Origin of the sequence: Frigoribacterium sp. R86507 (assembly GCF_044597695.1) — a bacterium.
In the GTDB taxonomy this organism is placed as follows: domain Bacteria; phylum Actinomycetota; class Actinomycetes; order Actinomycetales; family Microbacteriaceae; genus Frigoribacterium.
Window position 1 is genome coordinate 2,618,599 of the sequence record NZ_CP139002.1, and the last position, 115,343, is coordinate 2,733,941.

97 protein-coding genes, 2 tRNA genes, 1 other RNA gene and 1 pseudogene (2 of these 101 only partly in view) are annotated in these 115,343 nt (G+C 71.4%); 40 read left to right on the plus strand and 61 right to left on the minus strand.

Annotation, left to right across the window (positions count from 1 at the left end):
* The 3 genes in view from SJY14_RS12310 to SJY14_RS12320 are tightly spaced (at most 16 nt apart) and all read left to right on the plus strand, a layout consistent with a single transcriptional unit that may run on beyond the window.
* Positions 1 to 225 carry the 3' portion of a glycosyltransferase gene (locus tag SJY14_RS12310; RefSeq protein ID WP_255364136.1) on the plus strand. The gene continues 819 nt to the left of window position 1, outside the view, so only the last 225 of its 1,044 coding nucleotides appear in the window; its start codon lies off the left edge, out of view; its stop codon occupies positions 223 to 225.
* Between the two features lie 16 nt (positions 226 to 241).
* A complete protein-coding gene (locus tag SJY14_RS12315; RefSeq protein ID WP_071254355.1) occupies positions 242 to 1,219 on the plus strand; it encodes an NAD-dependent epimerase/dehydratase family protein in 978 nt (325 codons plus the stop codon).
* Complete coding sequence (locus SJY14_RS12320) at positions 1,216 to 2,376, plus strand: glycosyltransferase family 2 protein (protein ID WP_071254357.1); 1,161 nt, start codon at positions 1,216 to 1,218, stop codon at positions 2,374 to 2,376. Before SJY14_RS12315 ends, SJY14_RS12320 begins: the two co-directional genes overlap by 4 nt.
* On the opposite strand, the gene SJY14_RS12325 is transcribed toward SJY14_RS12320, so the two are convergent.
* Genes SJY14_RS12325 through SJY14_RS12335 form a run of 3 tightly spaced genes read right to left on the minus strand, consistent with a single transcriptional unit; the run spans position 2,373 to position 5,619 of the window.
* Positions 2,373 to 3,848 carry a glycosyltransferase family 1 protein gene (locus SJY14_RS12325; protein ID WP_071254359.1) on the minus strand — a complete coding sequence of 492 codons (1,476 nt, stop codon included), beginning with the start codon at positions 3,846 to 3,848 and terminating at the stop codon, positions 2,373 to 2,375. The two genes, SJY14_RS12320 and SJY14_RS12325, sit on opposite strands and share 4 nt — an antisense overlap.
* Entirely contained in the window at positions 3,845 to 5,374 is a 1,530-nt protein-coding gene (locus SJY14_RS12330) for a glycosyltransferase (RefSeq protein WP_071254361.1), read from the minus strand. The genes SJY14_RS12325 and SJY14_RS12330 overlap by 4 nt, the downstream gene beginning before the upstream one ends.
* Complete coding sequence (locus tag SJY14_RS12335; protein WP_071254363.1) at positions 5,371 to 5,619, minus strand: hypothetical protein; 249 nt, start codon at positions 5,617 to 5,619, stop codon at positions 5,371 to 5,373. The genes SJY14_RS12330 and SJY14_RS12335 overlap by 4 nt, the downstream gene beginning before the upstream one ends.
* A 179-nt stretch (positions 5,620 to 5,798) precedes the next feature.
* Between SJY14_RS12335 and SJY14_RS12340 the strand changes: the two genes are divergently transcribed.
* From SJY14_RS12340 to SJY14_RS12365, 6 genes are all read left to right on the plus strand, one after another.
* Positions 5,799 to 6,374 (plus strand): hypothetical protein, encoded by a 576-nt coding sequence (locus SJY14_RS12340; protein WP_071254364.1) that lies wholly within the window; start codon positions 5,799 to 5,801, stop codon positions 6,372 to 6,374.
* On the plus strand, positions 6,371 to 8,506 hold the full coding sequence (locus SJY14_RS12345; protein WP_071254365.1) for a hypothetical protein: 2,136 nt from the start codon (positions 6,371 to 6,373) through the stop codon (positions 8,504 to 8,506). The genes SJY14_RS12340 and SJY14_RS12345 overlap by 4 nt, the downstream gene beginning before the upstream one ends.
* 70 nt (positions 8,507 to 8,576) lie before the next feature.
* Positions 8,577 to 9,566, plus strand: coding sequence for a GDP-mannose 4,6-dehydratase (locus tag SJY14_RS12350; protein ID WP_218141816.1), 990 nt, complete (start codon positions 8,577 to 8,579; stop codon positions 9,564 to 9,566).
* A 3-nt stretch (positions 9,567 to 9,569) separates the two neighbouring features.
* On the plus strand, positions 9,570 to 10,517 hold the full coding sequence (locus SJY14_RS12355; RefSeq protein WP_071254367.1) for a GDP-mannose 4,6-dehydratase: 948 nt from the start codon (positions 9,570 to 9,572) through the stop codon (positions 10,515 to 10,517).
* A 55-nt stretch (positions 10,518 to 10,572) separates the two neighbouring features.
* On the plus strand, positions 10,573 to 11,709 hold the full coding sequence (locus SJY14_RS12360) for a glycosyltransferase family 1 protein (RefSeq protein ID WP_071254368.1): 1,137 nt from the start codon (positions 10,573 to 10,575) through the stop codon (positions 11,707 to 11,709).
* Positions 11,709 to 12,572, plus strand: coding sequence for a glycosyltransferase family 2 protein (locus tag SJY14_RS12365; protein WP_071254369.1), 864 nt, complete (start codon positions 11,709 to 11,711; stop codon positions 12,570 to 12,572). Before SJY14_RS12360 ends, SJY14_RS12365 begins: the two co-directional genes overlap by 1 nt.
* Positions 12,573 to 12,600: 28 nt before the next feature.
* On the opposite strand, the gene SJY14_RS12370 is transcribed toward SJY14_RS12365, so the two are convergent.
* From SJY14_RS12370 to SJY14_RS12385, 4 genes are all read right to left on the minus strand, one after another.
* Positions 12,601 to 12,831, minus strand: coding sequence for a hypothetical protein (locus SJY14_RS12370; protein ID WP_071254371.1), 231 nt, complete (start codon positions 12,829 to 12,831; stop codon positions 12,601 to 12,603).
* A 41-nt stretch (positions 12,832 to 12,872) separates the two neighbouring features.
* Positions 12,873 to 13,706: a D-alanyl-D-alanine carboxypeptidase family protein gene (locus SJY14_RS12375; protein WP_071254373.1), complete on the minus strand. Its 834-nt coding sequence runs from the start codon at positions 13,704 to 13,706 to the stop codon at positions 12,873 to 12,875.
* A gap of 132 nt (positions 13,707 to 13,838) precedes the next feature.
* Positions 13,839 to 14,699 (minus strand): glucose-1-phosphate thymidylyltransferase RfbA, encoded by an 861-nt coding sequence (gene rfbA / locus SJY14_RS12380; protein WP_071254375.1) that lies wholly within the window; start codon positions 14,697 to 14,699, stop codon positions 13,839 to 13,841.
* A 6-nt stretch (positions 14,700 to 14,705) separates the two neighbouring features.
* Positions 14,706 to 15,314 carry a dTDP-4-dehydrorhamnose 3,5-epimerase family protein gene (locus SJY14_RS12385; RefSeq protein WP_071254377.1) on the minus strand — a complete coding sequence of 203 codons (609 nt, stop codon included), beginning with the start codon at positions 15,312 to 15,314 and terminating at the stop codon, positions 14,706 to 14,708.
* A 165-nt stretch (positions 15,315 to 15,479) separates the two neighbouring features.
* Between SJY14_RS12385 and rfbB the strand changes: the two genes are divergently transcribed.
* The 3 genes from rfbB to SJY14_RS12400 are packed head-to-tail and all read left to right on the plus strand — an operon-like array spanning position 15,480 to position 18,467.
* Complete coding sequence (gene rfbB / locus SJY14_RS12390) at positions 15,480 to 16,463, plus strand: dTDP-glucose 4,6-dehydratase (protein WP_071254379.1); 984 nt, start codon at positions 15,480 to 15,482, stop codon at positions 16,461 to 16,463.
* Positions 16,463 to 17,353 carry a dTDP-4-dehydrorhamnose reductase gene (rfbD, locus tag SJY14_RS12395; protein WP_071254381.1) on the plus strand — a complete coding sequence of 297 codons (891 nt, stop codon included), beginning with the start codon at positions 16,463 to 16,465 and terminating at the stop codon, positions 17,351 to 17,353. The genes rfbB and rfbD overlap by 1 nt, the downstream gene beginning before the upstream one ends.
* Positions 17,328 to 18,467, plus strand: a complete 1,140-nt coding sequence (locus tag SJY14_RS12400) for a glycosyltransferase family 1 protein (RefSeq protein WP_071254383.1) — start codon at positions 17,328 to 17,330, stop codon at positions 18,465 to 18,467. Before rfbD ends, SJY14_RS12400 begins: the two co-directional genes overlap by 26 nt.
* A gap of 116 nt (positions 18,468 to 18,583) precedes the next feature.
* Here SJY14_RS12400 and SJY14_RS12405 read toward each other — a convergent pair whose 3' ends face one another.
* The 3 genes from SJY14_RS12405 to SJY14_RS12415 form a co-directional block, all read right to left on the minus strand.
* Positions 18,584 to 19,876, minus strand: coding sequence for an LCP family protein (locus SJY14_RS12405; protein ID WP_255364137.1), 1,293 nt, complete (start codon positions 19,874 to 19,876; stop codon positions 18,584 to 18,586).
* A 47-nt stretch (positions 19,877 to 19,923) separates the two neighbouring features.
* Complete coding sequence (gene purE / locus SJY14_RS12410; RefSeq protein ID WP_071254804.1) at positions 19,924 to 20,391, minus strand: 5-(carboxyamino)imidazole ribonucleotide mutase; 468 nt, start codon at positions 20,389 to 20,391, stop codon at positions 19,924 to 19,926.
* A gap of 86 nt (positions 20,392 to 20,477) precedes the next feature.
* Positions 20,478 to 21,614 (minus strand): 5-(carboxyamino)imidazole ribonucleotide synthase, encoded by a 1,137-nt coding sequence (locus tag SJY14_RS12415; RefSeq protein WP_071254386.1) that lies wholly within the window; start codon positions 21,612 to 21,614, stop codon positions 20,478 to 20,480.
* Between the two features lie 123 nt (positions 21,615 to 21,737).
* On the opposite strand from SJY14_RS12415, the gene SJY14_RS12420 reads away from it, so the two are divergent.
* Positions 21,738 to 22,229, plus strand: coding sequence for a GtrA family protein (locus SJY14_RS12420; protein WP_071254388.1), 492 nt, complete (start codon positions 21,738 to 21,740; stop codon positions 22,227 to 22,229).
* On the opposite strand, the gene SJY14_RS12425 is transcribed toward SJY14_RS12420, so the two are convergent.
* From SJY14_RS12425 to SJY14_RS12435, 3 genes are read right to left on the minus strand one after another with little or no spacing between them, the layout of a single operon-like run.
* Positions 22,226 to 23,530: a UDP-glucose/GDP-mannose dehydrogenase family protein gene (locus SJY14_RS12425; protein WP_071254390.1), complete on the minus strand. Its 1,305-nt coding sequence runs from the start codon at positions 23,528 to 23,530 to the stop codon at positions 22,226 to 22,228. The genes SJY14_RS12420 and SJY14_RS12425 overlap by 4 nt on opposite strands.
* A gap of 29 nt (positions 23,531 to 23,559) precedes the next feature.
* Positions 23,560 to 24,108 carry a PH domain-containing protein gene (locus SJY14_RS12430; protein ID WP_235451060.1) on the minus strand — a complete coding sequence of 183 codons (549 nt, stop codon included), beginning with the start codon at positions 24,106 to 24,108 and terminating at the stop codon, positions 23,560 to 23,562.
* Between the two features lie 4 nt (positions 24,109 to 24,112).
* A complete protein-coding gene (locus SJY14_RS12435) occupies positions 24,113 to 24,892 on the minus strand; it encodes a biotin--[acetyl-CoA-carboxylase] ligase (protein ID WP_071254392.1) in 780 nt (259 codons plus the stop codon).
* Between the two features lie 107 nt (positions 24,893 to 24,999).
* Between SJY14_RS12435 and SJY14_RS12440 the strand changes: the two genes are divergently transcribed.
* Positions 25,000 to 26,613: an acyl-CoA carboxylase subunit beta gene (locus SJY14_RS12440; RefSeq protein ID WP_071254394.1), complete on the plus strand. Its 1,614-nt coding sequence runs from the start codon at positions 25,000 to 25,002 to the stop codon at positions 26,611 to 26,613.
* Entirely contained in the window at positions 26,610 to 26,891 is a 282-nt protein-coding gene (locus tag SJY14_RS12445; RefSeq protein ID WP_177174757.1) for an acyl-CoA carboxylase epsilon subunit, read from the plus strand. Before SJY14_RS12440 ends, SJY14_RS12445 begins: the two co-directional genes overlap by 4 nt.
* A 277-nt stretch (positions 26,892 to 27,168) precedes the next feature.
* Here the strand turns inward: SJY14_RS12445 and SJY14_RS12450 are convergent, their stop codons facing one another.
* The 4 genes from SJY14_RS12450 to SJY14_RS12465 all read right to left on the minus strand — a co-directional run bounded on the left by SJY14_RS12450 (position 27,169) and on the right by SJY14_RS12465 (position 31,532).
* Positions 27,169 to 28,215, minus strand: coding sequence for a hypothetical protein (locus SJY14_RS12450; RefSeq protein WP_071254396.1), 1,047 nt, complete (start codon positions 28,213 to 28,215; stop codon positions 27,169 to 27,171).
* A complete protein-coding gene (locus tag SJY14_RS12455; RefSeq protein WP_071254398.1) occupies positions 28,212 to 29,519 on the minus strand; it encodes a sensor histidine kinase in 1,308 nt (435 codons plus the stop codon). The genes SJY14_RS12450 and SJY14_RS12455 overlap by 4 nt, the downstream gene beginning before the upstream one ends.
* Positions 29,509 to 30,219, minus strand: coding sequence for a response regulator (locus SJY14_RS12460; RefSeq protein WP_369825282.1), 711 nt, complete (start codon positions 30,217 to 30,219; stop codon positions 29,509 to 29,511). The genes SJY14_RS12455 and SJY14_RS12460 overlap by 11 nt, the downstream gene beginning before the upstream one ends.
* 71 nt (positions 30,220 to 30,290) lie before the next feature.
* Complete coding sequence (locus SJY14_RS12465; protein ID WP_071254402.1) at positions 30,291 to 31,532, minus strand: class I SAM-dependent RNA methyltransferase; 1,242 nt, start codon at positions 31,530 to 31,532, stop codon at positions 30,291 to 30,293.
* A gap of 26 nt (positions 31,533 to 31,558) precedes the next feature.
* On the opposite strand from SJY14_RS12465, the gene SJY14_RS12470 reads away from it, so the two are divergent.
* The 4 genes from SJY14_RS12470 to SJY14_RS12485 all read left to right on the plus strand — a co-directional run bounded on the left by SJY14_RS12470 (position 31,559) and on the right by SJY14_RS12485 (position 36,691).
* A complete protein-coding gene (locus SJY14_RS12470; RefSeq protein WP_071254404.1) occupies positions 31,559 to 32,248 on the plus strand; it encodes a nucleoside triphosphate pyrophosphatase in 690 nt (229 codons plus the stop codon).
* Between the two features lie 79 nt (positions 32,249 to 32,327).
* Positions 32,328 to 34,085 carry an acetyl/propionyl/methylcrotonyl-CoA carboxylase subunit alpha gene (locus SJY14_RS12475; RefSeq protein ID WP_396599043.1) on the plus strand — a complete coding sequence of 586 codons (1,758 nt, stop codon included), beginning with the start codon at positions 32,328 to 32,330 and terminating at the stop codon, positions 34,083 to 34,085.
* A gap of 60 nt (positions 34,086 to 34,145) precedes the next feature.
* Positions 34,146 to 34,979, plus strand: coding sequence for a purine-nucleoside phosphorylase (locus tag SJY14_RS12480; protein WP_071254407.1), 834 nt, complete (start codon positions 34,146 to 34,148; stop codon positions 34,977 to 34,979).
* Positions 34,976 to 36,691 carry a phospho-sugar mutase gene (locus tag SJY14_RS12485; RefSeq protein ID WP_369825276.1) on the plus strand — a complete coding sequence of 572 codons (1,716 nt, stop codon included), beginning with the start codon at positions 34,976 to 34,978 and terminating at the stop codon, positions 36,689 to 36,691. Before SJY14_RS12480 ends, SJY14_RS12485 begins: the two co-directional genes overlap by 4 nt.
* Before the next feature lie 114 nt (positions 36,692 to 36,805).
* On the opposite strand, the gene SJY14_RS12490 is transcribed toward SJY14_RS12485, so the two are convergent.
* The 10 genes from SJY14_RS12490 to SJY14_RS12535 form a co-directional block, all read right to left on the minus strand.
* Positions 36,806 to 37,078: a PTS sugar transporter subunit IIB gene (locus SJY14_RS12490; protein WP_043594402.1), complete on the minus strand. Its 273-nt coding sequence runs from the start codon at positions 37,076 to 37,078 to the stop codon at positions 36,806 to 36,808.
* Between the two features lie 29 nt (positions 37,079 to 37,107).
* Positions 37,108 to 37,554 (minus strand): PTS sugar transporter subunit IIA, encoded by a 447-nt coding sequence (locus tag SJY14_RS12495; protein WP_071254408.1) that lies wholly within the window; start codon positions 37,552 to 37,554, stop codon positions 37,108 to 37,110.
* 2 nt (positions 37,555 to 37,556) lie between these two features.
* Positions 37,557 to 38,678, minus strand: a complete 1,122-nt coding sequence (locus SJY14_RS12500; RefSeq protein WP_071254409.1) for an adenosine deaminase — start codon at positions 38,676 to 38,678, stop codon at positions 37,557 to 37,559.
* A gap of 136 nt (positions 38,679 to 38,814) precedes the next feature.
* Positions 38,815 to 40,110 carry a thymidine phosphorylase gene (locus tag SJY14_RS12505; RefSeq protein ID WP_071254410.1) on the minus strand — a complete coding sequence of 432 codons (1,296 nt, stop codon included), beginning with the start codon at positions 40,108 to 40,110 and terminating at the stop codon, positions 38,815 to 38,817.
* An 87-nt stretch (positions 40,111 to 40,197) separates the two neighbouring features.
* Positions 40,198 to 40,635 carry a cytidine deaminase gene (locus SJY14_RS12510; protein ID WP_071254412.1) on the minus strand — a complete coding sequence of 146 codons (438 nt, stop codon included), beginning with the start codon at positions 40,633 to 40,635 and terminating at the stop codon, positions 40,198 to 40,200.
* Positions 40,632 to 41,921, minus strand: a complete 1,290-nt coding sequence (locus SJY14_RS12515; protein WP_071254414.1) for an ABC transporter permease — start codon at positions 41,919 to 41,921, stop codon at positions 40,632 to 40,634. The genes SJY14_RS12510 and SJY14_RS12515 overlap by 4 nt, the downstream gene beginning before the upstream one ends.
* On the minus strand, positions 41,918 to 43,192 hold the full coding sequence (locus tag SJY14_RS12520; RefSeq protein WP_071254416.1) for an ABC transporter permease: 1,275 nt from the start codon (positions 43,190 to 43,192) through the stop codon (positions 41,918 to 41,920). Before SJY14_RS12520 ends, SJY14_RS12515 begins: the two co-directional genes overlap by 4 nt.
* Positions 43,189 to 44,709 (minus strand): ABC transporter ATP-binding protein, encoded by a 1,521-nt coding sequence (locus SJY14_RS12525; protein ID WP_071254418.1) that lies wholly within the window; start codon positions 44,707 to 44,709, stop codon positions 43,189 to 43,191. The genes SJY14_RS12520 and SJY14_RS12525 overlap by 4 nt, the downstream gene beginning before the upstream one ends.
* Positions 44,710 to 44,866: 157 nt before the next feature.
* Complete coding sequence (locus tag SJY14_RS12530; RefSeq protein WP_071254420.1) at positions 44,867 to 45,952, minus strand: BMP family protein; 1,086 nt, start codon at positions 45,950 to 45,952, stop codon at positions 44,867 to 44,869.
* Between the two features lie 167 nt (positions 45,953 to 46,119).
* Positions 46,120 to 47,238 carry a mannose-1-phosphate guanylyltransferase gene (locus tag SJY14_RS12535; protein ID WP_396599044.1) on the minus strand — a complete coding sequence of 373 codons (1,119 nt, stop codon included), beginning with the start codon at positions 47,236 to 47,238 and terminating at the stop codon, positions 46,120 to 46,122.
* A gap of 96 nt (positions 47,239 to 47,334) precedes the next feature.
* Here SJY14_RS12535 and SJY14_RS12540 point away from each other — a divergent pair, with 96 nt between their 5' ends.
* The 5 genes from SJY14_RS12540 (at position 47,335) to SJY14_RS12560 (ending at position 52,193) form a co-directional block, all read left to right on the plus strand.
* Positions 47,335 to 48,477 (plus strand): glycosyltransferase family 4 protein, encoded by a 1,143-nt coding sequence (locus SJY14_RS12540; RefSeq protein ID WP_396599045.1) that lies wholly within the window; start codon positions 47,335 to 47,337, stop codon positions 48,475 to 48,477.
* A 185-nt stretch (positions 48,478 to 48,662) separates the two neighbouring features.
* Entirely contained in the window at positions 48,663 to 49,115 is a 453-nt protein-coding gene (sdhC, locus tag SJY14_RS12545; RefSeq protein WP_082059901.1) for a succinate dehydrogenase, cytochrome b556 subunit, read from the plus strand.
* Positions 49,116 to 49,119: 4 nt separating this feature from the next.
* Positions 49,120 to 49,569: a succinate dehydrogenase, hydrophobic membrane anchor protein gene (gene sdhD, locus SJY14_RS12550; RefSeq protein WP_071254426.1), complete on the plus strand. Its 450-nt coding sequence runs from the start codon at positions 49,120 to 49,122 to the stop codon at positions 49,567 to 49,569.
* A 58-nt stretch (positions 49,570 to 49,627) separates the two neighbouring features.
* A complete protein-coding gene (gene sdhA, locus SJY14_RS12555; RefSeq protein WP_054146650.1) occupies positions 49,628 to 51,436 on the plus strand; it encodes a succinate dehydrogenase flavoprotein subunit in 1,809 nt (602 codons plus the stop codon).
* A 1-nt stretch (position 51,437) separates the two neighbouring features.
* On the plus strand, positions 51,438 to 52,193 hold the full coding sequence (locus SJY14_RS12560; protein ID WP_043594421.1) for a succinate dehydrogenase iron-sulfur subunit: 756 nt from the start codon (positions 51,438 to 51,440) through the stop codon (positions 52,191 to 52,193).
* Between the two features lie 102 nt (positions 52,194 to 52,295).
* Here SJY14_RS12560 and SJY14_RS12565 read toward each other — a convergent pair whose 3' ends face one another.
* The gene (locus tag SJY14_RS12565) at positions 52,296 to 52,643 is read right to left on the minus strand and encodes a hypothetical protein (protein ID WP_396599046.1); all 348 of its coding nucleotides are present in this window, start codon (positions 52,641 to 52,643) and stop codon (positions 52,296 to 52,298) included.
* Complete coding sequence (locus SJY14_RS12570; RefSeq protein ID WP_396599047.1) at positions 52,643 to 53,764, minus strand: DUF6177 family protein; 1,122 nt, start codon at positions 53,762 to 53,764, stop codon at positions 52,643 to 52,645. The genes SJY14_RS12565 and SJY14_RS12570 overlap by 1 nt, the downstream gene beginning before the upstream one ends.
* A 188-nt stretch (positions 53,765 to 53,952) precedes the next feature.
* Here SJY14_RS12570 and SJY14_RS12575 point away from each other — a divergent pair, with 188 nt between their 5' ends.
* A complete protein-coding gene (locus SJY14_RS12575; RefSeq protein ID WP_071254432.1) occupies positions 53,953 to 54,696 on the plus strand; it encodes a hypothetical protein in 744 nt (247 codons plus the stop codon).
* Positions 54,697 to 54,750: 54 nt separating this feature from the next.
* Here SJY14_RS12575 and ptsP read toward each other — a convergent pair whose 3' ends face one another.
* Positions 54,751 to 56,400, minus strand: a complete 1,650-nt coding sequence (gene ptsP / locus SJY14_RS12580) for a phosphoenolpyruvate--protein phosphotransferase (RefSeq protein WP_083396121.1) — start codon at positions 56,398 to 56,400, stop codon at positions 54,751 to 54,753.
* A 166-nt stretch (positions 56,401 to 56,566) separates the two neighbouring features.
* On the opposite strand from ptsP, the gene SJY14_RS12585 reads away from it, so the two are divergent.
* The 9 genes and pseudogenes from SJY14_RS12585 (at position 56,567) to SJY14_RS12625 (ending at position 66,819) form a co-directional block, all read left to right on the plus strand.
* A complete protein-coding gene (locus SJY14_RS12585; protein ID WP_396599048.1) occupies positions 56,567 to 57,742 on the plus strand; it encodes a YihY/virulence factor BrkB family protein in 1,176 nt (391 codons plus the stop codon).
* A 10-nt stretch (positions 57,743 to 57,752) separates the two neighbouring features.
* Positions 57,753 to 58,598, plus strand: coding sequence for an exodeoxyribonuclease III (locus tag SJY14_RS12590; protein WP_396599049.1), 846 nt, complete (start codon positions 57,753 to 57,755; stop codon positions 58,596 to 58,598).
* A gap of 49 nt (positions 58,599 to 58,647) precedes the next feature.
* A complete protein-coding gene (gene trpS, locus SJY14_RS12595; RefSeq protein ID WP_083396122.1) occupies positions 58,648 to 59,652 on the plus strand; it encodes a tryptophan--tRNA ligase in 1,005 nt (334 codons plus the stop codon).
* 2 nt (positions 59,653 to 59,654) lie between these two features.
* A complete protein-coding gene (locus tag SJY14_RS12600) occupies positions 59,655 to 60,359 on the plus strand; it encodes a GNAT family N-acetyltransferase (RefSeq protein ID WP_396599050.1) in 705 nt (234 codons plus the stop codon).
* A 38-nt stretch (positions 60,360 to 60,397) separates the two neighbouring features.
* Positions 60,398 to 61,399: a bifunctional diaminohydroxyphosphoribosylaminopyrimidine deaminase/5-amino-6-(5-phosphoribosylamino)uracil reductase RibD gene (ribD, locus tag SJY14_RS12605; RefSeq protein WP_396600278.1), complete on the plus strand. Its 1,002-nt coding sequence runs from the start codon at positions 60,398 to 60,400 to the stop codon at positions 61,397 to 61,399.
* 17 nt (positions 61,400 to 61,416) lie between these two features.
* Positions 61,417 to 62,037: pseudogene (ribA, locus tag SJY14_RS12610) on the plus strand (GTP cyclohydrolase II); the annotation flags it as partial.
* 218 nt (positions 62,038 to 62,255) lie between these two features.
* The gene (locus SJY14_RS12615; protein WP_071254441.1) at positions 62,256 to 63,602 is read left to right on the plus strand and encodes an MFS transporter; all 1,347 of its coding nucleotides are present in this window, start codon (positions 62,256 to 62,258) and stop codon (positions 63,600 to 63,602) included.
* A gap of 174 nt (positions 63,603 to 63,776) precedes the next feature.
* Positions 63,777 to 65,723 (plus strand): ABC transporter ATP-binding protein, encoded by a 1,947-nt coding sequence (locus SJY14_RS12620; RefSeq protein WP_071254443.1) that lies wholly within the window; start codon positions 63,777 to 63,779, stop codon positions 65,721 to 65,723.
* Between the two features lie 61 nt (positions 65,724 to 65,784).
* Entirely contained in the window at positions 65,785 to 66,819 is a 1,035-nt protein-coding gene (locus tag SJY14_RS12625) for an enoyl-CoA hydratase/isomerase family protein (RefSeq protein ID WP_071254445.1), read from the plus strand.
* A gap of 54 nt (positions 66,820 to 66,873) precedes the next feature.
* Here the strand turns inward: SJY14_RS12625 and SJY14_RS12630 are convergent, their stop codons facing one another.
* The 15 genes from SJY14_RS12630 to SJY14_RS12700 form a co-directional block, all read right to left on the minus strand.
* Positions 66,874 to 67,926, minus strand: a complete 1,053-nt coding sequence (locus tag SJY14_RS12630) for a Gfo/Idh/MocA family oxidoreductase (RefSeq protein ID WP_071254448.1) — start codon at positions 67,924 to 67,926, stop codon at positions 66,874 to 66,876.
* Positions 67,923 to 69,416, minus strand: a complete 1,494-nt coding sequence (locus SJY14_RS12635; RefSeq protein ID WP_369825278.1) for an NAD-dependent succinate-semialdehyde dehydrogenase — start codon at positions 69,414 to 69,416, stop codon at positions 67,923 to 67,925. The genes SJY14_RS12630 and SJY14_RS12635 overlap by 4 nt, the downstream gene beginning before the upstream one ends.
* On the minus strand, positions 69,413 to 70,018 hold the full coding sequence (locus SJY14_RS12640) for an isochorismatase family protein (RefSeq protein WP_071254450.1): 606 nt from the start codon (positions 70,016 to 70,018) through the stop codon (positions 69,413 to 69,415). Before SJY14_RS12640 ends, SJY14_RS12635 begins: the two co-directional genes overlap by 4 nt.
* 38 nt (positions 70,019 to 70,056) lie before the next feature.
* Entirely contained in the window at positions 70,057 to 71,592 is a 1,536-nt protein-coding gene (gene dacB / locus SJY14_RS12645; protein ID WP_255364141.1) for a D-alanyl-D-alanine carboxypeptidase/D-alanyl-D-alanine-endopeptidase, read from the minus strand.
* A gap of 31 nt (positions 71,593 to 71,623) precedes the next feature.
* Positions 71,624 to 72,607 (minus strand): Gfo/Idh/MocA family protein, encoded by a 984-nt coding sequence (locus SJY14_RS12650; RefSeq protein WP_071254452.1) that lies wholly within the window; start codon positions 72,605 to 72,607, stop codon positions 71,624 to 71,626.
* A 68-nt stretch (positions 72,608 to 72,675) separates the two neighbouring features.
* On the minus strand, positions 72,676 to 73,419 hold the full coding sequence (locus tag SJY14_RS12655; RefSeq protein WP_143048541.1) for a hypothetical protein: 744 nt from the start codon (positions 73,417 to 73,419) through the stop codon (positions 72,676 to 72,678).
* Positions 73,420 to 73,628: 209 nt separating this feature from the next.
* A tRNA-Thr gene (locus tag SJY14_RS12660) sits at positions 73,629 to 73,704 on the minus strand.
* A gap of 57 nt (positions 73,705 to 73,761) precedes the next feature.
* Entirely contained in the window at positions 73,762 to 74,424 is a 663-nt protein-coding gene (locus tag SJY14_RS12665) for a TetR/AcrR family transcriptional regulator (protein ID WP_143048542.1), read from the minus strand.
* Between the two features lie 86 nt (positions 74,425 to 74,510).
* Positions 74,511 to 75,659: a DNA polymerase III subunit delta' gene (locus SJY14_RS12670; RefSeq protein ID WP_396599051.1), complete on the minus strand. Its 1,149-nt coding sequence runs from the start codon at positions 75,657 to 75,659 to the stop codon at positions 74,511 to 74,513.
* Between the two features lie 40 nt (positions 75,660 to 75,699).
* Positions 75,700 to 78,651, minus strand: coding sequence for a type I DNA topoisomerase (topA, locus tag SJY14_RS12675; protein ID WP_396599052.1), 2,952 nt, complete (start codon positions 78,649 to 78,651; stop codon positions 75,700 to 75,702).
* Positions 78,652 to 78,810: 159 nt separating this feature from the next.
* Positions 78,811 to 79,191, minus strand: a complete 381-nt coding sequence (locus SJY14_RS12680; RefSeq protein WP_071254462.1) for an Rv3654c family TadE-like protein — start codon at positions 79,189 to 79,191, stop codon at positions 78,811 to 78,813.
* Positions 79,188 to 79,562 (minus strand): TadE family protein, encoded by a 375-nt coding sequence (locus tag SJY14_RS12685; protein WP_083396123.1) that lies wholly within the window; start codon positions 79,560 to 79,562, stop codon positions 79,188 to 79,190. Before SJY14_RS12685 ends, SJY14_RS12680 begins: the two co-directional genes overlap by 4 nt.
* Before the next feature lie 5 nt (positions 79,563 to 79,567).
* Positions 79,568 to 79,828: a DUF4244 domain-containing protein gene (locus SJY14_RS12690; RefSeq protein WP_083396124.1), complete on the minus strand. Its 261-nt coding sequence runs from the start codon at positions 79,826 to 79,828 to the stop codon at positions 79,568 to 79,570.
* A 102-nt stretch (positions 79,829 to 79,930) separates the two neighbouring features.
* Positions 79,931 to 80,992 carry a type II secretion system F family protein gene (locus SJY14_RS12695; protein ID WP_177174758.1) on the minus strand — a complete coding sequence of 354 codons (1,062 nt, stop codon included), beginning with the start codon at positions 80,990 to 80,992 and terminating at the stop codon, positions 79,931 to 79,933.
* Positions 80,989 to 82,071 (minus strand): TadA family conjugal transfer-associated ATPase, encoded by a 1,083-nt coding sequence (locus tag SJY14_RS12700; RefSeq protein ID WP_083396126.1) that lies wholly within the window; start codon positions 82,069 to 82,071, stop codon positions 80,989 to 80,991. Before SJY14_RS12700 ends, SJY14_RS12695 begins: the two co-directional genes overlap by 4 nt.
* Positions 82,072 to 82,440: 369 nt before the next feature.
* Between SJY14_RS12700 and acs the strand changes: the two genes are divergently transcribed.
* On the plus strand, positions 82,441 to 84,393 hold the full coding sequence (acs, locus tag SJY14_RS12705) for an acetate--CoA ligase (protein WP_396599053.1): 1,953 nt from the start codon (positions 82,441 to 82,443) through the stop codon (positions 84,391 to 84,393).
* Positions 84,394 to 84,462: 69 nt separating this feature from the next.
* Here acs and SJY14_RS12710 read toward each other — a convergent pair whose 3' ends face one another.
* Both SJY14_RS12710 and SJY14_RS12715 read right to left on the minus strand, forming a co-directional pair.
* On the minus strand, positions 84,463 to 84,933 hold the full coding sequence (locus tag SJY14_RS12710; protein WP_071254466.1) for a RidA family protein: 471 nt from the start codon (positions 84,931 to 84,933) through the stop codon (positions 84,463 to 84,465).
* Positions 84,933 to 85,091: a hypothetical protein gene (locus SJY14_RS12715; protein ID WP_167599048.1), complete on the minus strand. Its 159-nt coding sequence runs from the start codon at positions 85,089 to 85,091 to the stop codon at positions 84,933 to 84,935. The genes SJY14_RS12710 and SJY14_RS12715 overlap by 1 nt, the downstream gene beginning before the upstream one ends.
* A 50-nt stretch (positions 85,092 to 85,141) precedes the next feature.
* Here SJY14_RS12715 and SJY14_RS12720 point away from each other — a divergent pair, with 50 nt between their 5' ends.
* The 3 genes from SJY14_RS12720 (at position 85,142) to SJY14_RS12730 (ending at position 88,820) form a co-directional block, all read left to right on the plus strand.
* The gene (locus SJY14_RS12720; protein ID WP_071254468.1) at positions 85,142 to 87,700 is read left to right on the plus strand and encodes a transglycosylase domain-containing protein; all 2,559 of its coding nucleotides are present in this window, start codon (positions 85,142 to 85,144) and stop codon (positions 87,698 to 87,700) included.
* A complete protein-coding gene (locus SJY14_RS12725; RefSeq protein WP_071254470.1) occupies positions 87,697 to 88,665 on the plus strand; it encodes a metallophosphoesterase in 969 nt (322 codons plus the stop codon). The genes SJY14_RS12720 and SJY14_RS12725 overlap by 4 nt, the downstream gene beginning before the upstream one ends.
* Before the next feature lie 78 nt (positions 88,666 to 88,743).
* A tRNA-Pro gene (locus tag SJY14_RS12730) sits at positions 88,744 to 88,820 on the plus strand.
* 141 nt (positions 88,821 to 88,961) lie between these two features.
* Here SJY14_RS12730 and SJY14_RS12735 read toward each other — a convergent pair.
* From SJY14_RS12735 to SJY14_RS12770, 8 genes are all read right to left on the minus strand, one after another.
* Entirely contained in the window at positions 88,962 to 89,567 is a 606-nt protein-coding gene (locus SJY14_RS12735) for a thymidine kinase (RefSeq protein WP_071254472.1), read from the minus strand.
* Positions 89,567 to 90,316: a response regulator gene (locus tag SJY14_RS12740; protein ID WP_082454248.1), complete on the minus strand. Its 750-nt coding sequence runs from the start codon at positions 90,314 to 90,316 to the stop codon at positions 89,567 to 89,569. Before SJY14_RS12740 ends, SJY14_RS12735 begins: the two co-directional genes overlap by 1 nt.
* Positions 90,303 to 91,475 carry a hypothetical protein gene (locus SJY14_RS12745; protein WP_071254473.1) on the minus strand — a complete coding sequence of 391 codons (1,173 nt, stop codon included), beginning with the start codon at positions 91,473 to 91,475 and terminating at the stop codon, positions 90,303 to 90,305. The genes SJY14_RS12740 and SJY14_RS12745 overlap by 14 nt, the downstream gene beginning before the upstream one ends.
* Complete coding sequence (locus tag SJY14_RS12750) at positions 91,472 to 92,704, minus strand: sensor histidine kinase (RefSeq protein WP_071254475.1); 1,233 nt, start codon at positions 92,702 to 92,704, stop codon at positions 91,472 to 91,474. Before SJY14_RS12750 ends, SJY14_RS12745 begins: the two co-directional genes overlap by 4 nt.
* A gap of 194 nt (positions 92,705 to 92,898) precedes the next feature.
* Positions 92,899 to 94,083, minus strand: a complete 1,185-nt coding sequence (locus SJY14_RS12755; protein WP_083396127.1) for an Rv2578c family radical SAM protein — start codon at positions 94,081 to 94,083, stop codon at positions 92,899 to 92,901.
* 78 nt (positions 94,084 to 94,161) lie between these two features.
* Positions 94,162 to 95,643, minus strand: a complete 1,482-nt coding sequence (locus tag SJY14_RS12760; protein WP_083396128.1) for a malate:quinone oxidoreductase — start codon at positions 95,641 to 95,643, stop codon at positions 94,162 to 94,164.
* Positions 95,644 to 95,772: 129 nt separating this feature from the next.
* Positions 95,773 to 96,825, minus strand: coding sequence for an aspartate-semialdehyde dehydrogenase (locus SJY14_RS12765; RefSeq protein ID WP_043594784.1), 1,053 nt, complete (start codon positions 96,823 to 96,825; stop codon positions 95,773 to 95,775).
* 152 nt (positions 96,826 to 96,977) lie between these two features.
* Positions 96,978 to 98,243: an aspartate kinase gene (locus SJY14_RS12770; protein WP_055971466.1), complete on the minus strand. Its 1,266-nt coding sequence runs from the start codon at positions 98,241 to 98,243 to the stop codon at positions 96,978 to 96,980.
* Positions 98,244 to 98,421: 178 nt separating this feature from the next.
* On the opposite strand from SJY14_RS12770, the gene SJY14_RS12775 reads away from it, so the two are divergent.
* The gene (locus SJY14_RS12775) at positions 98,422 to 99,231 is read left to right on the plus strand and encodes a DUF1206 domain-containing protein (protein WP_071254477.1); all 810 of its coding nucleotides are present in this window, start codon (positions 98,422 to 98,424) and stop codon (positions 99,229 to 99,231) included.
* 41 nt (positions 99,232 to 99,272) lie between these two features.
* Here SJY14_RS12775 and recR read toward each other — a convergent pair whose 3' ends face one another.
* The 4 genes from recR to ffs all read right to left on the minus strand — a co-directional run bounded on the left by recR (position 99,273) and on the right by ffs (position 112,124).
* The gene (gene recR, locus SJY14_RS12780; protein ID WP_043595550.1) at positions 99,273 to 99,872 is read right to left on the minus strand and encodes a recombination mediator RecR; all 600 of its coding nucleotides are present in this window, start codon (positions 99,870 to 99,872) and stop codon (positions 99,273 to 99,275) included.
* Between the two features lie 3 nt (positions 99,873 to 99,875).
* Complete coding sequence (locus SJY14_RS12785; protein WP_071254480.1) at positions 99,876 to 102,389, minus strand: DNA polymerase III subunit gamma and tau; 2,514 nt, start codon at positions 102,387 to 102,389, stop codon at positions 99,876 to 99,878.
* Between the two features lie 137 nt (positions 102,390 to 102,526).
* The gene (locus SJY14_RS12790; RefSeq protein WP_396599054.1) at positions 102,527 to 111,532 is read right to left on the minus strand and encodes a hypothetical protein; all 9,006 of its coding nucleotides are present in this window, start codon (positions 111,530 to 111,532) and stop codon (positions 102,527 to 102,529) included.
* 495 nt (positions 111,533 to 112,027) lie between these two features.
* Positions 112,028 to 112,124: signal recognition particle sRNA small type (gene ffs, locus SJY14_RS12795), an RNA gene on the minus strand.
* A gap of 54 nt (positions 112,125 to 112,178) precedes the next feature.
* Here ffs and SJY14_RS12800 point away from each other — a divergent pair.
* Entirely contained in the window at positions 112,179 to 112,859 is a 681-nt protein-coding gene (locus tag SJY14_RS12800; protein WP_396599055.1) for an SDR family oxidoreductase, read from the plus strand.
* 133 nt (positions 112,860 to 112,992) lie between these two features.
* On the opposite strand, the gene SJY14_RS12805 is transcribed toward SJY14_RS12800, so the two are convergent.
* Both SJY14_RS12805 and pta read right to left on the minus strand, forming a co-directional pair.
* On the minus strand, positions 112,993 to 114,186 hold the full coding sequence (locus tag SJY14_RS12805) for an acetate/propionate family kinase (RefSeq protein ID WP_071254485.1): 1,194 nt from the start codon (positions 114,184 to 114,186) through the stop codon (positions 112,993 to 112,995).
* Positions 114,183 to 115,343 carry the 3' portion of a phosphate acetyltransferase gene (gene pta / locus SJY14_RS12810; protein ID WP_396599056.1) on the minus strand. The gene runs 1,011 nt beyond the window's last position, so only the last 1,161 of its 2,172 coding nucleotides appear in the window; its start codon lies beyond the right edge, outside the window; the stop codon is at positions 114,183 to 114,185. Before pta ends, SJY14_RS12805 begins: the two co-directional genes overlap by 4 nt.

Below are 115,343 nucleotides of genomic sequence, written 5' to 3' on the forward strand. Positions count from 1 at the left end.
CGACAGCTCGAGGCCGGCTGGTCGTCCACCATCGTGGTCGTGCTGCTGTCGTCGGGGGCCATCCTCTTCTCGCTCGGCATCGTCGCCGAGTACATCGGTGTCGCGGTCAACATGGCCATGGGCCGCCCCTCTTACCTGATCGTGAGCGATCCCGGTCGGGGGCCGCTGGCACGACGCGCCGTGGCAGGGCGACGAGACGTCCCCCGCAGCAGTCAGCCGAGATGATGGTCGGGACCGCACCGTGAGCGTCGACTCGGTCCGCGCCTCCCGGCGGTACTTCGTCGTCGGCGCCGGTGGCCTGCTCGGAGGTGCGGTCGCCGCCCAACTCGACCGTCGAGCCGACGCGGTGGTCACCCGGGCGTCGGTGCCGTGGCAGGACGAGGCCGCGTCGGTCGCCGCCCTGTCCGAGCAGTTCGCCGAGATCGTCGCGACCGGATCACCGTGGTCGCTCGTCTGGTGCGCGGGCGCCGGCGTGGTCGCCAGCAGCCCGGACGCCCTCGACCGCGAGCGTCGCGTCGTCGAAGCGTCGCTCGCTGCCTTCGGCCGCCTGCTCGCCACGACGGACGCGACCACGGACGGAGGCGCCGCCCACGGCAGCACGTTCGTCGCGTCGTCCGCCGGCGGCGTGTACGCAGGGTCGTCGGGCTCGCCCTTCGACGAGTACACCGAGCCCAGCCCCCTCGCTCCCTACGGTTGGAACAAGCTCGGCGTCGAAGAGCTCTTCACCCGCTGGGCTGCCGACTCGGGCGTGCCGGTCGTCGTCGGGCGGTTCGCCAACCTCTACGGCCCGGGTCAGGACCTCACCAAGGCCCAGGGGCTCGTCTCGCAGCTCTGTCTGGCTCACCTCCAAGGACGGCCGTCGTCGATCTACGTGCCGATGGACACGATCCGCGACTACGTGTTCATCGACGACGCGGCCGCGATGACGGTCGACGCGCTCGAGCGCGCCTCCCGGCTCGACTCGGGAACGGTCGTCACCAAGATCATCGCGTCGGGTCTGGGCGTGACCATCGGTGCCTTGATCAACGAGCTGCAGAACGTCGTGAAGCGGCGTCCCCGCATCGTGTGGGGTAGTCACGCCTCGGCGTCCCGACAGGCCCTCGACCTGCGGTTCCGGTCGCTTGTGTGGCCGGAGCTCGACCGGCGGTCGCTCACACCGATCGCCGCGGGCATCCACCGCACCCTGATGTCACTCAACGAAGGAGGCGTCCGACGATGACGTCGACCGACACGTACCCGGCCCGACGGGTCACCGTTCCGTCTCACCCGTCCCCCGAGGTCTCGATGGTCGTGCTCGCCTGGCGCCTCGGCGACGAACTGCTCGACTGCCTGGACGCCCTGGCCGCCCAGCGCGGAGCCCCGCCCTTCGAGGTGGTCGTGGTGGCCAACGGCGTCGTCCCGGCGGCTGACGAGGCCCTCAGCCGGGTCGACGGTGTGGTGCTGGTCGAGCTCGACGAGAACGCCGGCTTCGGCGGCGGCTGCGCCGCAGGAGCCGCGGCAGCTCGGGGCTCCGCACTCGTCTTCGTGAACGACGATGCCGCCGCCGAACCGGACTGGCTCGCACGACTGGCCGCAAGGGCCTCGGCAAACGACCGCCCTGCAGCCGTCGGCAGTCTGCTGCTCGACGTGGACGGGACCGTCCAAGAGGCCGGCAGTCGCGTGCTCTCCACTGCCGGAACCGTGCAGTTCGGGCGCGGCCTGACCGTCGACGACGCCCGGGCGGCCGGCCTGCTGGTTTCACGCGAGGTGGACTACTGCTCGGCTGCTGCCCTCTGGGTCGACCGAGCCGCTTTCGACATGGTGGGAGGGTTCGACGAGCGGTTCGCACCCGCCTACTTCGAAGACGTCGACCTGCAGTTTCGGCTCCGGGCCGCCGGGCGGCCCGTGGTCATCGCACCGGACGCCGTGGTCCGACACTCGTCGGGTGCCTCAACCGACGCCATGCCTTTCTACCGGGAGTTTCTGGGGCTGCGAAACGGAGCAGCGTTCCGGGCGAAGTGGGCCGACACCCTGGCCTCGGCACCCGAGGCCGACGCTCCGCTCGACGATCTCTGCGAGGTCACGTCGCCGAGCGAACAGGTGGGGGCGAGCGGGGACACCCCGTCGGCGTCGACACCGGGCATCCCGCACGACGCCGTGGCCGCTCCGTACCTTCGCTGGCTGACCGAGCAGCTCGCGCAGGCCCGCGAAATGGCCGCGGTCGTCGAGGCGCAACGCATCGAGGCGGCCGACCTGAACGAACGGTTCGCCGAGTTGCAGGCACGACACCACGAGTTGACGCAGAGCAACCACGCACTGTTCCTCCACGTGCAGCACCTCGAGGCCATGACGACCCTCGATCGGGTCAGGGCCCGGCTGCCACACCGTCGGGACTAGACCGTCGAGCCCTCGACCAGCGTCCACATCTCGGCCGCGTAGTCGTCCCACGTCGGCCGGGGCAGCGTGGTGGACGCCTCCACCAGTTCGGCACGGAGGCCGTCGTCGGTCAGCAGTCGCTCCATGGCCGCAGCCATGTCGAGCGGCGAGTGCGGGTCGACGACGACGGCCCCGTGGCCCTCGCCGAGCTCTCGCATGCTGCCGAAGTCGCTCGTGATGACCGGAACCCCGCTGACCAACGACTCGACGACCGGCAGGCCGAAGCCCTCGTTGACGCTGCAGAAGACGCTGAACAGGGCCATGCGGTAGAGACTCCAGACGACGCTGTCGTCGACGCCGGACAGCATCTGGACCGACCGACCCTTGCGACGCAGACGACGGACCAACGCCTGGAACTCACCGTCCCCCCACGCGTTGCCGCCCACGAGCACGAGGGTGAACTCGTGCCCGCGTCGCCAGTTCAGCTCAGCCGCGGTCAAAAGCGCCAGGTGGTTCTTGCGGGGTTCGTGGCTGCCGACCGAGAGGACGATCGTGCTGTCAGCCAGGCCGAGCTCACGCCGCACGCTCTCGACGGTGTCGTCGTCGACGCTGCCGACCTGCGCCGGCAGCGCAACGGTCGTGATGGCGGGAGGCGTCAGCCCGGCACCGGGCAGCATCGAAGCCCAGCCGGAGTACTCGGTCCGGGCCGCGCTGGAGATCGGGGCGATCGCGTCGAACGTCGACAGGGTCGCCAAGTATTCGGAGAACGCGCCGGGCATCCCCGGGCCGCTCGTCTCGGCCGTCGTGACGGGGATGCAGTCGTAGCCGATGGCGACCGACCGGGCCGCGCCGAATGCGACGACCGACCTCAGGCTCGCGGTGCGGTCGGCGTTGACCGTGATCTCCGGGAGCACGAAGGTCGCGTCGAACGGGATGACCACCGAGCCGGCGGGAACCGCCGTGACGGCGCCGGCGCCGGCGAGCAGCACGCGTCCGGTCTCTTCGGACGTGAGTCCGGCCATGTGCCGCCCCGTGACGTCCCACGCCGCCAGGACTACGCGGTGCTCGCGCGTCCAGCGGGTGACCGTCTCGCGGGCGACCCGCTGGATGCCGGTAGTGAAGGTGCTGCGGCTCGTGTCGGTGACGTCCATGACGACGCCGTCGACTATGACGAACGGGGTCGGCCGGCGGGGCGGGCGCAGACGACGGTACTCGACGGTCAACGGCTCGGACAGACCCTCGACACGCCAGCGTCGGGTGAACTCCACGACGCGGGCGCTCGACGGGATGCGACGTTCGAGCAAGGCCAGCAGCAGATACGAGAGCCGGTCGCTGGCCTCGCCGAGGTCGCGCGAGAGCGCGTCGACGAGTTCGCCACCTGAGAGGCGGTCCCAGTCGACGGGAGCCGAGGAGGCGCGACGTCCGGCCGCGCGGAGGGCAAGATCGTGACCCGGTCGTGCACGCATCTTGGGTGCGAGTGATGCGAGGTTCATGCGGTGACCGCCGTCCAGATCTCGTCGGCGTAGCTGCGCCAGGTCTTCGGTCGTTGCTCGGCGATCTCGGCCAGGAGCCTCTCATGCTCGGCGTCGTCGGTCAGCAGGGTGCGCATGGCGTCGACGACGGCCGTGTCGTCACGGGGATCGACCTGCAGGCAGCCGCCGACCCGGGCGATCTCGTCGAGACTGCCGAAGTCGCTCGTCACCACCGGAACGCCGAGGGCCAACGACTCGGCCACCGGCAGGCCGAATCCCTCGTGGAGCGAGACGAAGACGGTGAAGCGTGCGACGCCGTAGAGGCCCCACAACTCAGCGTCGCCGAGTCGTCTGTGTGACTCGACCTTCATCCCGGAGGCGGACAGCTGGGCGACGCGCTTGTCGAAGTGCATGGTCGCCAGACGACTGCCCCCACCGACGAACACGATTCGGAACCGATGCCCCTCACGGTGCAGCAACTCGGCCGCGAAGAGCGTGGCGTCCTGGTTCTTGCGAGGCTCGTGACTGCCGACGCAGAGCACGACCGGCTCGGCCGACGGGTCCACGGTCGCCCTTGACGCGGCGGCCCGTGCAACGGGCGAGACCTCGGTGGCCAGGGTGACGTCGACGACCTCGGGGCCCGAGAGGCCCTGACTGGGGAGCGTCGCCACGAACCCGCGGAACTCGTCCGCTGCCGAGACGCTGATGCCGTACACGCGGCGAGCGTGCTTGACGATCGTGAGGTAGTGCGCGAAGCGTTCTGACTCGGCGTTCGGCACGGAATCGGCGCTGACGAGGGGGATGGCGTCGTAGCCGATCAGGTCGACGGCCGTCCCCGACCAGCGGGCGATGGAGGTCAGCGAGTCGCACACGTGGAACGCCGGCACCTCGGCGATGAGCAGGGTCGCTCGCCAAGGCACGAGGACGTGCTCGCGACGGAGGTCGGCGTCGGTGAGTACGGGGTCGTCCTTCTTCGACAGCCGTCGGTCGTTCCAGTGGAGCACGCGGTCGGCCTGCTGAGGCGTCAGCTCACGGTAGCCGGTGCTGTCCTGGTTCCAGGCGACCAGGCGGTGACGACCGTCGCGGTCGTCGCTCCATTCGGGCAGCATGTGCCGGACGACGCGCTGGATGCCCGTGTTGTGCTCGTACTTGGCGCAGAAGTCGACGTCGACCACCACGGTGTCGGAGACCAGCTCGATCGTTCGCAGGCCGGAGTGGGTGCGGGACTGGACGTCCATCGTGCGTTCGAGGACCGCCAGCATCGCCGTGGCGGACGTGGCGAGCAACAGTGCCCGCCGGAGGGCCGCCAGGTCTGCGGTCGACGGGAACGTGGCCGTGACACCGACGAAGAGCAACCACGCCGACGCGGGGTCGGCGCTCGCGTGCACCGACCGGGCCAGGCGGTCCAGCTGCTCGGCCGGGGTGAGACCCGAGACGTCGACGCCGAGGGCGGGAGCGACCACCTCGAGGCGGGCGCCCAGCGCAGCACGCAGTGCTCCGATCTCGTCCGAGACGTTCTCGGCCGTGACCGGCGCGACGCGCGTCACCGGCGCCCCAGGCGTCGAGCGACCTCGACGGCGGCGAGTCGACCGGCGGGGACGACACCCACCTCTTCGGCCTTGCGGGAGAAGGTCTTGGCGGCGCGCAATGGCCGGGTGACGCGCCATGACACCGTCTGTTGGATGTCACGCAGGGCGTCCGTCACGTTCGACGTGACCATCAGCCAGTCGTCCAGCACGGCCTCGCGCAGCTCTTCGAGGTCTCTCGCGGCGCTCGTCTGGTCTTCGTTCATCGCTCGTTCTCCGTCTCGGGCGCTCCGCCAGGTCTGCCGGAACCCACGAGAGCGCGGGCTGGACCCCCGAACAGGAGCATCGACGACAGGCCGACCGACCCGATCGGCGGGAGCGCCCGGTTAGCATATCGTCTAACCCACCAGGGTCGGAGCAGGGTCCGGTCCGAAGAGAGCGAGCCATGAACAAAGCCACCGTCGTCACGCTGAGCATGGTCGCAGGCGTCGTCGTGGTCGCCGGTGTCGTCACGGCGGTCGTCATCTCGAACGGGGCACCGGGTCCCGAGGACGCGCAGACGGCGTCCTCCTCGTCGACGAGACCCTCGGCCTCGCCCACCCCCTCGGCCCCGGTGACGCCCAGCCCCTCGGTGACCTCCGGTTCGACCCCCCGGCCGACCGCGACTCCCGTCGGGCCAGGGCAGACGACGACGAAGGTACCGGAACCGATCCCCGACGCCGCGACCGTCACGCCACTGGTGACCTTCGACCAGTGGTCGGCCGACACCCGCACCCTGACGATCGGGGCCACGGTACCCGGCACGCTCGAGGACGACGGCACCTGCACGGTCACCGCCACGAACGGTGGCCTCGCGGTCGCGGGGACGTTCACCGCCCAAGCCACGGCCTCCAGCACCGACTGCGGGTCCATGCCCCTGCAGAGCGACACCTTCACGACCGGCACCTGGTCGGTGAGCGTCGCGTACGCCTCGTCGACCTCGGTCGGCTCCGTCACCGATTACGAGGTCACCATCCCATGAGACGCCCCTCACGCCTGATCGCGCTCGTCGCGTCGGTCGCCGTCGCGGCAGGCCTGATGACCGCCGCGGCAGTCACCGGCCCCGCCGCCCCCGCCTCGGCGGCCGCCGACGCACGGCAGTTCGACGCCGGCAACATCATCTCGAACGACACCTTCTACAACTCTGCCGCGATGACGCCCGAGAGCATCCAATCGTTCTTGAACTCGAAGGTCGTGACCTGCAGGGCGGCCGCGGGCCAGTCGTGCCTCAAGGACTACACGCAGACGACCTCGGGTCGGGCCGCCACCCCGTACTGCTCGGCGATCGACGGTCGCAACAACGAGAGCGCGGCGTCGATCATCTACCGGGTCGGCCAGGTCTGCGGCATCAACCCACAGGTGCTGCTCGTGATGCTGCAGAAAGAGCAGGGCCTGGTCCAGTCGGTGAGCCCGACGGCCACCGCCTACAAGATCGCTATGGGCTACGGCTGCCCCGACACCGCCCCCTGCGATACCGCGTACTACGGCTTCTTCAACCAGGTCTACAACGCGGCCAGCCAGTTCCAGCGCTACACGAAGACCAGTTCGTCGTGGAGCTACCAGCCAGGTCGCAACAACAACGTCTATTACCACCCCAACGCCGGATGCGGGACGAAGACGGTCTACATCGTCAACCAGGCGACGGCCAACCTGTACCTCTACACCCCCTACACGCCTAACCAGGCCGCCCTCAACGCCGGCTACGGCACGGGCGATTCGTGCAGCGCCTACGGCAACCGCAACTTCTACCTCTACTTCACCGACTGGTTCGGCAATCCGTCCAACTGGCTGCAGTCGGCGTCGTTCGAGGGCGGGTCCGTGTCGGGCTGGGGCTGGAGCAACGGCGCGATCAACCGGGCGGCCGTCAATTCGCCGGCGCTCAGCCAGAACGGCGACTACTTCCTCGCCATGAACACGTCCGTCGTCGGCCGGGCCATCACGCAGGACGTCACCCGCACGACCAACGTTGGCGAACAGGCGACTGCTACGGCGTGGGTCCGGTCAGGCTCCGCCGCGTCTTACTCGGGCGAGATGGTGCTCTGGGGCCTGGGCGGCAGTCAAGAGGTCGCGATCTCGAAGTTCACCGTCGGCACCTCGTGGACGAAGATCCAGGTCAAGCTGCCGGTCCGCGCGTCGGCGCACTCGACCATCCGTCTCGACGTCTACATGGGTTCGAACACGGGCGACCTGTGGCTCGACAACACCGAGCTGACCTTCGGTGCCGCTCCGAAACCGCAGAACGAGCTCAGCAACGCCTCGTTCGAGGGGTCATTCGCCCAGTGGATCCCCGGCAACGGCTTCGTCAACCAGCAGATCTACCGCGATGAGAACGAGGCCGTCGACGGGTCGTGGTTCGCAGCGTCGAACACCCCCGCCCGGGGGCGCAGCTTCGCACAGACGGTCCCCGTATCGACCACCTCGACGAACCAGCGGTACACGTTCTCGATCTGGCTGCGATCGGACAGCGCCACAACTCCCTTCAAAGGAACGCTCGCCCTCTGGGGCCTCGGCGGCTCGGCGAACGTGGTCGAACAGACTCCGTTCACCGTGGATTCGACCTGGCAGAAGATCACCGTTTCGACCGACATGAACTCGACGGCGTCGAAACAGCTCAAGGCCGAGGTGTACATGGAGACCACGAACGCCACCCTGTGGCTCGACGGCGGTGGCCTGAGCGACAACCTGCTCTCGTCGGGATCGTTCGAGGGCGCCTCGTCGACCGGGTGGGTGCGGGGCGACTCCCGCATGAACCTCGCCGTCTATTCGAAGGCCCAGCTGCCTCCGAAGGACGGCACCTACCTCGCGGCCACGAACACGCCGGTGGCCTCGTCGCTCTACCAAACGGTGAGCGCCCGGCCCCTGGCCGGCGAGACGTACACCGCCGAGCTATGGGTAAGGTCCGGCGGCCCGACGCCTTTCAAGGGCCGGCTCGCCCTGTGGGCTTTGGGTGGCGCGACCGAGGCGGGCAGCTCCTCCTTCACGACCACCGACGCGTGGACGAAGGTCACCTTCGAGGTGCCGATCACCCACGACGACCACACGCAGTTCAAATTCGAGATCTACCAGGACTCGACCGACTCCACCCTGCTCATCGACTCGGCCCAGGTCTACTGATCGCGTCGAGCCGAGCGAACGGCCCGGCTATGATGTCGTGTCGGCCTGAAACCAACGTAAGGAATCTGAATTGACCAAGCGCGCCCTCATCACCGGTATCACGGGCCAGGATGGCATGTACCTGAGCCGCCTGCTCCTCTCGAAGGGGTACGAGGTCTACGGCCTCGTCCGCGGCCAGAACAACCCGAAGATCCCCGTGATCAACGAGTGGGCCCCCGAGGTCAAGATCCTGACGGGTGACCTCCTCGACCAGTCGAGCCTGCTGCGGGCGTTGAACAGCGCGCGTCCCGACGAGGTCTACAACCTCGGTGCGATCTCGTTCGTCGCCTACTCATGGGAGAACGCCCAGCTCACCAGCCAGGTCACCGGCCTGGGTGTGCTGAACATCCTCGAGGCCATCCGCCTGTACGCCGGCGACGACATCGGCAAGGTCCGCTTCTACCAGGCCTCGTCTTCCGAGATGTTCGGCCGCGTCCAAGAGGTCCCCCAGCGCGAGACCACCCTGCTGTGGCCGCGCTCGCCCTACGGCGTCGCCAAGGTCTTCGGGCACTACATGACCATCAACTACCGCGAGTCGTACGGCATGCACGCCTCGTCGGGCGTGCTCTTCAACCACGAGTCACCTCTGCGCGGGCCCGAGTTCGTCACCCGCAAGATCAGCATGGCAGTCGCGCGCATCTCGCTCGGCCTGCAGGACCAGCTCAGCCTCGGCAACCTCGACGCCAAGCGCGACTGGGGCTTCGCGGGTGACTACGTCGAGGCCATGTGGCGCATGCTCCAGCAGGACGAGGCCGACGACTACGTCATCTCGACCGGCGAGACCTACTCGGTGCGTCAGTTCCTCGACATCGCCTTCAACCACGTGGGCATCGCCGACTGGGAGAAGCACGTGTTCCAGGACCCCCAGTTCTTCCGTCCCGCCGAGGTCGACCTGCTCATCGGCGACTCGGCCAAGGCTCGTGAGACGCTCGGCTGGACGCCCGCCACGAAGTTCGAGGACCTCGTGACGATGATGGTCGACGCCGACCTCGAACGCGAGAAGGCGACGCAGGGCAAGTAAGGCATGTTGCGCGCCCTCGTCACCGGAGTCGCCGGTCAGACCGGCAGTTACCTCGCCGAGAACCTCGTGGCCCGCGGCCTCGAGGTCCACGGCGTCGTCCGGGACGGGGGCGACGACGGGCCGCCGGCCGACCTGCCCCCTGAGGTCATCCTGCACCGGGGTGACTTGACCGACCTGCCGGGCATGCGGTCGACCGTGCTCGACGTCCGACCCGACGTCGTGGTCAACCTGGCCGCGCTCAGCAGCGTCGCGGCGTCCTGGCGACTACCCGTCGACACCGCGGTGCTGAACGGAGCGGCCGTGGCGGGACTGCTCGCCGCGGTCGCCGAATTGCGAGACGGCGGTCACGACGCGGCGTTCGTCCAGGCATCGAGCGCCGAGATCTTCGGGCAGGCCGCCGTCTCGCCGCAGAACGAAACGACCCCGGTCGCCCCGGTCAACCCCTACGGCGCGTCGAAGGCCTATGCGCACCTGCTGGTGGGCGCCTACCGCGCGGCCGGAATGCGTGCCTCGAGCGTCGTGCTCTACAATCACGAGTCGCCCCGGCGGCCCGAGCAGTTCGTGACCCGCAAGATCACCGCCGCGGCGGCGCGCATCGCCCGCGGCGAGCAGAGCGAACTGGTCCTCGGCGACCTCACCGTCCGTCGGGACTGGGGGTGGGCACCCGACTACGCCGAGGCACTCGCGCTCGTGGCTACCTCCGATACGGCGGAAGACTATGTGGTCGCCACCGGCGAGTCGCACAGCATCCAGGACTTCGTCGACGCAGCGTTCGCCCGTGTCGGCATCACCCACACGACCGGTCTGGTCCGCAGCGACGCCGAGTTCGTCCGGCCGACCGACGCCGCCGAACTCCGCGGCGACTCGACGAAGATCCGCGCGGCCCTCGGCTGGTCACCGACCCGCTCGTTCACCGACGTGGTCGACGCGATGGTCGACGCCGACCTCTGACGCGGACCCGCCACCGTCCGCGCACCACCACACCGACCGACCGAGGAGTACCGCCGTGAGCGTCACCGTCCTCCTCGACGCCACGTCGATACCCGCCGACTCGGGCGGCGTGGGTCGCTATCTACGAGAACTCGTGCCGGCCCTGGCGCGTCGTGACGACGTCGTCCTGCATGTCGCCTGCCAGGCGCGTGATCTCGATTGGTTGCGCGACGGCGCACCCGATGCCCTTCTGCACCAGGTGTCACCCCGCACCACGTCGGTCGGTGTGCGTCTTCTCTGGGAGCAGCTCGTCCTGCCCAGGCTCGCCCGGCGCCTGCGCGTCGACGTGATCCACTCGCCGCATTACACGATGCCGTTGCTCAGCCGTCGACGTCGGGTCGTCACGCTGCACGACGCGACGTTTTTCTCGCACCCCGACCTCCATGGCCGACTGAAGGGTCCCTTCTTCCGCACCTGGATTCGCCTCGCGGCCCGGCGGGCTGACAGGTGCATCACGCCGAGCCAGGCCACGGCCGACGAGGTCACTCGCTGGGTGCCGGGTCGGCTCCGGCCGATCGTCGTGTCGTTCCACGGGGTGGACACCGTGCGCTACTCCCCCGACAGTCGTAGCGACGAGGCGGCGATGCGCGAGCGCCTGGCGATCGGCGACGGCGGCTACTGCGCATTCGTGGGCACCATCGAGCCCCGCAAGAACGTCGGCCCGTTGCTCGACGCGATCGTTCGACTGGACGAGCGGCGCTCCGACCTGGCACCGCGCCTCCTCCTCGCAGGCGGCCGCGGCTGGGACGACGTCACGATCGCCCGTCTCGAGGCAGCGGGACCCACGTCCCCCTACCAGTGGCTCGGCTACGTCGACGAAGGCCTCCTGCCCGCGTTCGTGTCGTCGTCGACGCTCGTGGCATACCCGAGTGTCGGCGAGGGCTTCGGCCTGCCCATCCTCGAGGCCCTGGCCAGCGGCGTCCCGGTGGTCACGACCGACCGACTCGCGGCCCCCGAGGTCGGTGGCGACGTGGCCGTTTACTGCGAGCCCGACGCCGACTCGCTCGAGACGACGCTCGAGGCGCTGCTCGACGACGAGGGCCGCCGCGACGCCCTCGGCCGCCGCGGCCGCGAGCGGGCACTCGGTTTCACCTGGGATCGCACGGCCGCTGAACACGCGGTCGTGTACCGCCACGCGGCCGGAGGCGTCTGATGAGCGAAATCCTCTGCATCACCGTCACCTTCTCTCCCGGCGACACGCTCGCGACGTTCGTCGGCTCGCTCGCGCCGAACGGCTTTCCGCCCGGCCGAGTGCTGGTCGTCGACAACGGGTCGACCGACGGGGCCCCGGAGGCGGTGGCCGCGTCCCACGACGAGGTCACGCTGGTGAGGTCCCCCGGCAACGTCGGCTACGGTCGCGCCGCGAACCTCGGCGCCACGCTGGCCGAGGACGACGAGCAGTGGTACCTGATCTGCAACCCCGACGTGGTGGCCACGCCCGGCACGGTCGAGGCCCTGTTGTCCGCGGGCCGCGCTGACCCGCGCGCCGGCGCCCTGGGTCCCAGGGTGCTCGACCCCGACGGCACGGTCTACCCGTCAGCTCGGGCGCTGCCGTCCATCCGGACCGGGATCGGCCACGCCTTGCTCTCAGGGGCATGGCCGTCGAACCCGTGGACACGTCGCTACCAGCAGCGCGACGTGTCGAAGTCAGAGAGCACGTCCGCCGTGGGCTGGCTGTCGGGCGCGTTCCTGCTACTGCGCCGCGAGGCCTTCGACCAGGTCGGCGGCTTCGACCCCGACTTCTTCATGTACTTCGAAGACGTCGATCTGGGGCGCCGGCTCGCCGAGGCCGGTTGGTCGAACCTCTTCGTCCCCGGCGCCGAGGTCATGCACATCGGGGGCGAGAGCACCGCGAGGTCGGCCGACGTGATGATCACGGCACACCACAGGTCGGCGCACCGCTACATCGCCAAGACCCACCCGGGGCCGCTCTGGCGTCCCGTCGTCGCCGCCGTCGGCATCGGGCTGCGGCTGCGTGCGAGGGTCGCCATCGCGGCGGGTCGTCGCCCGGCCTGAGCGCGGCCGGGGTTGCGACACCGCAGCGTCAGCGACCGGACCAGTCAGCGCCCGTCTTGAGGGCACTCCGCGGGATCGACAGCGAGTCGAGGGCGGCGTAGAAGCCGGTGGCGTTCAGGTTCTTGTACTGCACGCCCACGGCCTGCATGGCGTAGACCATGTCCATGGTGGTCATGTGACGCAGGGAGCGGACGCCGACCATGCAGACGTAGCCGCTTCCGACCTCGGGCAGGTTGTCGGTGCAACGGATGATGAGCATGTCGGTGTCCTTCTGTCGTGGGGATCGGGTCCGGCGCGCGGTCAGCGTCGCCAGTAGTCCGCGTTCTGGGTCAATGCCGATCGCGCGATGCCCAGAGAATTGATGACGTCGTAGAACTGGGCTCGGTTCACCTCGTAGAACGGAGTGCCGGCAACGCGCATCGAGTTGATCATGTCGATGGTCGAGAGATGGCGGAGGCTTCGGACGCCCGCGAGGACGGTGTAGCCGAGCGCCTGTTCGGTGAGACTCTCATTGGCTCGGATGATGATGACCTCGGAGTCCCTGTCGACCTCGAGCGGGATGTCGCCGACGTACGCCGGGGTGTAGTCGAAGTGCCAGGGCTCAGGCCGGCTGAACGAGTTGCCCGTGGGCATCCAACCGTACGAGGGCGCGTTCGCGTCCATCCAGCGCTTGGCCGCCGAACCGGCCGTCGCGACCCCGGCACCGAAGTCGCAGGCGATGCCCCAGCCGTGATTCGAGGTCCCCGGGTAGGCCGCGAGGTTGCCGGTGCCGTTCTGGTAGGCGTTCCAGTAGTCGACCTGTCGCGAGTACGTGCGGTACCCCTCGGTGATGGCGAGGGGGTGGCCGACGGCGTTCGAGAAGGCGAGGCTGAGGGCGAGGTACTGGCGTGCCGCATCGGTCCGCAGATAGCCCGAGCCGGCGACGCTCGCCGAGACGGGTGTCAATGCACTGGCGGGGATGTTGCCGTTTGCGTAACCGCCCCAGGCGCTCAGCTCGGCGACGGCCAGGGCCTCGGCGATGCTGTCGGTCGCCGCCGAGGTTTCGCCCAGGCTGACGGCGGCGTGTGCGGCGGCGGGCCGCAACACGGCGGCCGCACCTGTGGCGACGACAGAGGCGGCGGCGAGCGAGAGCAAGTGGCGACGATGGATTCCGCGCGTGATCTTGTCCCCCGACTCTGCCTGATCAACAGAGGAGTGCATACTCCGAAGATTGCACGGATGTCACGATCAGGCCACCCCCCGAGCGGGAGTCGGCAGAAAGGGGGACTAGCCCAGCAGGCCCATCAGGTAGGCGCCGTAGCCGCTCTTGACGAGGGGCTTGGCCAGCCGGCGGAGTTGCTCATCATCGATCCAGCCACGCCGCCAGGCGAGTTCTTCGATGCAGCCGATCTTGTACCCCTGTCGGTGCTCGATGACGCGGACATACTCGGATGCCTGCATCATCGACTCATGGGTGCCGGTGTCGAGCCAGGCGGTGCCCCGGTCGAGAACCTGCACCTGCAGCTTGCCCGCCTCGAGGTAGCGCTCGTTGATGGTCGTGATCTCGAGTTCTCCCCTCGAGCTCGGCTCGATTCCCTTGGCGATCTCTACCACGGAGTTGTCGTAAAAGTAGAGGCCAGGGACGGCGTAATTGCTCTTGGGATTCTCGGGCTTCTCCTCGATGGAGCGGGCCGTGAAGGTCTCGTCGAAGTCGACGACACCGTAGGCCCGGGGGTTCGACACGTGGTAAGCGAAGATGACGCCGCCGTCGGGGTCGGTATTGGCGCGGAGGTTCGAGCCCAGCCCGACGCCGTGGAAGATGTTGTCGCCGAGGACGAGGGCCACCTTCTCGTCGCCGATGAACTCTTCGCCGATGATGAATGCCTGGGCCAGGCCGTCGGGTGAGGGTTGGATGGCATAGGTCAGTTCGATGCCGAGGTCGGACCCGTCGCCGAGGAGGCGCTGGAACTGGGGCGCGTCATCGGCGGTCGTGATGATCAGGATCTCGCGGATGCCAGCCGACAACAGCGTCGAAAGGGGGTAGTAGACCATGGGCTTGTCGTAGATCGGCATCAACTGCTTCGAGATGCCCTTGGTGATCGGGTAGAGACGTGTGCCGGACCCGCCGGCGAGGATGATTCCGCGCATGTCTGCCTAGTTCTCGGTTCGGTGCTGTTCGTAGAAGGCCTGGCACTCGTCCCAGGTCGGGAGGAGCCCGAGGCTTTCGGCCTCACTCAGGGTAGGGGCCGATGTGTCCTTCGGCGAGAGGAGGATGTCGCCTATGTCGTCGGGGAAGACGAGCCCGATGTCGGCGTCGAGGACACTGAGGCCCTTCTCGCGCTCGGGGTTGAAGGTCTCGGTGACGAGATAGTTCACGGTCGCGCCCTCGGTCAGGGCGACGATGGCGTGCCCCAGCCCCTCGGAGAGGTAGACCGCGCGACGGTCGACATCGTCGATGATGACGGAGTCCCACTGACCGAAGGTCGGCGAGCCGACCCGGATGTCGATGACGAAGTCGATGAAGGCCCCTCGGGGGGCCGAGACGTACTTGGCCTGGCTCGGCGGAACGAGCGCATAGTGAATGCCCCGTGCGACGCCGCGCGCGGACACCGACGTGTTGGTCTGTTTGAGGTCGAGGGGGTGGCCGACGACATCTTGCAACACGTCGTATCGGTACTGCTCGAAGAAGACGCCGCGGTCGTCCCCGTGTTGCTTCGGGGTGAACTCCCAGGCGCCAGGGATTGCCAGTTCTCTGGTCTGCACTCCGAGAGTCTAGCAACGGCCGTGTGGGGGCGGATCTCGGTCCCCCACCAGGCCGGACCCCGCGCTTCCGGCGAAGAAAACTGCGTACGCGCGCATGCGGCCGCGCAGAGCGCACCCGCTAGCATCGACTGATCCGTCCGAGAACGACCACCCCAAGGAACAAGCGTGAAAATCCTCGTCACCGGCGGAGCCGGCTTCATCGGCTCCAACTTCGTCCGCCGCACGCTCGAAGACGCCTACCCGGGCCTCGAAGGGGCCGAGGTCGTCGTCCTCGACGCGCTCACCTACTCGGGTAACGAGGCCAACCTGGTGAGCGTCGCCGACTCCCCCCGCTACACGTTCGTCAAGGGCGACATCCGTGACGGCGCCCTGCTCGACACGCTCTTCCCCGAGGTCGACGCCGTCGTCCACTTCGCCGCGGAGTCGCACGTCGACCGCTCGGTCCGCGACGCCTCGATCTTCGTCGAGACCAATGTGCTCGGCACCCAGCAGCTGCTCGACGCCGCCCTGCGCAACGACCTGAAGCGCTTCGTCCACGTGTCGACCGACGAGGTCTACGGCTCCATCGCCGAGGGCTCGTGGGCCGAGGACCGCCCGCTCGAGCCGAACTCGCCCTACTCCGCCTCGAAGGCCGGCAGCGACCTGCTCGCCCGCAGCTACCACCGCACGCACGGGCTGAACGTCTCGATCACGCGCTGCAGCAACAACTACGGCCCGTACCACTTCCCCGAGAAGGTCATCCCGCTCTTCGTCACGAACCTGATCGACGACGTGCACGTCCCGCTCTACGGCGAGGGCAACAACATCCGTGACTGGCTGCACGTCGACGACCACACCCGCGGCATCGCGATGGTGCTCGTCAGCGGCCGTGCGGGCGAGATCTACAACATCGGCGGCGGCACCGAGCTCACCAACAGAGAGCTCACCGGGATGCTGCTCGAGGCCACCGGCAAGGACTGGTCGTACGTCGACCGCGTCCAAGACCGTCTGGGCCACGACCTGCGGTACTCCGTCGACATCTCCAAGATCCGCGACGAGCTCGGCTACGAGCCCCAGGTCCCCTTCGAGAAGGGCCTCGCCGACGTCGTCCAGTGGTACCGGGACAACCGCGAGTGGTGGCAGCCGCTCAAAGAGCGCGCCGCCCTCTGATGGCCACCGCCCAGAACTCCAAGTACCTCGTCACCGGGGCCCGAGGCATGCTCGGCACCGATCTCCTCGAAGCGCTCTTCGGACGTGACGTCACGGTGCTCGGCCGTGCCGACCTCGACGTGACCGACCGGGACGCCGTCTTCGCTGCCGTCCAGGGGCACGACGTCGTCATCAACGCCGCTGCGTACACCGCCGTCGACGCGGCCGAGACCGACGAAGAGGCCGCGCTCGCCGTGAACGGCACCGCAGCCGGCCTCCTGGCCGAGGCCACCGCCTCCGTCGGGGCGAAGCTCGTCCAGGTCTCGACCGACTACGTCTTCGACGGCGACGCCACCGAGCCCTACGCCGAGGACGCCACCATCGCGCCGGTGAGTGCGTACGGCCGCACCAAAGCCGAGGGAGAAAAGCTCGCCCTCGCGGCCAACCCCGACGGCACCTACGTCGTGCGCACGGCGTGGTTGTACGGCGCCCACGGGGGCAACTTCGCGAAGACCATGGTCAAGCTGGCGGCGTCACACGACACGGTCTCGGTCGTGGACGACCAACTGGGGCAGCCGACCTGGACGGCCGACCTCGCGACGCAGATCGTCGCGTTGCTCGACTCCGACGCCCCTGCCGGCGTGTACCACGGCACCAACTCGGGCAGCGCGAGCTGGTTCGAGTTCGCCCAGGCGGTCTTCGACGAGGCCGGCCTCGATCCTGCCCGGGTGCTGCCGACGGACAGCTCGGCCTTCGTCCGACCCGCACCGCGACCGAGCTTCAGCGTCCTCGGCCACGATGCATGGACACGGGCCGGGCTGACGCCGATGCGTCCGTGGAGAGAAGCGCTGGCCGAGGCCGCGAACAGGGGAGTGTTGCAGACCGATGACCACGCTGCGAGTAGTCGTTGACCAGATCCTGGCTCCCATCCCCGGGGGCATCGGTCGGTACACCGAAGAGCTGACCCGGGCCCTCATCGAGACCGCTCCCCGCGGTTGCGAGGTCGCAGGCGTGGTGGCGGCCCATCCGCAGACCGACTACGACCGGTTGAGCGACCTGCTGCCCGGGCTGTCCCATGTCGCCAAGTCACCGCTCGGTCGCCGAGAATTGGCACTGGCGTGGCAGGGCGGCGTCGTCGGCCTCCCCGGGCGCGGCATGGTCCATGCGACCAGCCTGTTCGCCCCCCTCTACCGGCACGACCGTGCGCTCGACCCGGGAACACAGACGGTCGTCACCGTCCACGACACCGTCCCGTGGACTCACCCCGAGACCCTCACCCCACGCGGCGTCCGCTGGCACAAGGCCATGACCAAGCGCGCATTCAAGCACGCCGACGGCGTCGTCGTGCCGACCCACAGCGTGGCCCGCGAACTCGCCGAACTCTTCCCCTTCGGAGACCGCCTGCGTGTCATCGGTGGGGCGGTGAGCCCCAAGCTCGCCGTTCCTGCGGACGCCGACGAGGTCGCCGATTCTCTCGACCTGCCCGAGCGCTACGCACTGAGCGTCGGCACGCTCGAACCGCGCAAGGGCATCGAGCCGCTTATCCAGGCTCTTGCACACCCCGACGCGCCCGACCTGCCGTTGCTGATCGTCGGACCCGAGGGCTGGGGTGACGTCAAGGTGGCCGACCTGGTGGCCGCCGCCGGCCTGCCCGCCGACAAGGTCCGCACCATGGGCTTCGTGTCAGACGAACAGCTGGCCGTGCTGCTGCAGCGGGCCTCGGTCTTCGTGTTCCCCAGTCTCGCCGAGGGTTTCGGGCTGCCGGTCGTGGAGGCCTTCAGCCTGGGCACGCCCACCATCGTCTCGGACGCGCCCGCCCTGCTCGAGGTCGCGGCCGACGCAGCCGTCAGCGTGGCCCGTGAAGACGCTGCGGGTTACCCTGAGCGGCTCGCGCAGGCCATGTTCCAGGTCGTCTCCGACGTCGAACTGTCGACTCGTCTCGGCATCGCCGGGATCGACCGTGCACGAGCCTTCAGTTGGCGGGACTCGGCCGACAAGGTGTGGCAGCTCCACGCCGACCTCTGAACCACAGCGCGGCCCGAGGGGCGACGTGAGCGCCCTACGGTGCCGCGCCGCGCCTCCTCGTCCCGCCGGGTTGCGTCGTCAGACGGCAGCCCTCGAGGGACGCTCCAGGTCGGACGTCAGGGTGTGGGGGCCGAGGTCGTGGCCTGGGCCACCGCGGCCCGCATCGCGTCGTAGTCGGGGTAGACGTTGTCGTAGGTCGGCGGCACGAGCTCGAGGCTGGTGATCTGCTGCGACTTGGCCTTTACGGCCAGGTCGACGAAGGCGGCCAGGGCCCCTTGCGGGATGTCGGTGTCGACGGTCTGCACCCCTGCCGACGCGACGGCCTGGAACTTCGACAGCACCGTCGCCGGCTGGAACTGGGAGAGCAGAGCCTGCTGGACCTCTCGTTGACGAGCCATGCGGTCGTAGTCGCTGGTGCCGTGCCGGGCCCTCGCGTACCAGAGCGCGTGATAGCCGTCGAGCTTCTGGTCTCCGGGCTCGATCCAACCGTCGACGTTGATCGGCTGGCCGTTGCGATCGACACCCCCGTTGATCGGGATGCGCTGCTGCACGTCCACCTGGATGCCACCCAGGGCGTCGATGAGGTCGACGAAGCCCTGCATGTCGATCAGGGCGTAGTACTGCACGGTCAGGCCCGTGATGCCCTCGACCGCATCACGCATCGCCTCGACACCGGGGTTGCTGCCCTTCGACTCGGCGTCGGGGTAGAGGTCGGGGTGCTCCTCCCCGTAGGTGTAGAGGAAGCTCACGAGGCAGTCGTCGCCGCAGTCGTAGCCGTCGGGGTAGTCGCCGTACAGCGGCGACCCCGCGACGAAGGGTGCGTCGTACAGGTTGCGGGGAATGCCCACGATGGTGGTCGCGCCGGTCTCGGCGTCGATGCTGGCGACCGAGATGCTGTCGGGGCGCAGACCGGTGCGGTCGGCCCCGGCGTCGCCGCCGAGCAACATGATGTTGTAGCGCCCGTCGACGGGAGGCGCGGCGTCGGCCCTCGAGGTGAAGAGACTGTTGAGCAGACCGTGCTGCACCCCGGCGAGGTAGGCCCCGTAGGCGGCGGGTCCGACGGTCACCACCATCAACAGCACCATGGCTCCGGCGATGAGGCCGCGGGCCGAGGGGGCCGTCCGGACGATGCGGGCCAACCGGAGCGTGTCGACGGTCAGCACCACCCACAGCACCGCGTAGTACGCGAGGAAGACCTGGACGACGGTCAGGGCGACGACGTTGGTCGCGATCTCGATCAGGGGCGAGCGGAAGGCGAACGCCAGGACGACGACGACGACCGCGACCGCCCAGAAGACGAGGGTGGAGGCGAGCCCCCACCGGCCGAGGCGGCGACTACCCGCGAGCACCTGCGCCGACCCGGGCACGACCACGTTCAGCAGGACGAGCACCCACGCCCGCTTCGTCATGAACGGCTCGGAGGTGACGTCAGGATGACGGACGGGCAGAGAAGCGCTCACAGCGATCGACGCAGGTCGGCGTTCTTCTGCTCGACCAGCTCGGCGAGGGACTCGGCGTGGCGGGCCAGCCGCTCGGCGACCACCGGGTCGTGCGAGCCGATGATGCGGGCCGCGAGCAGACCGGCGTTCACCGCGCCGCCGATCGAGACCGTCGCCACGGGGATGCCGGCCGGCATCTGCACGATCGAGAGCAGCGAGTCCAGGCCGTCGAGCTTGGCCAGGGCCACGGGCACACCCACCACGGGAAGGGTCGTGACCGACGCGATCATGCCGGGCAGGTGCGCGGCTCCCCCGGCCCCGGCGATGATGACGGACAGTCCACGACCGGCGGCATCGCGACCGAAGGCGATCATCTTGTCGGGCGTGCGGTGGGCCGAGACGACGTCGACCTCGTGCGGGATGCCCAGCTCGGACAGGACGGTCGAGGCCCCCTGCATGGTGGGCCAGTCGCTGTCGGAGCCCATGACGATGGCGACCTTCGCGGGTACGGCGGGGTCGTTCGGGCGCACGTCGGTGCTCTTCGGGTCGGACACGGACTAGAGGATAGCCGTCAGTCGGTGAAGAACTCGACAGCGGCGCGCGCCCGGAAGACGGCCTCGTCGAGGTCGTCGCCGACCACGGTGACGTGCCCGACCTTGCGACCCGGCCGGGGATCTTTGCCGTAGTCGTGCACCTTGACCGCCGGCTGGTCGGCCATGAGGGCGGGCAGACGGTCGGCCATCGACCCGGTCGCGGGCCCGCCCAGCACGTTCAGCATGACGCTCCACGGCCGGTGGGGGGCCGTGTCGCCGAGGGGCAGGTCGAGCACGGCCCGGAGATGCTGTTCGAACTGGCTCGTGGTCGACCCGTCGATCGTCCAGTGCCCGGTGTTGTGCGGCCGCATGGCGAGCTCGTTGATCAACAGGCGGTCGTCGGTCGTCTCGAAGAGCTCGACGGCCAGGACCCCGGTGACGTCGAGCCGTTCGGCGACCGTCCGCGCGATCTCGTCCGCCACGTCGGCCAGGCGACCGGCGCTCGAGGGCGCCGGGGCGAAGACCTCGGAGCACACCCCGTCGCGTTGGATGGTCTCGACGAGGGGCCAGGGGACGATGTCGCCGCTCGGCCGTCGGGCCACGAGCTGCGACAGTTCGCGCCGGAACGAGACGAGCTCTTCGACCAGGAGCGCGCCTCCGTTGCCGTCCTCGGCCAATGCGCCGAACCAGTCGTCGGCGTCGTGGGCCGCCGAGACCACGCGAACGCCCTTGCCGTCGTAGCCACCCCGCGCGGTCTTGACGACCGCCCGGCCACCGTGGTCGGCGAGGAACGCCTCGAGCTCGGTGGCGTCTCGGACGGACGCCCAGTCGGGAACGGGCAGTCCGAGCTCGGAGAGCCGCTGACGCATCACGATCTTGTCCTGCGCGACGGCCAGCGCGGACGGCCCGGGGTGCACGCGCACGCCCGCGTCGACGAGAGCGGCGAGGACGTGCTGGGGAACGTGCTCGTGGTCGAAGGTGATCACGTCGACCGTGCGGGCGAAGTCGAGGACGACGTCGACGTCGTGGTAGTCGCCCACCCGGGTCGCGGCCAGCCGGGCCGAACTGCCCTCGGCCTCGGCGAGGACGCTGATCTCGATGCCGAGGTGGACGGAGGGCGGGATCATCATGCGGGCCAGCTGCCCTCCGCCGACGACTCCGACGCGGTAGGTCATTTCGACTCCTGACTGCGCGACCGCCCCACGGATGCGAGGATGGCGGGCACGCGAACGATCGCGGTCGACCCGAAACCGTCCGGCCGGGCCCGATCCATCTTGGCCGATCCCCGAAGGAGATGCATGCTGCGCCTCGCCAGACAGCTCGTTCGGTACGGGCTCATCGGTCTGTGCGGACTAGTCGTCGACCTCGGCGTCTTCAACGCCCTGCGCCTGACGGTCCTCGACCCTGAGGTAACGGCGGGCGGGCCCGTCCTCGCGAAGGTCGCGTCGAGCATCGTCTCAATCGTGGTCGTCTGGTTGGGCAATCGGTTCTGGACCTTCGGCGACACTCGCCGTGACGGTGCCGCGCGCGAGGCCGTCGAGTTCTTCGCGGTGGCGCTCGGCGGCATGGTGATCGGGCTGGCCTGCCTGTGGGTGTCTCACTACGTGCTCGGGCACCGCTCCGCCCTGGCCGACAACGTGGCGTCCAACGTCGTGGGGCTCGCCCTCGGCACGGTGTTCCGGTTCACTCTCTACCGGCTGTGGGTGTTCCACCCGTCTCGCACGCGGCCGACGCTGGAGGCTGACACCTCGCAGGGCCACGAGACGCGTCTCGAGACCGCGACCCGCTAGGGCCGGCCGAGCGCCCGGTACTCGAAGCCCGCGTCGCGCCATTCCGCGGGGTCGAAGACGTTGCGGGCGTCGACGATGCGACGACTCGAGACCAGCGCGGCGACCTCGGCCGGCCGGAGCGCCTTGAACTGCTTCCATTCGGTGAGGACCAACACGAGCTCGGCGCCGCGGAGCGCGCTCGGGACGTCGTCGACGTAGCCGAGGTCGGGGGCCAGCCGGGCGGCCGTCTCGTTGGCCTCGGGGTCGTGGACGACCACGTCGGCGCCCGCGGCGTGGAGTCGGCGGGCGACGTCGAGTGCCGGCGAGTCGCGGACGTCGTCGCTGTCGGGCTTGAACGCCACACCCAGCACGGCGATGCGCGCCCCCCGCACCTCGTCGAGCATCTCGCCCGCGAGGTCGACGACGCGGTCGCGGCGACGGAGGTTGACGGCGTCGACGTCGGCGAGGAAGTCGAGGGATTCGAGGCCCAGCTCGCGCGAACGGGCCCGGAAGGCCCGGATGTCCTTCGGCAGGCATCCGCCGCCGAAGCCCAGGCCTGCGTTGAGGAACCGCCGGCCGATGCGGGCGTCGTGCCCGATGGCGTCGGCGAGCTGCGTCACGTCGGCGCCGGTGGCCTCGGCGATCTCGGCCATCGCGTTGATGAACGAGATCTTGGTCGCGAGGAACGCGTTGGCCGAGACCTTCACGAGCTCGGCCGTCGCGTACCCGGTCACGAGGCGGGGCGTGCCTGTGGCGAGTGCCGTCGCGTAGACCTCGTCGAGCACGGCCGTCGCACGCTCACCGGCGTCGCCGGAGGGCACGCCGTAGACGAAGCGGTCGGGAGCGACGGTGTCGGCCACGGCGAAACCCTCGCGGAGGAACTCGGGGTTCCAGGCCAGATCGGCCCCCGAGGAGGCGCGGACCAGGTCGGCGAGGCGGCTCGCGGTGCCGACGGGAACGGTGGACTTGCCCACGACGAGGTCGCCGTCGGCGAGGTGGGGCAGCAGCCCCTGGACGGCGGCGTCGACGTACGTCAGGTCGGCCGCGTCGCTGCCCGCCGTCTGGGGGGTGCCGACGGCGACGAAGTGGACCTGCGAACCCGCGGCGTCGGCGGGGTCGGTCGAGAACCGCAGTCGACCCGAGTCGAGGGCGCGGCGGAGGGCCTCGGGCAGGCCGGGCTCGAAGAAGGGCGCGTGGCCCGACGAGAGCATGTCGATCTTGCGGGGGTCGACGTCGATGCCGACGACCTCGTGCCCGAGGTCGGCCATGCACGCGGCGTGCACGGCTCCGAGGTACCCACAACCGATGACGGAGATTCGCATGCACACACCCTATGGCGTGCCCGCGGCGGTCAGACGACCGGCCCGTGACCCCAGGCCGTCGTCTCGTCGTTCCCGACGGACTGCTCGTGCTGGCGACGCTGGGCGACGCTGTTGAGGTTCGACTCCATGAGGTCGTGCAGGGTCGACTGGACGAGATCAGCCGACGGGACGTCCCAGAGGACGAGCGGACGGTCGAGGCCCGTGTTGATCAGGACGTCTCCGCTGCGGAACGCGCTCTGCACCGAGTTCTTGCGCACCGTGAGGTCGTACCCGCGGCTGTGCAGCAGCTCTTGGCGAGTGCGCACGAAGAGCCCTTTGCGCACGACGAGGCGTCGCGAGGTGATGACGTAGCGCTTGCCGAGCCAGATCAGCACGGGGACCAGCCAGAGCAGCACGATCAGGGCGAGGGCCGCACCCAGCACGACGTAGTTCTGCCACTCGACGTCGAAGCGACCGCCGAAGTAGCCGGTCGCGGCGCAGATGCCGACGAGCGCGAGCGAGGGCCAGAACAGCACCCGGGCATGGGGACGCAGCCGCGCGACGACGTACTCGGTCGGCTGCGGTCCGTCGGTGCTCACAGGCTCATTCATACCGCAGATGCGTGACGTCACCCGAAGCGACGGCCGTCAGTTCGCCGGTCGAGGCGGAACGGACGACCAGCCGACCCGCCTCGTCGACGTCCACCGCCTCGCCGACCAGGGCCGCGCCGCCGGGTAGTTCGACGCGGACTCCGCGTCCCAGGGTCGCGCAGTCCTCGCGGACCAGCGCCAGGGCGCCACTCGCGATCGCGTCGCCGCGGGCTGCGGCGAGGTCGCCGACGAGCCGTGCCAGGCCCGAGACCCACGACGACGTCACGGCGTCCGCGAGCTCGAGGGCCGCGCCCCGCGCACCGTGCAGACCGAGCGACGTCGAGGTCGGGGTGGGCAGGTCGTCGGCGGGCACCGTGAGGTTGACCCCGGCACCCACGACCACGGCGCTCGCGTCGGGTCGCAGCTCGGCGAGCAGGCCGCAGACCTTGTCACCGTCGACCTGCACGTCGTTGGGCCACTTCAGCGTGACGTCGCCGCTCTCGACCACGCCCCGCACGGAGGCGCGCATCGCCACCCCGGCGAGGAGCGGCACCCAGCCGAGCGAGTCGACCGGCAGGTCGCCCCGGTGCAGCAGGACGCTCACCGCGAGGGAACGACCGGGCGTGGTGTGCCACCGTCGGTCGAGCCTGCCCCGCCCCGCGGACTGGTCGAGGGTCAGCCAGGTCGACAGGTGCGGCTCGTCGACGGCTGCCAGCAGGTCGGCGTTGGTCGACCCGGTGGACTCGAGGACCACGAGACGGGGACTGACTGACGCGCTGAGGGGGAAGGCCATCGTCCCAGCCTACGGAACCGCAGTTGACGACTCCTACGACGTCCGGGGGCGTCCACGCGTGGAAACCTCCAACGGATGGCCACGGGTCGGTCAGTAGAGTGAGGCGCGTGACTCCTGACTCCGCGCCCCACACCGACGCCGCGCCCGACCTGCACACCACCGCGGGCAAGCTCGCCGATCTCAAGGCCCGCTATCACGAGGCCGTGACGGCCAGCGGCGAGGCCGCGATCGCCAAGCAGCACGCCAAGGGCAAGAAGACGGCCCGAGAGCGGATCGACGAGCTGCTCGACCCGGGCTCGTTCGTCGAGCTCGACGAGTTCGTCCGGCACCGCACGCACGCCTTCGGCATGGAGGCCAAGCGACCCTACGGCGACGCGGTCGTCACGGGCACGGGCACGATCCACGGCCGCCAGGTCGCGGTCTACTCGCAGGACTTCACCATCTTCGGCGGCTCGCTCGGCGAGGTCGCGGGCGAGAAGATCATCAAGGTCATGCAGTTGGCCCTCAAGACCGGGGTGCCCATCATCGGCATCCTCGACTCGGGCGGGGCGCGAATCCAGGAAGGCGTCGTCGCCCTCGGCAAGTACGGCGAGATCTTTCGGCTGAACACGGCCGCCTCGGGCGTCATCCCCCAGATCTCGCTGATCATGGGCCCCGCGGCCGGAGGCGCGGTGTACTCCCCCGCGCTGACCGACTTCGTGATCATGGTCGACAAGACGAGCCACATGTTCGTCACCGGGCCGGACGTCATCAAGACCGTGACGGGCGAGGACGTCGGCTTCGAAGAACTCGGCGGCGCCCTGACCCACAACAAGGTCTCGGGCGTCTCGCACTACCTCGCGAGCGACGAGGACGACGCCCTCGACTACGCCCGGGCCCTGCTGTCGTACCTGCCCGACAACAACCTGGCCGACCCGCACGTCTTCGACGTGCCGGTCGAACTCGAGACCACCGACCACGACCGCCAGCTGAACACCCTGATCCCGGACAGCCCCAACCAGCCCTACGACGTGATGACGGTGATCGAGCACGTCGTCGACGACGGGGAGTTCCTCGAGGTCCAGCCGCTCTTCGCGCCCAACATCGTCGTCGGCTTCGGCCGGGTCGAGGGCCGCCCGGTGGGCGTCATCGCCAACCAGCCGTCCGCCATGGCCGGCACGCTCAACATCGAGGCCGGTGAGAAGGCCAGCCGCTTCGTGCGCTTCTGCGACGCCTTCAACATCCCGATCCTCACCCTCGTCGACGTACCCGGCTACCTGCCCGGCACCGACCAGGAGTGGACGGGTGTGATCCGCCGCGGCGCCAAGCTGCTCTACGCCTACGCCGAGGCCACGGTCCCGCTCGTGACGGTGATCACCCGCAAGGCCTACGGCGGCGCCTACATCGTCATGGGGTCGAAGCAGCTGGGCGCCGACATCAACCTCGCCTGGCCGACGGCCGAGATCGCCGTGATGGGCGGGCAGGGTGCCGTCAACATCCTCTACCGCAACGAGATCAAGGCGGCGGCCGAAGCCGGCGAGGACGTCGCAGCCGTGCGCACACGGCTCGCGAACGAGTACACCTACAACGTCGCGAGCCCCTTCCTCGCCGCCGAGCGGGGTGAACTCGACGGCGTCGTCGAACCGGCGGCGACCCGGGTCGCCGTGATCAAGGCGCTGCGAGCCCTCAAGACCAAACGGGCGACCCTGCCGCCGAAGAAGCACGGGAACATCCCCCTGTGAGCGGGCGCCACGCAGCCGATTCCCCCGACGCGACGGAACGCCCCACCGACGCGGACGAGCAGCCGTCGGCGCCCCTGCTCAGGGTCGTCGCCGGAGACCCGACGCCCGACGAACTGGCGGCGGTGACGGCGTTGCTAGCCGCCGTCGAGGCCGGCCGGGCCGAGGCGGCGGCGACGACGCCCTCCCGACCCACGACGTCGGCCTGGACGCGGTCGGCCCGGGCACCCCGTCCCGCCATCGCGGCCGGCGAGGGCCGTTGGCGAGGTTTCGCGGGCTGACTCCCCCGGGACGGCGGTGGACGCGGCCGTCCTCGCCCGCCTGTCCCCCTAAATGACGACTGCACAGGCGGCCTCGAGCGACCATGCTTGCACGTGCTGGGTGTCTCGTGGAGTCACACCACCGAACAGAGGCCGACCAGGGTGAACGGGTCGCTGCCGGGGGTAGTCAGGGCGGCATTCGGGTTGCCGCCCTGGCTCAGGTTCTCGGAAGGGCCGGACGATCGTCCGGCCCTTCCTCATGTCGTGGGTGCCCGTCGCGCCGGGGGCCGTCGGATGATCAGGGGGCCGAGCGAGGGATCTGCAACCAGAGCTGGACTTCGTCGCCGTCGTCGTCCTCGTCCGCGTCGGCCGAGACCCCCCGGCCGAGCGCGCTCGAGGACAGGTCTGCCGAGCCGAGCCCGACGACCGTGACCGCGTCGTCTCCCCCGCCCTGGACGGTCCGGACGATGATGCGATCGGCGAGCGAATCGCGCAGGGCCCCGGCGAGCACGGCATGGACCCGTCGCAGATCCGTCGGTCCGAGGTCGTCGATGCCTCCCTCGTCGAGGAGACTGACGACGGCCCCGCGACGGCGCGCCGCCATGACCTCGTGACGGACGTCGTCGTCGAGGAGGCGCCGCCCCCGGATCTCGTCCCGGATCGCTCCCTCGAGGTTGAGGCACTCCTGTCGCTCGGCCGCGGTGAGGTCGCCGTGTCGGCGGACGATGGTCTGGAGCATCGGCCGTGCCGTCCGACCCGTCTGCAGCAACCGGTACTGACGCTCGTTCACGTGGGCTTCCTGTGCGGCCTGCCAGTCCGCCGCTTCGTGCTCGGCGAGGATGAACTCGCGCGTTTCGCGCCCCGCGCGCGTGAGCGTGCTCGACATCGCATGGCTGAAGGCGACCCAGACCACGCTGCCGACGATGCCGAGGTCGGCGATCTGTTCGACGCCGGCCCACAGCACGCCGTGTACCGCCATGAAGCCGACCCCGAGCCAGGCGAAGCCCTGTCGACGCCTCGTGGACACGATCACCATGAGCGTGCCCACGGCGGCGACGTACCAGGTGGCGTAGCCGTTCTTCACCGAGCTGTCGAGCTCGGAGGTCACGACGAGCGGCAGGACGATGCTCACGGCCAGGCAGAACGAGGCCATCCACACGGGCATGATGACGTGCTTGCTGGGCCACAGCACGGCCACGGTGGCGGCGCCGTACAACGCCATGCACGCGACGACGGGCAGCGGATCGGTGAACCGGTCCAGCGACGCCACGGCCAGGACCAGGTGGTATGCCGAGAAGACCGCTGCCAGCGACACGATCAGCCACCGCGGCACGGAGACCCTCACGCGGCGCCCCCCGAGGTGCCCGTCTCGTCGGCGGGGTCGGGCGAAGGGTCGGGCGTCCGGCCTCCGTCGAGGAGCGCGTCGACCGGCCACCGCAGGCGAACGAGGGTTCCGCGCCCCGGTGCCGAGTCGATGGTCGCGAGCCCGCCGGCGTTGTTGAGTCTCTCGTGGATCGACACGCGGACCCCGAGACGCTCCGTCGGCACCGTCGTCGGTTCGAAGCCCTTGCCCGTGTCGCCGACCTCGACGGTCGTCAGGCCCGCCGGATCACGGGTGACGTGCACCCAGCGCTCCACGCCGGGCCCGTCGCCGGCGTGCTGCGAACTGTTGACGAGGGCCTGCACGGCGGCCGAGTAGAGCGCCTCGGCGGCGGTGGACGGGATGCCGTCGCCCTCGATCGGGCCCCGACGCAGCTCGACCGGGACCCCCAGGTCGGCCACGGCGGCCTCGATGCGGCCCACCATGCCGGCGATCGTGGTGTCGGACTCGTCGAACGGCGTGGTGCTCGCCGCGGCCGAGAGGTGGGACATGGCGTTCCGGGCCATGTTGGTCGACAGCTCGCGCTCGTCGGGCGACCACGCCCTGGCCGCCTGGATGAAGGTCGTCAGGACGCTGTCGTGGACGATGGCGTCGACCTGCACCCGCTCGAGCTCGGTGGCGTGCTCGCGGATCGCCTCGGAGTACCGCGCGACGGCGGTCGCCTGGGCCTGGTCGACGTTGGCCGCCGCCTGGCGCAGGATCACCACGAGGATCAGCACCGCGCCGCCGAGCAGGATGGCGTAGACGGAGTCGAGGGTCGCCCGCTGCGGGGAGACCGCCCCGCCCGACGGCGTCAGGCGGATGAAGCCGTAGACGGCCGGGGCGACGAAGAGGTAGCCGGTGGCGATCCAGGTCGAGAACGCCGAGGCGGCCGAGGCCGTCGCGACGGTGCACAGGTACCAGAGCCACGGCACGCTCGACTGGACCGCGCTGGGATCGTCGACGGCGAGGGGCCAGGTGACCAGGGCGATCAGGTAGGCGATGGCGACGAAGGCCTCGACCGTCGTGACGCCGCGCTGTACGAGGCTCGCCACGACCAACGCGAAGAACCCGCCGAACATCGCCAGGCCGATGACCCAGGCCCAGGCGAGTTGCATGCTGTCGACCTGACCGATCATGCCGGGCAGGGCTTGCAGGCCGAACACGAGTCCGGCCGCGGCGATGATCCGCCCCAGCACCTTGTCGAGCAGGGCGCGGCTGATCGGGTTGCGCGGGGGCCGGAGCGCTCCGAGCGGGATCGGGGCGCTCAGCCGACCCTCACCGGCCATCGCCGCCGTCTGCGTCGAGCCCCGGCAGGATGCCGTCCTCGACGGCGCGGCGGAGCAGGTCGACCTTGGTGGGTGCCGGTCGGCCGACCTCGACGTACTTGACGCGGATGCGGTCGAGGTACTCGCGGGCCGTCGAGTAGCCGATGCCGAGCTGCTGGGCGGCGAGCTTCAGCGGCAGGCCCGAGGCGTAGAGGTGCAGGATCTCGCGCTCGCGACGACCGAGCTGGGCCTTGGCGAAGTCGCGGTCGGCGTCGATCGCGCTCGCCCATTCGAGGTTGTTCAGCACGTCGCCCCGGGCGACCGTCGCGACGGCGGCCATGACGGTCTTCGTGGCGGAGGACTTCGGGATGACCCCGGCCGCCCCCGCGGCGAGCGCCTCGCGTACCGAGGCGACCCGGTCGGCGATGCTGTGCACGAGGACGGCGGACCCCGTGGCCTGAACGCGCTTGACGTTCTCGGTGACGGTCGAGCCGTCGCCGAGCGACAGGTCGAGGACGACGACGTCGACCTCGCGACCGGCGAGGTTCTCGACGAACTCCTGGACGCCGGCCGCGGTGAGGATCACCTCGAAGCCCTCGTTCTGGCAGGCGGCCTGGATGCCGAGCCGCACCGACTCGTGGTCGTCGACGACGGCGACCCGCACGGGTGCGGTCTCGCGGGTGGCGGTGGGGGTCTCGGTCGTGAGGTCTGACACGGTGATCCTTCTGTCGGCGTGTGCCCTGGTCCCTGAACCCCGGGCGTGCACGGGGTACATCGTAACGGGATCGCGGCTCAGGCAGGCAGCAGGCGCACCACCGTCTCGACGTGGTGCGTGTTCGGGAAGAGGTCGTAGGCCTGCAGGGCGTCGAGTGCGTAGCCGCGCTCGGCGAAGAGGGCGACGTCGCGGGCGAGGGCGACCGGGTCGCACGCGACGTAGACGACCTGGGCGGGGCGCAGGGCCGCGATCTCGGACACCACGTCGCGTCCCGCGCCCGAGCGGGGCGGGTCGAGCACGACCGTCGCGGCGGCGAGGCGCTGGCGCTCGGCGTCGCTCGCCTGTGACGCCGTCTGGCGCAACCAGCGCTCCACGCGTCCGGTCACGGCCGACGCGCCGATCCACTCGGCCAGGTTCTCGGAGGCGTGCTCGGTCGCCCGCTCGTCGCTCTCGACGCTCGTGATGCGCGTCCCCGCGCCGAACCGGTCGCCCACGGCGGCGGCGAGCAGTCCGACCCCGCCGTACAGGTCGAGGTTGGCGCCCTTCGGATCGAAGCGCTCGGGGTCGATCATGGTCTGCACCGCGGCGGTGAGCGTGGCGGCGGCCTCGCGGTGGACCTGCCAGAACCCGCCGTCGTCGAGGCGGAACTCGCGGTCACCGACGACCTCGGTGATGGTGGAGCGAGCCTGACGTCCGATGATCAGACGCGCGCCGCCCACGCTCGGGGCGACGACGTCGACGTGTTCCTCGCCGGGGAAGGCGTCGCCCAGCGGCGCCACCTCGGCGGCCTCCGGGGACGCGAGCGGCAGGTCGGGCACGTGCACGACCCGGTGCGAGCGCGCGGCGTACTGACCGGGACGCCCCTCGGCGTCGAGGTGGAGGCGGAGGCGCGTGCGCCACCCGGTGCCGTCACGCTCGTCGTCGCCCGGGAGGGCCTCGACCGTGACCCGGCCGTCGGCGTCGGCGACCCCGCCCATCCGGGTGAGCGCGTCGACCACCACGCGCCGCTTCAGCTCGCGCTGGTGGGCGAGCTGGATGTGCCCGAACTCGGCACCGCCGGCCCGGTCCGCCGGATCGACCTCGAGGGCCGCCGCGCCCCACACGTGTGGTCGGCGGTGTTCGCTCGCCTCGAGGACGCTCATCGTGTCGGCTCGCCAGAAGGCTTTCTTGCGGTCGTCGGCGATGCGCGCCACGACCTTCTCGCCGGGCAGGGTGTCGGTCACGAAGACCACCCGCCCGTCGAGTCGGGCCACCGAGATGCCCCCGTGTGCGATGCCCGTCACGTCCAGTTCGACCTCGCGGCCCAGCATGTCTCCCATGCGACGAGTCTGACAGGCTGGGCGGCATGACCGTCCCGCTCTACCTGGCCAGCACCTCCCCCGCCCGTCTCGCGCTGCTGCGCGCCGCCGGCATCGAGCCGGTGCTGATCAGCCCCGGCGTCGACGAGGAGGCCGCGGTCGCGATCGAGTCGGCACGCCTCGGCCGAGACCTCACGGCGGCCGAGACGGTGCAGCACCTCGCCCGGCTCAAGGCCGAGGCCGTTCTCCACACCGTGATCGACGGCCGCCCCCTCGACGGGCTGGTGCTCGGGGGCGACAGCGCCTTCGAGTTCGACGGCGAGGTGCACGGCAAACCGCACGAGCCCGCGCTGGCGCTCGACCGGTGGCGCCGGATGGCCGAGATCGGCCACGGCACCCTCTGGTCGGGCCACTGGCTGGTCGACCACCGCGGCGGCGCTCCGCGAGTCGGCGCCGACACCCCGTCAGGAGGCGCGGGCCGGGTCGCGAGCGCGTCCCTCACCTTCGCCGACGACCTCGACCCGCACGAGCTCTCGGCCTACGTCGAGACGGGCGAGCCGCTCGAGGTCGCGGGTGCCTTCACGATCGACGGTCGGGCGTCCGCGTTCATCACCCACATCGAGGGCACCCCGAGCGCCGTCGTGGGTCTCTCGGTGCCCGTGCTGCGGTCGCTCGTCCGGGGCTTCGGCGTGCCGTGGCACCAGCTGTGGACCTCGCCGACCGCCGGGTCCTTGTAGGTTCTGCCTCGCGCCTCCTGGTCCTTTTTGTGCACGTCAGCCAAAGGCAGGCGCGGACCGCGCAATAGGGTGGGGAACTATGCCGCGTATCAGCAAGGTCCTCATCGCCAACCGTGGAGAGATCGCCGTCCGCGTGATCCGGGCCGCGCGTGACGCCGGAATCGGCTCGGTGGCGGTCTACGCCGACCAGGACCGCGACGCCCAGCACGCCCGCCTCGCCGACGAGGCCTACGCCCTGGGCGGCACCACGAGCGCCGAGACCTACCTCGTCATCGACAAGATCCTCTCGGTCGCCCGCCGCTCGGGTGCCGACGCCGTGCACCCCGGCTACGGCTTCCTCGCCGAGAACGCCGACTTCGCCCGAGCCGTGCAGGCCGCGGGCCTGATCTGGATCGGCCCGTCGCCCGAGGCCATCGAGCAGCTCGGCGACAAGGTCTCGGCTCGGCACATCGCCGAGCGCGTCGGGGCGCCGCTCGCCCCCGGCACCCTGAACCCCGTCTCGGGTGCCGACGAGGTCCTCGAGTTCGTCGACCAGCACGGCCTGCCCGTCGCCATCAAGGCGGCCTTCGGTGGCGGTGGACGCGGCCTCAAGGTGGCCCGCACCCGCGACGAGGTCCCCGAGCTGTTCGACTCGGCCACCCGCGAGGCCGTCGCCGCCTTCGGCCGCGGCGAGTGCTTCGTCGAGAAGTACCTCGACCAGCCGCGCCACGTCGAGACCCAGTGCCTGTCCGACGCGCACGGCAACGTCGTCGTCGTGTCGACCCGCGACTGCTCGTTGCAGCGCCGCCACCAGAAGCTCGTCGAAGAAGCCCCCGCGCCGTTCCTCACCGGCGAGCAGACCACGAAGCTGTACGAGTCCTCGAAGGCGATCCTGCGCGAGGTCGGCTACGTCGGCGCCGGCACCTGCGAGTTCCTGATCGGCAAGGACGGCACCGTCTCGTTCCTCGAGGTCAACACGCGCCTGCAGGTCGAGCACCCCGTGTCCGAAGAGGTCACCGGCATCGACCTCGTCCGCGAGCAGTTCCGCCTCGCCGAGGGCGGCGTGCTCGACTACGACGACCCCGAGGCCCGCGGCCACTCGTTCGAGTTCCGGATCAACGGCGAGGACGCCGGCCGCGGGTTCATGCCCGCCCCCGGCCCGATCCACGTCTTCAAGGCGCCGGGAGGCCCCGGCGTCCGCGTCGACAGCGGCGTCCAGGCGGGCGACGAGATCAGCGGCTCGTTCGACTCGCTCCTCGCCAAGCTGATCGTCACCGGCTCGTCGCGCGAGGACGCCCTCGAGCGCTCCCGTCGCGCCCTCGCCGAGTTCGAGGTCGCCGGCCTGCCGACGGTGCTGCCGTTCCACCGCGCGATCGTCGACGACCCCGCGTTCGCGCCCGCCGACGGCGCACCGTTCTCGATCTACACCCGCTGGATCGAGACCGAGTTCGACAACACCATCCCCGCGTGGAGCGGCGAGGCCGAGGCTCCGCGCCCGGCCGACGCACGCGACACCGTCGTGGTCGAGGTGGGCGGGAAGCGACTCGAGGTCTCGCTGCCGGCCGGTCTCGGGTCGCGCACCGCGCCTCCTGCGGTCGCCCCCAAGCGCCGGGGTGCTCCCCGGTCGTCGGTCGTGACCGCGACCGGTGCCGAGGTCAAGGCACCGATGCAGGCCACCGTCGTCAAGCTCGCCGTCGAAGCCGGTCAGCAGGTCGTCAAGGGCGACCTGGTGCTCGTGCTCGAGGCCATGAAGATGGAACAGCCCGTCGCCGCCCACCGTGACGGCACCGTCTCGGGCATCGCGGCCGTCGTCGGCGAGACCGTCTCGTCGGGCCACGTCCTGCTCAGCATCGACTGACCCCGCGCCGAGCCCGGCGGCGACCGGGGAGGCGGGTCGGCAGACCCTAGAGTGGACGCCATGTCTGAGACCACCACGCACCCGCTCGACGACCGCGCCGCCGACCCCTTCGAGGTCGCCCGCACCGCCGCCGCCGAGATCGCCGAGAAGACCGGCGTCGCCCGACACGACATCGCCCTGACGCTGGGCAGCGGTTGGGCCAAGGCCGCCGACCTGATCGGCGAGACCGTGGCCGAGGTCCCGGCGACCGAGATCACCGGGTTCGCCGCGTCGGCCGTCGTCGGCCACACGAGCTCGATCCGCAGCATCGCTTTGCCCTCGGGCAAGCACGCCCTCGTCATGGGTGCCCGCACGCACTACTACGAGGGCCACGGCGTGCGCCGGGTCGTGCACGGCGTGCGCACGGCCGCCGCCACGGGCGCGACGACGATGATCCTGACCAACGGTGCCGGCGGCATCAAAGAGACCTGGAAGCCCGGCACCCCCGTGCTGATCAGCGACCACATCAACCTCACGGCGGACTCGCCCCTCGAGGGCGCGACGTTCGTCGACCTGACCGACCTGTACTCGTCGCGACTGCGCGACGTCGCGCGCGGAATCGACCCCGACCTCGACGAGGGCGTCTACACGCAGTTCCGCGGCCCTCACTACGAGACGCCGGCCGAGGTGCAGATGGCCAAGGCGATCGGCGGCCACATCGTCGGCATGTCGACGGCCCTCGAGGCCATCGCCGCCCGCCAGTCCGGCATGGAGGTGCTCGGCATGTCGCTGATCACGAACCTCGCCGCGGGCATCCAGAAGACCCCGCTCAGCCACGCCGAGGTGCTCGAGGCCGGGCGCGACGCCGAGGCCAAGATCAGCGACCTGCTCGCCCGCATCGTGGCGGCCCTGTGAGCGGCGACGTGACGGGGCCCGGCGGCGACGGTCCCCTGGTCTCGCCCGACCTCGACGGTCTGATCGCGACGGCGACGGACTGGCGCGACCAGGACCCCGACGCCGAGACGCGAGACGAGCTCGACCGTCTGATCGCCCGTGCCGCGTCCGACGACTCGGACGCCGCCGTCGACCTCGCCGACCGCTTCGCCGGTCGCCTGCAGTTCGGCACCGCCGGTCTGCGCGGTGCCCTGGGCTCGGGGTCGAACCGCATGAACCGCGTCCTCGTGGCGCAGGCCGCGGCCGGCTTCGCGGCGTTCCTGCTCGGTCGCGAGTCGAGCCCCTCGATCGTCATCGGCTACGACGGGCGAAAGAACTCCGACGTCTTCGCGCGCGACACCGCCGAGATCATGGCGGCGGCCGGCGTGTCCGCGACGATCCTGCCGCGCGCCCTGCCGACCCCCGTGCTGGCCTTCGCCGTGCGCCACCTCGACGTCAGTGCGGGCGTCATGGTCACCGCCAGCCACAACCCTGCGCAGGACAACGGCTACAAGGTCTACCTCGGCGGCGTCGACGCCGGATCGCAGATCGTCTCGCCGGTCGACGGCGAGATCGCGGTCGAGATCGAGAAGGCGGCGCAGTCCCCCGTCACCCGGCTGGCCCGTTCGGACGACTACCGTGAGGCCGGCGACGACCTCGTCATGGAGTACGTGCGTCGCACCGCCGCCGTGGCCGGCACGGCAGCGACCGGTCGTCAGCCGCGCGTCGTCTACACCGCGATGCACGGCGTCGGGTGGGAGGTCGCGCGTCGCGTGTTCGCGACCGCCGGTTTCGCCGAGCCGATCCCGGTCAGCGAGCAGAGCGCTCCCGACCCGGCGTTCCCGACCGTGGCCTTCCCCAACCCCGAAGAGCCCGGCGCCATGGATCTCTCGTTCGCCACGGCCGACCGTGTCGAGGCCGACCTGGTCATCGCCAACGACCCCGACGCCGACCGGCTCGCGGTCGCGATCCCCGTCGACGGCGGCTGGCGTCGACTCAGCGGCAACGAGGTCGGCTCGCTGCTCGGTTGGCGCGCCGCCGAGCGCGCGCGTCGGGACGACCGCGACGGCACCCTGGCCGCGAGCATCGTCTCCTCCCCCGCCCTGCGCGAGATCGCCCGGGTGCACGGGCTCGACTACGTCGACACCCTCACCGGCTTCAAGTGGGTCTCCCGCGTCGGAGGTCTGCTCTACGGCTACGAAGAGGCACTCGGCTACCTCGTCGACCCCGACGTCGTCCGCGACAAGGACGGCATCTCGGCCGCGGTCGACCTGCTCGCCCTCGCCACCGAGCTGCACACCGCCGGGTCGAGCCTGGCCGAGCACCTCGTCGCCTTCGACGAGCGGTTCGGCGCCTACGCCTCGTCGCAGATCTCGATCAGGGTCGACGACCTCGCCACCATCACGGCGCTCACCGACGGTCTCCGTCAGCGGCCCCCGGCGACCATCGGCTCGCACCGCGTCGACCGCGTCGAGGACTTCCGCGACGGATTCGGGGCCTTCCCCGCAGGCGACATCCTGCGCTACTGGCTGACCGACGGCTCGCGCGTCATCGTCCGCCCGAGCGGCACCGAGCCCAAGCTCAAGGTCTACATCGACGCGTCGAGCACCGAGGGCGATGCCGTCGCCCGCCGAGCAGCGGCCGAGGCGGCCGTGGCCGACCTCGACGCGGGCATGCGGGCCCTGCTGGCCTGACGGTCGGGGCGGCGACCGCCCTGACGACGAAAGAGACCCCGGAGGCGCGACCTGCGCCTCCGGGGTCTCTCACGTCCGCGCTGTGGCGGCTCGCCCCGGTGCCGCACGCCGCGCTCAGCCGAGCGACTTCTGCAGCTTCTCGGTCAGCTCGGCCTGGTCGAAGTGGTTCTGGATCACGATGACGTCGGCGAACGTGGAGCCGATGGCCTCGACGAACTCGGCCGACGTGAGGATCACCTGCGCGTCGTCGCCGACCGAGGCGATCGAGCCGATGTCGGCCGCGACGACGTCGGCCTCGATGTCGAGCTTGGCCAGGACACGCTCGGCGTTGACCTTGAGGATTCCGCTGCTGCCGATGCCGGCGCCGCAGATGGTGACGATCTTCATGGGGCTGTCTCGATCCGTCGTGGGGTGGGTCAGGCGGGGACGCCCATCAACCGACGCACCTCGTCGACCGAAGTGGCGGCCGCGAGGGCGGGGATGACGGAGGCCTCGTTGAAGACGTTCGCGAGGTCGGCGATCGATTCGAGGTGGCCCCCGACCGTGACGATCGCGAGGCCGAGGACCACGCTGACCGGGTCGTTGTGCGGGTGCCCGAACGGGACCGGCTCGGCCAGGGTCACGACCGCCAGACCGTCGCGGACCACGTCGTCGCCCGGACGGGCATGGGCCAACACGAGGCCGGGCGCGATGACCACGTAGGGGCCGTGCTCGTCGATCATGCGGACCATCTCGTCGCCGTAGCCCTCGAGCGCGGCACCGGAGTCGACCAGCGCGTGCCCCGCGACACGGACGGCCTCACGCCAGTCGGCGACCCGGGCACCGATGACGACCGCCTCGTCGGGCAGCGGAGGGAGCGCCATGCTCAGACCCCCTCGAAGCCGGCGGTGATGCGGTCGGCCAGCGCCTCGCGGTCCTCGAGCGGCAGGAAGCATGACGCCGCGGCGTTGAGCTGAAACGTCTCGTGGTCGTCGAGGTCGTAGTCGAAGGCCTGGCTGAGGAGGGCGAGCTCTTTGCAGAGGCTCGTGTCGCTCATCAGGCGGTTGTCGGTGTTGACCGTCACGCTGTAGCCGAGCTGGTAGAGCAGGTCGAAGGGGTGGTCGTCGAGGTCCGTGCCCCAGGCCGCGATGGCACCGGTCTGCAGGTTGGACTGCGGTGACAGCTCGAGCGGGATCTCGCGGTCGCGCACCCACGAGGCGATCGGCCCGATCTCGACCGTGGAGGTCGAGCCCTTGCTCGCGACGACGCGGATGTCTTCGGCGATGCGCACGCCGTGGCCGAGGCGGAGGGCCCGCCCGTCGATCAAGGCGCCGCGGATGCTGTCGAGACCGTCGGCCTCGCCCGCGTGCACCGTGACGGGCATGAACTCTCGGGCCAGGAGGTCGAAGGCGACCTTGTGGTCGGCGGCCGGGTACCCGGCCTCGGGGCCGGCGATGTCGAAGGCGAGCACGCCGTTCTCGCGATGGCGGACCGCGAGCTGGGCGATCTCGAGCGACCGCTCGCCCTGGCGCAGCGCACTGAGGATTTGCCCGACCGAGATCTCGTACCCGTCGGCGGCCAACGACCGTACGGCCGATGCGAAGCCCGTCTGCACGGCCTCGACCGCCTGGTCGAGGGTGAGCCCCTGCCGCTGGTGCTGCTCGGGGGCCCAGCGCACCTCGGCGTGGACGACGCCGTCGGCGGCAAGGTCGAGGACGAACTCGTGGGCGACACGGGTCAGCTGCTCGGTGGTCTGCATGACCGCGACCGTGAGCTCGAAGGTCGCGAGGTAGTCGACCAGGGTGCCGGAGTCGGCGTTCTCGACGAACCAGCGGCGCAGCGCCTCGGGGTCGGACGCGGGGAGGTCGATGCCGGCCTCGACCGCCAGGTCGACGACGGTCTCGGGCCGGAGGCCCCCGTCGAGGTGGTCGTGCAGCGACACCTTCGGCAGGGCCGCGAGCCGCGGGCCCCCGTTCGGCAGCCGGTAGTCCTTGTCGGGAGCGCTCATGCCCTCAATCTACTAGCGGTCCGGCCGACGACTCTGGACGCGCGCCACGAGAGAGGTGCGCGCGCCACGAGAAGCGGCACCGCGCCTCCTGGACGGAGGCGCGGTGCCGGCGGGACGCGCGTCGGACGTGGCCGGGTCAGCCGATCCGCTCGGCGACGATGGTGCGCGCCGCCGGAGCCTCGTCGCCGATCGTCCACGCCCCGTCGACGGCGTCGAGGGCACGCTCGAAGCGCCCGGGCTCGTCCGTGTGCAGCGTGAACAGGGGCTGCCCCTCGGTGACCCGGTCGCCCGGCTTCGCGTGCAGCTCGATGCCCGCGGCCGCCTGCACCGGGTCCTGCTTGCGGGCACGACCGGCGCCGAGACGCCAGGCACCGATGCCGAACGGCAACGCGTGCTGCTCGGTCAGGTAGCCGGTGCGCTCGGCGGTGACGACGTGCGTCTCGCGGGCGGTCGGCAGGGCTGCCTCGGGGTCGCCGCCCTGGGCGCGGATCATGCGCTTCCAGGCGTCCATGGCGCGGCCGTCGTCGAGGGCGGCCTCGACGTCGGCGTCGGGTCGACCCGCCAGGGTCAGCATCTCGCGGGCGAGGGCGACGGTGAGCTCGCGGATGTCGGCCGGGCCGCCTCCGGCGAGGGTCTCGACCGACTCGCGCACCTCGAGGGCGTTGCCGATGGTCAGGCCGAGCGGCACGTTCATGTCGGTGAGCAGGGCGGTCGTCGCGACGCCGGCGTCGGTGCCGAGGTCGACCATGGTGCGGGCCAGTTCGCGCGACCGCTCGATGTCCTGGATGAACGCGCCCGATCCGAACTTGACGTCGAGGACGAGCGCCGCGGTGCCCTCGGCGATCTTCTTGCTCATGATCGACGACGCGATCAGCGGGATGGCCTCGACGGTGCCCGTGATGTCACGGAGCGCGTAGAGCTTGCCGTCGGCGGGGGCGAGGCCCGATCCGGCGGCGCAGACCACGGCCCCGCTGTCGGCCATGATCTCGCGCATGCGGTCGTTCGAGATCGAGGCCTGCCAGCCCGGGATGGACTCCAGTTTGTCGAGGGTGCCCCCGGTGTGTCCGAGGCCCCGGCCCGAGAGCTGGGGGACGGCGACGCCGAACGAGGCGACCAACGGGGCCAGCGGAAGGGTGATCTTGTCGCCGACGCCACCGGTCGAGTGCTTGTCGACGGTCGTCTTGCCGAGCCCGGTGAAGTCCATCGTCTCGCCGGACCGGATCATGGCCATGGTCATGTCGCGGATCTCGCGACGCTCCATGCCGTTGAGGAAGATCGCCATGGTGAGCGCCGACATCTGCTCGTCCGCCACGTAGCCGCGCGTGTACGCGTCGATCAGCCAGTCGATCTGCTCGGTGCTGAGGGCGTCGCCACCCCGCTTGACGCGGATGAGGTCGACGGTGTCGAACGGTTCGACGGCGTTCTGGGTCACGGTGGGGCTCCTAGCGATGGTGCGGTGGGTCGTGCGGCCGTCGGCGCGACGCGGACGCCGCGACGGGGACGGACGAGGAGGCGCGGGTCAGCTCTGCGAGGCGCGGTACTGCTCGAGTTGGCGCGGCCCGAACGCGTCGGGGATCACCTCGTCGATGGTCTTGAAGCCCGAGACGGTGTCGAGCACCATGGCCTCGTCCGAGTGTTCGTAGAGCAGCTGACGGCAGCGACCGCAGGGCATGAGGACCCCGCCGTTGCCGTCGACGCAGGCGAAGGCGACCAGGCGGCCGCCACCCGACATGACGAGGTCGGACACGAGCGAACACTCGGCGCAGAGGGTGATGCCGTACGAGGCGTTCTCGACGTTGCAGCCCGAGACGATGCGGCCGTCGTCCGTGACGGCCGCGGCCCCCACGGGGAACTTCGAGTACGGGACGTACGCCTTGCGCATCGCGTCGCGGGCGGCCTCGCGGAGGGCGTCCCAGTCGGTCTCGGCGACGACCGACTCGCTGCTGCGGGCCGTCACGACTTGATGTAGGGCTTGCCCGAGGCCGCAGGGCCCCGGGACTGCCCGACCAGGCCGGCGACCGCGAAGATCGTCACGACGTACGGCAGCATCAGCATGAACTCGCTGGGCACCGGCGAACCGATGGCCCCGAGCACGTTCTGCAGGTTGCTCGCGAAGCCGAACAGCAGCGCGGCGAGCGTGGCCCGGATCGGGTCCCACCGGCCGAAGATGACCGCCGCGAGGGCGATGAAGCCCGCGCCCGCCGTCATCTCTTTCTGGAAGTTGCCGAGCGAGCCGAGCGTGAAGTAGGCCCCGCCGAGGCCCGCGATGGCCCCCGCGAGGGAGACGTTCCAGAAGCGGGTGGCGTTGACCTTGATGCCCACGGTGTCGGCGGCCTGCGGGTGCTCGCCCACCGAACGGAGGCGCAGCCCCCACCGGGTGCGGAACAGACCGTAGAAAACGACCGCGATCGCGATGTACATCAGGTAGACGATGATCGTCTGGCGGAAGAAGACAGGGCCCACGATCGGGATCTGGCTGAGCACCGGGATGTCGAGCTGCGGGAAGCGCACCCCGCGGTTCAGCGACTCGGACTTCGACAGCACCTGGGAGTACAGGAAGCTGGTGAGGCCGGTGACGAGCACGTTGAGCACGACGCCGACGATGACCTGGTCGACGATGTAGCGGATGCTGAAGACGGCGAGCACCATCGACACCAGCACGCCCGCGATCATCGCCCCGACCAGGCCGACGTAGGCCGAACCGGTCGCCGAGGCGACCATCGCCGAGACGAAGGCCCCGGCGAGCAGCTGCCCCTCGATCGCGACGTTGACGACGCCGACCCGCTCGCTGATGACGCCACCGAGGGCACCGAAGATGAGCGGGGTGCTGAGCGCGAGGGCACCGAGCAGCAGACCGGGCACCGGGATGGTCTGGCCGGCGCTCGCCCAGGTCAGGAAGCCGAGCAGGAACAGGACGCCGAACACGGCGATCAGCCAGATCGGCACCTTCTCGAAGCGGACGGCTCGCAGCACCGCGACGAGGGTGATGACCGCCAGGAGCACCGTGAGCACGATGCCCGTGCCTGACGCCGGCAGGACCGCATCGGGGAGGGCGAAGAAGTCCGTCGCGGTCGACAGGCGGAAGGTGCTCTCGCCGTCACGGGCCAGGCCGAGGAACAGCACGGCGGCCACGACGGTGAAGATCACGAACGCGATCGGGGCCTTGAGGCTGCGGGTCGAGGCCCGGGCCAGGTCGGGCGACGGCGCGGCGGGGACCGCGGTGTCGGGGGTGAGCGTGCTCACTTGGTGACCACCGCCTCCTTGTTCGAGGCCTTGCGCACCGGGCGGAGGCCCGGGGCCGGCAGACGGAAGATCGCTCGGACCAGCGGGGGCGCGGCCACGAACAACACGATGAGGGACTGCACGACGAGCACGATGTCGATCGGCACGCCGTTGGCGGCCTGCATGGAGTACCCGCCGGCCTTGAGCGCCCCGAACAGGACGCCCGCACCGAAGACGCCCCACGGCCGCGAGCGACCGAGCAGCGCGACCGTGATCGCGTCGAAGCCGATGCCGGCGTCGATGCCCGAGGTGAAGCCGCTGGTCAGCGTGCCCAGCACCTGGGTCGAGCCGGCGACGCCCGCGAGCGCACCCGAGATGAGCATCGCGTAGAGGTAGATGTTCTTGACGTTCATGCCGGCCGTGCGCGCCGCGTGCGGGTTCTCGCCCACGGCACGGAACCGGAAGCCGAGCGTCGACCGGTTGATCAGCCACCAGACGACCGCGGTGATGACGATGACCAGGACGAAGCCCCAGTTGAGGTTGTACCGGGCGCCGAACAGGTCGGGCAGGATCGCCGTGTCGAGCGTGGCGGGCGACTTCGGGTTCGCGCTGCCCGGGGCCTGCAGCAGGCCCTGTGTGCGCAGCATGAAGGCCAGCAGGTAGAAGGCGATGTAGTTGAGCATGATCGTGAGGATCACCTCGTGGGCGCCGGTGCGGGCCTTGAGGAGACCCACGATGCCGCCCCAGAGCGCACCCGCCGCGATGCCGGCGGCGAGGGCGAGCGGAAGGTGCACGGCGAGCGGCAGGTGGAACGAGAAGCCCACCCACCCGGCGGCCGCCGAGGCCATCAGCATCTGCCCGCGGGCGCCGATGTTGAACAGGCCCACACGGAACGCCACCGCGACACCGAGGCCCGCGGCGATCAGCGGCACGGAGTAGTTCAGCGTCTCGGTCAGCGGACGGATGCCCGCCGCGAAGCCGTCGACCCGGAAGTTGTAGATCGCGCCCTGGAACAGCGACGAGTACGACCCGCCTACAGCAGCCCAGAACGCCTGGAAGAAGTCGGCCGGGCGCGAGAAGAAGTAGCCGAGGGTGCCCTGGACGGTGGTGTCGGTGAACCCGATCAGGAGGCCCGAGACGACGAGGGCCAGCACGACGGCGAGCACCGAGATGGCGGCGTTGCCGGTCGTGATCTCTCGCAGGAGGCGCGAGCCGCGTCCCTCGGTCGACTCCGGTGACGACGGCGCGGGTGGTGTGCCCGGGCCCTGCGTGGTGGTCGTGGCGTCGCTCACGCTGCCTGCTCCGTTCCCTGCGGCATCTCGCCGGCCATCATGAGCCCCAGCACGTCGCGAGGGGTGTCCGCCGGCACGATGCCGACGATGGTGCCGCGGTACATCACGGCGATGCGGTCGGCGAGGGCGGCGACCTCGTCGAGCTCGGTCGAGACGACGATCACGGGCACGCCCTGGTCACGGGTCTCGACGATGCGCTTGTGCACGAACTCGATCGAGCCGACGTCGATGCCACGGGTGGGCTGGGCGGCCACGAAGAGCCGCAGGTCGCGGCTGAGCTCGCGCGCCAGCACGACCTTCTGCTGGTTGCCGCCCGAGAGGCGGCCGGCGGGCGTGGTGATGCCCTGGGTGCGGATGTCGAACTCCTTCACCTTGGCCACGGCGAACGCCGCGAGTTCGGCGAGCTTGAGCGAGCCGCGCTTGACGAAGGGGCCGGACTGGGAGCGGTCGAGCATGAGGTTCTCGGCCACGGTGAACTCGCCGACGAGGCCGTCCTGGTTGCGGTCCTCGGGGACGAAGCCGACGCCGGCGTCGAGCACCTGGCGCACGCTGCGGCCCGTGATGTCGCGCCCGTCGAGCGAGACCCGGCCCTCGACCCGGGGCTGCAGGCCGAGGATCGCCTCGGTGAGCTCGGTCTGGCCGTTGCCCTGGACACCGGCGATGGCGAGGATCTCTCCTCGGCGGACCTCGAACGAGACGTCGTCCACCACGACCTGCCCGATCGGGTCGACGACTCGGAGGTTCTCGACCACCAGGGCGGGCTCACCGGCCTCGGCGGGGGCCTTCTGGACGGTGAGCTCGACGGCACGCCCGACCATGAGCGAGGCGAGCTCGGCGTTCGAGGCGGTCGGCTCGGCCTCGCCGACGACCTTGCCCAAGCGGATGACGGTGATGCGGGTGGCGACCTCGCGCACCTCGCGCAGCTTGTGGGTGATGAAGACGATGGCGGTGCCGGCGTCGCGCAGCTGACGCATGATGACCATGAGCTCGTCGGTCTCTTGCGGGGTCAGCACGGCGGTGGGCTCGTCGAACACGAGCACCTTCGCGTCGCGGGACAGGGCCTTGATGATCTCGACGCGCTGCTGCACGCCGACGGGCAGCTCTTCGACCAGGGCGTCGGGGTCGATGTCGAACCCGAACCGGCTGCTGATCTCACGCACCTTGGCGCGGGCCGCGGCGAGGTCGAGCCGGCCGCCGGACTTGGTCTCTTCGTGGCCGAGCATGACGTTCTCGGCCACGGTGAAGACGGGCACGAGCATGAAGTGTTGGTGCACCATGCCGATGCCGGCGCCCATGGCGTCGCCGGGGCCCGAGAAGTGCTGGACGGCGTCGTCGAGCAGGATCTCGCCCTCGTCGGCCTGGTAGAGGCCGTAGAGAACGTTCATCAGCGTGGACTTGCCGGCACCGTTCTCGCCGAGCAGGCAGTGGATCTCGCCGGGCTCGACGGTCAGGCTGATGTGGTCGTTGGCGGTCAGCGCGCCGAATCGCTTGGTGATGCCCCGCAGTTCGAGCTTCATCTCAGGTGGCTACCTCGGGTCTAGGCATTCGGGTGGGGTCGGACGGCACCGGTTCGGCGGCCCGCCCACGGGCGTTGAGAGGGCCGGGAGCGACGGGGTGACCGTCGCTCCCGGCCCTGGGTCAGTCGATGCTAATCGATGACGGGAGGCGCTTTCGTCAGCTGGTGAGCGCCGACGGCGACTCGACCTCGATCGAGCCGTCGATGATGCCGGCTTTGATCGTGTCGAGCTCGTCCTGCAGACCGGAGTCGACCTTGTCGGCGTAGTCGTGGAACGGCGCGATGCCGACACCGTCGTTCTCGAGCGTGCCCACGTAGGGCGTGCTCGAGAACTTGTCCTCGCTGGCCTGGGTGACGACCGCGTCGGTGGCCTGCTTGATCCCCTTGAGCACCGAGGTCAGGAAGAGGTCCTTGTTGGCGCTGTCGGTCTCGTACGTGTCGCTGTCGGCACCGACCAGGACGACGTCCTTGCCGGAGTCGCGGATCGCCTCGGCGGCGCTCTGGTAGATCGGGCCGCCGACCGGCAGGATGACGTCGGCGTCCTGCTCGATCAGCGTCTGGGCGCTCTGCTTGGCCGTGGTGCCGGCTTCGAAGCCACCGGTGAAGGTGCCGGTCTGCGAGTCGACGTCCCAGCCGACGACCTTGACGTCCTTGCTCTTCTGCTCGTTGTAGTACTTCACGCCGTCGGCGAAGCCGTCCATGAAGATCGTGACGGTCGGGAACTGCATGCCACCGAAGGTGCCGACGACGCCGGTCTTCGAGTAGCTGGCCGCCGCGTAGCCGGCCAGGAAGGCGGCCTCGGAGGTGTTGAAGGTGATCGGCTGCACGTTGTCGGCCGTGATCGACGCGTCGTCGATGGTGGCGTAGTTGATGCCCGAGTTCGCCTCGGCCGCCGACTTGGTGGCGTCGGCGAGAGCGAAGCCGACCGTGACGATCAGGTTGCAGCCCTGGTCGGCGAGGTTCGACAGGTTCGCGTCGTAGACCGTCTCGTCGGCCGACTCGACCGTCTTGGGGGTCGACCCGATGGCCTTCGCGGCCTCGGTGAGGCCCTCGTAGCCGAGCTGGTTGAACGACTTGTCGTCGAAGCCGCCGGCGTCGGAGACCATGCAAGGGACGAAGTCGCTCGAGGCGCCGCTGGTCGAGCCAGAGTCGCTCTCGGGGGCCGAGGCACAGCCGGCCAGGATGACGGCGGTGCTCGCCAGGGCGAGGCCGCTGAGCACGGCCTTGCGCGCAGTTGTAGTCAAGTTGTCCTCCAGGGTGCAGCCCGGCACGAGGCGCGCCGGGTGGGTATGGCTGACAGGTTACCTATTGTGACGAGCGCCGCCGACCGTCGGGTGGTAGTGATGCCGAGGCGTTACACAGTCGCGACCACGACTTAACGAACACGAAACGTCCACGACCCCGGAGGAGCTCAGAGGACGTCGCTGCGCCCGCTGAGCTTGAGGGCGTCCACGACGCTCTTGACGCGTTGCGCGTTCGCCGTCGTCGTGACGAGCAGCGCGTCGGGGGTGTCGACCACGATGATGTCGTTGACGCCGATCAGCGAGATCAGGCGTCCGCTGTTGCCGACGACGATGCCGCTCGAACTGTCGGCCAGCACGCGGGCGTTCTCGCCGAGGATGGCCAGGTCGCTCTTGCGGCCGCCGGAGTGCAGCTTGGCGATGGACGCGAAGTCGCCGACGTCGTCCCAGTCGAAGTCGCCGGGCACGACGGCCAACCGGCCCGCCGCGGCCGCGGGTTCGGCGACCGTGTAGTCGATGGCGATCTTCTCGAGGCCGGGCCACACCTTGTCGACGACGGCGCCGCGCTTCGGGGTGTCCCACGCGGCTGCGAGCTGTTCGATGCCTTCGAGCAGGTCGGGCCGGGTCTCGCCCAGCTGCTCGAGCAGCCGGTCGGCGCGCGAGATGAACATGCCGCCGTTCCAGAGGTAGTCGCCTCCGGAGACGTAGCGTTCGGCCGTCTCGAGGTCGGGCTTCTCGACGAAGGACTCGACCGTGCGGGCGCTCGGTGCCCCTTCGATGTCGAGGGGCGCCCCGACGTGGATGTAACCGAACCCGATCGCGGGCTCGGTGGGGGTGATGCCGATCGTGGCGATGTATCCCTCGTCGGCGGCGACGATGGCCTCGTGGACCGCGCGACCGAAGCCGCGGGTGTCGGCGATGACGTGGTCGGCGGCGAACGAGCCGATGATGACGTCGGGCTCACGACGGCGCAGGATGGCGGCGGCGAGCCCGATGGCCGCCGTGCTGTCCTTCGGCTCGCTCTCGAGGACGACGTTGTGGTCGGCGAGTGCCGGCAGCTGCGACTCGACTGCGGCCCGGTGCGCCCGCCCCGTCACGACCATGATCCGTTGGTCGCCGTTCAGGGGGGCCAGGCGGTCCCAGGTGCCCCGGAGCAGAGTCGAGCCGCTACCCGTCAGGTCATGCAAGAACTTGGGGGCGTCGGCCCGGCTGAGTGGCCACAGCCGTGACCCGATTCCGCCGGCGGGGATGATGCTGTAGAACCGGTCGAGGCTTTCCTGGATCGTCATGCGTTCACCTTATCGACGCCCTTCCTCCATGCAGCCGATCCCCTCCCGCCACCGTCGCCGGTGAGGCTCGCAGCACGAGCAGTCCGAGGAGGACCGATGCGAGTCGTGATCGTGACCGAGAGCTTCCTGCCCACCGTCAACGGGGTCACCACGAGCGTGCTGCGCGTGCTCGACCACCTGGCCCGACGCGGGCACGAGGCCCTGGTCATCGCCCCGGCCGGGCGCGGGACCACGAGCTACGCCGGCTTCCCGGTCCACCGGGTGCCGTCGGTGGCCTATCGCCAGTTCCCGGTCGGCCTGCCGAACCCGCAGGTCGCGGCCGCCATCGCCGGCTTCCGACCCGACGTCGTGCACGTCGCCTCGCCGTTCCTGCTCGGCGCCCAGGCCATCGCCGCGGCCGCTCGCCTGGGCGTTCCCTCGGTCGCCGTCTTCCAGACCGACGTCGCCCGGTACGCGGGGACGAACGGGCTCGGGCTCGGATCGGCCGTCGCCTGGCGGCTCGTGCGCCGCATCCACGACCAGGCCACGACGACGCTGGTCCCCTCGCGCGCCTCCCTTCGCGACCTCGAGACGGCCGGCGTGGGCCGGCTCGCGACCTGGGGCCGGGGGGTCGACTCGGCCCTGTTCCACCCGAACCGCAAGTCGGGCGACGCGGTCCGTGCCCTGCGCGAGAGCTGGGGCGCACCCGACCGCGTGCTCGTCGGCTACGTGGGTCGCCTGGCCCCCGAGAAGCAGGTCGAGCGGCTCGCCGCCCTGCGCCCCCTGCGGGAGGCGCGCCTCGTGGTCGTCGGCGGCGGTCCCTCGCTGCCCGCCCTGCGCCGCCGCCTGCGGCATCTCGACCCGGTCTTCACCGGCCCGCTGCACGGCGAGCACCTCGCCGACGCCTACGCGGCCCTCGACGTCTTCGTGCACACGGGCTCGACCGAGACCTTCGGTCAGACCGTGCAGGAGGCCCACGCCAGTGGACTGCCGGTCGTGGCCCCGGCCGCGGGCGGACCTCTCGACCTGGTGCGGCACGGCGTCGACGGCTTCCTCTTCGACCCCCGCCACGACCACTCGCTCCGCCGGAGCGTCCGCACCCTGGTCGCCTCGGACGAGCTGCGGGCCCGCTTCGGCGAGGCCGGGAGGCGCGTGGTCGTCGGACGCACGTGGGAGACCCTCGGGGACGAGCTCGTCGAGCACTACCGACGCGCGATGGCGAGCGTCCGCGACGGGGCCGAGCGCGCCTCCGTCCGCTGATCGAGGTGCGGGCCGACGGGTCCGTCTTGTCTCGACGTCGAACGACTTCGGCGGGGCGGGGCGGCGGCCCCGCTCGGCGGGAACATAGACTGGACAGGTTCTGAGAACGCCACCAGCGGACACGGCTGTCCCTCGTACCGACCGAGCGAGAGCGTCGTCCGCCCCATCCGCGAGGAGAAGTGCTCATGGCCGAGCAGTCGACGGGAACGGTCGCATCACCGGCAGGCAGACCGGGTGCACCGAAGATCAGTGCGCCCAAGGCGCCGGGGAAGATCGCCGGCACCCTCTACCGGGGCCGTGAGGGCATGTGGTCGTGGGTGCTGCACCGCATCACCGGTGTGAGCATCTACTTCTTCCTGCTGGTGCACATCCTCGACACCGCCCTCGTCCGGATCAGCCCCGAGGCCTACAACGCGGTGATCGGCACCTACAAGAACCCGATCATGGGGCTCGGCGAGACCGGCCTCGTGGCGGCGATCCTGTTCCATGCCCTGAACGGCCTGCGGATCATCCTGATCGACTTCTGGGGCCCGGGCACCAAGTACCAGCGCGTCATGTTCTGGATCGTCATCGGCCTCGCCGTGGTCCTGTTCGCCGGTTTCGCGCCGCGCCACCTGATGAACGTCTTCTCGGAGTAGAGCCATGACCACCCAGACCGTCGAAGCCCCGCGCTCCGCCCGCGCGGCCCAACGCTCCACCAACTACGAGAAGTGGGGCTGGATCTACATGCGCGCCAGCGGCCTGCTGCTCGTCGTGCTCGTGTTCGGCCACCTGTTCATCAACCTGCTCGCGAGCGAGGGCGGCGTCAAGGCCATCGACTTCGCCTTCGTGGCCGGCAAGTGGGCCAGCCCGTTCTGGCAGGTCTACGACACCCTCCTCCTCTGGCTCGCGCTGATCCACGGCACGAACGGCATGCGCACCATCGTCAACGACTACGTGTCGAAGCCCACGGTGCGCAAGGTGCTGCTCGTCACGCTGCTCGTGTCGACCATCGTCCTGCTCGTCCTCGGCACGCTCGTGATCTACACGTTCGACCCGTGCCCCGCGAACGCCCCGGCCGACCTGCTGCCGTCGTTCTGCACCGCCGGCTAGCCACCCGGCCCACCGTCCACTCCGGCCCCCGGCCGCACGTCCCCCACCGGAAAGAACCGTGACCACACCCTCCCCCGCACCCACCAGCACCGTCGTCGACGGTGTCCACTACCACCAGCACGACATCGTCATCGTCGGGGCCGGGGGTGCGGGCATGAGGGCGGCCATCGAAGCCGGCCCGAACGCCAGCACCGCGGTGATCTCGAAGCTGTACCCGACCCGTTCGCACACCGGTGCAGCCCAGGGCGGCATGGCTGCGGCCCTCGCCAACGTCGAGGACGACAACTGGGAGTGGCACACCTTCGACACCGTCAAGGGCGGCGACTACCTCGTCGACCAGGACGCCGCCGAGATCCTCGCCAAAGAAGCGATCGACGCCGTCCTCGACCTCGAGAACATGGGTCTGCCGTTCAACCGCACGCCCGAGGGCAAGATCGATCAGCGTCGCTTCGGCGGCCACACGGCCGAGCACGGCAAGAACCCCGTCCGACGGGCCTGCTACGCCGCCGACCGCACCGGGCACATGATCCTCCAGACGCTCTACCAGAACTGCGTCAAGCACGGCATCAACTTCTTCAACGAGTTCTACGTCCTCGACCTCATCATGGGCGAGATCGACGGCGAGGAGCGCCCGGCCGGTGTCATCGCCTACGAACTCTCGACCGGCGACCTGCACGTGTTCCAGGGCAAGGCCGTCATCTTCGCCACCGGTGGCTTCGGCAAGATCTACAAGACGACGTCGAACGCACACACCCTCACGGGCGACGGCGTGGGCATCATCTGGCGCAAGGGCCTGCCGCTCGAGGACATGGAGTTCTTCCAGTTCCACCCGACCGGCCTCGCCGGGCTCGGCATCCTGCTGAGCGAGGCCGCCCGTGGTGAGGGCGCGATCCTGCGCAACAGCGAGGGCGAGCGTTTCATGGAGCGCTACGCGCCCACCATCAAGGACCTGGCGCCCCGTGACATCGTGGCGCGCTGCATGGCCACGGAGATCCGCGAGGGCCGCGGCGCAGGTCCCCACAAGGACTACGTCTACCTCGACATCACGCACCTCGACCCGGCCGTGATCGACGCCAAGCTGCCCGACATCACCGAGTTCGCCCGCACCTACCTCGGCGTCGAGCCCTACACCGAGCCCGTGCCCGTGCTGCCGACCGCCCATTACGCGATGGGCGGCATCCCGACGAACGTCAAGGCCGAGGTGCTGCGCGACAACACGACGGTCGTGCCGGGCCTCTACGCCGCCGGCGAGTGCGCCTGCGTCAGCGTGCACGGATCGAACCGCCTCGGCACCAACTCCCTGCTCGACATCAACGTCTTCGGCAAGCGAGCCGGCAACAACGCCGTCGAGTTCGTGAAGGACGCCCCGTTCGTGCCCCTGCCGGCCGACCCCGCCGGCTTCGTGCGCGGTCTCGTCGAGGACGTCCGGAACGCCACGGGCACCGAGCGCATCGCGACGTTGCGCAAAGAGCTCCAGGACAGCATGGACCGGAACGCCCAGGTGTTCCGAACGGAAGAAACGCTCGACGAGGTCACCCACGTGATCGCCGACCTGCGCGAGCGGTTCAAGAACATCTCGGTGCAGGACAAGGGCAAGCGCTTCAACACCGACCTGCTCGAGGCGATCGAATTGGGCTTCCTGCTCGACCTGGCCGAGGTCGTCGTCTACTCGGCACGCTCGCGTCAAGAGAGCCGTGGCGGACACTTCCGCGAGGACTACCCCACCCGCGACGACGAGAACTGGCTCGTCCACACGATGGCGTACCTGACCGGCGACGCCCACTCGTCGTTGGCCGGCGACCACATCCGGCTCGACACCAAGCCCGTCGTGATCACGAATTACCAGCCGATGGAACGGAAGTACTGACATGAGCACCGCTGTCCTCGAGAACAAGCCCCAGGGCTCCGACGCCGTCCCCACGTTCACGGCCACACTGATCATCCGTCGTTTCGACCCCGAGGTCGACGACGAGCCCCGCTGGCAGGACTTCGACGTCCAGGTGCTGCCGACGGACCGCGTGCTCGACGCCCTGCACCAGATCAAGTGGGAGCAGGACGGCTCGCTGACCTTCCGCCGCTCGTGCGCCCACGGCGTCTGTGGCTCGGACGCGATGCGCATCAACGGTCGCAACCGGCTGGCCTGCAAGACCCTGATCAAGGACCTCGACATCTCGCAGCCGATCTACGTCGAGGCCATCAAGGGCCTGCCGCTCGAGAAGGACCTCGTCGTCGACATGGAGCCCTTCTTCCAGTCGTACCGCGAGATCCAGCCGTTCCTGATGGCGTCGTCGAAGCCCGAGAAGGAGCGCCTGCAGAGCGCCACCCAGCGTGAGCGCTTCGACGACACGACGAAGTGCATCCTCTGCGCCGCATGCACGTCGAGCTGCCCCGTGTTCTGGACCGACGGGCAGTACTTCGGCCCGGCGGCGATCGTCAACGCGCACCGCTTCATCTTCGACTCGCGCGACGAGGGCGCCCAGGTCCGCCTCGACATCCTCAACGACAAAGAGGGCGTCTGGCGGTGCCGCACCACGTTCAACTGCACCGAGGCCTGCCCGCGGGGCATCCAGGTGACCCAGGCCATCGCCGAGGTCAAGCAGGCCGTGCTGCGCGGTCGCGCCTGACGGCGAGACACCACCACGCACGAGGGCCCGACCACCAGGTGGTCGGGCCCTCTTCTCGTGCCATCCCGTCGTGGCGGTGCCTGGGCGATCGTCGACGCCCGGTCAGTCGTCCTCGACGATGCACGCGGCCTCGAGGCCGAGAGCGAGGCGCAGCGCGACCGACACACCGGTCTCGCCCTCGTCGCCCATCGGAGCGACGGCGTCGATCCAGAACACCGGGAGGCGCACCGAGGGCGGATCGGGCAGCAGGCGATCGAGCTCCCCGGCCTCGGCCAGCTCGGCCGCCTGATAGACGGTGAGCAGGGGCACGCCGCCCACCGCGAAGACCTGGAGGGCGTCGCCGCCGTCGATCTCACGCACGCCGAGCGACCCGTCGACCGCATGGGCCGCGGTGGCGAGATCGAGCTGGTCGTACACGTGGGGACTCAGGATGGTGATGTCGCGGGGCATCAGGCCTCGTCCTCGGCCGGACGCTCGGACTCGGTCTCGGTCGAGCTCTCGTGCAGCAGGTCGAGCTCGTGCAGGTCTTCCTCCCAGGCCTGCAGCAGGGGGCTGGCGACGAGCTGGGCGAGCCGCTCGGGGCCGACGGCCTCGAGCGTGCGGTGCAAGGCGTTCCAGCCCGAGGTGACCGCGTCGCCGAGCGGCACGACGTAGGCGGGCAGGCGTGGACGACCGACCACGAGGACGGGACGTTCGGCGTCGAGGGCGGAACGTTCGAGGCCGAGCCGTCGGACGGACGGCGCCCCGATCAGCAGGGCGACCGGGTTCGGCGGCGGGTAGGTGACCGCCCGGACGCATCGGTCGGACTCACCCTCGCGGGCGATGACCAGGGCGAAGGTCGGCAGAGACGACTCGGCGATGTGGCCGAGGGCGTCGGTCAGTCGCGCGATCGCCTCGTCCAGCGAGCCCTCGGTCACGTCGACCGTCAGCGCCGTCGTCTCCTCGATGCCGTGATCGGTGACCCGAGCGGTGATCGTCGCCGAGAGATGCGGCCCCTCGACGACGACCCGCACGGTGTCGGGGGCCTGATGGCGTGCGTGCTGGGTGAGGACCCAGCGGTCCCAGACGTGCCCGAGGGGCTCGGTCGTCCCCCACCGCGTCGGGACGGAGCCCGAGGCGGCCGCTCCCAGGGTCTCGACCGCGCCTCCCAGGCTCGTGTCGTGGGACGCCCGGTGCAGCACCGTGAGGTCGACGCTGAGCTGGCAGGTGGTGTCGACGGCGTCGGCGATGACCGGCATCCGCTCGGCGGCGGGCACCGCGGCGGCCGCGGCATCCGGTTCGGCGGCTGCCGCGTCGACGTCGAGGTAGGGCACCCCCGTGAGGCCGTCACGCAGACGGTCGTGGTCGTCGTGGACCGCCCAGACTCCCCCGGCGGCGACCAGCGCGGCCCGGAGTCCGACCGTGAGGCGCGACCGTTCGCTGGTGACCAGGACGACACGTCGGCTCGTCGAGGGTCGACCGAGGAGGTCCGCGAGCGGACGACTGAGTCGGACGACGCGGGCCCTGCTGTCGACCCGGACGGCGCGAGACGTGATCGCGTCGACCAACGGGTGTCGTATCGGGATGCCCACCCGTCGATTCTGCTCCGTGGCGGACGGCCGCGACCGGATGCACGGCGGACTCGGACCAGCGCGGCCCGGGACGGCCCTCGCGGCCTAGGCTTGGTCCCCGTCATCGCCACCGACCTCGAGAGGCACGCCATGCACGACGTCCGACGTCTCGACCGACGACCCCGCCGGTCCGACCCGCGAGCGATCTCGTGAGGCGACGCCCGTACCGCAACGGCGAACGCCCCGACGACCAGCGCGAACGCCGCCGTGCCTTCGCCGCCGCCGTCCGGACGAGACCGCCCCTCCGACCCACTGGCGACCGCGAGCTCGGCCGGGCCCTCGCCCGCCTCGACGAACTCGTCGAGAAGACCCTGCTCTCGGGCGAGCACGACCGCCTGCTCGACGAGACCCGGGTGTCGGTCTGGCCGCGGGAACTCGACGCCGTCGTCACGGTCGTGGTGGACCGGCTCGATCCGCCGCCGTCGGTCGACCGGGCGGCGGTGGCCGCCGCCGTCGCGGACAACCTGGAGGCGCGGTTCGGCCTGCGCCCCGGAGCCTCCCCGACCGAGAGGTCGGTCGTCCTCTGGCAGTCCGTGGCCGGCGCGGATTCACGACTCGCCGAGAACGGGTGGGAGCGTGACGTCCTGTCGGACGACCGGGAGGCGCTGGCCGAGTTCTTCGCGTCGGACGGCGACCCGGTGCGGGCGCGCCTGACGCGGTCGTCTGGTCGCCTGCACCTCGAGTTGCGCGGCACGAACGCACCCGTCGGCGACCGGTCGTCGTCGTACGCGGTGCTCTCGCGGTCGAGTGCACTCGTCCTCGTCGACGATCCTCGCGGACTCGTCTCCGTGCTCGACGAGAGCACGGCCGGCGCACTCCGCGACGTGGTCGTCGCCTGGGGCGAACTCGCCGACCACCTCGACGAACGCCGCCCCGGGGCCGACCCGCGCTGAGGCCGGGTCTAGGACCAGGCGGCGTCGGCCCCGGGGGCCGACGCCGCATGGGCGTCAGACGGTGGCGGCTTCGGCGGCCTGGCGGGCGCCGGCGGCCGTGGTCGCCGCGACGGCGGCGGTCGCGAGTCCACGGGCCTGGTCGAGCGTGTACCGCGAGAGCTCGAGACGCACGTCGGCCAGTGCGGCGGGCGTCATCGAGAGCGTGGTGGCCCCGAGCCCGACGAGCACGACGGCCAGCAGCGGGTCGGCCGCGGCCTCGCCGCAGATGCCGACGGGCTTGCCGGCGGCCGCACCCGCGTCACCGAGCGACTTGACCAGGCGCAGCACGGCGGGGTGCCAGGGGTCCTGGTAGGCGGCCACGGAGCCGAGCATGCGGTCGGCCGCCATCGTGTACTGGGTCAGGTCGTTCGTGCCGACGCTGACGAAGTCGGCGCTGGCGAAGATCTGGTCGGCGAGCACGGCGAGCGAGGGGACCTCGGCCATGACGCCGACGGTCTTCAGCCCGAGTTCGCGGCCGAGAGCGACGAAGTACTCGGTCTCCTCGGCGTCGCTGACCATGGGTGCCATCACCCAGAGGTCGGCGGTGGTGGCGGCCTGCGCCGCCGCGAGGGCGCTGAGCTGGTCGCGCAGGATGTCTTCCTTGACGCGCAGCGCGCGGAGGCCGCGGAGGCCGAGGGCGGGATTCTCTTCGTGGGCGTCGTTCAAGAAGCTGAGCGGCTTGTCGGCGCCGGCGTCGAGGGCGCGGACGACGACCTTCTTGCCCGGGAAGGCCTCGAGCAACGCGGTGTAGCTCGCGGTCTGGCTCTCGACGGTGGGCGCGGAGGAGTTGCCGAGGAAGAGGAACTCGGTGCGGAACAGGCCGACGCCTTCGGCACCCAGCTCGATCGCCCCTGCGGCCTCGGCCGGCGCGCCGAGGTTGGCGAGCAGCGGGACGGCGTGGCCGTCGGCCAGTGCACCGTCGGTCAGGGGGGCGGCGGCCGCGGCCGCACGGTCGGCGATGCGCTTCTCGGCGTCGGCGACCTCGTCGGCGGAGGGGTCGACCGTGACGACGCCGCTCGCGGCGTCGGCCACGACGACGGTGCCGTCGGCCAGGTCGAGCGCACCGGTGACCCCGACGATCGCGGGGATCGACTTGGACCGGGCGAGGATCGCCGTGTGGGACGTGGGCCCGCCGTCGCGCGTGACGAGCGCGAGCACCTTGTCGAGGTCGAGCAGGGCGGTGTCGGCGGGCGCGAGGTCGGGTGCGACGAGGACGAACGGGATGTCGCTCTCGGGCACGCCCGGGGCGGGGACGCCGCGCAGCGAGGCGATGACGCGCTGTGCCACGTCGCCGAGGTCGGTGGCCCGCTCGGCCATGTAGCCGCCCATGCCGATCAAGAGGTCTTGGAAGGCCGCGAACGCCTCGTGCACCGCACGTTCGCCGGTGCGACCGTCGTCGATGCGGGCCTTGACGTCGTCGGTGAGGGTGGGGTCCTGGGCCATCAGCGACTGGGCGTCGAGGACGTCCTTCGCCTCGCCGCCGGCCTTCTCGCCCCGAGCCGTGAGGTCCGCGGCCACCGCGGACAGGGCGGTGAGCACCGCGTCGTACTCGAGGGCCGCGTCGGCCGTGCGCGGCTCGGTGCCCGGCTCGGGCAGCGGATCGGGCATCTTCTTGACGGGGCCGACGGCCACTCCACGTCCGACGCCAACGCCCTGTAGTGCCACGGTGAACCTCTTCGAGTCTCGATGGTGGGGACGTGCGGCAGGACGCCGGGCACGCCCACGGTCCGTCCATCGTAGACGGCACTGACCGGACGTCCGGTCAGTGCCGATCCCGGCGTCGACCCCGGCGACCCGGACCGCCTCGCCCGGCCACCCCTACCCTTGAGGAATGCGCGCGCCGTGGACCCGAGAACCGACGCCCGACCCGGCCGAGGCGACCCGCGCCTCCTCGGTGGGCGGCCCGTCCGGACGCGCCCGTCGGGCCGGGTCGCGCGTCGTGGGGTCGCGCCCGACCCGCGTGCTGGCGCGGCACGTCACGGCGAAGGGGCCGCTGCTCGCGGCCGGGCTGACCTATCAGGCGCTCTTCGCGCTGTTCGCGGCCCTGTGGGTGGGCTTCTCGGTCGCCGGGTTCGTCGTCTCGGGCGACCAGCTGCTGCGCGACGAGCTGATCGTGTTCATCCGCTCGGCCGTGCCCGGACTGATCCAGGACGTCGACGGCACGGGCGTCGTCGATCCCGAGCTGCTGCTCGACGCGTCGGTCTTCGGCTGGACCGGCGCCGTCGCCCTGCTCGGCCTGCTCGTGTCGTCCATCACGTTGCTCGGCAGCATGCGCGACTGCGTCCGGATCGTGTTCCGGGCGCCCCAACCCGTCACGCCCCTCGGTCGACTGATCGTGCGCGACCTCGGCCTGGCGCTCTGCTTCGGCGCCGCGGTCGTCGTCTCGGCGACGCTCTCGCTGCTCAGCACCACGGCGGTCTCGGGCCTGTTGTCCGGGGTCGGCGTCTCGACCCGGTCGATCGTCGGCGAGGCGACCCTTCGCGTGGTCGGCGTCGTGCTCGTGTTCGTCTTCGAGACCGCGGTGCTCGCCGTGCTGTTCCGCGTGCTGGCGGGCCTCCACATTCCTTTCCGTCGACTGCTCTCGGGGGCGATGATCGGCGCGGCCGGGTTCGTCTCGCTGACCGTGGTCGGCGGCGTCGTGCTGCGGGCCACGGGCTCGAACCCCCTGGTCGCCTCGTTCGCGGCGATCGTCGGACTGCTGATCGTGATCAACCTGCTCTGCCAGGTGCTGCTGCTCAGCGCCGGCTGGATCGCCGTCGGCATGGACGACCTCGGCGTCCTCGCCGACCCGCATCAAGAGGCGGCCCGCCTGCAGCGGCTCGAGGAGGAACGGCGAGCCCAGGAGGCGCGGGCCCGCTCGCGCGGCGGTCGTCTCGTCGACGGCGCCCGCGGCCTGCTCTCGCGGTCGCTGCGTGCCGTGCGCCGGGGCGACGCCTCCGACGTCCCGCGCACGGACACCCCGCCCACGGGCCCTCCGGACGGCACCCGTGACGGTGCCCGCCGCTAGTCTGGAGCCCATGTCCACGCGCCTCCGTCTCGCCACCGTCAACGTCAACGGCGTCCGCGCCGCCTTCCGCAAGGGCATGGGCGACTGGCTCTCGGCGCGCGACGTCGACGTCCTCACGCTGCAAGAGGTGCGCGCCTCGACCGACGACCTCGAGGGCCTGCTCGGCCCCGAGTGGAACGTCGTCCACGACCCGGCGACCGCCAAGGGCCGGGCAGGGGTCGCCATCGCCAGTCGGGGCGAGGCCCACGTCCACCGCGTCGAGCTCGGGCCCGACGACTTCGACAGCGCCGGCCGGTGGCTCGAGGCGGACTACGAGATCGACGGCACCGTGGTCACCGTGGTCAGCACCTACGTCCACTCGGGCGAGGTCGACACCCCCAAGCAGGACGAGAAGTGGAAGTTCCTCGACGCCATGTCGGCGCGACTCCCCGAGCTCGCCGCCCACAACGAGCTCTCGGTGGTCACGGGCGACCTCAACGTGGGGCACCGCGAGCTCGACATCAAGAACTGGAAGGGCAACGTCAAGCGCGCCGGCTTCCTCCCCCGTGAGCGGTCGTACTTCGACCGCTTCCTCGGGCCGGCGGGCGAGCAGGTCGCGACGGTCGACGGCACCGGCGGAGAAGGCCTCGGGTGGGTCGACGTGGGTCGACGCTTCGCGGGCGAGGTCGAGGGGCCCTACTCGTGGTGGTCGTGGCGCGGTCAGGCCTTCGACAACGACACCGGTTGGCGCATCGACTACCAGTTGGCCACCCCGGCGTTGGCCGACACCGTCGAGCACTACGTGGTCGACCGGGCGGCCGCCTACGACCAGCGGTGGTCGGACCACGCTCCGGTCGTCGTCGACTACCGGCTCTGACCCCGCGTCCCCTCCCCTCCCTTCTCGCACCACCCCGACCGAGGACCCCATGACCAAGCCCCGTCTCTTCTCCGGCATGCAGCCGTCCGCCGACTCGCTCCACGTCGGCAACTACATCGGCGCCCTGCAACAGTGGAAGTCGCTGCAGACGACGCACGACGCCCTGTTCTGCGTCGTCGACCTGCACGCCATCACCGTCCCGCAAGACCCCGCGGCGTTGCGTGCCCAGATCCGTGGTACCGCCGCGCAGTACATCGCCGCGGGCATCGACCCGGCCCGGTCGACCCTGTTCATCCAGTCCCACGTACCGGCGCACACGCAGTTGGCCTGGGTCCTCAACACCCTGACCGGGTTCGGCGAGGCCAGCCGCATGACGCAGTTCAAGGACAAGGCGGCGAAGCAGGGGTCCGACGCGGCCTCGCTCGGCCTGTTCGCCTACCCGACGCTGATGGCGGCCGACATCCTGCTCTACCAGGCCGAGACGGTTCCGGTGGGTGACGACCAGCGTCAGCACGTCGAGCTCACCCGCGACCTCGCGACCCGGTTCAACTCCCGCTTCGGCGAGACGTTCGTCGTGCCCGAGGCGACGATCCAGAAAGAGTCCGCGCGCATCTACGACCTGCAGTCGCCCGAGTCGAAGATGAGCAAGTCCGCGGCGACCGACTCGGGTGTCGTGTGGATGCTCGACGAGCCGAGCCGCACCGCCAAGAAGATCAAGTCGGCGGTCACCGACGCCGAGCGCGAGATCCGCTTCGACCGCGGGGCCAAGGCGGGGGTGTCGAACCTGCTCACCATCCTGTCGTCGTTCTCGGGCGACAGCGTGGCCGACCTCGAGGAGCGCTACGCCGGTCGCGGCTACGGCGACCTGAAGAAGGACGTGGCCGAGGTCGTCGTCGAGACCTTCGCGCCCGTCCGCACCCGGGCGCTCGAACTCCTCGACGACCCGGCCGAGCTCGACCGCATCCTCGCGGTCAACGCCGACCGGGCGAACGAGATCGCGCAGGCCACGATCGACACCGTGTACGACCGCATCGGCTTCGTCCGCAAGGCCTGATCGTGCTGCCGTTCGTGCTCGCGTCACCGACCCTCGAGTTGGTGGTGCCGAGCGCGGCCGACGTGCCGGCGATCGTCGACGCCTGCCGCGACGAGACGCTGCAGCGGTTCACCACGGTGCCCGTCCCGTACGGACGGTCCGACGCCGAGTTCTTCCTGCGTCGCATCGTGGACGACGGGTGGGCCACCGGGCGCGAGTTCACCTGGGGGCTGCGCCGCCCGGGGTCCGGCCTGCTCGAGGGCGTCATCAGCGTGCGGCTCCGGTCGTCCGACGTCGGCTTCTGGACGGCCCCGGCCTCGCGGGGTCACGGCCTGATGACCGAGGCCCTCGGCCTGGTGGCCGACTGGGCCTTCGGTGCCGGCGGGCTGCGCGAACTCTTCTGGGAGGGCTACGTCGGCAACGACGCCTCGGCCGCCGTCGCCCGTCGCATGGGCTTCACGTACCAGGGTGTCGGTCCGGGGCTCCACCCCGACCGTGACGGGGGCCACCCCCTCTGCTGGAAGGCCCGCCTGCGACCGGGCGACGCACGGGCGGCACGACCGGGCTGGCCCGACCTGGGGCGTTCCGGGACTCGTCCCGGCCGCTCGACGGAATACCCCGTGGCCGACGGTGTTGACTCCCTCACCGATGCCGTCGACGGCGTCGTCCGCCCGTCCCCCACCGCGTACGCCCCGGCGCGCGACCGTTCCGTTCCGGAGGCCCCGTGAGCATCGACTCGATCGACCACGATCTCCTCGAGCACGTCATGAGACGGGCCGTCTCGCTCGCCCGCCGGGGGCCGGCCCGCGGGGTCAACCCCCAGGTCGGCTGCGTCCTGCTGCGCCCCGACGGCAGCACGGCGGCCGAGGGATGGCACCGGGGTGCCGGCACCCCCCACGCCGAGGTCGACGCCCTCTCGCACCTCTCCCCCGGCGAGGCCCGCGGCCTGACCGCCGTCGTCACGCTCGAACCCTGCGACCACGTGGGCCGCACCGGCCCCTGCAGCGTCGCCCTGATCGAGGCGGGCGTCTCCCGCGTCGTCCACGCCGTCGCCGATCCCGGCGCGTCCTCCAGTGGCGGGGCCGACCGTCTGCGGCGGGCCGGTGTCGAGGTGGTCGACGGCGTGCTCGCCGACGAGGCCGCCGAGATGGCTCGCCGCTGGTTGGTGACGGCCCGGACGGGCCGACCCTTCGTGACGCTCAAGTGGGCCTCGAGCCTGGACGGCCGCACCGCCGCGTCCGACGGCAGCAGCCGGTGGATCACGGGAACCGCGGCACGGCAACACGTCCACGAACAGCGGGCGGCCCACGACGCGATCCTGGTGGGCACGGGCACCGTGCTGGCCGACGACCCCAGCCTGACCGCCCGGGGCGACGGCGGAGAACTGCTCCCCGACCAGCCCCTGCCCGTCGTCGTCGGCACGCGCCCCGTGCCCCCCGACGCCGCCCTGCGCCGGCATCCCCGCGAGCTCGTCGAGACGGGCACGCACGACCTCGAGGCCGTGCTCGACGACCTCGGACGCCGCGGGGTCCGCAGCGTGTTCGTCGAGGGCGGACCGACCGTGGCGAGCGCGTTCGTCCGGCTCGGACTCGTCGACGACTACGTCGTGTACCTGGCGCCCACGCTGCTCGGCGGCCCCCGGACCGCCCTCAACGACCTCGGCGTGGACCACATCGACGCGCAACGACGACTGCGCGTCACCGACGCGCACCCCCTCGGCGACGACCTGGTGGTCGTCGCCCGCGACACCCCCAGGAGACACGCATGACCACCACCCCCGCCGCATCGTCCCAGGTGTCGTTCGAGGTCGAGACCACGGTTCCCACCAGCCACGGCACGTTCCGCATGAGGGCTTACCGCGACACGGCCACCGGGGCCGACCACGTGGCGATCATCGCGAGCGATCCGACGGGCCTCCGCCCGGCGGACGGCGCCCTCGTGCGCGTCCACTCCGAGTGCCTCACCGGCGAGGCGTTCGGCTCGCTCAAGTGCGAGTGCGGCCCGCAGCTCGACGCCGCGCTCGACACCATCCGGGACCACGGCGGAGTCGTCGTCTACCTGCGCGGCCACGAGGGACGGGGCATCGGCCTCGTCAACAAGCTCCGCGCCTACCGCCTGCAAGAGGACGGCCTCGACACCCTCGACGCCAACCTCGCCCTCGGGCTGCCGGCGGACGCCCGAGACTACGGGGCGGCTGCCGACGTGCTGCGCGACCTGGGCCTCACCCGCGTCCGGTTGCTCAGCAACAACCCCGAGAAGCGACGTCAGCTCGGCGAGCACGGCATCGAGGTCACCGAACTGGTGCCGCTCGTCGTCGGCGTCGGCGCCTTCAACGAGGGCTACCTCGACACCAAGCGCGACCGCATGGGTCACGAGCTGCCCGGCCACCTCGGCTCCGACGACTGAGCCCGCGGCCGGGGGCCGCTCCGTGAGCCGGAACCGCGTCCCCAGCCGGGGTACAGCCGGAGTAAGCTGGGCGTCGGCCGTCACGAGCGGCCACCGTCTCACCCGGCCGAGCGATCAGCAGATCCCTGCACCGCGCCTCCGTCCGACCCGTTGCGCCGCATCACGCGCCCGGTCGTCGACGTCCGCCGGGACCTCGACCCCTGCCTCGGAGTGCCCCCGTGTCCGTACCCACCGTCGATCCGTCGACGTCGTCCGCCCCCACCACCAACAAGCGCTCGCGCGTCATCGTCGCGAGCCTCATCGGCACCTCGATCGAGTTCTACGACTTCTACGTCTACGCGACCGCCGCGGTGCTCGTCTTCCCGACGATCTTCTTCGCCAACGACGACCCCGCCGTGGCGCGGCTCGCCTCGTTCGCGGTCTTCGGCGTCGCGTTCATCGCCCGACCGGTCGGGTCGATCGTCTTCGGACACTTCGGCGACCGCATCGGCCGCAAGGGCACCCTGGTGGCCTCGTTGCTGACGATGGGCATCGCGACGGTGCTGATCGGCTGCATCCCGGCCGGCACCACGCCCGGCTGGGCGGTCGCCGGCCCGGCCTGCCTCGTCGTGCTGCGGTTCTGCCAGGGCCTCGGCCTCGGCGGTGAATGGAGCGGCGCCGCGCTGCTCGCGACCGAGAACGCCCCGGCGAACCGCCGAGCGATCTACGGCACGTTCCCCCAGCTGGGTGCGCCCATCGGATTCATCATCGCCAACCTGCTCTTCGTGCTGCTGAACACGACCCTCACCGAGGAGCAGTTCCTGGCCTGGGGTTGGCGCCTGCCGTTCCTGGCGAGTGCCGTCCTGGTCGTCATCGGCCTGTACGTGCGGTTCAAGCTGATCGAGACGCCGGCGTTCCAGAAGGTCGTCGACTCGGGCAACGTCGCCACGCTGCCGCTCGCCCGCGTCTTCCGGTCGAGCTGGCGCCCCCTGCTGCTGGGCACGTTCATCATGCTCGCGACCTACACGCTCTTCTACCTGATGACGACGTTCACGCTGACGTTCGGCACGGCCGACGCCGGGGGCGACCCGGCGGGTCTGGGCATCCCCCGGACGCAGTTCCTCTGGATGCTGATCCTCGGCGTGGTGTTCTTCGGCATCTTCACCCTGGTGTCGGGGCCGCTCGCCGAGAAGTACGGGCGCCGCGCCATGCTCATCTGCGTGACGGCGGGCATCCTCGTCTTCGGCTTCACGTTCGCCCCGCTGTTCGCGGCCGGGGCCCTCGGGGCGCAGGCGCTGCTCATCATCGGCTTTGTCCTGATGGGGCTGACCTTCGGACCGATGGGGGCCGTGCTGCCCGAGCTGTTCCCGACGAGCGTGCGCTACACCGGCTCGGCGATCAGCTACAACGTGGCCAGCATCCTGGGAGCCGCCGTGGCCCCGTTCATCGCCGTCGCGCTCTGGACGGCGGCGGGCGGCAGCACCTGGCTCGTGGGCCTCTACCTGTCGTCCATGGCGGTCCTCACCCTGATCGCGCTCGTGCTCAGCAGGGAGACCCGCGACGTCGACTACGACACGGCCGGCTGACCGGACGCGACGTGCCCTGCCGACCGGCCCGCGCCTCCTGACCGGAGGCGCGGGCCGGTCCCGTGACGCAGGTGGAAGTCACCGGGACGAAGTACGGTCGTAGTCGGCGGTGGCACCGCCCGCGACACCGACCGCCGCACCCCGCGACGCCGGTCACCAGGCACGAGAGGCATCATGAGCTCCGACACACGCGCGCGCACGACGACGTCCGAGGGCAAGGAGGCGCGGGTCGACCCACCGGCCGCGCCCCGGTCGCGGTGGGGTCGCCGCCCGCAGCCCGAGGGCCCCCGTGCCACGTTCCGTCAGTTGCTGCCCTACCTGTTCGAGCACAAGAAGGTCATGGCCTTCATCATCGTGCTCAGCGTCCTGGGTGCCGCGGCGTCCCTCGGTCAGCCGCTGCTCGTGCAGCAGGTCATCTCGGCCGTGCAGCAGGGCGTGACGCTCGGGCCCCTCGTCTGGGCGCTGGTCGCGCTGGTCGTCGTGGCCGGGCTGATCAGCGGGTTCCAGCACTATCTGCTGCAGCGCACCGGCGAGGGCGTCGTCCTCTCGAGCCGTCGTCGCCTCGTCGGACGCATGCTCCGGCTGCCGATCAGCCAGTTCGACACGCGCCGGACGGGCGACCTCGTGTCGCGGGTCGGCTCGGACACCACCCTGCTGCGGGCCGTACTCACCCAAGGACTCGTCGAGGCGATCGGCGGCAGCCTGACTTTCGTCGGTGCCTTGGTCGGCATGTTCCTGATCGACCCGGTGCTGCTCGGACTGACCGTGCTCGTCGTCGCCGTGTCGGTCGTCGTCGTCGTGCTGCTGTCCGGCCGCATCCGTGTGGCCAGCCGCCAGGCGCAGGAGAAGGTGGGTGACCTGACGGCCGCCGTCGAACGCGCCATCAGCTCGGTCCGCACGATCCGCGCCTCGGGCGCCACCGACCGCGAGATCGTGGCCGTCGAACGGGACGCCGAGGGCGCCTACCAACGGGGGCTCCAGGTGGCGCGCATCTCGGCCCTGGTCGTGCCGATCTCGTCCGTCGCGCTGCAAGCGTCGTTCCTCGTCGTGCTCGGAGTCGGTGGGTACCGGGTGGCGAGCGGTGCCATCGAGATCGCCTCGCTCGTCTCGTTCGTGCTCTTCCTCTTCCTCATGATCATGCCGCTCGGCCAGGCCCTCGGTGCCGTGCTCAGCGTCAACCAGGCGTTGGGGGCGCTCGGGCGCATCCAGGAGATCCTCGACCTGCCGAGCGAGACCGACGGGGACGAACGCCTCGCGGCGGAGGTCGCGACCCGTGAGGCGGGCGCCGGTCTCACGGCGGAGGACGGCATCGCCGTCCGGTTCGACGACGTGCACTTCCGCTACCCCGACTCGCCCGTGGCCTCCGGGAAGGCGACGGGCGGCCCGCGGGTCTCCGGCGAGCCGGGCCACGACTCGGGCGTGCGACCCGTCGACGACGACCTCACGGTGCTGCGGGGCGTCAGCTTCTCGGTGCCCGTCGGCAAGCGCACGGCACTCGTCGGCCCCTCAGGAGCGGGCAAGAGCACCATCCTGTCGCTCATCGAGCGCTTCTACGACCCGACCTCGGGTGCCGTGCGTGTGGGCGGAGCCGACGTCCGCACCCTCGACCGACGCGACCTGCGGTCCCGCATCGGCTACGTCGAACAGGACGCACCCGTGCTCGCCGGGACGATCCGCGACAACCTCACCCTGGGTTCGCCCGAGGCGACGGACGACGACTGCCGTCGGGTTCTCGAGGCCGTGAACCTCACCGCCGTGCTCGAACGCGGCGACCAGGGTCTCGACGCCCAGGTGGGCGAGGACGGGGTGATGCTCTCCGGGGGCGAACGTCAGCGCCTGGCCATCGCCCGCACGCTGCTCAACGCGCCGCCGATCCTGCTGCTCGACGAGTCGACCTCGAGTCTCGACGGTCTCAACGAGCAACGCCTCCGCGAGGCGATCGACGCGGTCGCCGAGAACCGCACGCTCATCGTCATCGCCCACCGGCTCTCGACCGTGGTCGACTCCGACCAGATCGTCGTCGTCGAGGCCGGCCGCGTGGTGGGCGTGGGCACGCACTCCGAACTGGTGCAGACGACGCCGCTCTACAAGGACCTGGCGAAGCACCAACTCCTCGTCTGAGAGCGAGGTGCGCCGGCGACGGCGACGGCGCACGGCCACGACGCCGTGCGACGATGGCCCGATGAGCGACGTCGCCCCCACCGTCCTGACCCACGTCGACCGTGGGGTCGGCGTGATCACCCTCAACCGCCCGCAGAAGATCAACGCGGTGACGATCGAGATGCTGGGACTCGTCGAGCAGGTGCTCGACGCGTGGCAGGACGACCCGGGGGTCTCGTCGGTGCTGCTGCGGGGTGCCGGGCCACGGGGGTTCTGTGCCGGGGGCGACATCGCGTGGATCCACGCCAACGCCACGACGGACCCGCGACGCAGCGTCGACATGTGGCGGCGCGAGTACCGGGGAACACTGCGCCTGGCGCGCTGGTCGAAGCCGATCGTGTCGCTCCTCGACGGCATCGCGATGGGTGCGGGCATCGGGCTCGGCGGTCACGTCACGCTCCGCATCGTGACCGAACGCAGCTCGGTGGGCATGCCGGAGACCCGCATCGGGCTCTCTCCCGACGCGGGCGGCAGTTTCCTGTTGTCACGGGCCCCGGGCGAGCTCGGCACCCATCTCGCCCTCACCGGTCGTGCGATGACGGCTGCCGATGCCCTGCACACGGGCTTCGCCGACCTGTTCGTCCCGTCGTCCGAGCTGACGCGGGTCCTGCCGGCACTGGCCGACGGAGGCCCCGACGCCGTGCGGGCACTCGGCGCGGACGCGGGACCGTCCGATCTCGCCGAGGCCGCCGAGTGGATCGACGACGCCTATCGGGGCGACGACGCGGGGACGATCGTGCGACGACTCCGCGACCTCTCGGATTCGGGTCTCGCCGATGCCGGAGCCGTGGCCGACGACCTCGAGGCGGCCTCGCCCACGTCGGTGGTGCTGACCCTGGAGGCGCAGCGGCGGGCGGCCCGTCTGCCCGACCTCGAGGCGGTGCTGGGGCAGGAACTGGGCATCGTCACCTCGCTCGCCGCCTCGCCGGACCTCGTCGAAGGCGTCCGCGCCCGGGTGATCGACAAGGACCGCCGCCCCCGATGGTCACCGCCGACCCTCGCCGAGGTCGACGTCGCCGCGACCGTCGCGACGGTCGACTGGACGACTCGCCTCTGAACGAGGGGCGAGCGTCGTCCGAGGGCCGCCGCCCACTCGACCACCGCCGCCGGGTCAGAGGCGGATCACGCGTCCCTCGTCCGCCGAACGACGCGCGGCCTCGATCACCTCGAGTGCCCGGACGGCGTCCCAGGGGTCGACCGGCAGCTCGCCCTCGCCTGCCAGGGCCGTGGCCAGCTGCGAGTAGAACGCGGGGTAGCGGCCCGGATCGGTCGTCTCGTCACGGCGGGTGCCGCCCGCGGACACGACACCCCGACGATCGCCCGCGTCGACACCGTAAGCGGGGTCGGTCGGCGTCAGTCCCGACGCCAGCTGGGCCTCTTGCGGGTCGAGGCCGTGCACCTCGTACGCCCCCGCCGACCCCAGCACACGGAACCTCGGCCCGGGCAGGGCTGCCACGTGGCTCATCGCCAGCCGCGACCGCCGACCTCCCTCGTGCTCGAGCGACAGGAACACGTCGTCGTCGGCCGTCCCGGACGGGCGGCGCGTCGCGATCTCTGCGTGGACCGCCCGGACCGGCCCCAGGAGTCGCATCACCTGGTCGACGAGGTGCGGGCCCAGGTCGAACAGGATGCCCCCGCCGTCGGCCGGGGTCGCCCGACGCTTCCAGCCGGCGCGGTTCTCGAGCTTCCACGGTTCGAATCGCGACTCGACGGTGTGCACGTCGCCCAGCTCGCCCGACCCCGTGAGGCGCGTGGCCGTCAGGAAGTCGCCGTCCCACCGCCGGTTCTGGTAGACGGTCAGCGGACGGCCCAGCGACTCGGCGAGCTCGACGAGCCCGCGGGCGTCGGCGGCCGAGGTCGCGAGCGGCTTGTCGACGACGACGGCCGCCCCGGCCCGCAGGGCACGCGTCGCGGTCTCGACGTGGGTGCCGTTGGGGGTGGCCACGACGACCAGGTCGAGTTGACGGCGCCAGAGCTCGTCGACGTCGGCGACGACCTCGGCCCCGGGGTGCGCCGCGGCGGCCTGCCCGGCACGGTCGGGGTCGCGCGTGACGACGGCGTCGACCCGCCAGGCCGGGTCGGCGGCCAGCAGCGCGCCGTGGAACACCCGGCCCGCGAGTCCGTAGCCCACGATGCCGACACGCAGCGGCTCGACGGCGCTCATGCGGCGGCGAACGGGTCGGGGGTCAGCACGTACACCGTCTCGAGGTACTCGTGGATGCCCTCGGAACCACCTTCACGGCCGAGGCCCGAGGACTTGACGCCGCCGAACGGCGCCGAGGCGTTCGACACCACGCCGACGTTGAGGCCGAGCATGCCGGTCTGCAGCCGTTCGGCCAGCCGCTGCCCTCGGGCGAGGTCGCGGGTGAAGGCGTAGGCCACGAGCCCGAACTCGGTGTCGTTCGCGATGCGGACGCCCTCGGCCTCGTCCCGGAACGTCGAGATCGCCAGGACCGGGCCGAAGATCTCGGTGGTCAGGATCTCGCTGCCGGGGGCGACACCCGACACGACGGTCGGTTCGAAGAAGGTGCCCGGCCCGTCGCCGGGGTGGCCGCCGGTCTCGACCACCGCCCCGCGATCGACCGCGTCGCGGACGAGCCGGTCGGCCTTGTCGACGGCCCGGTCGTCGATCAACGGACCCACGGAGACCCCGTCGTCGGTCCCCGGGCCCACCCGGAGTCCGCGCACGCGCTCGACCACCCTGGCGGTGAACTCGTCGGCGACCGACTCGTGCACGATGAACCGGTTGGCGGCCGTGCAGGCCTGGCCCACGTTGCGGAACTTCGCCTGCATCGCCCCCTCGACCGCGGCGTCGAGGTCGGCGTCGTCGAAGACCACGAAGGGGGCGTTGCCACCGAGTTCCATCGAGGTGCGCAGCACCTGCTCGGAGGCCTGGGTCAGCAGCGTCGAGCCGACCGGCGTCGACCCGGTGAAGCTGAGTTTCCGGAGGCGCGGGTCGCGGATGAGGGGCTCGCACACGTCGTTCGCCGACAGCGTCGTCACGACGTTCACCACCCCGTCGGGCACGCCAGCCTCGGCGAGCAGGGCGGCGAAGGCGAGGGTGGTGAGCGGCGTCAGCTCGGCCGGCTTGACGACCACCGCGCAGCCGGCCGCGAGGGCGGGCGCGATCTTGCGGGTCGCCATGGCGAGGGGGAAGTTCCAGGGGGTGATCAGCAGGCAGGGACCCACCGGGCGGTGAAGCACCGTCGTCCGGCCGGTGCCCTCGGGGTTCGTGCCGTAGCGACCCGAGACGCGCACGGCCTCTTCCGAGAACCAGCGGAGGAACTCTCCGCCGTAGGTGACCTCGCCGAGCGACTCGTCCAGCGGTTTGCCCATCTCGAGCGTCATCAGCAGGGCGAAATCGTCGCGCCGCTGCGTCAGCAGGTCGAAGGCGCGGCGCAGCACCTCACTGCGGTGACGGGGAGACGTCGCCGCCCAGTCGTCCTGCGCGGCGACCGCGGCGTCGAGGGCCCGCAGGCCGTCGGCGGGAGTCGCGTCGGCCACCGCGACCAGGACCTGGCCCGTGGCGGGGTCGACGACGTCGATGGTGTCGCCCGAGGACGACGGGCCCCACGAGCCCCCCACGAAGAGACCGGTGGGCACGGCCTCGATCACACGACGACGCTCGGCGGCCGTCACGACCGGGCCGGTCACGACGAGACCCCGGTCGAACCGTCGACGTCGGACGACGGGACGGTGCGGACGCCGGCCGCGCGCAGCTCGGCCAGGGCGGCCTCGCTCGGAGCCGGGGCCACACCGGCCACGAGGTCGGTCAGCACGGTCACCCTGAGCCCCGCGATGACGGCGTCGAGGGCCGAGGCCCGGACGCAGTGGTCGGTTGCCAGACCGACGACCTCGACCTCGTCGACACCCGTCGCGGCGAGGACGTCACCGAACGGGCGCCCGTCGTCGACGAGCCCGTCGAACAGCGAATAGGCCGGTCGACCGTCGCCCTTGAGCACGTGGACGTCGACGAGGGCGGTGTCGAGCTCGGGGTGGTAGTCGGCACCGGTCGAACCCTGCACGCAGTGAGCCGGCCACGAGTCGACGAAATCGGGCTCGGCGCTGAAATGGCCGCCGTTGTCGCCGTCGGGCGCGTGCCAGTCGCGGCTGGCGACCACGAGGTCGTACCGGTCGCGGTGGGCGCGGAGGTGGTCGGTGACCGCCTGCGCGACGTGGGCGCCGCCGGTGACCCCGAGCGCACCTCCTTCGGTGAAGTCGTTCTGGACGTCGATGACGAAGAGTGCTCTGGTCATGCGACCATTCTCGCGCGCCGCACCGACAGCGGCCCGCCTCAGCTGTTGGCGAGGTTGTCGCCGCAGCTGTAGACGGCCGTCGTCAGGGTGTCGAGGGCGGCCCGCGCGTTGTCCTGCACGGAGCCGATCGCGTAGAAGGCGAAGGTGAGCTTGGTGCCGTCCGCCGCGTCGACGGTGCCCGCGAGCGTGTAGGCCGTGTCGATCCAGCCGGTCTTGGCGTGCACGGCGCCTCGGGCCACGGCGTTCGAGCCCGTGAAACGGGAGGCGAGCGTGCCCGTCTTGCCCGACACCGGGAGGGCGTCGTAGACGACGCCGAGGCCGTGCTCGCGGTTCAGCACCTGGATCATCAGGCGCGCGACGAAGGTCGAGGGAACGGCGTCGTTCTCGCTCAGACCGGACCCGTCGATGATCGTGAGCGACGACGTGTCGAGACCGTAGGTCGACGAGAGCACGGACTTGTAGAGCGCCGTGAGCGACGCGGCCGACCCGTCGGCACCGGACGCCTTCGACGAGACGCGCGCGAGCATCTCGGCGAGGGTGTTGTCGGAGGTCGGCAGCAGCTGCGAGATCAGGCGGCTGACCGGCTGGGACGACACCTGGGCGATCACGGTGCCGCTCGTGGCGGTGCCCTCGGTCATGGTGGCGGAGTCGGCACCGACCACGCCCGCGGTGACGAGCGCGGAGCGGAAGGCGTCGCCGGCGCGGGCCACGGGGTCGGTGCTGCGCGGACTCGTCTGGGCGGCCGGGTTCGCCCGGTCGCCGTCGACCATGAGCGCGGTGACCTCGGAGTGGTAGCCGATGGTCTGCTCGGTGCGCTTCCAGGACGGGTCCCACTTGTCGGCGGGGTTCCAGTAGGTGGCGTCGAGCGTGATCTGCGTGAGGGGCTGCTCGCCGAGCGACGCCTTCACCTGGGTCGCGAGGTCGGCGACCGTGGGGGCCCCGGCGTACACGCTCGAGCCCGTGGCACTGAGCGTGGCGTCGCCGCCGCCGACCAGGGACACGGCACCCGTCCCGGCGTCGCCGGTCACCCGGGTGGTGAGACGGGCGTCGGGCCCGAGGACCGACAGGGCGACCGCGCTCGTCAGGGTCTTCAGCACGCTGCCCGTGCGCGCCGGGGCCGAGCCGTTGCGGTCGAAGAGGACCTCACCCGTGGTGGCGTTGACCACGGTGCCCTCGAACTGGGCCAGACGGGCGTCGGACGCGGCACCGGCGACCGAGCAGGTCCGCAGGCGCGTGGCCCCCGGGATCACGCCCGGTACCGACCGTGCGGGGTCGGCCGTGGGGGTCGCGGTCGGTGTGATCGTGACGGCCGGTTCGGGGGTCGAGGAAGCGGCCCGTGCCGTCGCGGCGTCGGGCGCGGTGGCGGCCCCGGCGGCGACCGCGCCGCCACCGAGTAGGGCGAACACGAGGACGCCCGCCGTCACGAGGAACCCTCGCGGTCGCGACGAGACCCAGCGCCACACGGACGAGCCCGACGCGGCCGATCGGACCGGGGTCGCATCGCGGGGGCCGGCTCCGTCACCACCCGTGGTCGCTTCGGGACGGTCGTGACGTGGCTCACCCTGATCGCTCATCGAGGACATCATACGGAGCCTCGCGGCGACGTCATCCCTCGGAGGGGTACCGCACGCCGATCTGCCGCCGGACCTCGTCCATCGTGCGCATGACGCCCACGCCGTCGGCGGCGGTCAGCAACGGACTCTCGCGCTCGCCCGCCGCCACGACCCGTTCGAGTTCGAGCGCCTGGTGGTGCATGCCGCGCAGTCCGCCCTCGTCGGCGTCGAAGCGCTCGACCACGGCGTCGTCCGAGTCGCGCACCGTGAAGCCGCCGGGCGCGTAGAACGTGTCGTCGACGTCGATGCGACCGGCGGTGCCGAGCAGCGTCGCCGTGTTGCGGCCCGAGGTGTCGAGGGCGGCGTACAGCTGGGCCGTCGCACCCGACGCGTGACCGAGCTGGATCGCGACGCGCGCGTCGACGCCCTGGTCGCTGAGCGTGGCGGAGGCCGAGACCGTCGAGGGCGCCCCGAGTAGGTCGTCGGCGAACGACACCGGGTACACCCCGAGGTCGAGGAGGGCCCCGCCGCCGAGCGCCGGGTCGTTGATGCGGTGGTGGGGATCGGTGGGCAGCGACTGGACGTGCACGGCCGTCAGGAGGCGCACCTCGCCGATGACGCCGGAGCGCACGACCTCGCGCAGTCGCGCGCTCTGCGGCGTGTACCGCGTCCACATCGCCTCGAGGACGACCACGCCGGCCTCACGAGCGGCCGCGTAGACCCTCTCGGCCTCGGCGGCGTTCACGGTGAAGGCCTTCTCGACGAGGACGTGCTTGCCGGCGGCGACGGCCGAGAGGGCGTTCTCGGCGTGGAACGGGTGCGGGGTGGCGACGTAGACCACGTCGACCTCGGGGTCGGCCACCAGGTCGTCGTAGCTGCCGTGCGCCCCCGGGACCCCGGCGCGGTCGGCGAACTCGCGCGCCTTGGCCAGGTCACGGGACCCGACGGCGGAGACGGTCAGCCCCGCACCCTGCAGGTCGGAGGTGAAGGTGGCGGCGATGCCGCCGGCGCCGAGGATTCCCCATCGAAGTGTCATGCGGACTGTCTACCAGCCACCGCCGACGGCGAGGCCCGCGGGTTCGGAGCCCTGCCCCGCGTCTCCGGTCAGCAGGCGTACCAGCGACTGGCCGAGCGGACGAAGTCCGGGCTGTCGTCCGGCGCTCCCCCGTGCACGGCGGCGAAACCGACGCAGGCGTGGGCGAGGTCTCCACGGAAGTCCGGTCGGTAGACGGCCGCGCGGTGCGGGGCCGAGGTCCACCACTTGGCGGCGGCGACGTCGCCCGTGGTCGCGGTGCCGCCGGCGAGGTTGCCGTCGCAGCCGACCGGGGGCACCCCGTCGCTGCGGACCACCTCGCCCTTGTGCCCCCAGGCGCTCAGCGGATCGGGACTCGGGTCGCCGGCGACCCAGAAGAGGTACTGCTCGAGGCACGCGTCGTGACGCACGTTCGCGGCCGGCAGCAGCCCGAGGCACGCAGCCTCACGCTGCTCCTCGTAGGCCGTCCGGAACGCGTCGAGGTCGGCGGCGGTGGTGCCCGTCGCGCCGCTGGCGGCGTCGGGGGCGCCGGTCGCGGTTTCGGGGGCGCCGGTCGCGCCGCTCGCGGCGTCGGCGTCGGCGCCGGGCTGCGCGGGCGAGGGGACGGAGGCGCTGGTGGCGTCGTCCACGCACCCCGCGCCTCCTGCGTCCTCGGCCTCGGGTTCGGGGTCGCCGCTCCCGAGGACCACCGTCGTCGGCCCGTCGGCCACGCCGGCCGTCGCGAGGGCCGAGGAGTCGCCTCCGGCCCAGACGACGAGGAGGATGCCTGCCAGGACGGCGGCGAGCAGCGCGGTGCAGATCACGCGGAGGGGCATGCGGGCCACCTCCTTCCGGCGAGCGGTGGGCGTCGCAGATCGACCGTAGGACGACGGGACGGGCCCCGTGGGCCGTTCGGGGTACAACCTGGCGACTGGCTCACCACTACTGGGGGCGCAGAGACGGGCGCGAGGGCTTCAGACCGGCACCCCCTCGGCACGGCCGACGGACGAGAACAGCCCCGGGTCGTCGTGACCCGGGGCTGTGGTGGAGCCGCTTATCAGAATCGAACTGATGACCTTCTCATTACGAGTGAGACGCTCTACCGACTGAGCTAAAGCGGCGGGGCCGACCTCGGCCGGTTGCCCGTGCCTCGCGGCACGATTAGATACTGTACAGGATCAGCGGACCTCACGTGTCACGAGGCGACCGAGCTCGACGAAGCTGGCCTCCATGCGGGCGCGCAGGCTGTACCGCATGTCGCTGAGGTGGTCCACGTCGTCGTCGTCGATCCACTCGGCCCAGGCATGGCGGAGGGTGGCGATGCTGACCAGCGACACCAGGTGCGCGCGGCTGAGCAACGAGGCGTCGACGGCGGCGTCCGCCACTCCCTCGTCGGCCGCCATGCGCTGCGCGACGACGGTCGTCAGTCGCTCCTCGAAGACGCGCGTCGACGCGATGCGACGGGCCAGCAGGTCGGGGTGCGCCCGCAGCACCCGGCGACGCAGGACGACGAGTTCGCGATCGACCGTGGCCGACTCGACGGCGTGCGTCAACAGCTGGATGAGGCTCGACAGCACGGGCTCGTCGCGCTGGGCCACGAAACGCTCGAGGTCGCGACCGTCGGGCAGCGCCGGCGGGTCGCCGACGACGGCCTCTTCTTTGGACGGGAAGTAGTTGAAGAAGGTCCGCGGCGAGACGTCGGCCCGGCGGCTGACCATGTCGACCGTCACCGCGTCCAGCCCGTGTTCGACGATGAGGTCGAGGACGGCGACCTGGATCGCTCGTCGGGTGGCCAGACGTTTGCGCTCGCGCAGGCCGGGGGCGGCGTTCGGGTCGCTCATCAGGCCATCATCGCGCATGCACCCGGGGAAAGGGGTGGACGGCCCCCGTGTCAGCCCGGTGCCCGTGCCGGTGCCGCGCGCACCGGTCAGCGGATGGCGTGACGACTCACGACGACCAGCATGGCCTCGAGCGCCATGGCCGGCGACACGTTGGCCTCGATGCGGCGGCGGGCCAGCGCGATCGCGTCGAGCACGGCCAGGGTCGCGGCCGGGGTGGAGGCGGCCGCCGCGGCGTCGAGCTGTGCCCGGATGGCCTCGTTGATGGGCTGCTCGTCGACGCCGAGCTGCAGCAACAGGACGTCGCGGTACAGCGAGAGGAGGTCGACCATGATGCGGTCGATCCCGTCGCGGAGGCTCCGGGTCGCCCGGCGCTTCTGGTCGTCCTCGAGGGCACGCAGCTGGCTGCGCAGCGCCGGGGGCACCGTGCCACCCGGCTCGACGCCCAGCGACCGCAACGCGCTCGCCCGTTCTTCGGCGTCGCGCTCTTCCGTGATCGCCTTCGCGTCGTCGCCGGCGACCGCGAGCAGGGTGGCCGCCGCGATGACGGCGTCCGAGACGCTGCGGATGCCCAGGGCGGTCTCGAGGGTCTGACGACGTCGCGACCTCGCCGAGGCGTCGAGTGCCAGGCGCCGCGCCATGCCGATGTGGCTCTGGGCCTCGCGGGCCGCCACGAGCGCGATCTCGGGGTCGACGCCGTCGCGGTTCTCGAGGAGCGCGGCGACGTCGCCCACCGCGGGCATGCGGAGGCGCACACTGCGGACGCGGGAGCGGATCGTGGGGATGAGGTCGGCCTCGCTCGGTGCGCACAGCAGCCAGACCGTCCGGGGCGGCGGCTCTTCGAGCGCCTTGAGCAGGAGGTTCGAGGTGCGCTCGGTCATCCGGTCGGCGTCCTCGATGACGACCACCCGGTAGCGACCCACCGACGGCGAGAACTGGCTCGCCGCGACCAGCGACCGGACCTCGTCGATCGTGATGATGATGCGTTCCGTGCTGAGGACCGCGAGGTCGGGGTGCGACCTGGCGGCGACCTGACGGAGGGTGGCCTCTTCGTCGGCCGGTTCCCGCGAGAGCAACGCGGCCGCGAAGGCGTAGGCCAGGTTCGAGCGGCCCGAGCCGGGCGGCCCGGTGATGAGCCACGAGTGGGTCATCGAGGCGTTGCCGGGCTGCGTGGAGGCCGCCGCGGTCAACGCCTCGATGGCGTCGGGCTGACCCGTGAGGTGTTCCCAGAGGGGCATGGTCAGCGTGCGCCCTCGGCTCGGGGACCGACCGGGTCGGTCACTCGCCCGCGGCCTCCGGCGCCGCGGCCGTCGCCGACGCCGCCGTCTCGGCCGCCGGGGCCTTCTTGACCGGCGCCTTCTTGGCAGCCGTCGTCGAGGCCTTCGCGGTGGTCGCCTTCTTGGCCGGCGCCTTGGTGGCCGCCTTCGCGGTGGTCGCCTTCTTGGCCGGCGCCTTCTTCGCGGGTGCCTTCTTGGCGGCCGTCTTGGGCTTGGCCGGCCCCTTGGCCCGCTTGTCGGCGAGCAGCTGGACGGCGCGGTCGAAGTCGACCTCTTCGACCGTCTCACCGCGCGGGATGGTGGCGTTCGTCTCGCCGTCGGTGACGTACGGGCCGAACCGGCCGTCCTTGACCTTGATGGGCTTGCCGCTCACCGGGTCGGCCTCGAACTCCTTCAGGGCGCTGCTGGCCTTGCGAGCGCCGTACTTCGGCTGGGCGTAGAGCTCGAGCGCCCCGGGCAGGTCGATCTCGAAGATCTGGTCCTCGCTCGTCAGCGACCGGGTGTCGGTCCCCTTCTTGAGGTAGGGACCGTAGCGCCCGTTCTGGGCCTGGATCTCGTCGCCGCTCTCGGGATCGGTGCCGACGGTCCGCGGCAGGTCGAGCAGTCGCAGGGCCGTGTCGAGGTCGACCGTGTCGACACCCATGCTCTTGAAGAGCGACGCCGTGCGTTCTTTCGGAGGGGCGGCCTTCTTGGCGGGGGCTTTCTTCGCCGGAGCCTTCTTCGCCCCGGTCGTGGTCGTGGCGGCAGCCGCGGACTCGGTCACCTCGCCGGTCGCTGGGTCGGCCACGATCTCGTCGGTCGACGACTCGGGGGTCCGCTCGGTGACGTACGGGCCGAAGCGGCCGTCCTTCGCGATGACCTCCTTGCCCGTCTTGGGGTTGAGCCCCAGCACGCGGTCGCCGACGACGGGGGCGTCGATCAGCTCACGCGCCTTCTCGGCCGTCAACTCGTCGGGGGCGAGGTCTTCGGGCACGTTCACGCGACGCGGGGTCTCGGGGTCGTCGCCCGGCGCCTCGAGGTAGGGACCGTAGCGACCGATGCGCAGGGTCACGCCGTCGGCGAGCACGATGGAGTTGATGTCGCGCGCGTCGATCTCGCCCAGGTTGTCGATGACCTTGCGAAGACCTCGGTGCGACTCGTTGCCGAAGTAGAAACCGTTCAACCAGTCCACACGGTCGGCGTCGCCGCCGGCGATGAGGTCGAGATCGTCCTCCATGCTGGCCGTGAAGTCGTACTCGACCAGGTCGGCGAAGTAGTCCTCGAGCAGACGGACCACCGAGAACGCGATCCAGTTCGGGACGAGGGCCGTTCCGCGCGGCGTGACGTAGCCACGGTCGACGATGGTCGACATGATGGCCGCGTAGGTCGAGGGGCGTCCGATGCCGAGCTCTTCGAGGGTCTTGACCAGGCTCGCCTCGGTGTAGCGCGGCGGTGCCGACGTGTCGTGCCCCTTCGCCTCGACCTCGTCGAGGCCGAGGGCCTGACCGGCGGCCAGCGGGGGCAGCTTGGCCTCGGCGGGTTCGGCCGTGCCGTGGCGGTCTTCGTCGCGACCCTCTTCGTAGGCGTTGAGGAACCCGCGGAACGTGATCACCGTGCCGGATGCGGCGAACTCGGCAAGCGTCCCGGTGGCGGCGCGGGGGGCGATGCCCTCGACCGTCCCCGAGGTCGTCGCCGACACGACGACCGAAGCGGTCGATCCCTTGGCGTCCGCCATCTGCGAGGCGACCGTGCGCTTCCAGATGAGGTCGTAGAGCTTCCAGTCGTTGCCCCGCAGGACGTTCTGCATCTCGGACGGCGTCTTGAAGGTGTCGCCCGACGGCCGGATGGCCTCGTGCGCCTCTTGCGCGTTCTTGCTCTTGCCCGTGTACAGCCGCGGCTTGTCGGGGACCGTGTCGGACCCGTAGAGCTTTGCGGCCTGGCTGCGCGCCGCACCGATCGCCTGCTGGGACAGCGCCGGCGAGTCGGTGCGCATGTAGGTGATGTGGCCGTTCTCGTAGAGCGACTGCGCGACGCTCATGGTCTGCCGGGCGGAGAACCGCAGCTTGCGCGCCGCCTCTTGTTGGAGGGTCGACGTCGTGAAGGGAGCAGCCGGACGACGGGTGTAAGGCTTCGAGTCGACCGAGCCGACGACGATCTCGACGTCGGAGGAGCTCAACGCCTCGGCGAGCGCACGCGACGCCGCCTCGTCGAGTGCGACGGCCTCGCCCTTCAGTCGACCCCGGTCGTCGAAGTCGCGACCGGCGGCGACGCGTCCCCCGTTGACGCGGACGAGGCGCGACCCGAAGGCGACCTTCGCCTCGCCCTCGGCCGCGACGGGCTCGAAGGTCGCGGTGAGGTCCCAGTACGACGCGGAGACGAACGCGAGGCGTTCGCGTTCGCGGTCCACGACGAGACGCGTCGCGGCCGACTGGACGCGGCCTGCGGACAGCCCCGGTCCGACCTTGCGCCACAGCACGGGCGAGACCTCGTAGCCGTAGAGGCGGTCGAGGATGCGGCGGGTCTCCTGCGCGTCGACCAGGGCGGTGTCGAGGTCACGCGTGTTCTCTTGCGCCTTCTGGATGGCGTCCTTGGTGATCTCGTGGAACACCATGCGCTTCACCGGCACCTTGGGCTTGAGCTCTTGCAGGAGGTGCCACGCGATGGCCTCGCCCTCGCGGTCCTCATCTGTCGCGAGGTAGAGCTCGTCGGCGTTCTTCAAGGCGCGCTTGAGGTCGGAGACCGTCTTCTTCTTGGCGTCCGAGACGACGTAGTAGGGCTCGAATCCGTTCTCGACGTCGACGGAGAACTTGCCCATCGACCCCTTCTTCAGCTCGGCCGGGAGGTTCTTGGGCTCGACGAGGTCGCGGATGTGGCCGACGGAGGCCAGCACTTCGTATCCGTCGCCGAGGTACTGCCCGATCGTCTTGGCCTTGGCGGGCGACTCGACGATGACCAGTTTCTTCGTGCCTGGCACGGGACTCCTTGCGTGGTGGTGCGGCGACCCGGTCCGACGGACCGGGCGAGGGGCTGCAGGGCGAGGACGGGGTGCTCGATCGCTCCCACCGACCCCGAGGAACGTCGGGAGCCGTGCAGCCGACAGCCACACCATACACACCCGACGCTCGGGCCCTCTTCACGGACCGCCGCCCCGGGGCGGGGCCGTCGGGGGCGGCGGACCGGCCGTCGCCCGGGCCCTGACGGCGAGGGGACCGAGGGCCGTCGAGACCTCCACGGTGACCTCCGCGCCGGCGACGACGCAGGCCGAGAGTGCGACGCCGTTCGCCTCGGCGGTCGCGGCGGCCCGGTCGCAGACGGCGCCGACGGCGAGCCCCGACAGGGTGTCGGCTGCGGCGAGCGCCGAGGCGTCGGCCGCCCCGGCGGTGCGCGACCGGACCGCGAGCGCCGAGTGCGATCCGACGAGCGCGACGGCGAGGACCGTGATCGTCACGAGCCCGGCGGCCGACAGGACGCTCGAGCTGCCACGGTCGCTCGTCAGGACGTGGCGGACGGTCATCGCCCGGCCGTCGGCGCGCAGCTGCGAGAGGTCAACGTGACCTCGCCCACGGGGCCGACCCGCACCTCCCGGCGGAGGTCGACGCAGACGAGGTCGGCGCCGACGGACTCGGACATCGCGGCGCCCGGCGCGAGCCGCGCCAGGGTCGTCCCGACCGAACCGCCATCGCCCCGGGCGGTCTGCCGTGCCACGACGGCCGCGGCGTCCGCGAGGCGGACCGACTGCGAGGTGACGACCAGGCTCGCGACGACGAACGCGACGACCAGGATCACGGCGGGCATCGTCATCGCGAACTCGACCGTCGCGCTTCCCCTCTCGTCGTCGACACGACGGACGAGACGGACGAGGCGCCCCCGGACCCTGGTCGTCACAGCGGTCACCCGACCGACAGGGCCGACCGGACCAGGTCGGACAGGATGCCCCGGACCTCGTCCGACCTCATGATCGTGACGAGAAGGCCGGCGAAGCCCACCGCGGCCATGATCACGATGGCGTACTCGGCCGTGGCCGCACCGTCGTCGGCCCGGACGAGGCGACGGGCGACGGAGGCGAGGCGGCCGGCGGTCGAGGTACGGCCGGTGGAGGACGGAGGGCTCGTCGTGGGGACGGCGGGCGAGGGGGTCGCGGCAACGGTCATGATGTTCCTCTCGTGGGTGTCGGCACCTCTCCGGTGACGATCCGAGCCTGGCGGCATTCCGCGGGTGGCCCGCAGCCGTCGTCGTCTGCTGTGGACGGCCGGTCACCACGACCCCGCTGTGGACGACACGAGTGACACGACCAGCGGGACGACACCGATGACCAGGAACGCCGGGAGGATGCACACGCCGAGCGGCAGCATCAGGGTGACCCCGAGCCGACCCGCCGCGGTCTGCGCGGCCGTGCGGGCCTCCAGCCGCAGCTCGCGGGCCTCGGAGCGCAGGAGCAACCCCGCGGGCGCCCCGGCACGACGGGACAGGTCGAGGACCGCCTCGCACCGACGCCGCTCGACCCGGTCGGCGGTCTCGTCGGCCGTACCCGCGCCTCCTCGTGGCTCGGGCACGACGGCCTCGACCCCGCACGAGGCGACCGCCTCGTCGACGGCGGCGAGGCCGGACGACCACGAGGCTCCCCCGGACAGCGCCACGGCGAGGAGCTCGGGGCGCAAACCCGGCACCCTCGACGACGGGAGGGCACGACGGACGAGTCGGGCGTTCCACCGACGCGCCATGACCACGAGACACCCCGCGACGCCGACGCACGCCCATCCGATCGGGGTGCCGACGAGCACGGCGCCGGTGTCGAAGCCCAGCCCCAAGGAGAAGAGGAGGCCCACGGGCGGGAGGGCGAGGACCACGTTGGCCGTCGCCCGTGGTCCGCTCAGGGCGACCTGGACGTCGCGGCGGGCCTCGTCGGCCGCCCGGAGAGCCGACACGACGGAGTGGAGGCAGTCGGCCATCGGTGCACCGCTCGTCTCGGCCACGCGCCAGGCGCAGGCGACCTGCCTCCACGTGCGATCGTGCCCGTCGGAGTCCACGGCACCCTCGAAGGGTCGGGTGTCGAGCCACGACACGAGGCTGGTGGAGACCGCGACGCCGTCGCCGCCGTCGAGCGCGACCGCCTCGGCGAGCCGTCGGACGGCCCCCGGGGGTTCGACGGCGCCGACGTGGCCCCAGGCCCGGGCGGGGGCGACACCGGCTCCGACGAGGACGGCGAGGCGTTCGACCAGGACGGCGGCCGGTGTGGGTCGAGCCCGCCTCGTCCTCAGACGCCCGGGCCCGAGGCGCCCGGCACCCAGACGTCCGGGACCCGGACCGCCGCTCACCCCCGTGATCCCGACCGTGCGACCAACCGCCCGTCGGGCGTCACGGCGAGGTGGCCGATCTCGGCGAGCCTCCGGTGGCCGCCTCGCCTCTCGAGGTGGAACACCGCGTCGATCGCGCTGACGGCCTGACGGGCCAGTGCGTCCACCCCGAGTCCCGCGAGCGCCCCGAGCGCCTCGAGCCGCGCAGGGACGTCGTCGAGACCGTTGGCGTGGACGGTGCCCGCGCCTCCGTCGTGCCCGGTGTTCAGGGCCGAGAGCAGGTCGCGGATCTCGCGCCCGCGGACCTCGCCGACCACGAGACGGTCGGGTCGCATCCGCAACGCCTCACGGACGAGACGGGACAGGTCGACCCCGCCCGCTCCCTCGAGGTTGGGCTGTCGGGTCTCGAGGGCCACCACGTGAGGATGACGGGGTCGCAACTCGGCGACGTCCTCGATCGTCACGATGCGGTCGCAGCCGGGGGCCTCGGACAACAACGCGGCGAGGAACGTCGTCTTGCCGGCCCCGCCCGAGCCGCTGACCAGGACGTTGGCCCGTCGCTCGACGCAGCCGATCACCGTCTCGAGGGCTCCCGCCGGGAAGAACCCCCGGCGATCGAGGTCGACGAGCGACATCGACTCGGCCCGGGGCACGCGGATCGAGAGAGCCGTCCCCGAGACCGCCAGCGGAGGCAGGACCACGTGCACCCGGAGACCGTCGCCCAGGCGCACGTCGACGCACGGGCTCGACTCGTCGACGTGGCGTCCCCCGAGCGAGACCAGTCGCACGGCCACCTGCCGCGCCGAGGCCTCCGAGAGGTGGAGGCTCGTCTCGGGCTCGGCCCCGTCGCCCCGATCGACCCAGACGCCGACTCCGCCGGTGACGAACACGTCGGTGACGGCCGGATCGTCGAGGAGGCGTCCCAGGGGTCCGAACGCGGAACGCTCTTGTCGGGTGAGCCGACCCTGTACCCCGAATCGAGGTTCTGTACCCCGGCTCGTACCGAGCGCTGCCACCGGAGGCAGGGCGAACCGGGAGGGAGGGTGATCGAGGGTGAGGGACGGGTGACGGGCGGTGCCGACCTGAGGCGCGTGGGACATGGTCTCGACCGTAAGCAGCACCCGACCGGAACAGACAGATCAGTAGAGGACCGTGGGGACGGATCGCCCGTCGCCACCGTTGGGGACGAGCCGACCGACCACCCGGGCGACCACCGGGTTAAAGAGAGGGGCGGCACCGATTGGGGGGAACCGGTGCCGCCACGTGCGTCGGGCGATTGGGGGGAATCAGCGCGACGCACGTCGGAATTGAATCCGACTCGTCAAGTGTACCCCAGAACGACTCCGGAACACCACGTCGCCCTTCCCCCACGAAGCGCGCGGCCTGCCCCTGCCCGGCGGGACGTCCGGAGTAAGGTCGTCGGCGCGGCTCCGTGCCGCGGTTCACGCAACGACGCGAGAGGACTTCCGATGCTCGACGGCACCGACGACCAGCCCACCGAAGGACGCACCTTCGCCCCACCTGCCGACTTCGTCCGGACGGCCGTCGCCGGCTCCGACCTCGCCGGACGAGCCGCGGCCGACCGCCTCGCCTTCTGGGGCGACCAGGCCCGCGAGCGGCTCACCTGGTCCCACGCTCCGACCGAGACGCTGGACTGGTCGCACGCGCCCTTCGCCCGGTGGTTCGCCGACGGCACGCTCAACGTCGCCTACAACTGCCTGGACCGTCACGTCGAGGCCGGACACGGTGATCGCGTCGCGCTGCACTGGGAGGGCGAGCCCGGCGACGCCCGCTCGCTGACCTACGCCGAGCTGACCCACGAGGTCAAGCGCGCGGCGAACCTGCTGCTGTCGCTCGGCGTGCAGGCCGGGGACCGCGTCGTGGTCTACCTCCCGCAGATCCCCGAGGCCGTGGTGACCATGCTGGCCGTGGCCCGGATCGGGGCCGTGCACTCGGTCGTCTTCGGCGGCTTCAGCGCCGAGAGCCTGCGTGCGCGCATCGACGACGCCGGCGCCCGCCTGGTCGTCACGGCGGACGGCGGCTGGCGCAAGGGGGCGGTCTCCCCTCTCAAGGCCGCCGTCGACGAAGCCCTGGCCGTGGACGGCGACTCCACGGTCGAACACGTCCTCGTCGTCCGGCGAGGCGGCAACGACGTCGACTGGACCGACGGCCGCGACGTCTGGTGGCACGACGCGATCGAGACCGTCGACGACGAGCACGTCGCCGAACCGTTCGAAGCCGAGCACCCGCTCTTCATCCTCTACACGAGCGGCACGACCGGGAAGCCCAAGGGCATCCTGCACACCTCGGGCGGCTACCTCACCCAGGTCGCCTACACCCACTCCGTCGTCTTCGACCTGCGCCCCGAGACCGACGTCTACTGGTGCACGGCGGACGTCGGGTGGATCACCGGGCACAGCTACGTCGTCTACGGCCCGCTCGCCAACGGCGCGACGCAGGTGCTCTACGAGGGCACCCCCGACTTCCCCACCCCGGGCCGTTGGTGGGACCTCGTCGAGAAGTACGGCGTGACGATCTTCTACACGGCGCCGACGGCCATCCGGGGCTTCATGAAGTCCGGGAGGGAGATCCCGGGGGCGCGCGACCTGACGTCCTTGCGCCTCCTCGGGTCGGTCGGCGAGCCGATCAACCCGGAGGCCTGGCTGTGGTTCCGCGAGGTGATCGGCGCCGGCCGCACGCCCATCGTCGACACGTGGTGGCAGACCGAGACGGGCGCGCAGATGATCTCGCCGCTGCCCGGCGTCACGACCACCAAACCCGGGTCGGCCCAGACCCCCTTGCCGGGCATCTCGGTGGACGTGGTGGACGACCACGGCACACCCGTGGCGAACGGCGAGAGCGGGCTGCTGGTCGTCTCAGAGCCCTGGCCGTCGATGTTGCGGGGCATCTGGGGCGATCCCGACCGCTACGTCGAGACGTACTGGAGCCGGTTCGGCGACCGCTACTTCGCCGGAGACGGCGCCCGGCGCGACGAGGACGGCGACATCTGGCTGCTCGGCCGCGTCGACGACGTCATGAACGTCTCGGGTCACCGCCTGTCGACCGCCGAGATCGAGTCGGCCCTGGTGTCGCACCCGATCGTCGCCGAGTCCGCCGTCGTCGGTGCGGCCGACGAGACCACCGGTCAAGCGGTCGTGGCGTTCGTCATCCTGCGGAACAAGGCGAAGACGACGCAGACCCCCGAGGAGGCGGTGGCCGCGTTGCGCGCGCACGTCGCCCACCAGATCGGCGCCATCGCGCGTCCGCGCACCGTCGTGCTCGTCGACGAGCTGCCGAAGACGCGCTCAGGCAAGATCATGCGCCGCCTGTTGCGGGACGTGGCGGAAGGCCGCGAGGTCGGCGACACGACCACGCTGGCGGACACGTCGGTCATGTCGGTGATCACCGCCGAGATGCGCTGACCCCGGCACGACGACGGCCCCTCTTCTTCGCGAGGAGGGGCCGTCGTCACGACCGGACGAGGAGGCGCGTCAGCGGACCTCGAGGACGAGCTCGACCTCGACGGGCGAGTCGAGCGGCAGCACCGCCACCCCCACGGCGCTGCGAGCGTGACGCCCGGCCTCGCCGAAGATCCGGCCGAGGAGGTCCGAGGCACCGTTGATGACCCCGGGTTGGCCCGAGAACTCGGGATCGGAGGCGACGAATCCGGTCAGCTTCACGACGCGGACGACGTCGTCGAGCGAGTCGAGCACCGTCGCCGCCGCGGCCAGGGCGTTCAGCACGCAGGTCGCCGCCAGCGCCTGGGCGTCGGCGGGCTGGACGAGGCCGAGACCGTCGCCCACCTTGCCCGTGGCCGGCAGCCGGCCGTCGACGAAGGGCAGCTGACCCGCCGTGTAGACGAGCGACCCCGTGCGGAGGGCCGGGACGTACGAGCCCGCGGGCGCCGCGACGGGCGGGAGGACGAGACCGAGCTCGGCCAGGCGTTCGTCGACGGTCGCCATCAGGCGTCCTGCCGGGGGCGCTTGAGCCACGCGACGGGACCACCCTCGGGGCCCTGGGTCACCTGGACGAGTTCCCACCCGTCGGAGCCCCAGTTGTTGAGGATCGCCGTGCTGTTGTGCACCAGCAGGGGCGTCGTCGTGTACTCCCAAAGGACCATTTCGGCTTCCGTTCAGCTTGAAAATCGGCGATGTCGCTTACCCTGATCCTATGTCTGCCCAAAAATCGAAGCCCACGTCCGCCATCGGGGCACTCTTCGGATTCGTCGGCTTCAGCGTCCTGGCCGGCCTCCTGGTGACCATCGGCGTGACGCCGGCCATCGCGGTCGCCGGCATGACGGCCTCGAGTTCGATCGGCGTCTTCGAGTCGATCCCCGAGTACATCGAGATCGGCAAGCTGCAGCAGCGCAACACGCTGTACGCGACCCAGGGCGGGCAGCAGGTGCCCTTCGCGACCCTCTACAGCGAGAACCGCGTCGAGCTCTCGTGGGACGAGGTCAGCCCCAACCTCAAGACCGCCGTCGTCGCCGGCGAGGACCGCCGCTTCTACGAGCACGGTGGCGTCGACGTCACCTCCCTCGTGCGTGCAGCCGTCGGCTCGGCGGGCGCGGGTGAACTCGGTGCCAGCGGTGGTGGTTCGACCCTGACGATGCAGCTCGTGCGCAACATCCGCATCGCGCAGTCGCAGCAGCTGCCGACGGCGGACGAGCGCGACGCCGCCTACAAAGAGGCGACCACCACGACCCTCGACCGCAAGCTCGAAGAGATGAAGTTCGCGATCGGGCTCGAGAAGAAGTACAGCAAGGACGACATCCTGCTGGCTTACCTCAACATCGCCTACTTCGGCGACCAGACCTACGGCGTGCAGGCCGCCGCCCAGCACTACTACAACAAGAGCGCGGCCGACCTCACGGTCCCCGAGGCCGCCAGCCTCATCGCGATCGTGCAGTACCCCGACTCGCGCAACATGTCGACGCCCGAGAAGTACCCGGCCAACAAGGCCCGGCGCGACGTGATCATCAAGTCGATGCTCGCCGAGAAGGACATCGACCAGGCCACGGCCGACGCCTCTCTGGCCACGCCCGTCGAGAGCTACGTCGTGCTGACGGCTCCGTCGCAGGGTTGCGGCGCGGTCACCGTCCCGTCGGCCGCCTACTTCTGTGACTACGTCAAGAAGAGCGTCAAGGACCTCGCCGTCCTCGGCTCGACCCCGGAAGAACGCCAGACCAACTGGAACACCGGTGGCTACGACGTCTACACCACGCTGAACCTCGACCTCAACGAGAACGCCAAGGCGCAGGTCGACAAATACGCGCCCGCCACCGAGAGCAACTTCCAGCTCGGCAGCGTCGTGGACTCCGTCGAGGCCGGTACCGGGCGCGTGGTCGTCATGGCACAGAACACCACGTTCTCCGAGACCTCGAGCCCCGACCGCACCCTCACCTCGGTGAACTACAGCACCGACCGGGACTACGGCGGATCGATCGGCTTCCAACCCGGTTCGACCTACAAGCCCTTCACCCTGATCGACTGGCTCGAGCAGGGGCACGGGATCTACGAGAGCGTCAACGCCAAGCCGCGGACCTTCAACATGACCATCGACGGCAGCCGGGGCAACAAGTACACCCCCAAGAACGACGCGGGTGAGCAACCCGGCCAGATGAGCGTCGCGGACGCGACGGCGAAGTCGATGAACACGGCCTACGCAGCCATGGCCGAGAAGCTCGACATCGCCGACATCAACGGCGTCGCCGAGAAGCTCGGGGTGCACCGCGCCGACGGAGGCGAGATGCACGACTACGCGTCGTCGATCCTCGGCACCGCCGACGAGATCGCCCCGCTGACCATGGCGACCGCCTACGCCGGGATCGCCGCGGGCGGCGTCTACTGCTCGCCGATCATCGTGGACAACATCAAGGACGACAAGGGCGTCGACCTCGGCGGTCAGCCGCAGTCGTGCAGCCAGGTCGTCGACCCGCAGGTGGCCGCGGCCGCCGCGGTGGCCATGCAGGGCCTGTGGCGGAACGGCACCGGCGTCGGCGGTCTGCCGGCCGACGGCTACCCCGAGATCGGCAAGACCGGTACGACCGACCTCAAGGACCAGATCTGGATCATCGGCGCCACGTCGAAGATCGCCACCGCCGTGTGGCAGGGAGTCGCGGACGGTCCCAAGAAGAGTCTGCGGTCGTACAACTCGCCGAACCTCGCTGGGTCCACGAGCTATGCGACGGCGCGTGTGCAGTACTTCAAGGCCGTCCAGAGCGTGAACAACACCGTGTACCCGGGAGGCGCCTTCGGTGAGGCCTCCGGTGCCGTGTTGCGCGGCTCGGGCGTGGCCGTCCCGGACATGGCCGGCAACACCGCGTCGGCGGCTCAGGCACTCCTGAAGGGCGTGTCCCTGGCCTACGAGGACGGGGGCACCCAGCCCTCGGCTCTGCCCGCCGGACAGGTGATCGGCTCGGACCCCGCCGTCGGCACCGTCGTGTCGAAGGGCTCGACCGTCAAGGTCTTCACGAGTGACGGCAGCGGTGCGGCAGCGGTCCCCGACGTGACGCGGCAGAAGGTGGGTGACGCCGTCAAGTCCATCGGTGGAGCCGGCTTCGACACGTCGAAGGTCTCCATCGCAGGGTTCGCCCCCGGAGACGGGAAGAACGCCTGCCAGGTCGCCTCCACGAATCCCGCCGCCAACACCTCCGTCGCGAAGGACTCGGCCATCGGGCTGACCGTCTACGGCGACAAGGACGGCAACGACCCGGGCAACTGCGCGTGAGCACACGCAGCACCGGTGGGTCCAGCGCCCTCCAGACGACGGCCGTGACCGCAGCAGCGGGCGCGGCCGTCGGCCTCGGAGCACTCGCCTGGGGCGTCTTCGTCGAACGGAACCGGTTCACCGTGCGGCACGAAGTCTTGCCGGTCCTCGAACCCGGCTCGCGGACGCTGACGATCCTGCACCTGTCCGACCTCCACCTCGCCCCCTGGCAGTCCGAGAAGCAGGAATGGGTCCGCGGCCTCGCCGTGCTCGAACCCGACCTGATCGTCAACACCGGCGACAACATCGGCCACGAGGACGCCCACACGGCCCTCGAGTACGCCCTCGAGCCCTTCCGCGGCGTCCCCGGGGTCTTCGTCAACGGCTCCAACGACTACTACGGCCCCTCCCCCAAGAACCCCCTGGCCTACTTCGGCGGGCCGAGCAAGGCCCACCGTGCCCCGGTGGACCTCGACATCGATCGGATGCAGTCGTTCTTCACCGACCAGCTCGGCTGGCTCGACCTGAACAACAGGGCGCGCGCGCTCGAGCTGCGGGGCTCACGACTCGAGCTCTTCGGCGTCAACGACGCGCACCGTGGCTGGGACCGTCTCGACCGCATCCCCGGAGCCCTCGACGACCTCCGCGAGAACGTGGGCTGGCAGGACGATCGCGGCGGGCCCGACCCCATCAGCATCGGCGTCACCCACGCCCCGTACCAGCGTGTGCTCAACTCGTTCGTCAACAACGGGGCCGACGTCATCTTCGGCGGTCACACCCACGGCGGACAGGTCCAGGTACCCGGCTACGGCGCCCTCGTCACCAACTGCGACCTGCCTCGCAGCAAGGTCAGCGGCCTGACGACCTGGAGCCACGCCCGCAAGACCGCACACCTCGAGATCTCGGCCGGCCTGGGCACCTCGATCTACGCCCCCGTGCGGTTCTCGTGCCGCCCCGAAGCCGTCATCCTGACCCTGACGGCCTGACCTTCCCCGGAGTGACACGAGCAGGCCCGAACATGGGCTATTCTTGTCAGGTTGCTTCACGTGAGAACGCGAAGACATCGGGGTGTGGCGCAGCTTGGTAGCGCGCCTCGTTCGGGACGAGGAGGTCGTGGGTTCGAATCCCGCTACCCCGACCAGATCAAATGGCTCCACCCTTGGGTGGAGCCATTTGCTTTCTGTGCTCGTTGGTTCGCCCTCCGGGCGACACAAATCGGCTCCGCCTCCGGGTGGAGCCATTTGCTTTTGTGCTTGCCGGTTCGACCTCCGGGCGACACGGGTCAGGCGAGGCGGCCGCCGGACTCGGCGAGGTAGCAGGCACCGCAGAGCGACTCGTACGTCACCTGCTGGCCGTCGATCGCGACCTGGTCGCCGTCGAACACGAACCGGTCGCCGACCGTGCGCGCCGTGAAGACCGCCTTGCGACCGCACCGGCAGATCGTCTTGAGCTCTTCGAGCGAGTGCGCCACCTCGAGCAGCCGCCGACTGCCGGGGAAGGCCACCGTCCGGAAATCCGTCCGGATGCCGTAGGCCAGCACGGGGACGTCGTCGAGGATCGCGATGCGCAGCAGGTCGTCGATCTGGTGCGGCGCCAGGAACTGCGCCTCGTCCACGAGCAGGCAGGCGAGGCTCGAGCCCGTCTCGCCGCGCACGGCGTCACGACGGGCCAGGAAGACCTGCCGGACCTCGTCGTCGGGGGCGAAGGTGACGTCCGCGGCCCGGGTCACACCCAGCCGCGAGACGATGGCGTCGTCACCCTTGGTGTCGACCCCCGGCTTGGCGAGCAACACGCGCTGACCGCGTTCTTCGTAGTTGTAGGCCGCTTGCAGCAGAGCCGTGCTCTTGCCGCTGTTCATCGCGCCGTAGCGGAAGTAGAGCTTGGCCACTACTGGAGGTAACCGTCTTCGGCGGCCCGCCGGATGAGCTCGGACTTCTTGCTGGCCGGCCGGTTGGCCTTGGCGTACTTCTCGCGCACCCGACGGAGGAAGGTCTTCGCCGTCTCGTACTGGACGTTCATCTGCGCGGCGACCTCGTTGGTGCTGAAGCCCGAGACGTACAACCGGAACGCCTCGGCCTCGCCGGCACTGAGCTTGGGTCTGGTCTGGTTCGCGGCACCGGCCGGCAGTGGACGCCAGTCACGCTGAGGCGAGTTGTCACGGGCGACGCCCATCACCTGGCGGGCGGCGTCCATCACCTCGCGCATCGGCAGGGTCTTCGACAGGAAGGCCGACGCCCCCGCCTCGAGCGCCCGTTCGCGCGACTCGCGGGTGTCGAGGCTCGACAGCACGACGACCTTGGCCCCGGCTGCCCGGCAGGTGCGCACGCGGGCCTCGATCGAGACCGGCTCTTTCAGCTGGAAGTCGAGGAAGACGAGGTCGGTCGGGAAGTTGTCGCTGTGCACCAGCTGCAGCCAGGTGTGCGCCGTGAGGACGAGGTCGAAGTCGTAGGCGTTGACGTTGATCCAGCTGCTCAGGCTGTCGAGCAGCACCTCGTGGTCGTCGAGGATCGCGAGCCGGACGCGACGGGCGGGCGGTGCGTCGGAACCCGGCCCGACGGTGGCCCACGAGGGTGCTGCGACGGGCCTCCCGAAGCCCGGACGATGGGACGAGCGACCGCTCGACTCAGTGCTGGTCATAAGAAAACCTTAGTGTCAGATGCGAAGGTGCCCGGTCGACCCGCAGGTCGCCCGAGACGAGGCGGAGCACGGTAAGACAGGGGGCGAGCGACCGTCGTGCGGCAGCGGCCGAGGACCCGAACGAGAGCTCGACAGCGATGTCGACCCGCGCCTCCTCGGCTTCGAGCGCGACCCGGAGCGAGCGGGCGTCGACGACCTCGACGTCGTCCACCGCCGCGAAGAGCGCCCAGAGCGCGGTGCGGTGCTCCGGGCCCAGGCGATCGGCGAGCCGGTCGGGGTCGACGACCTCGGCCGGCACCCGACGACCGGGCGCGGCGAGGCGCCGGACCAGCCACGTCGCGTCGGCGTCGGCCACCAGGGAGGCGCGCAACGAGTCGGCCACGCGCCGTGCCTCGTCGGCGTCACCCTCGCCGATCCGACCGGACTCGACCAGCCGCGCGAAGAACGGCACGACCTCGCGGTTGAGCACGGTGACGCGGTCCTGCTGGACCGAGCGGGCGAGGGTCACCCTCAGGTCGTCGGTGCTGGCCCTGCGGAACCCCGTGGCCCGGGAGACCCATCCCTCGACGTGGGCGACGAAGACGCCCGAGAAGGTCGCCGAGGCGGCCGTCAGGGCGAGCAACGGCGTGAGGGCGACCACGACGTACGACGCGGTGGGCACGGGTGTGACGAAGCCCGGCGCCTCGACCAGGACCACGACGGCGAGGACCGCGGCCACGGCGCCTCCGGCGGCGAGGATCTCGCGCGCCGGGCGGTACGGGGCCACCCCGAGCAGGAGGACCCCCGCGGCGATCCCCGCCCAGTCGTCCCGCACGAACGGATTGCTGCCGGCGGTGGCCAGGGCCGACAGGACGCCCGCCGCGGCACACGCCCCGGCGACGCACCAGAGCGCCCCGGACCCGAACGGCGCCCGAAGGGGCGCGGCCGACACGACGAGCACGACGCCGCCCGCGGCGACGGCGACGAGGGCGCCCGCCGCGGCCCACGGCGAGGAGACGTCGGTGGCCCGCAGCAGCGTGTCGACGACGGCGACGAACCATGCGGCGAGGGCCGCCCCGAGGGTGATCGGTCGGGCCGCGAGGGCGCCGAGGGGGTCGACCTGCTGAGGAGACCGACCGGAGGCGCGCCCGCCGGGTCGAGGAGGGGCGGCGAGGCTCATGCGGGCACCCCGTCGTCGGCGACGACCACCGGTGCCACGACGGCGAACGGGACCCGCAAGACGATCGACGTGCCACTGCCCGGGGACGACCAGATCTGCACGTGACCGTCGACGCGTGCGAGACGGGCCTCGACGGACGTCGTCAGGCCGAGACGGTCGGGGGCCACCGCCGCCGTGTCGAAGCCGACGCCGTCGTCGATCACCATCACGGTCAGGTCGGTGCCGTCGCCGAACACGACGAGCTCGGCCCGGTCGGCGCCACTGTGGCGGCTCACGTTGACGAGGCATTGCGCGACGGCCAGTCCGAGCGCGTCACCGGTGACGGGGTCGAGGCGGCCGACCGCCGAGACGTCGCCCGTCACGGCCACCTCGAGGCCACCCGACCGCGACTGCTCGACAGCCGCGTGGAGTCGGCTGCGCTCCCAGTCGTCGGCGGCCCTCACGGCGACCTCGGTCGGCACGGAGCCCGGCGAGAGCCAGTCCCGCCCCACGAGCACCTCGAGGTCGGCCGCGATCGACCGGGTGGTCTCGGGCGACAGGGCTCCGGGACGAGCGTTCGCGAGGGCCGCGAGGTGTCCGAGGATCGTGTCGTGGACGAGGGCGGCCGCCTGCTGCTCGATGTCGACGCGGATGCCCTGGACCTGCTGCTCGAGCGCCGCCCGGTGCAGTCGGGGCTGGGCCTCGCGGGCACGTCCCCGTGACACCTCGGCGTGGCCCGTGACCACGGCCACGAGGACGAACGCCAGCAACGCGGTGACGTCGAGTCGGAAGGAGGCCCCCGTGTGCCAGGTCGCCAGCTGCGTGGCGAGCTCGCCCGCCGCGTAACCCGCCGCCGACCAGAGGAGACCCCGGCGAGGGCCGACGGCGGTGCTGCCGACCATGATGAGGGCGATCTTGGGCAACGCGAGCGAGAAGGCATCCGACGCCTGCACGGCGGCCACCTGCGAGAAGAGCGTGACGGCGTACCAGTACAGGGCTGCGGTCCCGACGATGAGGTAGGCGAGATGAGCCGTCGTCGAACGCGTGCGCTCGACCACGACGAGAAGGACCGCCAAGGGCACGAGCGAGACCAGGGCGGGCCAGAGCAGCAGGTCGGGCGTGGCGACCTGTTTCGCGAGCAGCAGGGCCGTCGCCGCCGCGAGGACCGTGGCCGCGATCGCGTGACACGCCCTGGACACCGAGTCGCCGACGGCCGCGGGCGCGAGGTGGGCCGGGAGGCCGAGCAGCATGCGGCCTCCTCGGCTCGGTCGGGTCAGGAGAGATCATGGCAGAAGGTGCACCGCGGCTGTACCCCGACATGTGGGGCCATCGACCACGCCGGGCGGGCAGGTGGCTCGTTTTGTGCCCCGTTCCACTCGGCAGGGGCACGACCGGCCCCGTGGCCCGGCGGCCCCGTGGCCCGGCGGCCCCGGCTCTCGCAGGCTCAGAACAGTCGCGGCTGCGACCGTGCCCCACCCGGCAGCTCGTGGGCGATGAGGGCCCGCGGGACCGCCGAGCCACCGGTACCGAGCGTCAGGTCGGGGATGCCCGGAAGAGGGACCGTGCCGGCGGCTGCCGTGCCGATGCCGGTGCCGTTCAGCCCCATCAGTCGGAGGGAACGCGCGCTGTCGTCGAGCGCCGCGGAGCGCATCGACCCCGTGGCCGGGTCGGCCTGCCCCTTCTCGAGGCCGTACTCGCGCAACAGGGGCCGTAGACGTGCGGCCAGCCAGGAGCGGTAACCCGTCGGCGCATAGGTGCCCTGGGAGTAGAGCACCCGGTACTTGGTCACGAGCTCGGGGTGCTCACGCTCGAGCCAGGCGAACCACCATTCTTTGACCCCGGGCTTGAGGTGCAGGGCGCTGTACATGACGCTCGAGGCACCCGAATCGCGGACGGCGGCGAGCGCCGCGTGCAGGTGGTCGAGCCCGTCGGTGAGGTACGGCAGCACGGGCATCATGAAGACCGAGCAGGACAACCCCAACTCGCGGGCCGCCGAGACGGTGGCCAGGCGGGCCGCAGTCGTCGGCGTGCCCGGCTCGACCGACTGCTGCAGGTCGTCGTCGTAGACGGCGATCGACATGGCCAGGTCGACGGGCACGTGCTGCGCCGCCTCGGCGAGCAGGGGCAGGTCGCGCCGCAACAGCGTGCCCTTCGTCAGGATGCTGAAGGGAGTGCCCGAGTCAGCGAGGGCGGCGATGATGCCGGGCATGAGCCGGTACCGACCCTCGGCACGTTGGTAGGGATCGGTGTTCGTGCCCAGCGCGACCGGGTGGTGCTGCCACGTCGGGCGGTGCAGTTCGCGGGCGAGCACCTCGGCGACGTTCACCTTGACGACGATCTGCCGGTCGAAGTCGTCGCCGCCGTCGAGGTCGAGGTACTCGTGGGTGGGACGGGCGAAGCAGTACACGCAGGCGTGGCTGCAGCCGCGGTAGGGATTGATCGTCCACCCGAAGGGCAGGGCCGAGTCGCCGCCCGGGACGCGGTTGAGGGCGCTCTTCGCGACCACCTCGTGGAACGTCACCCCCGCGAACTCGGGCGTCGTGACGGAGGTGATCAGGTTGTTCAGCCGCGCAAGACCGGGCAACGCCGAGGCGTTCTCGGTGTCGACCGCTTGCTCGGACCATCGCATGCCCCCATTCGAACACACGTTCGAACTGGGGTCAACCCGGGGCGTGCGACACGAGGACGCGACGCCCGGCACCAGGCCTCAGGCGTGGATGTGCAGCGCCTCGGCGGTCGCCCCGATGGTCGAGGCGGCCCGCTGCTCGTCGGACGAGAGGTCGTCACCGTACGTCGGGATCATCGCGTTCAGCCGCGGCTTCCACGCCGCGATGCGATCGGGGAAGCACCGCTCGAGGACGCTGAGCATGATCGGCACGGCCGTGGAGGCTCCCGGGGACGCGCCGAGCAGGCCCGCGATGGTGCCGTCGGCCGCCGTGATCACCTCGGTGCCGAACTGCAACACCCCGCCCTTCTTGCGGTCCTTCTTGATGACCTGCACCCGCTGACCGGCGGTGATGCGGTACCAGTCCTTCGGGTCGGCGTCGGGCATGAACTCGCGGAGCGCCTCGAACTTGGTCTGCTTGCTCGCCGCGAGCTGCCCCACGAGGTACTTGACCAGCGAGAGGTTGGCGAGTCCGGCGCGGATCATCGGGTAGAGGTTGTGGGCACGGATCGACGCGAACAGGTCGAACATCGAACCGTGCTTGAGGAACTTCGGGCTGAAGCCGGCGTACGGCCCGAACATCAGGCTGGCCTGCCCGTCGACGACGCGGGTGTCGAGGTGCGGCACCGACATCGGGGGCGAGCCGACGGCGGCCTTGCCGTAGACCTTGGCCTGGTGCTTGCCGACGATCGCGGGATCGTCGCAGCGCAGGAACTCGCCGCTGACCGGAAACCCGCCGAAGCCCTTGATCTCGTCGATGCCCGACTTCTGCAGCAGGTGCAGCGCTCCCCCGCCGGCGCCGACGAACACGAAGCGTGCGTCGACGGTCGTCGGCGTGCCACCGACCTGCTTGCGGAGGGCCACCCGCCACGTGCCGTCGGCGAGCTTCGTGAGGTTCGTGACGCGGTGGTCGACCTCGAGGATCGCCCCCTCGCCCTGGAGGTACGTGAGGAGGAGGCGCGTGAGCGACCCGAAGTCGACGTCCGTCCCGGCGGCGATGCGCGTCGCCGCGATCGGCTGCCCCTTCGCCCGACCCGGGATGAGGACCGGCGCCCACGACCGGATGACGGACGCGTCGGTGCTGAACTCGAGCCCCTGGAACAGCGGGTGCTCGCGCAGTGCCTCGTGGCGCTTGCGGAGGTACTCGACGTTCTTCTCGCCCCAGACGAAGCTCATGTGCGGGGTCGAGTTGATGAAGGCGTCGGGCTGGGGCAGGGCGCCCTCGGCCACGAGGAACGACCAGAACTGCCGCGACACCTGGAACTGCTCGTTGACCTTGACGGCGCTCGAGGTGTCGATGCTGCCGTCGGACCGCTCGGGCGTGTAGTTGAGCTCGCAGAGGGCCGAGTGGCCCGTGCCCGCGTTGTTCCAGGGGTTGCTCGACTCGAGGGCGACGTCGCCCAGCGCCTCGTAGATCTGGATCGTCCAGCTCGGCTCGAGCTGCTTGATCATGGCACCGAGGGTGGCACTCATGATGCCGGCCCCGATGAGGGCTACGTCGACGGGCTTCTTCGCATCGGTCACGACGTCAGTCTAGGCCCGGCCCCCTCGACGACCCCGGGTGGTCACCGGACGACGACACCCCGGTGTCTCGATGTCGAGAGACCGGGGTGCGACGCGTCACCGGCCCCCCGGGTGACCGGCGCCGAGGGATCAGGCGACGGCGCGCTCGGCGGCGACGAGCTCGGCGATCTGCACGGCGTTGAGCGCCGCGCCCTTGCGGAGGTTGTCGTTGCTGATGAAGAGCGCGAGCCCACGGTGACCGGGGACGCCCTCGTCGTGACGGATGCGGCCGACGAAGCTCGGGTCGGCTCCCGCCGCCTCGAGCGGGGTCGGGACGTCGGTGAGGACCACCCCGGGGGCGTCGCGCAGCAGCTCTTCGGCACGCTCGACCGTGATGTCCGAGGCGAATTCGGCGTTGATCGAGAGCGAGTGCCCCGTGAAGACCGGCACGCGGACGCACGTGCCGCTGACCAGCAGATCGGGGCGCTCGAGGATCTTGCGGCTCTCGTTGCGCAGCTTCTTCTCTTCGTCGGTCTCGTTCGTGCCGTCGTCGACGATGCTTCCTGCGAGCGGGATGACGTCGAAGGCGATGGGCCGGACGTACTTCACCGGTTCGGGCAGGTCGACCGCGCGACCGTCGTGCACGAGGCCGATGGTGTCGCCCTCGATCGCGGCACGGGTCTGCTGCAGCAGCTCGTCGGCGCCGGCGAGGCCGCTGCCCGACACGGCCTGGTAGGTGCTGACGATCAGGCGCTGCAGGGTGGCCTCGGTGTCGAGCACCTTCAGCACGGGCATGGCCGCCATGGTCGTGCAGTTGGGGTTGGCGACGATGCCCTTCACCGCCTCGCGGAGGGCGTGGGGGTTCACCTCGCTGACCACCAGGGGCACCTCGGGGTCCATCCGCCAGGCGCTCGAGTTGTCGATGACGAGCGCGCCGGCCGCGGCGAACCGCGGCGCGTGGGCTCGCGAGCCCGTGGCCCCGGCCGAGAAGAGGGCGATGTCGAGACCGGCGGGATCGGCCGTCTCGATGTCCTCGACGACGATCTCGACCCCACGGAACGGCAGGGTCGTGCCCGCCGACCGGGCGGTGGCGAAGAAGCGGATCTCGGCGACCGGGAAGTCGCGCTCGTCGAGCAGGGTGCGCATGACCTTGCCGACCTGTCCGGTCGCGCCGATCACGCCGACGCGCAGTCCTTCGGCCATGGGTGCCTCCTGGGGTTTCGGTGGTGCAGGGTTCGGTGGTGCAGGGTTCGGTGGTGCAGGGTTCGGTGGTGCAGGTTCCGGTACGGCGGGAGCAGGGTCGGGAGGCGCGGTGCGGGAGCCGCGCGCGCCTCCTGGTCGAGGACCGGGTCGCGTCAGCGGCCGGTGCCGCCGTGGACGACGGCGTCGACCTCGGCGTCGAGGCCGAAGGCCGTGTGGACGACGCGGAGGGCGTCGTTCAGGGTGTCGGCCCGGGTGACCACCGAGATGCGGATCTCGCTGGTCGAGATCATCTCGATGTTGATGCCCGCCTCGAAGAGGGCCGTGAAGAGTCGTGCCGAGACGCCGGCGTTGGTGCGCATGCCCGCACCGACGAGCGCGAGCTTGCCGATCTGGTCGTCGTACTGCAGCGACTCGAAGCCGATCTCGGCCCGGTCGGACTCGAGGGCCTGGAGCACGACGGCGCCCTCGGACTTCGGCAGGGTGAACGAGATGTCGGTGCGGCTGGTCGACGCCGCCGACACGTTCTGCACGATCATGTCGATGTTGGCGCCGGTCTTGGCGACCGTGCGGAAGATCTGGGCGGCCTTGCCCGGCACGTCGGGGACGCCGACGACGGTGATCTTGCCCTCGCTGAGGTCGCCCGCGACCCCGCTGATGATGGGTTCTTCCACGTTCTCTCCCTCTTTCGGGTTGACGACGAGCGTGCCCTCGTTGTTGTTGAACGACGAGCGGACGTGCAGGGTGACCCCGTGGCGCCGGGCGTACTCGACGGCACGGATGTAGAGCACCTTCGACCCGGCGGCGGCGAGCTCGAGCATCTCTTCGCTCGTGACGCGGTCGAGCTTGCGGGCCTTGGGCACGACGCGCGGGTCGGCCGTGAAGACGCCGTCGACGTCGGTGTAGATCTCGCACACGTCGGCGTCGAGCGCCGCGGCGAGGGCGACGGCGGTCGTGTCGGAGCCGCCTCGGCCGAGGGTCGTGATGTCGCCCGTGGACCGGTTGAACCCCTGGAAGCCGGCGACGATCGCCACGTACCCGGCGTCGAGGGCGTCGCGCACGCGGCCGGGCGTGACGTCGACGATGCGGGCCTTGCCGTGCTGGGCGTCGGTGATCATGCCGGCCTGGCTGCCGGTGTACGAACGGGCCTCGACGCCCAGACTGCGGATCGCCATGGCGAGCAGGGCCATGCTGATGCGCTCGCCCGCGGTGAGCAGCATGTCGAGCTCACGGCCGCCGGGGAGCGGACTGACCTCGTTGGCCAGGTCGAGCAGCTCGTCGGTGGTGTCGCCCATGGCGCTGACGGCCACGACGACGTCGTTGCCGGCCTTGCGCGTCTCGACGATGCGCTTGGCGACGCGCTTGATGCTCTCGGCATCGGCGACGGACGACCCGCCGAATTTCTGCACGATCAAGCTCACGGTGACTCCTGAGAAGGGGACTGGGCGCGCCGGAGGACGGCTCACGCCTGCGTCCGGCGATTCTATTCGGTGTCGAGAGCGTGTGACGCACACGGCTCGGTGTCCCGCGGACGACCACGAGGGGTCGCGCGTCGGAGCACCGAGGGCGGCGTCGACGCGTCTCCCCTACGGTGGACCGATGCCCGACACCACCGACCAGGCCCGGGGCGCCGCCAGCCGCCTCCAGGACAGCCGAGCCCTCACGACCGCCGCCCGCATCGGGTTCGCCATGAACGGCCTGCTGCACGTCGTGATCGGCGTGATCGCGCTCGGCGTGGCGTTCGGCGGTGGCGGCGAGGCCGACCAGGGCGGCGCCCTCGGGCAGTTCGCGTCACATCCGGCCGGAGTGTTCCTGCTGTGGCTGATCGTCGTGGGGCTGTGGGGGCTCGGCCTGTTCCAGCTGCTCGAGGCCGCTCTCGTCCGAGGGACGGACAAGGACGCCTGGGCCGATCGCGCGAAGGAGGGCGGCAAGGGCGTGGCCTACCTCGCCGTCGGCGTCACGGCCTTCACCTTCGCGCGGGGCTCGTCGTCGGACAGCTCGGGACAGACCCAGACGCTCAGCGCCCGGCTGCTCGCCGCGCCCGGGGGCGTCGTGTTGCTCGTCGTCGTCGCGCTCGCCATCGTGGCCATCGGGGCGTACTTCGTCGTCAAGGGTGTGAAGCAGAAGTTCCGCGAAGACCTCACGCTGCCGGGCGGGGCCGCCGGGCGCGGCACGGTCGCCCTCGGCGTGACGGGCTACGTGGCCAAGGGAATCGCCCTGGGCGTGGTCGGCGTGCTGTTCGCCGTCGCGGCCGTCACCTCGGACCCGAGCGAGGCCACCGGACTCGACGGCGCACTGAAGGCACTCGCCGCCCTGCCGTTCGGCGTGGTGGTGCTGACGGCCGTCGCCCTGGGGCTCATGGCCTATGGCGCGTACTGCGTCGTGCGGGCACGGCGCGCCCGCCTCTGACCGGCAGGCGTGCGCGGAGCGGGTTCAGGAGGCGCGGGTCGTCATTCGGAAACGAGGCGACGGCCCTCGAAGGCGCGGCCGAGCGTGACCTCGTCGGCGTACTCGAGGTCGCCGCCGACGGGGAGGCCCGAGGCCAGCCGGGTGACCCGGAGCCCGAAGGGCGCGAGCATGCGGGAGAGGTACGTCGCCGTCGCCTCGCCCTCGAGGTTGGGGTCGGTCGCGATGATGACCTCTTGCACGGTGTCGTCGGCCAGGCGCTGGACGAGTTGGCGGATGCGCAGGTCGTCGGGACCGATGCCGTCGATGGGGCTGATCGCACCGCCGAGCACGTGGTAAAGCCCGCGGAACTCACGCGTGCGCTCGATGGCCTGGACGTCCTTCGCCTCTTCGACGACGCAGATGGTGGCGGGCGAACGACGCGGGTCACGGCAGATGTTGCAGGTCTCTTGTTCGCTGACGTTGCCGCAGATCTCGCAGAAACGGACCTTGGTCTTGACGTCGACGAGCAGTTCGGCGAGGCGCGACGTGTCGAACGACTCGTTCTGCACGATGTGGAACGCGATGCGTTGCGCCGACTTGGGCCCGATGCCCGGCAGACGACCGAACTCGTCGATCAGCTCTTGGACGATGCCTTCGTACACGCGCTACTCGCTTCTCTGAGGCGTGACCCGGGGGGCGATCGTCTCTTCTTCGATGAACTGGGCGCCGAGGATCTCGCGCACGACGGCCTCGCCGTAGCGCGACCCGGTGGGGATGCCCCGACGCGGGTCACCGGTGGCCGCGCGGCGCTCGGCCATCGACGGGCCGGCACCCGTGGAGGCGGTCGGAGCCGCCGGCGCCGGGGTCGAGGCCGTGGAAGACGTCGGACCCGCGGTGGAGCGGCCGGCCGGGGGCGCGTCAGCCTCGGGCGGCGGAGGCGCGGCGTCGACCGTCGGGACGCCCCCGGGCGGCTCTTCGGTGATGTGCTCGGGCTCGTCGGGCTCGGGAGGCGGGGTCTGCGGGATGGTGGCGACGTCCCACCCGGTGACGGGCGCCGGCGAGCTGGGCCGATCGACGGACGCGGACGCCGGGCCGCCGGACCGCTCGGCGGACGCAGGCTTCGTGGCCGGTGCCGGGGTGCGGGGAGGACTCACGGCCGGCGCCGCGGAGTCGTCGGGCGCTGCCGGTTCCGCCGCGGCGGCCGTCGTGCGGCCCGTCTCGGCCGGCGTCGACCCCTGAGGTGACGGAGCGGAAGCCTGCCGCCCGCCGTCGGTCGCCGGTGCGGCCGACCGGCCGGTGTCTCGTTGCGGGCTCGACACCGCGGGCGGGACGGACGCCTCGACAGGCGGCGCACCGGTGGGGGTGGGACCCGCGGGCCCGTCGCCCTCGACGCGGGCGATGTACTTGACCTTGACTCCGAGCACGTCGACGATCGCCCGTCGCAGGTACTCGCTGACGCCCTCGGCCGCCCCCTGGGGACGCTTGAAGCTCTCGACGTCGTTGGCACTGGGGAAGGCCAGCGTGAGCACGTCGTCGGCGAAGTCGACGACGGTGGCCGTGACGACGACCATCCAGGCCGTGCGCCTCGCCTTCTGGACGACCTCGACGATCTCGGGCCAGCTGTCGCGCAACTGTTGGAGCGTGACGGGGGCCGCGCCGGACCCGGCGCCCCGAGCCGGGTCGGGGGCCTGCGCCCAGGCGGCCGAGTGCGGCGCGGACGGAGGCGCGGGTTCGGTCGTCGCCGGAGCTGCGGAGCCGACGGGCTCGGCCGGGGCCGACGGGGCGGCCGTCGCCCAGGACGCGGTCGCGCTCTCGACGGCCGACGGTCCACCGGCCGCCTCGGTCGACGGAGTGGCCTCGACGGGCGCTGCGGAAGCAGTCGTCGCGGCAGGAGCAGTCGAGGCCGGAGTCGACGACGCGACGGCGGGCGCCGATCGACCCGACGCGGGCCTGACCTCGGTCGGGTGTGCCTCGGTCGACGGACCGGATGCCGACGACGAGGCGGAGCCAGGACCCTCGACGCCGACGCGTCGCTCGAGACGCTCGACCCGGGCGAGGGCACCCCGGCCCGTCTGGTCGCTCTCGGGGACGAGGACGCGCGCGATCATCAGTTCGAGGTGCAGCCGGGGCGACGTCGCACCCGTCATGTCGGTGAGGGCACGGTTGACGACGTCCGCCGAGCGGGAGAGCTCGGCGGCACCGAAGGCGTGGGATTGGTGCACGAGACGGTCGAGCTCGTCGGCGGTGACGCCCCGCAGCACGGCGGACGCGCCCTCGACGGTCGCCCCGACGACGATGAGGTCGCGCAGGCGCTCGAGCAGGTCTTCGACGAACCGCCGAGGGTCTTGCCCGGTCTGGACGACGCGGTCGACGGCCGCGAAGGCCGCGGCACCGTCGCGGGCGCCGAGCGCCTCGACGACGTCGTCGAGCAGCGAGGCATGGGTGTACCCGAGCAGGGCGACGGCGCGCTCGTACTCGATCGCGCCGTTCTCGCTGCCGGCCATCAGCTGGTCGAGGAGGGAGAGGGTGTCGCGCACCGACCCGCCGCCGGCACGGACGACGAGCGGGAGCACGCCGGGGGCCGCCTCGACCGACTCGCTCTCGCAGAGCTCGTGGACGTACTCGAGCATCTGCGCCGGGGGCACGAGGCGGAAGGGGTAGTGGTGCGTGCGCGACCGGATCGTGCCGATCACCTTGTCGGGCTCGGTGGTCGCGAAGATGAACTTGACGTGCTCGGGCGGTTCTTCGACGACCTTCAGCAGGGCGTTGAAGCCCTGCGGGGTGACCATGTGGGCCTCGTCGAGGATGAAGATCTTGAACCGGTCGCGGGCCGGGGCGAACACGGCCCGGTCGCGGATGTCGCGGGCGTCGTCGACGCCGTTGTGGCTGGCCGCGTCGATCTCGATGACGTCGAGCGAGCCTCCGCCGTCGCGGGAGAGCTCGACGCACGACGCGCAGACGCCGCACGGGGTGTCGGTCGGGCCCTGGGCGCAGTTCAGGCAGCGGGCCAGGATGCGGGCCGACGTCGTCTTGCCGCAGCCGCGGGGCCCGCTGAACAGGTAGGCGTGGTTGACGCGGTTGGTGCGGAGCGCCGTGCGGAGCGGATCGGTCACCTGCGTCTGCCCGATGAGCTCGGCGAAGTTCTCTGGCCGGTAACGGCGATACAGGGCGGTGACCACAGAGCAAGAGTAGTCGGGGCGACCGACAACGGTCGACGGCGTGGGCCCTGCTCCGCCCGGTCCGGTGCGGTGCCCGCCCGGACGCACCGGAGGGCCCGTCGAGACGACGGACCCTCCGGTGTGACGCGCCGTTCCGGCTACTCCGCCACGTTCCTCCCCCGTCGACGCAGACGCACCAGCGCCAGCCCGAGCAGGAGGGCGAAGGCCCCGAGCGAGAACCCGCCGAGGACGTCGGAGCCCGTGTACGCGAGCCCCGTGACGCCCGTGGTCGCGACCCCGCCGATTCCGTTGCCGGAGCCGCCGCCCGCACCGGGCAGGCCCGGGAAGCCCGGGGTCCCGGGCGTGCCCGGCGTGCCCGGCGTGCCCGGCGTACCCGGCGTACTGGCCGCCGCCGTCACCGTGAAGCCGGTCGTGACCGGGGCCGAGGTGGCTCCCGCCACGGTCTGCGTCGCGTCGACCACGTGCGGCCCGACGGCCACGTCCTCCCAGACGACCGTCCAGTCACCCGCGGCGTCCGCCGTGACGACCAGGACGCGATCCGCGGCGAGGACCGCGGCCGCGGCGACGTCGTCGACCGTGACGCCCTCGACGTCCCCCGCGTCGAGCCGGACCGTGACGGTCGCGCCGGGTTCGGCCGTACCCGTGGTCGTCACGGTCGCGGTGCCGTCCTGACCGGCCGGGAACACCGAGCCCGGCAGCGGGCTCGTGATGACGATCGGATCGATCGCGGCGATGACGAGGTCCTGGGTGGCCGTCGTCGTGCCCGCGTCCGCGGTCTGCGTGGCGGTGAGCACGTAGGCGGCGACCGGGACTCCCACGAACGTCACCGTCCAGGTGCCGTCGTCGGCGACGACCGTGACCTGCGTCGTCCCCTCTCCGAGGTCGACCGTGACGAGCGCACCGGGTGTGCCGGTGCCCGTCACCGTGACGTCCTCGACGCCGTCGCCGTCGGCGTCGGCGATCAACGCGTCCGGAGCGGGCGAGGTGATGACGACGGCGTCGGTGTTCGCGGCCGCGGTGACCGTGAACACGACGGTCTCGGGTGCCGACACCGCGCCTCCCACGGTCTGGGTCACGGACAGGGTGTGCTGCCCCGGCTCGACGCCCACCAGCGTGGTCGACCAGGCGCCGTCGGCGTCCACGTCGACCGTGACCGGCAGGCCGCCGTCCAGGCTGACGGCCACGGAGGCGTTCGGCTGGGCCGAACCGCCGACCAGGACGTCGGCCGTGCCCTCCGTGCCCTCCGTGCCCGAGGGCAGGATCGACCCCTGCTCGGGCGAGGTCACCACGAGCGGGGCGACCTCGGCGGCGGGGGCGATTACGACGTCCACCGACGCACTGCCGGTGACCACGCCTGCGACCGTCTGCTCGACGACCACAGTGCCCGTGCCGACCGGGACCGCCGGCAGGGTCACCGACCAGGTGCCGCCGTCCGTGACGATCGCCGTCTGCGTGGTGCCGCCGACGGAGACCGTGACGGTGGCTCCGGGCTCGCCCGTGCCGGTGACCGGCAGGTCGACGAAGCCGTCACCGTCGGCGTCGGTCACGAGCTGCCCGTCGGCGGGCGAGGTGATGGTCGGGGCGACGGCGGGGTCGGCCGGGGCGGGCACGATCACGACCTGCACCTCGACCGGGACGCTGGTCGCGTCGCCGACGGTCTGCACGACCGAGACGGTGTGCGTCCCGGTGGCGAGCACGACCGGCACCTGCCACGAGCCCGCGTCGTCGACCGTCGTGGTGACGGGGTCTCCCCCGTCGACCGTGACGGCGACGGGCGCGCCCGGCTGTCCCTGGCCGCGGACGACGACCGGCGCGGTGCCGGAGTCGCCCGCCTGGTACTGCTGCCCGTCGGTCGGCGCCGTGACGGTCAGCGTGGCGGCGGCCTCGACGACGACCGTGGTCGTCACCGGAGCCGACTCGGCCCCGGCGACCGTCTGCGTCGCGGACACCACGTGCTCGCCCACGCCGACCCCCGCGAAGGTGGTCGTCCAGGTGCCGTCGTCGTCGACGTCGACCGTGACGGCCGTGCCGTCGTCGAGCGTCACCGCGACGGTCGCGCCGACCTGCGCCGAACCGGTCACCGGCAGGTCCACCGTCGAGTCGGCGGACAGGACGAGGAGGCGCGTGCCCGTCGCCGGGTCGGTGATCTCGATCGGGTCTGCCGCGACCACCGCGAACGGCTGGGTCACGGGGACCGTCGTGACGGTGCCGTACTGCTGCACCACCGAGATCGGTCCGGCGCCCACCGGCACGGCGTCGAAGGTCGCGGTCCACGCCCCCGTCGTCGGGTCGGCCGGGACGGCCTGGGTCAGGCCGTCACCGAGCGAGACCGTGACGGTCGCGCCGGGCTGAGCGTTGCCCGACACCGTGACCGGCGTGGTCTGACCGTCGAGGACGACGACGGTGGCACCCGGGGCGGGCTCGGTGATCGTGACCGGCGTGCCGACCACGACGTCGAGCTGCTGGGTGGCGGGAGTCGTCGAACCGGCCGGGACCGTCTGCGTGACGACGACCGGGTACGAGCCGACGGGCACGTCGCCCACCGTGACGGTCCAGGTGCCCTCAGGGGTCACCGTGGTCGTCTCGGAGAGGTCGTCGCCCACCGCGACCACGACCGTCGCGCCGGGCTGACCCGTGCCGGTGACCGTGACGTCCGTGGTGTCGTCGGCGTCTTCGACGACGATCGACGACCCGGCGGGCGGCGAGGTGATCGTCACGGGAGCGGCCACGACGACCGACACGTCCCGCGTGATCGGCGTCGACACGGCGCCGTCGACGGTCTGGGTGACCGAGGCGGTTCGATCGCCGACCGGGACGCCGTCGACCGTGACGCTCCAGGCGCCGGTCGTCGGGTCGGCCACGACCGTCCCGACCAGGCCGTCACCGAGGTCGACCGTGACGGTCGCTCCGGGCTGGGCCGTGCCGGACGCGACCACCGGGGCGGTGTCGCCCGCGGCGAGCACGACGACCGTCGTGCCGTCGGTGGGCCGGTCGACGACGAGACCCGCCGCCGCCGCGACCGTGAACGGTTGCGTCGCCGCGGCCGAGGTCACGCCCCGGATCGTCTGCGTGGCCGTCAGGGTGTAGTCGCCGACGGGGACTCCGTCGACGGTCGCCTGCCAGTCGCCTTCGGGCCCGACGGTGGCGCCGGCCGTGAGGCCCGTGCCGAGCGAGACGGCGATGGTGGCGCCGGGCTCACCGGTGCCCGAGACGACGACCGACGTGGTGCCGGCCGGGTCGAGCAGGGAGACCGTCGCACCCGGGGTGGGGGTGACGATCACGGGCGCGGCGGGGGCCACGACGATCGACACGTCCCGTGTGACCGGGGTCGAGGTCGAGCCGTCGACGGTCTGGGTGACCGCGATGGTGCGGTCGCCGACCGGGACGCCCGGCACGGTGACGCTCCAGGCGCCGGTCGTGCCGTCGGCCGTGGCCGTGGCGGTCAGGCCGTCGCCGAGGTCGACGCCGATCGCGGCGCCCGGCTCGGCCGTGCCCGACACGACCAGGTCGGTGGTCGCGTCCGGAGTGGCCACCGCCACGACGGTCCCGACGGCAGGAGCCTCGATGACGACCGCGGCGGCGGGGACCACCGAGAGGGGCTGGGTGACGGCGGGCGACACCGAGGTGCCGAGCGCCTGGGTGGCGGTGAGCGTGCGCTCGCCGACCGTGACGCCTGCCACGACGACGCTCCAGGCGCCGGTGGTCGGGTCGGCGATCGTCGAGGCCACGAGGTCGTCGCCGAGGTCGACGCGGACGGTCGCCCCCGGCTCGGCCGTGCCGCTGACCGTGACGGCGGTCGAGGCGTTCGCGTCGGCCACCGTCACGACGGCACCGGGCGTGGGCTGCAGCACGGTCAGCTCGTCGCCGACCACGATCTCGAAGGCCGCCAGGACCGGGGTCGAGGTCGTGCCGGCCACGGCCTGCGACGCTGTCACCTGGTAGGTGGCGACGGGCAGGTCGGTGAAGACGACGGACCAGTCACCCGAGGCGGGGTCCGCGGTCGTGGTGACGGCCGCTCCCCCGTTCAGCCGGACCGAGACCTCGGCACCCGGTGACGCCGTGCCCGAGACGGGGACGTCGATGGTGCCTGCCGGGTCGAGCACGGTGAAGACGGAGTCGTCCGGGTCGACGATGACGACCGGGGCGGCCGCGCGGACCTCGAACGAGCTCTCCTGCGCCGGCGAGGTGGTCCCGCCGATGCTCTGCGTCGCCGACAGGTCGACCGTACCGACGGGCACGCCGGCCACGGCGACCGACCAGGCGCCCGTGGTGGGGTCCGCCACGACGGTCGCGACGAGGTCGGCACCGGTCGCGGGGTCCAGGACCACGTCGACGGTGGCGCCCGCGGCCGCGGTGCCCGAGACCGTCACCGTCGAGACGACGTCCGGTCCGGCCACGTCGACGACGGAACCGTCGGCGGGAGCGTCGACGACGAGGGGGTCACCGGCGAGGATCTGCACCACCCGCGTCTCGGGGGCCGAGACCGAGGTGCCGACCGTCTGGGTCGCGACGATCGTCCGCGTGCCGACGGGGACGTCGTCGAACGAGATCGACCAGGCGCCGGTCGTGGTGCCGGCCGTGACCGTGTCGAAGACGCCGTCGCCGAGGTCGACGCGGACGACCACGCCCGGCTCGGCCTGGCCCGACACGACGAGGGTCGTGGTCGAGGACGGGTCGGCGAGGACGATCGGGACGCCGTCGGCCGGGGCCACGATGGTGAGCGGGGCGGCCGGGTCGATCGTCACGACGCGCGTGTCGGCCTGCTGGACGGTGTCCCGCACCGTCTGAGAGGCCCCGAGGACCCGCTCGCCGACTCCGATGCCGACGAGGGTGATCCCCCAGGCGCCCGTCGTGGGGTCGGCGAGGGTGCTGCCGACCTCGATGCCGTCGAGGGTCACGGTGATCCGCGCGCCCGGCTGGGCGGTCCCGGCGACCGGGACGTCCTGCGTGGCCGCGGGCGAGGCGACGACGTAGCTGATGTCGCCGGCGGGAGTCGTGATGACCACGTCCGCCCCGGAGACGACCTCGAAAGCCCGGGTCACGGGCTCCGTGGTCGTCGTGCCGCCGACCGTCTGGGTCGCGGAGGCGATCTGGTCACCGACGGGGACGCCGGGGACCGTGACGGTCCAGAGCCCGTCGGGCCCGGCGGTCGTCGGGGTGCTCACGCCGGCCAGCGTGACCTCGACGGAGGCACCGGGGTAGGCCGTGCCGGTCACGGTGACGGCGGTGGTGCTGCCGGCGCCGGCGACCGTGATGACGTCGCCGTCACCGGGTGCGGTGATGGTGAGGTCGGCCTCGGCCGAGATCACGGAGAAGTCCGTCGGCTCGGCCTCGAGGAGGTCGGGGCCCTGCTGCTGGCTCGCGCCCACCACGTGGTCGCCGACGGCGACCCCGGTCAGGACGAGGGACCAGGCGCCCTGCGTGTCGGTGGCGACCGGGGCCTGGTCGACGCCGTCCACCGTGACGGTGACGGGCAGACCGGCCACGCCGGTGCCCGCGATGGTGATCGGAGCGGTCCCCTGGTCGTCGGCGACGACCACCTGGCTGCCGGGGACGGGCGTCGTGATGACGACGTCGCCGCCGACGCTGACCTGGATGTCCCGCGTGAGGGCGTCCGAGGTCGAGCCGTTGATGCTCTGGGTCACCGAGACCGTGTGCGGACCGACCGGGACTCCGGCGACGGTCACGGACCACTGGCCCGAGGCCGGGACGACCACCTGGCCGACGAGCCCGTCACCGAGGTCGACCACGACGGTCGCCCCGACCTGGCCCGTGCCCGAGACGACGACGGGCGTCGTGTCCTGCGGTCCCGGGACGAAGTACTCGGCGTCGTCGAGCGGTGCCGTGACGGCCAGGGGCGTGCCCTGCGCGATCGTCAGCGGCTGGGTCACCGGCGCGGAGGTGGTTCCGCCGAGGGTCTGCGTCGCACCGAGCGTGCGGACGCCGGCGGGGACGTCGGGGATGACGGCGGTCCAGGCGCCCGTGGCGGGGTCGACCGTTGCCGGCACCTCGAAGCCGGCGCCGAGACCGACCGTGACGGTCGCCCCCGGGTCGGCCGTGCCGGTGACGGTCACGTCGGCCGTGGTGCCGCCGACGATCGGGATCGTGGCCCCGGGAGCCGGGGTCGAAATGGCGACCGGGGTCCCGGCGACGATCGTCACGACGCGCGTCTGCGCAGGCGACACGGTGCCGCCGACGGTCTGCGTCGCCGAGATCGTGCGCTGGCCGACGGGCACGCCGGCGACGTCCACCGACCAGGCGCCGGTCGTGGCGTCCGCCGTGACCCGGCCGGTCAGGCCGTCACCGAGGTCGACGCGGACGTCGGCGCCGGCCTGGGCGGTGCCCGAGACGGTCAGGATGGTCGAGGAGGCGCTGTCGGCCACGCGCACCGTGGTGCCCTCGGCCGGGGCGTCGATGACGAGCGGCGCACCGGCGGCGACCGTCAGCGGCTGCGTGACCGGCACCGAGACGACGCCGGCGACCGTCTGCGTGACACTGATCGTCCGGGGCCCGACGGGCACGGACGAGACGGTCGCCGACCAGGCGCCCGTGCCGTCGGCCGTCGTCGTGGCCACGTAGCCGTCGCCCAGGTCGACCCGGACGGGGGCGTTCGGCTCGGCGGCTCCCGTCACCGTGACCGGGGTGGTCGAGGTGGCGTCGGCGACCGTGAGGGTCGCACCGGGCGCAGGCGTCGAGATCGTCACGCCGGTCGCGGCCACGAGGGTGAAGTCGGTGGTCTGCGGGGCGGACACCGCGCCTCCTACCGTCTGCGTCGCGGTCGCCGTGTAGTCGGCGACCGGCAGGGCCGGGAAGGTCACGGACCAGGTGCCGTTGGCGGCGACCGTCGCGGTGAGGTCGGGGCCGCCGCCGAGCGAGACGGCGACGGGGGCATCGGCCTGACCGGTGCCCGAGACGGTGACGTCACGGGTCGAGTCGGCGCCGGGCAGACGGTACTGCGTGCCGGAGGTCGGGCTCGTGATCGTGAGGCCCGCGCCGGCGACGACGCTGAAGGCCCGCGTCACGGCGGCGGAGACGTCGCCACCGACGGCCTGCGTCACGGACGCGGTGTAACCACCGACGGGCACGTCCGGGACGGTCGTCGTCCAGGTGCCGTCCGAGGCGACGAGCGCGGTGGCCGTGCGGCCGCCGCCCAGGTCGACGGCGACGGTGGCCGTGGGGGTGGCGGTGCCCGAGACGATCACGGGGGTCGTGGAGTCGGCGTCGAGGACGGTGAAGACGCGTCCGGCGGTGGGCGCGGTGATGACGAGGGGCTGCTGGGCGACGACGGTGAAGTCGCGCGTGACCGGGCCGGTGGTCGCGGTGCCGAGGGCCTGGGTCACGGAGGCGCTGTACGCCCCCGCGGGCACGTTCGCGACGGTCACGCTCCAGCTGCCGTCCGCGGCCACGGTGCCGGTGCCCGTGAGACCGGCGCCGAGGTCGACGCTGACGGTGGCGCCGGGCTCACCGGCACCGGTCAGCGTGACACTGCGGGTGGCTCCGGGAGCGTCGGGCACGACGAACACCTGACCGGCGGTGGGCGTGGCGATGCTCAGAGGGGCGAGGGCGGCGGCCCGGACGGTGGAGGTGGCGAGGTCGACCCGGGACGCGTTCACGAGCGGCAGGACCGAGAGGCTGACCGCGTGGACCGAGCTCGAGCCCGCGTCGGTGCCCCGGCCGTCGCGGAAGCCGACGCCGTCCTGGGCGTTGATCGTGACGCGGACGAGCTGGTTCAGCAGCGTGGTGAGCGGGGCGAGGGTCGTGACGACGGCGGCGGTCGTGGTGCGCAGGGTCGTCGTCGTCGCGGCGAGGGCCGTGCCGTTCACGAGAGGCGAGTAGAGGCCGCCCACGGAGCCGAGCAGTGTGCCGACGACGGGGAGGAGCGCGTTGCGGAGGACGGTGGCGCCGAGCGCTCCGACGAGACCCGACCCGGTGACGGTCGTGGCGGTCGCCGGGGTGGTGCCGTCGAGCAGCTGGCCGATCGTCGTCACCGTGCGGGTCGTGAGCGTCTCGTTCACCGTGGCGAGACCGAGGTCGATGCCGAGACCGACACGGAGGTCGACGGTCGCCGCGGTGGCCCGGACGGCGGCGTTCGCGGCAGCCACCAGGTTCGTCGGCAGCTGGTTCTGCAGGATGTCGGTGACGCCGTTCGTGATGGCCGTGATGGTCGCGGGACTCAGGAGGTCGCTGTTCGCGGGAAGGCCGTTGAGGGCGCCGAAGTCGATGACGATCTGACCCGTGCTCGGCGTGATGGTCACCGGGCCCGAGGTCAGGGGCCTCGCGAGTTCGGTCGAGATCGTCGAGTCGAGGTCGACGGTCGCCGTCACCCCAACGACCGGCTGACCGAGGGTCACCGCTCCCCCGAGGGGCAGCCCGTTCACGGCGGTGGTGAGCGGTGCGGTGATCGAGGTGGCGAGCCCGGTCACGGCACCGCTGCCGGCGACCGCGTTGACCGTCGATCCGAGCCCGGTCACCGTGCCGCGGAGCGACGTGGTCACTCCCTGGACGGCCGGGCTCGTCATCGTGTAGCGCGCACCGGCGACCTGGTAGGCCGTCGTCGGCGTCGCCGCGGTGGCTCCGCGCTGCTGGCTGATCTGGGACGAGAGGGAGCCGAGGCCGAGGCGGACGTCGGAGAGGACGCCGTTGGTCGCTGGCACCGAGGTCAGCAGGGGCTGCAGGTTCAGCGTGGCGCCGGCACCGGGGGTCCCGCTGCCCGCGGCGATCGAACCGTCGGCGCCGATCAGGCCGGCCGAGGCGGTGGCGCCCGTCGCGGTGGCGCTCGCGTACTGACCGTCGACGCCGAGCTGCAGCAGTCCGTTCGCGCCCAGCAGGCGGAAGCCGTTGCCGAGGCCGACCGAGAGGGCGTTCACCACGGTGAGGTTCAGGGGGTTGCGGGACGTCGGCGGGTTCTGCGTCGTGCCGAAGGCCGAGTAGGCCCCGCCGAGGGCGGCGACCTGGTCGAGCGAGACGATGCCCGAGCCCCCGACCAGCGACGCCTCGGCCTCGCTGCGGTCGGTCGTGGCCGCCTGGGCGGGGACGACGACGACGAGCGCGCCGACCACCGCCGCGACGACGGCCGCGGCCGTCGCCTTCAATGCGCGGGACGCGTGGGAGCGCCGGGGACGCTCGATCGCCTGGCTTCGCATGGGTGTGCCTCTTCCTGACGGGACGAGCCCGCCGCCTGATCCGAAGAACTCCCGCTGGTGAGGCGAGAGGTGCTGCTGTTCTGTTGTGTGCCGCGGTGCCGTCGCCCGGGGACGACGACGAGGCGAACGGGACTACCGCGCGGTGCGCGGGCTCGTTCGCCTGGTGCGGGTGCTGCTGACGTGCCGTGGTGAGGGGCTCATCTGTCCTGATCCTGATCGTGTGGTGCGGGTGCGACGGCGCCGTCGCGCGTGGTCGCACCGTGGTGAGGGGTGCGGCCGGAGCGGTGGTTGATCGCTCCCGACGAGCTGGTTCGGTCTCGTCGTGCTGCCGAGCATAGACGGGGATCGCCCGGATCGCGCACCCCCACGAAGGGGGGGCACGGCGACGAAGACGGGAGGAGGGGCGGCGCACCACCCGCAGAACGCGAGCGGCCACACCCACGCGCCGCGCACGACGCCGCGCCGAAGCGCCGCAGGAGCGGCGGCGCGTTAAAAAGAAGTGACCCCTCACGCACCCGCCAGAGCCCGGTTACCCTTGCTGCATTTCTGCCCTGGGGGAGTTGGCCTGGATGACGCCACGTGAGGAGCCTCGACGAGTTTAGCGGCAACTGAGTGGTCGCCGCGACCCGGGGTGTTGCCTGGGGGCATGAGAATCGTCATCGCCGGAGGACACGGCAAGATCGCCCAGCTCCTCGAACGCCGACTCGCCGACGCCGGGCACGACCCCGTCGGCATCGTCCGCAACCCCGACCACACCGCAGACCTCGAGACCGCGGGGGCCCGTGCCCTCGTCCTCGACCTCGAGAAGACCGACGTCGACACGCTCGCCGGCCACCTCGACGGAGCCGACGCCGTCGTCTTCGCCGCCGGTGGTGGCGGCAGCAGCGGCGCCGAGCGGAAGCTCACCATCGACCGCGACGGGGCCGTCCTGCTGGCCGACGCCGCCGAGAAGGCGGGCGTCACGCGCTACGTGATGGTCTCGGCCATCGGCACGGACGACTTCGACCCGGCACGCGCCGAGCTCCCCGCCGCGAACGACGACGACGTGTACCAGGTGTACATGCGCGCGAAGAGCGAGGCCGACGCCGACCTGCGCCGTCGTGAAGGCCTGGACTGGACGATCGTCCGTCCGGGTGGCCTGACCGACGACGCCGGCACCGGCCAGGTCACGGTCGGCACGACGGTCGAGCGTGGCAGCATCCCCCGCGCCGACGTCGCCGAGATCATCGCCACCGCGCTGATCGAGGGCACCGCCGTCAAGACGCAGTTCGAGGCCGTCGCGGGTGACGTCCCCGTCTCGGACGCGCTGGCGACCATCAAGTACTGACCCGCGCCTCCTGGTCGTCGTCCGACGGCCCGGAGGCTGCAGACCGAGACACGAGAGCCCCGGAGGCGCGACCTGCGCACCGGGGCTCTCTCGCGTCGTCGGGGCGGCCGGGTCGTCCACCCGGCCCGACGTCTCAGCTGACGGCGGCGGCCTGCCGGGCGATCTCGAGTTCTTCGTTCGTCGGGACGACGAGGACCGAGACCTTCGAGCCCTCGGGCGAGATGTAGCGCGCGTCGCGGGAGGCGAGTTCGTTGCGGTCGTCGTCGACGTGGATGCCGAAGAACTCGAGTCCCATCAACGTGCGCCGACGCAGCAGGGCGTTGTTCTCGCCCACACCTGCCGTGAAGACCACGGCGTCGAGGCCGCCGAGCTGGGCGACGTAGGCGCCGATGTAGTGCCGCAGGCGGTGCCGGTAGACGGCGAGCGCCGCCTCGGAGACGGCGTCGCCCCTCGACGCACTGTCTTGCACGTCGCGCATGTCACCGCTGCCGGTCAGGCCGAGCAGCCCGCTCCCCTTGTTGAGCAGCGTCTCGAGCTCGGCGAAGTCGAGACCGGCCTCTCGGTGCAGGTGGAAGACGGCGGCGGGGTCGATGTCGCCCGAGCGCGTGCCCATGACGAGCCCTTCGAGGGGCGTCATGCCCATGCTCGTGTCGATCGACCGTCCGCCGTCGATCGCGGCGGCCGAGGCACCGTTGCCGAGGTGCAGCACGATGGTCTTCAGCTCGGCGAGGGGGCGATCGAGGAACTCGGCGGTCTTCTCGCTGACGTACTTGTGCGACGTGCCGTGGAACCCGAAGCGGCGGACGTGGTGCTTCTTCGCCAGTTCGGCGTCGATCGCGTACGTGTAGGCCGCGGGGGCGAGCGTCTGGTGGAACGCCGTGTCGAAGACCGCGACGTGGGGCACGTCGGGGAAGGCCTCCTTCGCCGCCCGGATGCCCTGCAGGTTGGCCGGGTTGTGCAGCGGGGCGAGGGCCGACAGACGCTCGATCGCCTTCTCGACGTCGGTCGTCACGACCGTGGCGCGGTCGAACTCTTCTCCGCCGTGGACGACGCGGTGGCCGACCGCGACGGGCGGGTACTCGGCGAACGACGGACCGTGCGCGTCGAAGGCGGTCAGCATCGCGGCGAAGCCGGCGGCGTGGTCGGCGATCGGTTGCGTGTCGTTGCGGGTCTCGTCGCCGGTGACCTCGTTGCGGTGGCGGGTCGATCCGACCGCCTCGCCGATGCGTTCGACGAGGCCGCTGGCGAGCGTGCGCTCCCCCTCGAGCTCGATCAGCTGGTACTTGAACGACGACGAGCCGGAGTTGACGACGAGGACGGTGCTCACGAGGAGGCTCCTTCGGTGCTGGTGCTGGTGCTGGTGGCGGTGCTGGTGCTGGTGGCCTCGGCTGCGGCGGCCTGCGTGCCGGCCTGGATGGCGGTGATGGCGACGGTGTTGACGATGTCGCCGACGAGCGCCCCGCGCGACAGGTCGTTGATCGGTTTGCGGAGACCCTGCAGGATCGGGCCGATCGCGACGGCGCCCGCACTGCGCTGCACGGCCTTGTAGGTGTTGTTGCCCGTGTTGAGGTCGGGGAAGATGAACACCGTCGCCCGACCGGCGACCTCGGACTCGGGCATCTTGGCGGCGGCCACGGTGGGGTCGGCCGCGGCGTCGTACTGGATCGGCCCCTCGACGAGCAGGTCGGGTCGGCGTTCGCGGACGAGGGCCGTGGCGGCGCGGACCTTCTCGACGTCGGCACCGGAGCCGCTGTCGCCCGTGCTGTAGCTCAGCATGGCGACGCGCGGCTCGATGCCGAACTGCTGCGCGGTCTGCGCCGACGAGATGGCGATGTCGGCCAGCTGCTCGGCCGTCGGGTCGGGGATGACCGCGCAGTCGCCGTAGACCAGCACCCGGTCGGCGAGCGCCATGAGGAACACGCTCGACACGACGCCGACGTCGGGCAGCGTCTTGATGACCTCGAACGCCGGCCGGATGGTGTGCGCCGTGGTGTGCTTGGCGCCCGACACCATGCCGTCGGCGAGGCCGAGCTTCACCATCATGGTGCCGAAGTACGAGACGTCGGTGACCGTGTCCATCGCCTGCGAGACCGCGATGCCCTTGTGCGCCCGCAGCTTGGCGTACTCGGTCGCGAAGAGCACCTGCAGGCTGGGGTCGAACGGGTCGAGCACGCGGGCGGTGGCGAGGTCGAGACCGAGCTCGGCCCCTCGGGCGCGGATGGCCGTCTCGTCGCCGAGCAGCGTGATGGCGGCGACGCCGCGCTGCAGCAGGGTCGACGCGGCCCGGAGCACCCGGTCGTCGTCGCCCTCGGGCATGACGATGTGCTTCTGCGCCCCTCGGGCCCGCTCGAGCAGCTGGTACTCGAACATCAGCGGGGTGACGACGCCGGACGGGCTGACCTGCAGCAGGCGCAGCAGTTCGGCCCCGTCGACGTGCGTCTCGAAGAGGGCGAGGGCGAGGTCGTACTTGCGGGGCGAGTCGGC

Coding starts and splice junctions, on each gene's coding strand:
- SJY14_RS12320 (WP_071254357.1), top strand. CDS start 1,216: ATGACGTCGACCGACACGTACCCGGCCCGACGGGTCACCGTTCCGTCT.
- SJY14_RS12325 (WP_071254359.1), bottom strand. CDS start 3,848: ATGAACCTCGCATCACTCGCACCCAAGATGCGTGCACGACCGGGTCAC.
- SJY14_RS12335 (WP_071254363.1), bottom strand. CDS start 5,619: ATGAACGAAGACCAGACGAGCGCCGCGAGAGACCTCGAAGAGCTGCGC.
- SJY14_RS12340 (WP_071254364.1), top strand. CDS start 5,799: ATGAACAAAGCCACCGTCGTCACGCTGAGCATGGTCGCAGGCGTCGTC.
- SJY14_RS12345 (WP_071254365.1), top strand. CDS start 6,371: ATGAGACGCCCCTCACGCCTGATCGCGCTCGTCGCGTCGGTCGCCGTC.
- SJY14_RS12355 (WP_071254367.1), top strand. CDS start 9,570: ATGTTGCGCGCCCTCGTCACCGGAGTCGCCGGTCAGACCGGCAGTTAC.
- SJY14_RS12365 (WP_071254369.1), top strand. CDS start 11,709: ATGAGCGAAATCCTCTGCATCACCGTCACCTTCTCTCCCGGCGACACG.
- SJY14_RS12370 (WP_071254371.1), bottom strand. CDS start 12,831: ATGCTCATCATCCGTTGCACCGACAACCTGCCCGAGGTCGGAAGCGGC.
- rfbA (WP_071254375.1), bottom strand. CDS start 14,699: ATGCGCGGAATCATCCTCGCCGGCGGGTCCGGCACACGTCTCTACCCG.
- rfbD (WP_071254381.1), top strand. CDS start 16,463: ATGGCCACCGCCCAGAACTCCAAGTACCTCGTCACCGGGGCCCGAGGC.
- SJY14_RS12400 (WP_071254383.1), top strand. CDS start 17,328: ATGACCACGCTGCGAGTAGTCGTTGACCAGATCCTGGCTCCCATCCCC.
- SJY14_RS12405 (WP_255364137.1), bottom strand. CDS start 19,876: ATGACGAAGCGGGCGTGGGTGCTCGTCCTGCTGAACGTGGTCGTGCCC.
- purE (WP_071254804.1), bottom strand. CDS start 20,391: ATGGGCTCCGACAGCGACTGGCCCACCATGCAGGGGGCCTCGACCGTC.
- SJY14_RS12415 (WP_071254386.1), bottom strand. CDS start 21,614: ATGACCTACCGCGTCGGAGTCGTCGGCGGAGGGCAGCTGGCCCGCATG.
- SJY14_RS12420 (WP_071254388.1), top strand. CDS start 21,738: ATGCTGCGCCTCGCCAGACAGCTCGTTCGGTACGGGCTCATCGGTCTG.
- SJY14_RS12425 (WP_071254390.1), bottom strand. CDS start 23,530: ATGCGAATCTCCGTCATCGGTTGTGGGTACCTCGGAGCCGTGCACGCC.
- SJY14_RS12435 (WP_071254392.1), bottom strand. CDS start 24,892: ATGGCCTTCCCCCTCAGCGCGTCAGTCAGTCCCCGTCTCGTGGTCCTC.
- SJY14_RS12455 (WP_071254398.1), bottom strand. CDS start 29,519: ATGGCCGGTGAGGGTCGGCTGAGCGCCCCGATCCCGCTCGGAGCGCTC.
- SJY14_RS12465 (WP_071254402.1), bottom strand. CDS start 31,532: ATGGGAGACATGCTGGGCCGCGAGGTCGAACTGGACGTGACGGGCATC.
- SJY14_RS12470 (WP_071254404.1), top strand. CDS start 31,559: ATGACCGTCCCGCTCTACCTGGCCAGCACCTCCCCCGCCCGTCTCGCG.
- SJY14_RS12475 (WP_396599043.1), top strand. CDS start 32,328: ATGCCGCGTATCAGCAAGGTCCTCATCGCCAACCGTGGAGAGATCGCC.
- SJY14_RS12480 (WP_071254407.1), top strand. CDS start 34,146: ATGTCTGAGACCACCACGCACCCGCTCGACGACCGCGCCGCCGACCCC.
- SJY14_RS12490 (WP_043594402.1), bottom strand. CDS start 37,078: ATGAAGATCGTCACCATCTGCGGCGCCGGCATCGGCAGCAGCGGAATC.
- SJY14_RS12495 (WP_071254408.1), bottom strand. CDS start 37,554: ATGGCGCTCCCTCCGCTGCCCGACGAGGCGGTCGTCATCGGTGCCCGG.
- SJY14_RS12500 (WP_071254409.1), bottom strand. CDS start 38,678: ATGAGCGCTCCCGACAAGGACTACCGGCTGCCGAACGGGGGCCCGCGG.
- SJY14_RS12525 (WP_071254418.1), bottom strand. CDS start 44,709: ATGAAGCTCGAACTGCGGGGCATCACCAAGCGATTCGGCGCGCTGACC.
- SJY14_RS12535 (WP_396599044.1), bottom strand. CDS start 47,238: ATGACGATCCAGGAAAGCCTCGACCGGTTCTACAGCATCATCCCCGCC.
- SJY14_RS12540 (WP_396599045.1), top strand. CDS start 47,335: ATGCGAGTCGTGATCGTGACCGAGAGCTTCCTGCCCACCGTCAACGGG.
- sdhC (WP_082059901.1), top strand. CDS start 48,663: ATGGCCGAGCAGTCGACGGGAACGGTCGCATCACCGGCAGGCAGACCG.
- sdhD (WP_071254426.1), top strand. CDS start 49,120: ATGACCACCCAGACCGTCGAAGCCCCGCGCTCCGCCCGCGCGGCCCAA.
- SJY14_RS12560 (WP_043594421.1), top strand. CDS start 51,438: ATGAGCACCGCTGTCCTCGAGAACAAGCCCCAGGGCTCCGACGCCGTC.
- SJY14_RS12565 (WP_396599046.1), bottom strand. CDS start 52,643: ATGCCCCGCGACATCACCATCCTGAGTCCCCACGTGTACGACCAGCTC.
- SJY14_RS12585 (WP_396599048.1), top strand. CDS start 56,567: ATGCGCGCGCCGTGGACCCGAGAACCGACGCCCGACCCGGCCGAGGCG.
- SJY14_RS12590 (WP_396599049.1), top strand. CDS start 57,753: ATGTCCACGCGCCTCCGTCTCGCCACCGTCAACGTCAACGGCGTCCGC.
- trpS (WP_083396122.1), top strand. CDS start 58,648: ATGACCAAGCCCCGTCTCTTCTCCGGCATGCAGCCGTCCGCCGACTCG.
- ribD (WP_396600278.1), top strand. CDS start 60,398: ATGAGACGGGCCGTCTCGCTCGCCCGCCGGGGGCCGGCCCGCGGGGTC.
- SJY14_RS12620 (WP_071254443.1), top strand. CDS start 63,777: ATGAGCTCCGACACACGCGCGCGCACGACGACGTCCGAGGGCAAGGAG.
- SJY14_RS12625 (WP_071254445.1), top strand. CDS start 65,785: ATGAGCGACGTCGCCCCCACCGTCCTGACCCACGTCGACCGTGGGGTC.
- SJY14_RS12630 (WP_071254448.1), bottom strand. CDS start 67,926: ATGAGCGCCGTCGAGCCGCTGCGTGTCGGCATCGTGGGCTACGGACTC.
- SJY14_RS12640 (WP_071254450.1), bottom strand. CDS start 70,018: ATGACCAGAGCACTCTTCGTCATCGACGTCCAGAACGACTTCACCGAA.
- dacB (WP_255364141.1), bottom strand. CDS start 71,592: ATGAGCGATCAGGGTGAGCCACGTCACGACCGTCCCGAAGCGACCACG.
- SJY14_RS12650 (WP_071254452.1), bottom strand. CDS start 72,607: ATGACACTTCGATGGGGAATCCTCGGCGCCGGCGGCATCGCCGCCACC.
- SJY14_RS12655 (WP_143048541.1), bottom strand. CDS start 73,419: ATGCCCCTCCGCGTGATCTGCACCGCGCTGCTCGCCGCCGTCCTGGCA.
- SJY14_RS12665 (WP_143048542.1), bottom strand. CDS start 74,424: ATGAGCGACCCGAACGCCGCCCCCGGCCTGCGCGAGCGCAAACGTCTG.
- SJY14_RS12670 (WP_396599051.1), bottom strand. CDS start 75,659: ATGCCCCTCTGGGAACACCTCACGGGTCAGCCCGACGCCATCGAGGCG.
- SJY14_RS12680 (WP_071254462.1), bottom strand. CDS start 79,191: ATGACCGTCCGCCACGTCCTGACGAGCGACCGTGGCAGCTCGAGCGTC.
- SJY14_RS12690 (WP_083396124.1), bottom strand. CDS start 79,828: ATGACCGTTGCCGCGACCCCCTCGCCCGCCGTCCCCACGACGAGCCCT.
- SJY14_RS12700 (WP_083396126.1), bottom strand. CDS start 82,071: ATGTCCCACGCGCCTCAGGTCGGCACCGCCCGTCACCCGTCCCTCACC.
- acs (WP_396599053.1), top strand. CDS start 82,441: ATGCTCGACGGCACCGACGACCAGCCCACCGAAGGACGCACCTTCGCC.
- SJY14_RS12710 (WP_071254466.1), bottom strand. CDS start 84,933: ATGGCGACCGTCGACGAACGCCTGGCCGAGCTCGGTCTCGTCCTCCCG.
- SJY14_RS12715 (WP_167599048.1), bottom strand. CDS start 85,091: ATGGTCCTTTGGGAGTACACGACGACGCCCCTGCTGGTGCACAACAGC.
- SJY14_RS12720 (WP_071254468.1), top strand. CDS start 85,142: ATGTCTGCCCAAAAATCGAAGCCCACGTCCGCCATCGGGGCACTCTTC.
- SJY14_RS12740 (WP_082454248.1), bottom strand. CDS start 90,316: ATGACCAGCACTGAGTCGAGCGGTCGCTCGTCCCATCGTCCGGGCTTC.
- SJY14_RS12745 (WP_071254473.1), bottom strand. CDS start 91,475: ATGAGCCTCGCCGCCCCTCCTCGACCCGGCGGGCGCGCCTCCGGTCGG.
- SJY14_RS12750 (WP_071254475.1), bottom strand. CDS start 92,704: ATGCTGCTCGGCCTCCCGGCCCACCTCGCGCCCGCGGCCGTCGGCGAC.
- SJY14_RS12755 (WP_083396127.1), bottom strand. CDS start 94,083: ATGCGATGGTCCGAGCAAGCGGTCGACACCGAGAACGCCTCGGCGTTG.
- SJY14_RS12765 (WP_043594784.1), bottom strand. CDS start 96,825: ATGGCCGAAGGACTGCGCGTCGGCGTGATCGGCGCGACCGGACAGGTC.
- SJY14_RS12775 (WP_071254477.1), top strand. CDS start 98,422: ATGCCCGACACCACCGACCAGGCCCGGGGCGCCGCCAGCCGCCTCCAG.
- SJY14_RS12790 (WP_396599054.1), bottom strand. CDS start 111,532: ATGCGAAGCCAGGCGATCGAGCGTCCCCGGCGCTCCCACGCGTCCCGC.
- SJY14_RS12800 (WP_396599055.1), top strand. CDS start 112,179: ATGAGAATCGTCATCGCCGGAGGACACGGCAAGATCGCCCAGCTCCTC.